The organism is Paenibacillus abyssi, from assembly GCF_014640295.1.
Taxonomy (GTDB): domain Bacteria; phylum Bacillota; class Bacilli; order Paenibacillales; family Paenibacillaceae; genus Paenibacillus_D; species Paenibacillus_D abyssi.
On record NZ_BMGR01000006.1, the window covers coordinates 1 to 115,343 of the forward strand.

98 protein-coding genes and 1 pseudogene (1 of these 99 running past the window's edge) are annotated in these 115,343 nt (G+C 49.8%); 18 read left to right on the forward strand and 81 right to left on the reverse strand.

Annotated features, from left to right (window positions below; genetic code table 11):
- Positions 1-471: 471 nt before the first annotated feature.
- On the forward strand, positions 472-1,272 hold the full coding sequence (locus IEW11_RS09925; protein WP_188530926.1) for a phosphatase PAP2 family protein: 801 nt from the start codon (positions 472-474) through the stop codon (positions 1,270-1,272).
- A 43-nt stretch (positions 1,273-1,315) separates the two neighbouring features.
- On the opposite strand, the gene IEW11_RS09930 is transcribed toward IEW11_RS09925, so the two are convergent.
- From IEW11_RS09930 to IEW11_RS09995, 14 genes are all read right to left on the reverse strand, one after another.
- Positions 1,316-1,681 carry a group I truncated hemoglobin gene (locus IEW11_RS09930; RefSeq protein WP_188530927.1) on the reverse strand — a complete coding sequence of 122 codons (366 nt, stop codon included), beginning with the start codon at positions 1,679-1,681 and terminating at the stop codon, positions 1,316-1,318.
- 116 nt (positions 1,682-1,797) lie between these two features.
- Positions 1,798-2,328, reverse strand: coding sequence for a GDYXXLXY domain-containing protein (locus tag IEW11_RS09935; RefSeq protein ID WP_188530928.1), 531 nt, complete (start codon positions 2,326-2,328; stop codon positions 1,798-1,800).
- The gene (locus tag IEW11_RS09940; protein ID WP_188530929.1) at positions 2,321-3,547 is read right to left on the reverse strand and encodes a DUF2157 domain-containing protein; all 1,227 of its coding nucleotides are present in this window, start codon (positions 3,545-3,547) and stop codon (positions 2,321-2,323) included. Before IEW11_RS09940 ends, IEW11_RS09935 begins: the two co-directional genes overlap by 8 nt.
- Positions 3,548-3,776: 229 nt before the next feature.
- Positions 3,777-4,913 (reverse strand): Gfo/Idh/MocA family protein, encoded by a 1,137-nt coding sequence (locus tag IEW11_RS09945; RefSeq protein ID WP_188530930.1) that lies wholly within the window; start codon positions 4,911-4,913, stop codon positions 3,777-3,779.
- 31 nt (positions 4,914-4,944) lie between these two features.
- A complete protein-coding gene (locus IEW11_RS09950) occupies positions 4,945-5,778 on the reverse strand; it encodes a sugar phosphate isomerase/epimerase family protein (RefSeq protein ID WP_188530931.1) in 834 nt (277 codons plus the stop codon).
- Positions 5,779-5,788: 10 nt separating this feature from the next.
- On the reverse strand, positions 5,789-6,619 hold the full coding sequence (locus IEW11_RS09955; RefSeq protein ID WP_188530932.1) for a carbohydrate ABC transporter permease: 831 nt from the start codon (positions 6,617-6,619) through the stop codon (positions 5,789-5,791).
- On the reverse strand, positions 6,616-7,500 hold the full coding sequence (locus IEW11_RS09960) for a carbohydrate ABC transporter permease (protein ID WP_188530933.1): 885 nt from the start codon (positions 7,498-7,500) through the stop codon (positions 6,616-6,618). Before IEW11_RS09960 ends, IEW11_RS09955 begins: the two co-directional genes overlap by 4 nt.
- Positions 7,501-7,587: 87 nt before the next feature.
- Positions 7,588-9,000, reverse strand: a complete 1,413-nt coding sequence (locus IEW11_RS09965; RefSeq protein ID WP_188530934.1) for an ABC transporter substrate-binding protein — start codon at positions 8,998-9,000, stop codon at positions 7,588-7,590.
- A 21-nt stretch (positions 9,001-9,021) separates the two neighbouring features.
- Positions 9,022-10,056: a zinc-dependent alcohol dehydrogenase family protein gene (locus IEW11_RS09970; RefSeq protein WP_188530935.1), complete on the reverse strand. Its 1,035-nt coding sequence runs from the start codon at positions 10,054-10,056 to the stop codon at positions 9,022-9,024.
- Positions 10,057-10,072: 16 nt separating this feature from the next.
- Positions 10,073-10,903: a sugar phosphate isomerase/epimerase family protein gene (locus tag IEW11_RS09975; RefSeq protein WP_188530936.1), complete on the reverse strand. Its 831-nt coding sequence runs from the start codon at positions 10,901-10,903 to the stop codon at positions 10,073-10,075.
- 177 nt (positions 10,904-11,080) lie between these two features.
- Complete coding sequence (locus tag IEW11_RS09980; RefSeq protein ID WP_188530937.1) at positions 11,081-12,796, reverse strand: sensor histidine kinase; 1,716 nt, start codon at positions 12,794-12,796, stop codon at positions 11,081-11,083.
- Entirely contained in the window at positions 12,793-14,352 is a 1,560-nt protein-coding gene (locus IEW11_RS09985) for a response regulator (RefSeq protein ID WP_188530938.1), read from the reverse strand. The genes IEW11_RS09980 and IEW11_RS09985 overlap by 4 nt, the downstream gene beginning before the upstream one ends.
- Positions 14,353-14,433: 81 nt before the next feature.
- Positions 14,434-14,637, reverse strand: a complete 204-nt coding sequence (locus tag IEW11_RS09990) for a hypothetical protein (RefSeq protein ID WP_188530939.1) — start codon at positions 14,635-14,637, stop codon at positions 14,434-14,436.
- A gap of 88 nt (positions 14,638-14,725) precedes the next feature.
- Positions 14,726-15,670 carry a carbon-nitrogen hydrolase family protein gene (locus IEW11_RS09995; protein ID WP_188530940.1) on the reverse strand — a complete coding sequence of 315 codons (945 nt, stop codon included), beginning with the start codon at positions 15,668-15,670 and terminating at the stop codon, positions 14,726-14,728.
- A gap of 199 nt (positions 15,671-15,869) precedes the next feature.
- On the opposite strand from IEW11_RS09995, the gene pdxR reads away from it, so the two are divergent.
- Positions 15,870-17,300: a MocR-like pyridoxine biosynthesis transcription factor PdxR gene (pdxR, locus tag IEW11_RS10000; RefSeq protein WP_188530941.1), complete on the forward strand. Its 1,431-nt coding sequence runs from the start codon at positions 15,870-15,872 to the stop codon at positions 17,298-17,300.
- Positions 17,301-17,478: 178 nt separating this feature from the next.
- Entirely contained in the window at positions 17,479-18,267 is a 789-nt protein-coding gene (locus IEW11_RS10005) for an SDR family NAD(P)-dependent oxidoreductase (protein WP_188530942.1), read from the forward strand.
- Positions 18,268-18,353: 86 nt separating this feature from the next.
- Here IEW11_RS10005 and IEW11_RS10010 read toward each other — a convergent pair whose 3' ends face one another.
- From IEW11_RS10010 to IEW11_RS10085, 16 genes and pseudogenes are all read right to left on the reverse strand, one after another.
- Positions 18,354-19,520 carry an ROK family protein gene (locus tag IEW11_RS10010; protein ID WP_188530943.1) on the reverse strand — a complete coding sequence of 389 codons (1,167 nt, stop codon included), beginning with the start codon at positions 19,518-19,520 and terminating at the stop codon, positions 18,354-18,356.
- A gap of 352 nt (positions 19,521-19,872) precedes the next feature.
- Positions 19,873-21,027, reverse strand: coding sequence for a Gfo/Idh/MocA family protein (locus tag IEW11_RS10015; protein ID WP_188530944.1), 1,155 nt, complete (start codon positions 21,025-21,027; stop codon positions 19,873-19,875).
- Positions 21,028-21,042: 15 nt separating this feature from the next.
- Positions 21,043-22,011, reverse strand: coding sequence for an ABC transporter permease (locus tag IEW11_RS10020; protein WP_188530945.1), 969 nt, complete (start codon positions 22,009-22,011; stop codon positions 21,043-21,045).
- Positions 21,992-23,485 (reverse strand): sugar ABC transporter ATP-binding protein, encoded by a 1,494-nt coding sequence (locus IEW11_RS10025; RefSeq protein WP_188530946.1) that lies wholly within the window; start codon positions 23,483-23,485, stop codon positions 21,992-21,994. Before IEW11_RS10025 ends, IEW11_RS10020 begins: the two co-directional genes overlap by 20 nt.
- A 73-nt stretch (positions 23,486-23,558) precedes the next feature.
- Positions 23,559-24,722, reverse strand: a complete 1,164-nt coding sequence (locus IEW11_RS10030; RefSeq protein WP_188530947.1) for a levoglucosan dehydrogenase — start codon at positions 24,720-24,722, stop codon at positions 23,559-23,561.
- A 114-nt stretch (positions 24,723-24,836) separates the two neighbouring features.
- Positions 24,837-26,024, reverse strand: a complete 1,188-nt coding sequence (locus IEW11_RS10035; protein ID WP_188530948.1) for a substrate-binding domain-containing protein — start codon at positions 26,022-26,024, stop codon at positions 24,837-24,839.
- A gap of 24 nt (positions 26,025-26,048) precedes the next feature.
- The gene (locus IEW11_RS10040) at positions 26,049-26,864 is read right to left on the reverse strand and encodes a sugar phosphate isomerase/epimerase family protein (RefSeq protein ID WP_188530949.1); all 816 of its coding nucleotides are present in this window, start codon (positions 26,862-26,864) and stop codon (positions 26,049-26,051) included.
- 377 nt (positions 26,865-27,241) lie between these two features.
- Entirely contained in the window at positions 27,242-28,291 is a 1,050-nt protein-coding gene (locus IEW11_RS10045) for a Gfo/Idh/MocA family protein (RefSeq protein ID WP_268237382.1), read from the reverse strand.
- 219 nt (positions 28,292-28,510) lie between these two features.
- Positions 28,511-28,724 (reverse strand): annotated as a pseudogene (locus IEW11_RS10050) (LLM class flavin-dependent oxidoreductase); the annotation flags it as partial.
- A gap of 38 nt (positions 28,725-28,762) precedes the next feature.
- Positions 28,763-29,566, reverse strand: a complete 804-nt coding sequence (gene iolB / locus IEW11_RS10055; RefSeq protein WP_188530951.1) for a 5-deoxy-glucuronate isomerase — start codon at positions 29,564-29,566, stop codon at positions 28,763-28,765.
- Positions 29,567-29,587: 21 nt separating this feature from the next.
- Positions 29,588-30,763 carry an iron-containing alcohol dehydrogenase gene (locus IEW11_RS10060; RefSeq protein ID WP_188530952.1) on the reverse strand — a complete coding sequence of 392 codons (1,176 nt, stop codon included), beginning with the start codon at positions 30,761-30,763 and terminating at the stop codon, positions 29,588-29,590.
- Positions 30,764-30,816: 53 nt separating this feature from the next.
- Positions 30,817-32,289: an aldehyde dehydrogenase family protein gene (locus IEW11_RS10065; protein WP_188530953.1), complete on the reverse strand. Its 1,473-nt coding sequence runs from the start codon at positions 32,287-32,289 to the stop codon at positions 30,817-30,819.
- Between the two features lie 24 nt (positions 32,290-32,313).
- The gene (locus tag IEW11_RS10070; protein WP_188530954.1) at positions 32,314-33,402 is read right to left on the reverse strand and encodes a substrate-binding domain-containing protein; all 1,089 of its coding nucleotides are present in this window, start codon (positions 33,400-33,402) and stop codon (positions 32,314-32,316) included.
- 140 nt (positions 33,403-33,542) lie between these two features.
- On the reverse strand, positions 33,543-34,535 hold the full coding sequence (locus IEW11_RS10075; protein WP_188530955.1) for an ABC transporter permease: 993 nt from the start codon (positions 34,533-34,535) through the stop codon (positions 33,543-33,545).
- Between the two features lie 14 nt (positions 34,536-34,549).
- Positions 34,550-36,034, reverse strand: coding sequence for a sugar ABC transporter ATP-binding protein (locus tag IEW11_RS10080; RefSeq protein ID WP_188530956.1), 1,485 nt, complete (start codon positions 36,032-36,034; stop codon positions 34,550-34,552).
- Positions 36,035-36,084: 50 nt separating this feature from the next.
- Complete coding sequence (locus IEW11_RS10085) at positions 36,085-37,086, reverse strand: LacI family DNA-binding transcriptional regulator (protein WP_188530957.1); 1,002 nt, start codon at positions 37,084-37,086, stop codon at positions 36,085-36,087.
- A gap of 228 nt (positions 37,087-37,314) precedes the next feature.
- Here IEW11_RS10085 and IEW11_RS10090 point away from each other — a divergent pair, with 228 nt between their 5' ends.
- Positions 37,315-38,478 carry a M24 family metallopeptidase gene (locus IEW11_RS10090; protein ID WP_188530958.1) on the forward strand — a complete coding sequence of 388 codons (1,164 nt, stop codon included), beginning with the start codon at positions 37,315-37,317 and terminating at the stop codon, positions 38,476-38,478.
- A 119-nt stretch (positions 38,479-38,597) separates the two neighbouring features.
- On the opposite strand, the gene IEW11_RS10095 is transcribed toward IEW11_RS10090, so the two are convergent.
- The 15 genes from IEW11_RS10095 to IEW11_RS10165 all read right to left on the reverse strand — a co-directional run bounded on the left by IEW11_RS10095 (position 38,598) and on the right by IEW11_RS10165 (position 52,943).
- Positions 38,598-39,269: an NAD(P)H-dependent oxidoreductase gene (locus tag IEW11_RS10095; protein ID WP_188531169.1), complete on the reverse strand. Its 672-nt coding sequence runs from the start codon at positions 39,267-39,269 to the stop codon at positions 38,598-38,600.
- Positions 39,270-39,329: 60 nt separating this feature from the next.
- Positions 39,330-39,674 carry a rhodanese-like domain-containing protein gene (locus IEW11_RS10100; protein WP_188530959.1) on the reverse strand — a complete coding sequence of 115 codons (345 nt, stop codon included), beginning with the start codon at positions 39,672-39,674 and terminating at the stop codon, positions 39,330-39,332.
- A gap of 240 nt (positions 39,675-39,914) precedes the next feature.
- Positions 39,915-40,916 carry a Ger(x)C family spore germination protein gene (locus tag IEW11_RS10105; protein WP_229725136.1) on the reverse strand — a complete coding sequence of 334 codons (1,002 nt, stop codon included), beginning with the start codon at positions 40,914-40,916 and terminating at the stop codon, positions 39,915-39,917.
- Positions 40,917-40,987: 71 nt separating this feature from the next.
- Positions 40,988-42,109: a GerAB/ArcD/ProY family transporter gene (locus IEW11_RS10110; protein ID WP_188530961.1), complete on the reverse strand. Its 1,122-nt coding sequence runs from the start codon at positions 42,107-42,109 to the stop codon at positions 40,988-40,990.
- A gap of 5 nt (positions 42,110-42,114) precedes the next feature.
- Positions 42,115-43,566: a spore germination protein gene (locus IEW11_RS10115; protein WP_188530962.1), complete on the reverse strand. Its 1,452-nt coding sequence runs from the start codon at positions 43,564-43,566 to the stop codon at positions 42,115-42,117.
- A gap of 355 nt (positions 43,567-43,921) precedes the next feature.
- Positions 43,922-44,533, reverse strand: coding sequence for a flavin reductase family protein (locus tag IEW11_RS10120; RefSeq protein WP_188531170.1), 612 nt, complete (start codon positions 44,531-44,533; stop codon positions 43,922-43,924).
- A 30-nt stretch (positions 44,534-44,563) separates the two neighbouring features.
- Positions 44,564-45,175: an alpha/beta hydrolase gene (locus IEW11_RS10125; RefSeq protein ID WP_188530963.1), complete on the reverse strand. Its 612-nt coding sequence runs from the start codon at positions 45,173-45,175 to the stop codon at positions 44,564-44,566.
- Complete coding sequence (locus IEW11_RS10130; RefSeq protein WP_188530964.1) at positions 45,175-46,122, reverse strand: ring-cleaving dioxygenase; 948 nt, start codon at positions 46,120-46,122, stop codon at positions 45,175-45,177. The genes IEW11_RS10125 and IEW11_RS10130 overlap by 1 nt, the downstream gene beginning before the upstream one ends.
- A gap of 26 nt (positions 46,123-46,148) precedes the next feature.
- On the reverse strand, positions 46,149-46,613 hold the full coding sequence (locus tag IEW11_RS10135) for a MarR family winged helix-turn-helix transcriptional regulator (protein WP_188530965.1): 465 nt from the start codon (positions 46,611-46,613) through the stop codon (positions 46,149-46,151).
- A gap of 340 nt (positions 46,614-46,953) precedes the next feature.
- Entirely contained in the window at positions 46,954-48,075 is a 1,122-nt protein-coding gene (locus IEW11_RS10140) for an NADH-dependent flavin oxidoreductase (protein WP_188530966.1), read from the reverse strand.
- Between the two features lie 56 nt (positions 48,076-48,131).
- The gene (locus IEW11_RS10145) at positions 48,132-48,506 is read right to left on the reverse strand and encodes a hypothetical protein (protein WP_188530967.1); all 375 of its coding nucleotides are present in this window, start codon (positions 48,504-48,506) and stop codon (positions 48,132-48,134) included.
- A 257-nt stretch (positions 48,507-48,763) separates the two neighbouring features.
- Positions 48,764-49,855, reverse strand: coding sequence for a GerAB/ArcD/ProY family transporter (locus IEW11_RS10150; RefSeq protein ID WP_188530968.1), 1,092 nt, complete (start codon positions 49,853-49,855; stop codon positions 48,764-48,766).
- Entirely contained in the window at positions 49,855-50,097 is a 243-nt protein-coding gene (locus IEW11_RS10155) for a hypothetical protein (protein ID WP_188530969.1), read from the reverse strand. Before IEW11_RS10155 ends, IEW11_RS10150 begins: the two co-directional genes overlap by 1 nt.
- A gap of 16 nt (positions 50,098-50,113) precedes the next feature.
- Positions 50,114-51,331 carry a Ger(x)C family spore germination protein gene (locus tag IEW11_RS10160; protein WP_188530970.1) on the reverse strand — a complete coding sequence of 406 codons (1,218 nt, stop codon included), beginning with the start codon at positions 51,329-51,331 and terminating at the stop codon, positions 50,114-50,116.
- Complete coding sequence (locus tag IEW11_RS10165; RefSeq protein ID WP_188530971.1) at positions 51,318-52,943, reverse strand: spore germination protein; 1,626 nt, start codon at positions 52,941-52,943, stop codon at positions 51,318-51,320. The genes IEW11_RS10160 and IEW11_RS10165 overlap by 14 nt, the downstream gene beginning before the upstream one ends.
- A 171-nt stretch (positions 52,944-53,114) precedes the next feature.
- Between IEW11_RS10165 and IEW11_RS10170 the strand changes: the two genes are divergently transcribed.
- Complete coding sequence (locus IEW11_RS10170; RefSeq protein ID WP_188530972.1) at positions 53,115-53,537, forward strand: hypothetical protein; 423 nt, start codon at positions 53,115-53,117, stop codon at positions 53,535-53,537.
- A gap of 29 nt (positions 53,538-53,566) precedes the next feature.
- Here the strand turns inward: IEW11_RS10170 and IEW11_RS10175 are convergent, their stop codons facing one another.
- The 3 genes from IEW11_RS10175 to IEW11_RS10185 are packed head-to-tail and all read right to left on the reverse strand — an operon-like array spanning position 53,567 to position 57,192.
- The gene (locus IEW11_RS10175) at positions 53,567-54,037 is read right to left on the reverse strand and encodes a (2Fe-2S)-binding protein (protein ID WP_188530973.1); all 471 of its coding nucleotides are present in this window, start codon (positions 54,035-54,037) and stop codon (positions 53,567-53,569) included.
- 1 nt (position 54,038) lies between these two features.
- Positions 54,039-54,872: an FAD binding domain-containing protein gene (locus tag IEW11_RS10180; protein WP_188530974.1), complete on the reverse strand. Its 834-nt coding sequence runs from the start codon at positions 54,870-54,872 to the stop codon at positions 54,039-54,041.
- Complete coding sequence (locus IEW11_RS10185) at positions 54,859-57,192, reverse strand: xanthine dehydrogenase family protein molybdopterin-binding subunit (protein WP_188530975.1); 2,334 nt, start codon at positions 57,190-57,192, stop codon at positions 54,859-54,861. The genes IEW11_RS10180 and IEW11_RS10185 overlap by 14 nt, the downstream gene beginning before the upstream one ends.
- Positions 57,193-57,291: 99 nt before the next feature.
- Between IEW11_RS10185 and IEW11_RS10190 the strand changes: the two genes are divergently transcribed.
- A complete protein-coding gene (locus IEW11_RS10190) occupies positions 57,292-57,507 on the forward strand; it encodes a hypothetical protein (protein WP_188530976.1) in 216 nt (71 codons plus the stop codon).
- A 94-nt stretch (positions 57,508-57,601) separates the two neighbouring features.
- Positions 57,602-58,006: a hypothetical protein gene (locus IEW11_RS10195; protein ID WP_188530977.1), complete on the forward strand. Its 405-nt coding sequence runs from the start codon at positions 57,602-57,604 to the stop codon at positions 58,004-58,006.
- Between the two features lie 64 nt (positions 58,007-58,070).
- Here IEW11_RS10195 and IEW11_RS10200 read toward each other — a convergent pair whose 3' ends face one another.
- From IEW11_RS10200 to IEW11_RS10245, 10 genes are all read right to left on the reverse strand, one after another.
- The gene (locus tag IEW11_RS10200; protein WP_188530978.1) at positions 58,071-59,651 is read right to left on the reverse strand and encodes a SagB family peptide dehydrogenase; all 1,581 of its coding nucleotides are present in this window, start codon (positions 59,649-59,651) and stop codon (positions 58,071-58,073) included.
- A gap of 22 nt (positions 59,652-59,673) precedes the next feature.
- The gene (locus IEW11_RS10205; RefSeq protein ID WP_188530979.1) at positions 59,674-61,617 is read right to left on the reverse strand and encodes a TOMM precursor leader peptide-binding protein; all 1,944 of its coding nucleotides are present in this window, start codon (positions 61,615-61,617) and stop codon (positions 59,674-59,676) included.
- Positions 61,614-63,560 (reverse strand): putative thiazole-containing bacteriocin maturation protein, encoded by a 1,947-nt coding sequence (locus IEW11_RS10210; RefSeq protein WP_188531171.1) that lies wholly within the window; start codon positions 63,558-63,560, stop codon positions 61,614-61,616. The genes IEW11_RS10205 and IEW11_RS10210 overlap by 4 nt, the downstream gene beginning before the upstream one ends.
- Positions 63,561-63,745: 185 nt before the next feature.
- Complete coding sequence (locus IEW11_RS10215) at positions 63,746-64,033, reverse strand: hypothetical protein (protein WP_188530980.1); 288 nt, start codon at positions 64,031-64,033, stop codon at positions 63,746-63,748.
- A 210-nt stretch (positions 64,034-64,243) separates the two neighbouring features.
- Complete coding sequence (locus IEW11_RS10220; protein ID WP_188530981.1) at positions 64,244-64,669, reverse strand: PaaI family thioesterase; 426 nt, start codon at positions 64,667-64,669, stop codon at positions 64,244-64,246.
- Between the two features lie 102 nt (positions 64,670-64,771).
- Complete coding sequence (locus IEW11_RS10225; protein ID WP_188530982.1) at positions 64,772-66,457, reverse strand: AMP-binding protein; 1,686 nt, start codon at positions 66,455-66,457, stop codon at positions 64,772-64,774.
- 30 nt (positions 66,458-66,487) lie between these two features.
- Positions 66,488-68,266 (reverse strand): acyl-CoA dehydrogenase FadE, encoded by a 1,779-nt coding sequence (locus IEW11_RS10230; RefSeq protein WP_188530983.1) that lies wholly within the window; start codon positions 68,264-68,266, stop codon positions 66,488-66,490.
- A 35-nt stretch (positions 68,267-68,301) separates the two neighbouring features.
- On the reverse strand, positions 68,302-69,486 hold the full coding sequence (locus IEW11_RS10235) for an acetyl-CoA C-acyltransferase (RefSeq protein WP_188530984.1): 1,185 nt from the start codon (positions 69,484-69,486) through the stop codon (positions 68,302-68,304).
- Between the two features lie 21 nt (positions 69,487-69,507).
- Positions 69,508-71,904 carry a 3-hydroxyacyl-CoA dehydrogenase/enoyl-CoA hydratase family protein gene (locus IEW11_RS10240; RefSeq protein WP_188530985.1) on the reverse strand — a complete coding sequence of 799 codons (2,397 nt, stop codon included), beginning with the start codon at positions 71,902-71,904 and terminating at the stop codon, positions 69,508-69,510.
- Positions 71,905-71,909: 5 nt separating this feature from the next.
- On the reverse strand, positions 71,910-74,081 hold the full coding sequence (locus tag IEW11_RS10245) for a heterodisulfide reductase-related iron-sulfur binding cluster (RefSeq protein ID WP_188530986.1): 2,172 nt from the start codon (positions 74,079-74,081) through the stop codon (positions 71,910-71,912).
- A 169-nt stretch (positions 74,082-74,250) separates the two neighbouring features.
- Here IEW11_RS10245 and fadR point away from each other — a divergent pair, with 169 nt between their 5' ends.
- The 4 genes from fadR (at position 74,251) to IEW11_RS10265 (ending at position 77,784) form a co-directional block, all read left to right on the forward strand.
- Positions 74,251-74,835 carry a fatty acid metabolism transcriptional regulator FadR gene (fadR, locus tag IEW11_RS10250; RefSeq protein ID WP_188530987.1) on the forward strand — a complete coding sequence of 195 codons (585 nt, stop codon included), beginning with the start codon at positions 74,251-74,253 and terminating at the stop codon, positions 74,833-74,835.
- A gap of 39 nt (positions 74,836-74,874) precedes the next feature.
- The gene (locus IEW11_RS10255; RefSeq protein WP_188530988.1) at positions 74,875-75,642 is read left to right on the forward strand and encodes an electron transfer flavoprotein subunit beta/FixA family protein; all 768 of its coding nucleotides are present in this window, start codon (positions 74,875-74,877) and stop codon (positions 75,640-75,642) included.
- A gap of 25 nt (positions 75,643-75,667) precedes the next feature.
- Positions 75,668-76,642 carry an electron transfer flavoprotein subunit alpha/FixB family protein gene (locus tag IEW11_RS10260; RefSeq protein ID WP_188530989.1) on the forward strand — a complete coding sequence of 325 codons (975 nt, stop codon included), beginning with the start codon at positions 75,668-75,670 and terminating at the stop codon, positions 76,640-76,642.
- A gap of 200 nt (positions 76,643-76,842) precedes the next feature.
- Positions 76,843-77,784, forward strand: coding sequence for a hypothetical protein (locus tag IEW11_RS10265; protein WP_188530990.1), 942 nt, complete (start codon positions 76,843-76,845; stop codon positions 77,782-77,784).
- A 160-nt stretch (positions 77,785-77,944) separates the two neighbouring features.
- Here the strand turns inward: IEW11_RS10265 and IEW11_RS10270 are convergent, their stop codons facing one another.
- The 4 genes from IEW11_RS10270 to IEW11_RS10285 all read right to left on the reverse strand — a co-directional run bounded on the left by IEW11_RS10270 (position 77,945) and on the right by IEW11_RS10285 (position 83,360).
- Positions 77,945-80,035 (reverse strand): beta-galactosidase, encoded by a 2,091-nt coding sequence (locus IEW11_RS10270; RefSeq protein ID WP_188530991.1) that lies wholly within the window; start codon positions 80,033-80,035, stop codon positions 77,945-77,947.
- A gap of 176 nt (positions 80,036-80,211) precedes the next feature.
- Positions 80,212-81,030, reverse strand: coding sequence for a carbohydrate ABC transporter permease (locus tag IEW11_RS10275; protein WP_188530992.1), 819 nt, complete (start codon positions 81,028-81,030; stop codon positions 80,212-80,214).
- A complete protein-coding gene (locus tag IEW11_RS10280; protein ID WP_188530993.1) occupies positions 81,027-81,935 on the reverse strand; it encodes a carbohydrate ABC transporter permease in 909 nt (302 codons plus the stop codon). The genes IEW11_RS10275 and IEW11_RS10280 overlap by 4 nt, the downstream gene beginning before the upstream one ends.
- Positions 81,936-82,013: 78 nt before the next feature.
- On the reverse strand, positions 82,014-83,360 hold the full coding sequence (locus IEW11_RS10285; protein WP_188530994.1) for an ABC transporter substrate-binding protein: 1,347 nt from the start codon (positions 83,358-83,360) through the stop codon (positions 82,014-82,016).
- 183 nt (positions 83,361-83,543) lie between these two features.
- On the opposite strand from IEW11_RS10285, the gene IEW11_RS10290 reads away from it, so the two are divergent.
- Positions 83,544-85,091: a helix-turn-helix domain-containing protein gene (locus tag IEW11_RS10290; protein ID WP_188530995.1), complete on the forward strand. Its 1,548-nt coding sequence runs from the start codon at positions 83,544-83,546 to the stop codon at positions 85,089-85,091.
- Positions 85,088-86,833, forward strand: coding sequence for a sensor histidine kinase (locus tag IEW11_RS10295; protein ID WP_188530996.1), 1,746 nt, complete (start codon positions 85,088-85,090; stop codon positions 86,831-86,833). Before IEW11_RS10290 ends, IEW11_RS10295 begins: the two co-directional genes overlap by 4 nt.
- 121 nt (positions 86,834-86,954) lie before the next feature.
- Here the strand turns inward: IEW11_RS10295 and IEW11_RS10300 are convergent, their stop codons facing one another.
- The 7 genes from IEW11_RS10300 to IEW11_RS10330 all read right to left on the reverse strand — a co-directional run bounded on the left by IEW11_RS10300 (position 86,955) and on the right by IEW11_RS10330 (position 96,121).
- The gene (locus IEW11_RS10300) at positions 86,955-89,069 is read right to left on the reverse strand and encodes a glycoside hydrolase family 65 (RefSeq protein WP_188530997.1); all 2,115 of its coding nucleotides are present in this window, start codon (positions 89,067-89,069) and stop codon (positions 86,955-86,957) included.
- A 113-nt stretch (positions 89,070-89,182) separates the two neighbouring features.
- Positions 89,183-90,859 (reverse strand): hypothetical protein, encoded by a 1,677-nt coding sequence (locus IEW11_RS10305; protein WP_188530998.1) that lies wholly within the window; start codon positions 90,857-90,859, stop codon positions 89,183-89,185.
- Positions 90,860-90,884: 25 nt separating this feature from the next.
- Positions 90,885-91,760 (reverse strand): carbohydrate ABC transporter permease, encoded by an 876-nt coding sequence (locus tag IEW11_RS10310; RefSeq protein WP_188530999.1) that lies wholly within the window; start codon positions 91,758-91,760, stop codon positions 90,885-90,887.
- 29 nt (positions 91,761-91,789) lie between these two features.
- Positions 91,790-92,650 carry a carbohydrate ABC transporter permease gene (locus IEW11_RS10315; RefSeq protein WP_188531000.1) on the reverse strand — a complete coding sequence of 287 codons (861 nt, stop codon included), beginning with the start codon at positions 92,648-92,650 and terminating at the stop codon, positions 91,790-91,792.
- A 116-nt stretch (positions 92,651-92,766) separates the two neighbouring features.
- Positions 92,767-94,074, reverse strand: a complete 1,308-nt coding sequence (locus IEW11_RS10320) for an ABC transporter substrate-binding protein (protein WP_188531001.1) — start codon at positions 94,072-94,074, stop codon at positions 92,767-92,769.
- Between the two features lie 165 nt (positions 94,075-94,239).
- A complete protein-coding gene (locus IEW11_RS10325) occupies positions 94,240-94,899 on the reverse strand; it encodes a response regulator (RefSeq protein ID WP_188531002.1) in 660 nt (219 codons plus the stop codon).
- Positions 94,868-96,121 (reverse strand): sensor histidine kinase, encoded by a 1,254-nt coding sequence (locus IEW11_RS10330; RefSeq protein ID WP_188531003.1) that lies wholly within the window; start codon positions 96,119-96,121, stop codon positions 94,868-94,870. Before IEW11_RS10330 ends, IEW11_RS10325 begins: the two co-directional genes overlap by 32 nt.
- 346 nt (positions 96,122-96,467) lie before the next feature.
- On the opposite strand from IEW11_RS10330, the gene IEW11_RS10335 reads away from it, so the two are divergent.
- The 4 genes from IEW11_RS10335 to IEW11_RS10350 are packed head-to-tail and all read left to right on the forward strand — an operon-like array spanning position 96,468 to position 99,919.
- Positions 96,468-96,788, forward strand: coding sequence for an ArsR/SmtB family transcription factor (locus IEW11_RS10335; RefSeq protein ID WP_188531172.1), 321 nt, complete (start codon positions 96,468-96,470; stop codon positions 96,786-96,788).
- Positions 96,789-96,812: 24 nt separating this feature from the next.
- A complete protein-coding gene (locus IEW11_RS10340; RefSeq protein WP_188531004.1) occupies positions 96,813-97,778 on the forward strand; it encodes a TIGR03571 family LLM class oxidoreductase in 966 nt (321 codons plus the stop codon).
- Positions 97,779-97,812: 34 nt separating this feature from the next.
- Positions 97,813-98,829 (forward strand): LLM class flavin-dependent oxidoreductase, encoded by a 1,017-nt coding sequence (locus tag IEW11_RS10345; RefSeq protein WP_188531005.1) that lies wholly within the window; start codon positions 97,813-97,815, stop codon positions 98,827-98,829.
- A 43-nt stretch (positions 98,830-98,872) separates the two neighbouring features.
- A complete protein-coding gene (locus tag IEW11_RS10350) occupies positions 98,873-99,919 on the forward strand; it encodes an LLM class flavin-dependent oxidoreductase (RefSeq protein WP_188531006.1) in 1,047 nt (348 codons plus the stop codon).
- Between the two features lie 260 nt (positions 99,920-100,179).
- Here the strand turns inward: IEW11_RS10350 and IEW11_RS10355 are convergent, their stop codons facing one another.
- From IEW11_RS10355 to IEW11_RS10395, 9 genes are all read right to left on the reverse strand, one after another.
- Entirely contained in the window at positions 100,180-100,635 is a 456-nt protein-coding gene (locus IEW11_RS10355) for a DUF4395 domain-containing protein (RefSeq protein ID WP_188531007.1), read from the reverse strand.
- Between the two features lie 209 nt (positions 100,636-100,844).
- On the reverse strand, positions 100,845-101,681 hold the full coding sequence (locus IEW11_RS10360) for a sugar phosphate isomerase/epimerase family protein (protein WP_229725138.1): 837 nt from the start codon (positions 101,679-101,681) through the stop codon (positions 100,845-100,847).
- Between the two features lie 23 nt (positions 101,682-101,704).
- Positions 101,705-102,748: a zinc-dependent alcohol dehydrogenase family protein gene (locus IEW11_RS10365; protein WP_229725140.1), complete on the reverse strand. Its 1,044-nt coding sequence runs from the start codon at positions 102,746-102,748 to the stop codon at positions 101,705-101,707.
- A 38-nt stretch (positions 102,749-102,786) separates the two neighbouring features.
- Entirely contained in the window at positions 102,787-103,626 is an 840-nt protein-coding gene (locus tag IEW11_RS10370; RefSeq protein ID WP_188531008.1) for a carbohydrate ABC transporter permease, read from the reverse strand.
- Positions 103,623-104,507, reverse strand: a complete 885-nt coding sequence (locus tag IEW11_RS10375) for a carbohydrate ABC transporter permease (RefSeq protein ID WP_188531009.1) — start codon at positions 104,505-104,507, stop codon at positions 103,623-103,625. Before IEW11_RS10375 ends, IEW11_RS10370 begins: the two co-directional genes overlap by 4 nt.
- A gap of 69 nt (positions 104,508-104,576) precedes the next feature.
- Positions 104,577-105,914, reverse strand: a complete 1,338-nt coding sequence (locus tag IEW11_RS10380) for an extracellular solute-binding protein (RefSeq protein WP_188531010.1) — start codon at positions 105,912-105,914, stop codon at positions 104,577-104,579.
- 178 nt (positions 105,915-106,092) lie between these two features.
- Complete coding sequence (locus IEW11_RS10385; RefSeq protein ID WP_229725142.1) at positions 106,093-107,388, reverse strand: response regulator; 1,296 nt, start codon at positions 107,386-107,388, stop codon at positions 106,093-106,095.
- Complete coding sequence (locus IEW11_RS10390) at positions 107,381-109,123, reverse strand: sensor histidine kinase (protein ID WP_188531011.1); 1,743 nt, start codon at positions 109,121-109,123, stop codon at positions 107,381-107,383. The genes IEW11_RS10385 and IEW11_RS10390 overlap by 8 nt, the downstream gene beginning before the upstream one ends.
- Positions 109,124-109,226: 103 nt before the next feature.
- Positions 109,227-111,710 carry a beta-mannosidase gene (locus tag IEW11_RS10395; RefSeq protein ID WP_188531012.1) on the reverse strand — a complete coding sequence of 828 codons (2,484 nt, stop codon included), beginning with the start codon at positions 111,708-111,710 and terminating at the stop codon, positions 109,227-109,229.
- Between the two features lie 107 nt (positions 111,711-111,817).
- Here IEW11_RS10395 and IEW11_RS10400 point away from each other — a divergent pair, with 107 nt between their 5' ends.
- Positions 111,818-112,690 (forward strand): AraC family transcriptional regulator, encoded by an 873-nt coding sequence (locus IEW11_RS10400; RefSeq protein ID WP_188531013.1) that lies wholly within the window; start codon positions 111,818-111,820, stop codon positions 112,688-112,690.
- Between the two features lie 139 nt (positions 112,691-112,829).
- Here the strand turns inward: IEW11_RS10400 and IEW11_RS10405 are convergent, their stop codons facing one another.
- The 3 genes in view from IEW11_RS10405 to IEW11_RS10415 are tightly spaced (at most 26 nt apart) and all read right to left on the reverse strand, a layout consistent with a single transcriptional unit that may run on beyond the window.
- Positions 112,830-113,843: an ABC transporter ATP-binding protein gene (locus IEW11_RS10405; protein WP_188531014.1), complete on the reverse strand. Its 1,014-nt coding sequence runs from the start codon at positions 113,841-113,843 to the stop codon at positions 112,830-112,832.
- Complete coding sequence (locus IEW11_RS10410) at positions 113,840-114,856, reverse strand: ABC transporter ATP-binding protein (RefSeq protein WP_188531015.1); 1,017 nt, start codon at positions 114,854-114,856, stop codon at positions 113,840-113,842. The genes IEW11_RS10405 and IEW11_RS10410 overlap by 4 nt, the downstream gene beginning before the upstream one ends.
- A gap of 26 nt (positions 114,857-114,882) precedes the next feature.
- A protein-coding gene (locus tag IEW11_RS10415) for an ABC transporter permease (protein ID WP_188531016.1) crosses the window boundary here: on the reverse strand, positions 114,883-115,343 show its 3' end. Its footprint extends 463 nt past the window's final position; 461 of the gene's 924 nt are visible here — the last part of the coding sequence; the start codon falls outside the window, past its right edge; the stop codon is at positions 114,883-114,885.

Consider the following 115,343-nt stretch of genomic DNA (forward strand, 5'->3'; position numbering starts at 1 on the left):
CTCTCTCAATGTATTTGAGGGACGGTACCTTCTTTGTTTAAAGGACTTTTTCAGTGGCCTCCCCCTAACTCATCATTTTTCGCGCCGCTTATTGTTGTTTGCAAAAATCCACTCCTCCTTTACTCCTTTGTTATTGACGGGGGAATGACGCAGGCTGAATTTGAAAGCGATTACAAAATCCGTGCAACGGGCTTACCCATCCGGTCCTTGAACAGCTGGGAAGCCGCTTTCTCAGACAAGCCTAAATGGTCAGCCGGCATCGTTAGGGACATTGCCGAATCCCCGTGGATTAAAGCTTCTTTGTTCCTTTTATCTGGCATAGGGCTTCAAAATCTAAGATCGTAATGATCATAACTGGACCAAGTTCACATAGTTGACATGTTAAGTAGCCCGATCGAGTCATTTCAATTCCTGCATCTCCCCTTATAATTCAATTCAAGCGATAACATTTCAAAGCTAAAGGAGAAAGCAATGAACAAGAAGCAGCTTACACGTTACAGCATATTATTAACCCTTATCATGATTCCTCTAGCCTTGTCGGCCTGCGGTATTAGCAAAGCCAGCAATGCGGGCCTGGGCATGGGTTGGGTGCACGAGACACCGGTGGAGCCCCATGCCGGTGAATGGAAAGCAATGGAGATGGAGGACGGAAAATCTTTTTCCGTTGATGCTCCGCCAGCCAATGATTCCGAAATTACAAAAGCAGAATTAGAAGAATTACACGAAATGGCAGCCAACCGGACGGCTGAAGATATCGAGCTCATCAACCATTGGGCCAGCGGAATTGTCAGCCCAAATTCCCACTGGTTTGCCATTACTGAAGAAATGATCAAGAAGTACAAACTGACGCCGCCGGCCGCGGCAAGAGTCCATGCTGCAGTCGCTAACGCAATCTATACGGCGTCGACAGCTGTGTACGAAGCAAAGTATCATTATCTTCGTCCAAGGCCAACCGATCTTGATCCGACATTGGAGCTGCCGGAGGGCTTTAAAGTGCCTCCGCATCCATCGTATCCTTCCGGACACTCCGCCACAGCGGAGGCTGCAAGCACAATGCTGTCTTATATTTTTCCGCACGAGTCGGCAGCCTTTGAGAAAATGTCCTCGGATGCCAGCATCTCCAGAATGAAAGCGGGCATCCATTTTAGAAGCGATATCGATGCCGGCAATAAATTAGGGCAAGAGGTGGCTAATGACATTATTGAAAAAATGAAAGACGATAACGCTCCTCTGCAATACATGGAAATGAGCCACGGACCCGCCGGCCATTAGAAATAAAGGTGGAGGTTGATCGCCCAACCCCCACCTTTATTGTTTATTTATAGAGGATATCATCTTTTAATGAAGCGACATGCATTAAAACCTGTTCAATATCAGCTTCATTCACGCCAAAATGCGCAAGCGCGTCATGAAGGTGCCCGGCAATCGCGTTAAAGTGAACGGGCTGCAGATTCATTCCTTCATGCGCCTTTGCCATCGACAGGCCGGAATACTGATTTGGCCCTCCTAATGCAAAGCTGATAAATTTAGCCTGATGCTTTCGCTGCTTTTCCATATCTGTATGTTTAAAGAAATGATTGACGGTTTCATCGGCCAGGATTAAGTCATAAAAATAATCAACCACTTTGCTTATGGCTTGCTCCCCGCCGATTTTTTCATACAACGTTTCCGCTTTTTCCATACAAATTCCCTCCCTCATCGTATCTAATTAATATTTCCCTAAATAACACCATCTAATCGCAAACTTAATAAGAAAAGGAAGCGCCCACGGCACTTCCCTTATCTTTTTCCATCTATTTACGGTTGTATAATCAGACGGCTTAATTTCGCCTGTCCCCAGGGCGCAACCTTGATCGCAACCTGCATATTCTCCCGCTGCTCCTCCAGCGCTTTCCCCGTGCCCTCGGGAACATAGTAACGTTCAAATCCATAGGTGAGTTCGATGTTTCCATCCCAGGCATATTCCACGCGGGCCTTCAGCACAACGTCCTCCGTTCCGGCATCCGGGCGTTCGTCGTAAATGCCTGCCGCTTCATATAACTCCGGATGCTCTGTTGATGGGCGAAGCAGCACATAGGCGCGCTGACCGCGCTCCGGCTGTGCGGCGCCGCCATGCCACATTTCATCCGGCAGCCGGCTGATTTCGTAGTTCAAGATGACATAATCGCCATAGAACAAATCGCGCGGATCCACCGGGGCCGTCTCCAATCGGATCTCTTTGCCATACCAATCTACGGCAATGTAGGAGAAGGCCAGACCGAGCAGCACGATGACTTGCAGGAGTACGAGACCGACTAGTAGCTTAAGGCGTTTACTTGAATTACGCATGAGTTTCTCCCCCGTTCTCTTTGAGGAATCTTCTGCGGCGGCGATTCAAGTACCAGCTCAGCAGGAGCAGGATCACTCCGCCGACCAGGAAGAATAGCGATTTATCCATAAATGCCCAAGCCAGCCGGGTGTAAGCCAGCAGAATCGCGAACAGAAAAAGCACGGTCCCAAGATTGATTTTGAAGCGCCACTGCTCCGCATAACCATTCCAAAGCACAAATAGCGAGAACGTGCACAGCGCCAGCAGGTAGAGCAATCCGGCTCCGCCCTCGATAAAAAACCAAGGCAGCAGCAGCACCCATTCCGTAGAAGTGTTTAAGCGACGATTGCGCCATTTGCCAAGCAGCGATATCACAAGCAAAACGGCAGTTATAATCAGAAATGCGGCAGACTGCGGAAGCTCTTCACGACTGAAGCCGATGGGATTGATCTCACTTGCGAACATGACCATAAAACTGCCGAACAGATACACCGCCGTAAGAGCGCTGCTTTGCAGCGGGTAAGAGGTATTCCGCTCATGCACCCAATCCCCCGCCGCATAGATGACAAGCGCCGGTATTAAGAACCATACGATATTCCAATTCTGCTCCGCGACAAGCATGATCGATTGCAGCAGTAAGCTGACGCCCAGCAGCCAGGCGAGCCATGCATGGCGGTTAACGATCCAGAAAGCGCCGAGCCCGATTATCAGAATAGACAGCGCCGCCACGCTGAACGTGCCTGCTGAGAACAAGCTGTAGATCTGCGCCACATTTAATATGCCAGCAGTAAGTATAAAGATAAATGTAGAACGGTATAGGAAGGTAAGCAAAACGCCTGCTATCCCCCATAGGATGAAAGCCGTCGTCTGCATATTCAGCAAATGAAACATTTGAACGATCAGAAACATCGCTGCGCCAAAGCTCATCAGGCCGATTCCGGCCAATGCAAGTCCCAGCTTCTTATCCCCGCGACGGTAAAACCGCTCACCGCCGGCATAAAAGACTGACATTACAATAATTAGAATGACGAGTCTCCACAGATCGTGGATCTCCTGCCAATTGGCAGCGACGAAGGTTAAGATGCCCAGCCCGACAAGCAGACTTCCAAGAATCGGAAGAATGCCTGCGGCATGCTTTTTCTCATCATACAGCGACAGCAGCCTTTCCGCTTGAACTGCGCTAATAATTTCTTTATCCACCCAGCCGGGAGCCTCTCGCTCCAACCATTTTCGAGACATCTCCATCACCTCTTACCCTTAGTATAGCGGGGATTATCCAAAATCATAGTACCAAGATTTTATGGTACCCTTGATGGATCAGGCTATCAAACCATGTGGTATGTCCATAATTGATATTAGAATTCGAAAACTTACACATTCCGGCTATTATGTTAAAAAGGCTGATGCCGCTACAGCAGCGGCATCAGCTTTTCTACAAAGGGCTATTTGTTATCTGCTCTTGCATGTCCTACAGCTGAACCCATCTTCTTTCCTGATGGCTTAGTAATATGGCCTCATTAAGCTGGACGATTTGATGTCCGTCAGAGAAATTCGCATACGTTCCGCTGCGTTTTTTGTGGTCGATATTTTCGTAAAAGTCCATGCACAGGTTTTTCAGGCCGTCCGGCCAGCCCTCCTGATGCCCGCCGGGATAGTGTGACATCGCCGCCGAACGAGGAGACAGGATCTCCGGGTCCTTCATCAGTACTTCGTTGGCTTGGCAGCGTTTGCCGATCCACAGCTGATTCGGCTGCTCCTGGTCCCAGGCGATTGCCGAACGCTCCGCCGCCACTTCAAAGTACAACCGGTTTTTCCTACCTGCCGCCACCTGCGATACGGTAAACACACCCTGCACTCCGTCTTCAAAATGGATTAATACGCTGCCATAGTCTTCGGTCGATATGCTGATCTCTTCCGTTTCCCCGCTTGCGGCTGAAGCAAATGTCGCTGTGGTGACCTTCGGCTTCTTACGCGTAGGATGAACCGTTTTCAGATCGGCACACACCTCGACTATTTTTTTATTCAGTACATGCTGAATCGTATCACACCAGTGTGAGCCGATATCGGCGATGGCGCGGGACAGGCCGTTCTGCGCCGGATCAAGCCGCCAGCTGTAATCCGTATCAAACAACAGCCAATCCTGCATATAGCAGCCCTGAACGTGCATTACCCTGCCATTGGTTTCGGCCTGGATCATTTCTTTGGCTTCAGCTACCATCGGATAATGCCGATAGTTAAAGCAGACGCCGTGGCTGACTCCTTGGCGCTTAGCTATCTTCGCAAGTTCACTGGATTCCGCGGCATTCGTTGCAAGCGGCTTCTCGGACAATACATGTTTTCCCGCAAGCAGCGCTTGCTTATTAATTTCATAATGCAGCGAATTCGGCGTACAGTTGTGCACCGCATCAATCGCCGGGTCTGCGATCAATGCTTCGGAAGAGTCATATACATGCGGAATGTTCATTTTCTCGGCATAATCGTTTCCTTTGCTTCTTGAGCTGGCAGCTACGCCCCATACAATGACACCGGGAATTCGCCGCAGCGCCTCAATGTGAGACGTTGCCGCGAATCCAGTTCCAATTATCCCTACTTTTATTGTGTTCATACGTCCCTCCATTGCTGCTCGTCATTAACGTTCAGACTAACTCAGCAACAATCTCTTTGATATGCCTGATCGACTGATCCGTAAAATGATCAAACAGATCGTCGGCTTCCTCCCGTTGACTGGCCGCATAAGGATAAGCTACCGGCGGCAGAAATTCCATCGTGATAGAACCTTTATACCCCATTTCCTGAAGGGTTTGAAACACTTCCCTGAAATTTGTCATCCCTAATCCGGCCGCTTCCCTCGTATTATCGGCAATATGGACATGCATAAGATAAGGCGCTATGTTAAGCAGCGTCTCCCGATGGTTTCGCTCCTCGATATTCATATGGAACAAGTCGGCCATCAGGCCTACACTTTCCCGATCCACCTGCTCTGCAAGCTTCCTGGCAACCTCCAGCTTGTTGACCAGATGCGTTTCAAATCGGTTCAATGCTTCAATCGCGAGCTTGATGTTTTTCCCGGAAGCATAATCCCCGGCTTCGCGAAGGCTTTGGACCGCATGGTCCCAAGCTTCCTCCGTTGTCGTATCCGGAGCGCCTTTTCCGACCGGGGAAGGGACGACGATGACAACCGATGCCCCCAACTGAACGGCCATATCCACGCAAGCCTTTACATAATGGATTGCACCCTGTCTGGTTTCACTGCTCGCGCTGGAGAGATCCCGCTCCGCTGTATAAATGCCGCAGATCGAGGTGCATTCCATGCCATAACGGCCCATCAATTCCTGAATCGCTGACAGATCCATAGTGTAAGGCTCACCGGCCAATTCAACTCCGTCATATCCGAAGCGCTTCAGCCGGTTCAAGCTGGTCTCCACATCCTCTTTTCCAAAGATCCACTGTGTTGCGCTGTATTTATACATCGTCATCCTCCTATCCTTTAACTGCGCCCATTGTAAGTCCACTGACCATTTTGCGCTGCAGTATAATGGTAATGATTGCGATTGGCAGAACAATCATCGTGCCGGCAGCAGCGATTTGTCCCCATAGTACGCTTACAGGGGTTGCATATTCATTCAAGCCGACCGGAGCGGTTCTAACCGTTGGGCCGGACAATATATTCGCAAATAAGAATTCATTCCAGGCAAAGATAAAGGACAGCAAACCTGCTGATACCAGACCTGGTCCGATAATCGGAAACACAACTCTGAAGAAAGCCGTAAACCGATTGCATCCGTCAACGAGCGCGGATTCTTCAATTTCACCGGGAATATCCTTGAAAAAGCCATACAACAGCCATGTTGCGAGCGGCAGGTTCATAAAGGTATACATCAGGATCAAAGAAGTGTAAGAATCCAGTAAGCCTACATTTGAAAACAAAAGGTAAATAGGCAGAATCGAAACAATCGGCGGAACAATCCGCAGCGTCAAAATCCAAGTCAAAACATGATTAGCGCCTTTCAGCTTATATCTCGCAAACGGATAAGCAATTCCGCTTCCAAGCATCACCGCCAGCACCGTCGACAGAGCGGATACATACAAGCTGTTCAAAAGGTACTTCAGAAAATCCCTCTCGATCAATACCGTTTGATAATTATCAAACGTAACCGCAAACGTCCACTTCGGCACGGTCGTAAACGCGTCGATCTGGTTTTTAAGTGAAGTAAGCAGCATCCATAATACGGGGAACATAAAAAAGATCAATGCGATAATGACGATCGTATGGTTCGTTATACGTAACGATACTGGTTTTCTTCCGATCATTTTTTGCCCCCCATTTCAAACACATCAACTTTTTTCAAGACAAACGTTAACAAGCTGACAATTATAATCAGCAGGACCACACAGACAGCGGCTCCATAGCCAAACTCCAAGAACTTGAAACCATTATCATAGACCATCCAGCTTAACGTAGATGTCGTGTTGATCGGTCCGCCTTTGGTCATCATGTAGATCGTGTCATAAATACGGAAGGCGTCGATCGTTCTGAGAAGCAAAGCGATCGTAATAATCCGTGAAAGCTGCGGAATCGTCACATAAATGAAAGTCTGCCATGCGGAGGCGCCGTCAATCATCGCCGCTTCATACGGCTCATCCGGAATTCCTTTTAGCCCTGCCAGCAGAATAATCATCATAAACGGCGTCCACTGCCACACATCGGTGAAGATCAGGGCCGGCAGCGCCAGAACTGGATCGGACAGCCATGCCGTGCGGGAAAAGCCCAGTGATTCAACAAAGTAATTCAGTACGCCATACTGCTCATTCATCATGAAGCGGAACATTAACCCGACTACAGTAGGTGCCATCGCAATTGGGAGCAGCATCGCAGATTGATAGAGGCGCTGGCCCCAGCCAAGCTGATTCAATACGACAGCCAAGCCTAAACCGAGCGCGAACTCGAGAATTACCGAGCTGCTTACAAATATTGCGGTTATTTTCAACGCATTCCAGAAGTGATGTTCAGAGAACAAGCGAACATAGTTATCGAAGCCGACAAATGGCTTATCCAAAGAAATTGGACTGTATTCTTGGAAGCTTATTTTCAAAAGGAATAGAAACGGGTAGATGGAAAATAACAAAAGCAGTATGATACCTGGAGCCATCACGAGATAGGGCCCGCTTCGTTGTAATCTAAAATTTTTCATGGTCAACCCTCCCGCTCAAGCCTAACGATTATAAAACATTTGAGGGGGAAGGGAGCATAAGCAGTTCCCCCTCAATCCTTAAACCTATTAGCGCTGCAGCATTTTATTAACGGCTTCGTCTGCTTGCTTCATCGCTTCTTCAACTGACATTTGCTTAAATTGAGCTGCGCTCAAATATTCGGATACGGTGCTTTCCCACTTCTCTTCCTGAGGGAAGAACGGTCTGGCTTTCGTAATTTTCATTGCTTCTTCGAGTGCTTCGTAACGGCGGAAGCGTTTCACGTCTGTACCTTCGATCAGCATATCGGTCAACGCCGGATCAGCATAGGATTCTTCACGAACCGGATCTCCGCCGCCCATTTGCGCTTGGCGCAGGTCATTTTCTTTGCTTTCAAGCCAAGTCATGAATTTGAACGCTTCTTCTTGCTGCTTGGAAGTTGTCGGAATAACGATCGACCAGCCCGCCAGATGCGGCACAGATTCTTTCATAGCCGGAGTTTGCGCAAAGTCCCATTTGCCTACTGTCTTCGATGTCGCAGGATCGTCTACCTCAAAAGCCGACCAGGACCAGTGCAGCGCCATGGCAAGCTTGCCTTGGGATGCGTCAGAAGCTACCTCTGCGAAGGTGTAGTCATTGATGCCTGGAGGCGAATATTGAAGCAGGTCAACCCATGTTTGCGTTGCTTCAATTGCTTCCGGTGTCGACAAGGAAGAAGTCATATTGTTCCAGTCGATAACATCGGCTCCGTTGGAGTACAGGAACGTAAGCCAGGTATGAACGTTACCGAAGCCTTTGGTTGCTTGCGCTGCCCATCCGTAGAGCTTCTCCCCGTTATATTCCTTGCCGTTGAAGAACTCTGCGGCATCACGGAACTGATCCATCGTTTGCGGTGGAACCAGATCATAGCCGTACTTCGCTTTGAATTCCGCTTTGATCGTTTCATCTGCGAACAGATCGGAACGGTACCACAGCAAATGCGGGTGAATCGTTTGCGGCAGGCCGTAAATCGGGCCGCCTTCGCCGAACGAACCGTTCTGTCCGTTCCACTGCGTTAACGCCAAGGCTCTTGGCAAATATTTCGATGTGTCGATGTTATGCTCTTTGATCAAGTCGTCCAGCTGCAGCAGGCTGCCTGTGGACGCAAATTCAGGAATCCAGTTGTAGTCGACGTTAAAGAGGTCATAATTCGCTTGACCGGCAATCGATAAGGCCAATTTTTGATAGATGACATCGCGTCCGACTAGCTCAATGTTCACTTTAACGCCTGTTTCTTGCTCGTATTCCTTCGCCAGCTCTTGCGTTGCCTGACCCCAAGTCGCACCAAGGAATACACCGTTAAGCGTCACTTGCTCCCCGGAACCTGTCGTTTCGGAGCCTGTGCCTGTGTTGGAATCGCCTTCATTTGCCGGCTGATTGCTTGAGTTGGAAGAACATGCGCTCAAGAACAGCAGGCCGCAAAGCAGTAGCAGAAATGACATTCTTGTTAATCTTTTTCTCATCGATAGTACCCCCCTGATTGATTAAAGATTGGTGTCCACCAAAATTTTGATGGTGTCTTTATTGTGAATGGCTTCTTGAATGCCATCTACAACCTGATGTAATGAGACCGTTTTACTAATGATGTCACCTGGTTTAAAGCGCTTGGAGGAAATGAGATTAATTGCTTTCAACCACGTGTCGTACGTACCGGCATAGGAGCCTACAATGGTCAGCTCTTTGCTGTAAATTTCGAATGGTTTGATCTCCAGTACAGCAGTAGCCGGGGCTGCCCCATACGTTACGAGCGTACCGCCTCTGCGTACCATTTGAAAAGCCTGCTGGTACGTTGGAACCGCGCCTACCGCTTCGATCACAAAGTCGGCGCCTCTTCCTTCCGTTAGCTCGCGCACGGCTTCAACGGGATCCTGCTTAGAGGCGTCAATGACATGGTCAACGCCAAGCTCACGCGCTTTGGCGATCCGTGCCTGATTCATCTCGCTGATAATCACTGAGCTCGCGCCGTTCATCTTGGCAAGCTGGGCATGTACTAGTCCCATTGGACCCGCCCCGATTACGGCAACGGTGCTACCCATTGTAATATTCGCCCGCTCCTGCCCCCGAATGACGCATGCCAGCGGTTCGATATAGGCGGCTTCCTCCCAAGTCATATCTTCAGGAAGCTTATATACATTTGTTTCCGGAGCTTTAGTATATTGCGCGAATGCACCGTTGATATGCACCCCGATCTGACGGATGTCCTCACAGAAGAGCTTTTGGCCCATCCGGCAGTAGAAACATTTGCCGCAGCTGATGTTAATATCCGCTGTTACTTTGTCGCCTACTTTTACGGCTGTGACCGCTGAGCCGACGGCTGCGACCTCACCGGAGAACTCATGTCCTTGAATGAGCGGGAAGGGCACCGGGAAGTGGCCGCGATAAATATGCGGGTCGGTCCCGCAGATGCCGCAGCGCTTCACGGCAATCAGCACCTCATGATCATCAATTGCCGGAACGGGAACTTCTTCGATGCGCATATCTTCAGGTTTGTGCAGTACAGCTGCTAACATCGTTTTCATTGTTGTGACTACCTCCTTATGATATTGAAGCGAACAGCTTCTTCAGATAATCGATCGATTCCTTCGAGTATTGGTCGTAAAACGCTTCGATGCGGGCACCGCCGAACGGATCGGCGAATGGCGGAAGCAGTTCCATCGCAATATAACCTTTATATCCGATATCAACAAGCGTACGGGCAATCGGTTCAAAGTCGATATGGCCTCTGCCCGGAGCCGCCCGGTTGCTATCAGCGAAATGGACGTGGAACAGTTTGTCTCCCGCCAAGCGGTAAGCAGTTGCAATATCCACTTCTTCAATGTTCATATGATAAGAATCCCCCATGCAGCCGACATTCGGCAGATCGATATCGGTCACCAGCGCCAGCGATTGTTCCATGCGGTTAATCAAATAATTCTCGTAGCGGTTCCATGGCTCAACCGTCAAGCGAACGCCATGCTCGCCGGCATATAACCCGGCTTCGCGAATGCTCTGTGCCGCCCATTTCAATTCGGTCGCCATGTCTGCTTCAGGGTAAATCTTCATGCATGCGGTCGGCGTCACTGAGATGCCTCCAGCCCCGATCGCCTCGGCAAAATCCACACATTGCTTCAAGTAATCTACCGCTTGCTTGCGGATTTCCGGGCGGCTTGATACGAGATCCCGCTCCGGTGTATAGATCGCGCAGATCGATGATGCTTCTATATTGTATCGGCTCAGCAGCTCTTTGATCCGAACCGCGTCGGTTTTCTCAGGCTCGCCTACAAATTCAACGCCGTCATAACCGAATCCGGCAAGTCTCTTGATGCCTTGCTCAATGTCTTCCCCCGCATAGACCAATGTATTATAAGAGAATTTAATGTCAGCCATCGGATGACCTCCTTCAATGTTAGGGCTTCTCTGAGAGATTCGCCTCTCGAGAGCGTTTTCATATCCTTATCTTAAAGGCAGGGGCTTTAAGAAGAAATAGGGGGAATTTAATGTTTACCCATGCAATTTTAGTGAAAACTAAAAATCCCCCCTAATTTTATCGGAGGGATCATCGTGTTACTGTACTATTTTCTCATCTTCAACAAGCGGATGGGTTACCATGACGCGAAATCCAGATGAACCGGACCTATCCACCCGAATGCCGTAATCGCCGCCAAAATGCAGTTGCAGACGTTTGTGCACATTTTTAAGCCCTATCCCCCGCGGCTGGTCCTGATCGGCTGAATGATCCATCACTTGGGAAGAAGGAGCGGGCATTCCAGGCCCATTATCCTCTATGATGAAAAGGATGCTGCCGCCCTTCAGCTTGGCGGTAAGACGAATCCTTCCCTTCCCTTCGGGAAGATGGTTCACGCCGTGCTTGACGGCATTTTCCATGAGCGGCTGCAGGATTAACTTGATTACCTTGCGTTTGGTAATTTCCGGATCGACCTGATAAAACACCTGGAATGCGCGATTGCTTCGCAGCAGCTCAATCTCCAAATAATTGCGCGCATGCTCAATCTCCCGTTCAACTGTCGTCCATTCATTTCCGTTATTCAAGCTGAAGCGGAGTAAATTTGCCAGCTTTGTCACCATCGCAGCAATATTGTTTTCCTTTGCCTTTTCCGCCCTCCACTTGATCGCATCCAATGTGTTGTAGAAGAAATGCGGATTAATCTGATGGTTTAACGTCTGAAGCTCAAGCCGCCGCTTATCAGCTTCCATCGTCCGGGTTGTATCCAGCAAATCGGACATGCCTGATATCATCTGATTGTACCCGCGCACGAGCTGTCCGATCTCATCTTTTCTGTCCGGAGAGAACTGAAACTTGGCAAGCGCTCCCGTCCGTACTTTGTTCATGTGCAGCACCAGCTTTTTGATCGGGCCGGTGAACGTGTGCACAATAAAATACAGCAAGCAAACCATAACAATCAAGCTGACCACTACAATCCAAAAGGTAAAATCCTTGATCTGGTTGATCTGTCCGGTCAGATCCTTGTTCGGAACAGCAGCAATCAATTTCCAGCCTTCCTCGGTGATCTGGGTCTCCGCCTTGGACCAGCCATCGTCAGGCACATACTCCCGGCTGTAACGGCTTGCTGTGGGATGGGAAATAATGCGGTTGTCTTTATCCACAATCATGAACATATAGTTCTCAAACGCTGATGGAGATGCCAGCTCCTCCCGCAGGAAGAAATCCGGTATCTGGATCGCCAGCACGCCAAGCGGCTCGTAATAATACGAAGAGCGGATCGCGCGCACGTAGATAAATATCGGCTTATGCAGATTGTTGTCCCAGGAATGAAACCATAAACCCTTGTTCTGCTGTTCGAACGCCAGGTCAAAATATTCTGGACGGGGTTCGATTTGGTTAAGGTTAATGAGCTTTTTATAGTTCGGATAATATTCCATGTCCTTCGGAAACACATACAGCTCATAGGAGCCTCTTAGCTGGGACACGATGTCGATCATGCGGTTGATAAAAACCGCTTCCTGCGCATACGTTTTTGGCGGCTCCTCGCCGAGCAGAATTTGCAGCGGCCTTGAGGCGATCATTTTGTCCGTCTCGTTCTCGATGCTTTTAAAAAACGTATTGAGCTGTTTGGCGTTAAGCAGCAGGTTATCCTGAAGAAAGCCCGCGGTGACGGATTCCATCTGGTCTCTTGATTTGTCATAGGACAGGTAGCCAAGCAGAACCACCGGAACAAAAACAGCCGGAAGGATCAGCATAAACATCTTCCTGAACAACGAGTTGCGGTTAGTAAAATCGAGGAATCTGGGCTCTCTCATTTTCCGTACCGATACTCCTTGGGGGTCTGACCTGTCCGTTTCTTGAACTGGCTGCCAAAATGCTGAAGGTCCTGATAACCGACCGATTCCGCAATTTCATACACCTTCATGCTTGTCTCCCGCAATAAAGCTTTGGCCTTCTCGATCCGGGTTTCCGTCAAAAAGTCCATATAGGTTTGCCCCGTTTCCTTTTTGAACGATTGGCTTAACCACACAGGGTGGATCGACAGCTCGGCAGCGATAATCTGCAGTGACAAATCCTCCATATATCGGGTCGCAATGATCTGGACTGCACGTTCGATTATCGCATTCGTTTTTTGGGGAGCCATATCCTTAGCCAGGTTTTTCAAATAATCCCCAAGCACAATTTCGTACTCCTCCAGTGTTTGGCAGGCGTCAAAGCTTTCCCACACCTTCATCGGAATTTCTACCAGCTCTTTCGACGTGACCTCGCTCAGATGCACATGGATTTCGGATAAATAATTAAGCATCTGGCGGACCACGTCCTCCCTGCTTTTCCCATCAAGCAGAACCGTTTTCCGGATAAAATCACGTACGCCTTGCTCGATCATGCGATCTTCCTGAACACAGATCCATGCCGACATCTTATCAGGAGAAACGGTATCCTCCGGGTTCAGATCAGCAGTCCGGTCATCCGTCCAATATTCAAGCGCGGTAGACAAGGATTGGATGCGAAACGCCGTCAGCGCTTCTTGATATGCGGAGTGGAGATGCTCAAATGCGGATTTTCTGGTACTCATTCCGATCGAAAAAGGGAACTTCTGATATTTCTCAATATGCTCGGCGATCATACCGGACAACTGCTCCGTTTCATCCGTTCCGGTAATGAGAACCCAACGGTTTTTCGGATCTTTAAACAAAATAGTGCGGGTGCGGGCGCGGATCAGCTCCTGCACAATATTCCCGATCGCAAAGGTTTGAAGGGCAAATTCCCGTGCGACTGGCTTGCCGTCCGGGTATCCCTTTGCATCCATAACAAACAGGGTATAGGATTGATTAGCCAGCCATTCAATATCCCATAGACAGAGGCGCTGATAGATATGCTCCTCCAATACAGCCTTCTTTAAGCAAAAATCGATCAGATACTCATCTCTCATCGAACGGTTGCCGATCTCAGCAAACGTCCGCTGCTGCTTCATCGAACGAAGCTGTTCATTTTCCTCGACAATCATGGACATCGATTTATGCACTTTAGTGATAAATTCTTCTGTGCTGTATGGCTTCAGCAAATAATCCGCAACGCCGATGCGTATGCTGCGCCTTGCGTATTCAAACTCATTGTATCCGCTTACGATGATGACCTTGGGTTGGTATTCGCCGTCCCTGACCCGCTCGGCTAAATCCAGTCCCGTCATGCCCGGAAGCATAATATCCGTGACAATCAGGTCGGGCCTCTCTTCGCGAATCAGAGCAAGAGCTTCTTCCCCATGATTTGAAGTCAACAATGTGAATTCCATGTCAATTGTCTCGACAGCGGTCTTCATGCCTAATAAAGAATCCGGTTCATCTTCGATCAAAATCAACTTCAACTTCAAGCGCCTCACCCTTTGCGGTTGGTAATTCATTATTACCATAACCCTCAAAAGCAGTCAATCGGAGAGGGAATCCCTCTCCGATTAACTGTTCAGCACTAGAAAAAATATGGCTAGGCATAATACGACGGTTACAATATATAGACTGGTTAGCCTGATCCATTTTTTCCCGAATTTTTGTACATCTGCAGAGCCTTCTTTTTTATTTTCTTTCGAAAAGCCCACGGTGAGCGTTGTCACTAAAGCAACGATCATGACGACAAACACAAGCGCGATCAAATAATTCATGCACTCAACCTCCTTCTATAGGATACATACAAACGGGCAGAGTCTCAACAGGACGAACTGCCGATAAATGATCATTATTCGACATTTTTCAGTTAAAGCTGACGATGCTTCGTTTGCTCTCATTGACAAGCAATTGGAAAACATCCGGCCTGTTATAATGTCCGGTAACGTCAAAGTCGTAACGGCTTTGCGTCACGAGCGACCGGTCTAACTCCGCGAGCAGCATGCCTTCCGTATCATATAGAGGTGGCGTTATAAATTCTCCAAGCGGTCCGACGATCGCGCTTCCGCCCCTGCATAATATATCGGGATCATTCGCGATCTCTGCATAACTGGCCATATCCGAAGGGTATGATTCCTTCTTGACGAATTGATTGCTCGATAAGACAAAGCAGCGTCCTTCCAGAGCAATATGCTGCAGAGTGGACTGCCATGTATCGCGTGCATCCGCCGTAGGTGTAATTAAAATATCAATTCCTTTTGCATACATAGCCATTCTGGCCAAAGGCATATAATTTTCCCAGCATATCAGACCGCCAATTCTGCCAAACGGCGTATCGATCACAGTCAGCGTGCTGCCATCCCCTTGTCCCCATAACAGGCGTTCGGCCCCGGTAGGGACAAGCTTCCTGTGCTTGCCGAGCACTTTTCCGTCCGGGCCCAGATAGAGAATAGAATTGTAAAGCGTGCTTTTACTAAACTCACCATCCCGCTCCACTACGCCGATGATAAGGTATACGCCGGCTTCTTTCGCCAGCTCGCCCAACATATCGGTATCCTCCCCGGGGATGTCAATCGCATTCTCCCAGTATCGCTCCCAGTCCTTCCGGCCTTCCGGCTGCCGGCTGCCGATACGCGTTCCCAGCGTCAATCCTCTTGGATAGCCGGGGATGAATACTTCAGGGAATACCACAAGCTGAGCGCCTTGCGCTGCCGCTTTCCTGGTCCAGCTTACGATCTTTTCCAGGGAAGACGCTTTATCAAACAGAACAGGGGCAGATTGAATGACCGCTGCTTTGACTTTTCGTTCCATTTATTTTAGACCTCCTCTACTGCCAATATTCATAACGCTCGCTTCAATGGTAATTATAGCTTTATCATAAGAGCATCCTATGAGATTGTAACCGTCCAATTCGGATGAAAATGCACCATCCAATTGGTTGGTTAGACAAGGAACCAATTTGCAGTTTACAATATCAGATATCAGGACATTAAAGGTGAGGATAGCAGCTATGTGGAAACCGGATCGTACGACCAAAAAACCGCTCTACCAACAGATCGTCGATTATCTGGAACGACGTATTTCATATGGGGAATTACCACCCGGGAGCTTGCTGCCGTCAGAACGGAAACTGGCCGAGCAGCTCGGCGTTAATCGGAGCACCATCATCCAAGCCTATGAAGAACTGCGTGCATCAGGTCTAGTGGAAAGCACGGTGGGCAGCGGAACACGAGTCAGCCTTACAAAATGGGGAATTGCCCCTAAGCATACGCCGAATTGGCGTTCCTATACGGACGGAGGCACTTTTTTGCCTAATCTGCCATTAATGCGGCGCATACGGGAGGTTCTGCGCAATGGCGAAAAATTAATCGATCTTGCTAGCGGGGAATTGTCTCCCGATTTGTTCCCTAACAGCATCATACATACGTTATTGCAGCAGGATCCATTTCAGGAATATCTCGGGTACGACGATCCGCAGGGATATTATCCTCTGCGGTCTGCATTAACGTCGTTTCTGCTGCAGCACCATAACATGAACACAACGGAGTCCTCCGTCCTTATCACTTCAGGATCGCAGCAGTCTTTATATTTGATTACCCAATGCTTGCTGTCGCCGGGAGATGCCGTGGCGATTGAGGATCCGTCTTACAGTTATTCGCTGCCGATGTTCCAATCCGCGGGGCTGCGAATTTTCCGGCTGCCGGTCTACAACAATGGCATTGAGCCAGATGATATAGTAAAGCTGTACCGCCAGCATCGGATCCGCATGATTTTTTTGAATCCTAACTATCATAATCCAACCGGCACAACGCTCGATCCTGCGAAAAGAGTCCAGCTGCTCGATATCGCTTCTAAACTGGGCATTCCAATCGTGGAAGACGATCCTTTCAGCTTAACCTCCTTTGAGGGTGTACCGCCTGTCACATTGAAATCCATGGATACGGACGGCCTTGTATTATACATCGGCTCACTTTCCAAGATTGCCGCCTCCGGCCTGCGCATCGGGTGGATGATCGCGCCTCAATCCGTCGTCAAACGTTTGTCCGATGCACGACAGCAGATGGATTTCGGGCTGAGCATTGTTTCCCAATGGCTTGCTGAGCGCTTATTAAGGTCCCCCCAGTTTGATCTGCACATTACCAAGCTCCGGCATGCTTTGGAGCAGAAGCAGCAGCTCATGGTGAATGCTTTAACTGATATTTTAAGAGATAAAGTAACGTTCACTCCTCCGCAGGGGGGACTGAATCTATGGTGCAAAATCAATCTGAAGATTGATGATAGCAAGCTGCTGGAAGAAGCGATCAAAAGAGGCGTTGTGTTCGTGCCCGGCAGCGTATACGGATCTGAACAAGGTTATGTGCGCTTAAGCTTTGCCAAGCCCCATGTGGATGAGATCGGTGCAGGCATTGCCGGATTAGCCCACGCTTTAAAAAGGTATTGACCGTTTAACATTTGATATATTAAACCGAACTTTTGTTATTTACAGTCGAAAGTAGTTTGTTATATACTAAACCAATAATCAATATGGATTGAAGTTGGTTTAGTCATTTGCAATATGAAAGCGCTATACCAAATCTTATCATGGCATGCATATATCATCTGATTAAGGAGAATGATCCATGGAATTAGGTCTTCGAGATAAAGTAGTTATTGTTACTGGAGCGAATGCGGGTATCGGATTGGCAACTGTCCGATTGTTTTTGGAGGAGGGTGCAAAGGTAGTCGGCGCCAGCCGCAGCCTCAATGCGCTGAACGAGATCGGCTCGGATCGATTGGTTACGGTTGCCGGAGATTTGAGCACGCCTGAGGGCAATGATCGAATGATTGAAAAGGCCATTGAGGCTTTTGGCAAAATAGATGTGCTGGTCAATAATATGGGGATCGTTCAGGTAAGAAACGGCTTTTTGAGCATAAGCGATGAGGATTGGAACGGCCTGCTGGAAGCCAATTTTATGAGTATGGTACGCGCTTCACGCGCAGCGATCCCATACATGCTCAAACAGAACAGCGGTGTAATTATTAACATCGCTTCAGAAGTCGGCCGCCAGCCGGACTCCATGATCCCTGATTACAGCGTATCCAAAACCGCCATGCTCAGCCTCTCCAAGGCATTATCCAATGAATTCGGCCCTAAAGGCATCCGGGTGAATGCCGTTTCCCCAGGCTCGATCAGAACACCGCTGTGGGATAATCCCGGAGGCTTTGCGGATTCCCTGGCAGCTAATCTCCAGATGAACAAGGATGACGCGATCGCCCATTATGCGAGAAACCTGCGCAAGCTGCCGCTTGAACGTCTTGGAACGGCAGAAGAGGTCGCTTCCGTCATCGCCTTTCTGGCCTCTGATCAGGCTTCATTTGTCACGGGATCTGAGTTTATGGTGAACGGCGGTTCGCTTAAGGAGATTTGAGACCCTTCATACGTCTTAGAAGTTCCGCCTGCAAATGAGAACGGTGCCGTCCCCATCCGAGGAACGGCACCGTTATTTGCTGCGTATCAGCTTCTTTGCTTCAAATCATGAAAGCTGTGGGAATTGTCATCAGTGCTGTTTATGATTAATTGGTCTATGGTCATGAATGCTCCGCCAATGAGACCGGCCGATTTCCCTAAGATCGATTTGTTAATTAACAAATTCCGAGTCGCAAGAGGCAAAGATCTCTGATAAACGCCCTGTCTGATTGCAGCGAGCAAAATATCGCCAAATTCGGATGCGCCTCCGCTTATGGAGATCAAAGACGGATTGGAGTAGTTAACCAGCGATGCAAGCACCCTTCCGATTAGCGCGCCGCTGTCACGAATCAATTCAACAGATAACGTATCCAGCCTTTGTATCCCGGCGCCGATGTCTTTAAGGCTTAACTCTCCCTTGTCATCCAAGGTTTCCAATAGGAAATTGCTCTTACCGGCTAATGCAAGCTCTTTAGCTTTCGTAGCAATCGCTTTGCCGCCCGCAACCGCCTCTAAGCAGCCGGTATTGCCGCACCAGCAGATCACGTCGCTGCCTACGTCAAAATGCCCGATATCCCCTGCACTGCCGCTTGAACCGCGATATAACTTGCCATCATAAATAATGCCCGCACCGATACCCGTGCCAATCTTAATATAAATCAAATTGTCGACCTCGAAGTTTAAACCCTTTGCATGCTCGCCTAAAGCCATAATATTAACATCATTGTCCACATAACAAGGGCATTCAAAATACTTGGACCAGAAATTACGGATCGGATAACGGTCCCACCCAGGCATAATGGTCGGAGAAATCGGCAGACCGGAAGTGAACTCGACAGGTCCCGGAATCCCGATCCCGATCCCTTTTATCGATACTTGATCAATATGATTTGTGGACATAATATGTTTGACTACATGATAAACATGCGTTAATACCTTTTCAGGACCTTCGTTAATATCGACCGGGGAATGGTCTGAATATAAAATATTGCAATCAAAATCAGAAATCGCAACGCGGACACTGGAGGTTCCCAGTTCGATCGAAATGATATAACCTGCATCCTTGTTTAAAGCATAGAGTCTTGGTTTTCTGCCGCCGCTTGAATTCCCTATATTTGAAACAACGATTAATTTCTCATTGATTAAACGTTCAACATGGTCCGATACCGCGGATAACGATAGTCCGGATTCAGCTACAATATCTGTTTTTGACAAGGGGACTTTCGATTTCCTTATAATTTGAAGCACATTGGCAGTCATTAAAAGCAACTTTCATTTCACCACTTTCCTATTCATCCATCTTGATAATTATACCCTTTATTAACACTGAATATATTTTACCAGATAATATGTTTTATTGTTGAAAAAAAGTTATTTTCAAAGGTTATTAACCTTCATTTCTTTGATGTAAAATTATGTATTGGTATATAAAGCGTTTACAATAAAATAACGCATTCTTTTCCGGTATTAAGGTTATAGGGTGTTACATGTTTCGTTTCTTGAAAATACAGAGTCGGCGGCGATGAACGCCGCCGACTGCTTCTGACTTATTGGCCTGGATCACAGGTCAATCCACAATATCCGCTACCTTCTCCCAGCATCCCGTTTCGGCGCTTTTAACGATCGCGTCAATGATCAGCATGATTTGATAGCCTTCTTTAAATGAAGCAACAGAATCGGAATGGCTTGTAATGCCATTAACCGCGTTATAGAAATTCTGCATCATGTTCTTGAGGCTCTCCGTCCATCCTTCTTCATGTCCGCCCGGATAGTGCAGAAAAGGCAATGCTTCCTTCTTAACTAAGCTCGGATCTCTCAGGACGGTTTCGCTTGGTTTGTCCCGATAGCCCATCAACAAGCGAAACGACTCCTCCTGCTTCCAGCAGCCGGAGGCAAGAGCTCCGTCCAGATTAAGCTCCAGGGCGTTTTTGTTGCCTGCCGAGACTTGGGACACCGTAAATACGCCTCTTGCGCCATTATCGAATTTGACCAATACGGAGCAATAATCCTCCGTATTGATCTCCACAAGCTCGGCATTTTCTTTCGTGCCGGTTTGGAACGTTTGCTTGCCCTTTTGCGGTTTGTATCGTTTCGGAACAACAACAGACGTATCTGCCAGCACCTCAGTAATTTTCATCCCAGTTACGTATTGCGCAAGATCGAACAAGTGGGAGCCGATATCACCGATTGCTCTTGTTGGTCCGCCGTACTCGGGCTCCAACCGCCAATTATAATCCGTATCGTATAACAGCCAATCCTGCAGATAATTGCCTCGGACAATCCGTACGTCCCCCAGATCGTTGGCGCGAACCATCCCCCGCAAATGTTGGACCATAGGGAATTGCCGATAATTGAAATTGATTCCGGTTACCAGATTTTTGTCCTTGGCCAGCAAATACAATTCCCGCGCTTCATCACTTGTCAGCGTGAGCGGCTTCTCCGAGAGCAGATGTTTGTTATGTTTAATGATTTGCTTATTAATCTCGAAATGCAGATGATTAGGCGTGCAGTTATGGATCACGTCGATTTCCTCATCCTGCAGCAAATCCATATAATTCCCGTATGCCTTTGGAATGTTTAACGATTTCGCACTTTCATCGGCTTTTTCTTGGCTGCTATGAGCAATCGCAACAACATCAACGAAACCGATACGCCGGATTGCTTCAATATGAGCCTGACCGATAAATCCCGCCCCTAATATTGCTGCTTTAAGTTTTCGCATAGCAAATCCTTCCCTTTACTTACTGATTGCTTTTCTGCCAAAAGCTACGGCGAGTATGATGATAAGTCCTTTTACGATCATTTGCTGACTGACATCCAGACCCATGATGATCAGACCGTTGTTAATGGTTCCGATCATAAGCGATCCGATAACTGTACCGATAACTGTACCTACGCCGCCAAACAAGCTGGTGCCTCCCAAGATAACGGCAGCAATGACGGATAGTTCGTCTCCCTCACCAAACGTATAACGTCCGGAGTGCATACGGCCTGCATACAGCATGCCGGCAAGGCCTGCCGCAAAACCTGATGCAAGAAACACATACAGTTTTGTTCTGGATACGTTAACACCGGAGAATCTTGCTGCGTTTTGATTACCGCCCGTTGCTAATGTACGGCGTCCAAACGCGGTTTTGCGCAGTACAATATGGCCGATCACTACTGCTGCCAATGTCCAGAACAACAAGACCGGAATATTGCCGATATCGCCTGAACCAAACAGAAATACGAAGGTTTCGTTAATGATTGGAACCGGAGCCGTATTCGTGACCCACATCGCCAGACCCTTGGTGACACCCATCATCCCCAGCGTAACGAGGAAAGAGGGAATAATAACTTTGGTAACCAGCAATCCGTTAACCAGACCGATCAGCAAGCCTGTTCCAAGCCCAGCTACGATAGCACCGAATATGCCAAAGCCGGATTCCAAGGCCATCGCTGAGGTTAGTGATGACAGCGCCGCAATCGAACCGACAGATAGATCGATTTCTGCTGCACTAATGACGAATGTCATCGCTACGCCCATAATGGAGATGATCGCCGTCTGGCGGATAATATTAAGAATGTTGTTTGTCGTTAAAAACCCTTCATCGAACAAAGTGACAGAGAAATAGATCAATACGCCGATAAAAGCGATGTAAACGATATATTGTCTCCAGTTGAAATCCTTAAGAAAGGATGTTGAATTAGAAGCCTTGGATTGCATGTTGCAAATCCTCCTCTGAACTGATTTCCTCACGCAAAAACTGTTTGACTACTTTCCCATCATGGAAGACAAGGATCCGATCACTAACTGCAAGCAGCTCCGGCATCTCCGAGGATACAAGCAAAATGCTCTTTCCATCATCCGCCAGATCACGGACCATATCGATAATTTCGGATTTCGCACGAATATCGATCCCGATCGTCGGTTCATCCAGCATAATGATGTCGGGGGAGTTGGCCAACCACTTCGCAAATACGATCTTTTGCTGATTACCGCCTGATAACAGCCTAGAAGTCTTATAGATGGAGTCGGTCTTGATGTTTAATTTTTTGACCCATTCCTCTGAGATTTGCTTTCCTTTCTTGTCATTGACAAGAACCTTCGTAATCTTGGAAAGGGATGGCAGCAGGATGTTGTCCATCACTTGATGTTCGAGCACCAAGCCCTGAACCCTTCGATCCTCAGGAATGAGAGCCAATCCATTATTAATGGCGTCTTTCGGAGACCGGATCGTTGCCTTTTTGCCTGATATATATATATCTCCACCGGTCAACGGGTCAATCCCGAACAACGCTCTCATCGTTTCGGTTCTTCCGCTTCCCATCAATCCTGCGATCCCCAAAACTTCTCCTTGGTGCAATTCAAAATCGACACCGTTCACCCGGTTGTTTGTTTTCAAATTTTTCACCTGGAGAACAACCGATCCGTTTGAAACCCTTTTACGGTCTTTCCATTCGAATTTCTCCATGTTTTTACCGGCAATATGTTGAATAACGCTGTCCATATCCAATTCGCTAGTCTTAGCCGTAATGATGTGCCGTCCGTCGCCCATGATCGTAATCCGATCACAGATTTGAAAAATTTCATCCATCCGGTGAGAAATATAAATAATAGAAATCCCTTTATTCTTCAGTCGATCGATAAAAGCAAACAAAACTTCCGTTTCCCGCTTCGTCAAGGACGATGTCGGTTCATCCATAATTAATATTTTCGTCTCTTTTGATAACGCCTTGGCAATCTCCGTCATCTGCCAATAACCGACGCCAAGATCGGCTACGATATCGTCCGGTTTAATGTCCACGTTCAATTCATCGAGCAGTTCTTTAGTTCTCGCTACGCTCTTTTTGTCGTCGATCAGTCCAAATGCCTTCTTTGGTTCTCTGCCGAGAAAGATATTTTCTGCAACCGTTAACGTTGGAATAAGGCTGAATTCCTGAAAAATCATCGATACGCCGTGGCTCTCTGCATCGGTTGTATTGTGAATCTGCACATCGGAGCCCGCTATTTTGATCTGTCCTTCATCTAACTCATAAACACCCGTCAAAATCTTCATTAAGGTCGACTTACCAGCCCCGTTACCGCCCATCAAGGCATGAACCTCTCCCTTTTCCAATTCAAAATGAACCTTATCGAGTACTTTGATGCCGTTAAATGATTTGGATATTTGACTCATTTCCAATATTGGTGTTCCCATACGAAGTACTCCTTTGCAATGATTCTGACGGGGCGTCGATGCGCCCCGTTAGAAATCGCTTTTTTTCCAATATTTAGATCGATTTTGTCCACTTTTCAGTTCTTGCAGATTCGAGGATAGCGTCGCTGATAACCGCAATCCGGTAGCCGTCGTAGAAGTTCGGTGATACTTCCGTATCATTTACAATGGATGAAATAAAGTCATGCGCTTCGACGATTTTCGTCTCGGTATAACCAATTCCCAGTGCCGGAATCGGCCACAATGCCTCACCATATGGATGCGCAGGCCCTGTGTATACTGTGCGGAAGCCTCTTCTGTCACCCGGGTCGCTTGAGAAGCAAACCTGAAGCTCGTCACGGTTCTCATAGTTGAAATAGATGGAGCCTGTTTCACCATGAATTTCAAACGTGATAAAGTTATTGCGGCCCCACGCATTGCGCGTCGCTTCGATGCTGCCCACAGCACCTGTCTCGAAACGAAGGAATGTGCTTACTTCATCATCCACGTCAACCGGTGCTTTCTGCACGTCGCCGCTTGCTTTCACTGTGCCCAGCTTGTCAACGCCGCCGGATTGTACCGGACGTTCTTTGATCCATGTTTGCGTAGTAGCCATAACCTCCGTGATGTCCCCAACCAGGTAACGGGCCATATCAATGACATGCGTTGCGATATCACCAAGCGCGCCGGAGCCGGCAATGTCCTTCTTGAATCTCCAGGAGAGCGGGGAGTTCGGGTCGGCAGACCAATCCTGCAGGTACGTTCCACGGAAGTTCAGGATTTTGCCGATTGCGCCTTCTTCAATGTATTTTTTCGCCAAAGCAATTGCAGGTGTGCGGCGGTAGTTAAATGCCACCATATGTTTTACGCCAGCTTCCTTAACGGCGTCCAGCATCAGCTTGGACTCTGCCGCGGTACGGGCAAGCGGTTTTTCACAGATGATATGTTTACCCGCCTTCGCAGCTGCGATTGCGATCTCGGCATGCGAATCATTCGGTGTAACGATATCGATAATGTCAATATTCGGATCTTCGACTACACGTCTCCAGTCGGAAGAATAATTTTCGAATCCGTAACGGTCGGCGGCTGTTTTTGCCATTTGTTCGTTAATATCTACAACAGTCATCCGATGAGGAATTGCCGGTGCCGGCCAGAAGAACATCGGCATCCCCGCATAAGCGATAGAGTGCGCCTTCCCCATGAATCCTCCGCCGATCATTGCTACATTTAATTTACGCATTTTATTCTCTCCTTTATATATGCAATTCTTATATGCTGCATCCAAATCAAGTTTGATAGGGATGCAGCGTGTAAGGCTTTATCAGGTACATCAAGCTAGTCAGACTCACGAACATTACTTGGCAGCGTTTTGCACCGTTTCTGGAGCATCGGTGTTATAAACGGTCTTCCAGGAATCCAGAATGTTTTCTTGGGTTACTTGAAGAGCCGGCACTGCAACATAAGAAGGTGTTTCTTTGCCAAGCAGGGAGTAAGCTGCCAGGATTGCTTCTGCAACGCCTTGGTCGTAAGGCAATTGCGCGCCGAGGCCTTTGATCATGCCGCCTTGTGCAATATCAAGCGCAACGTTGGTGCCCAAATCGATTGTGGTGATAACCAGATCGTTTCTGCCGACTGCACGGGCAGCCGCAAGCGCGCCTTCTGCCGGTACATCCCATACAACAAAGATTCCTTTCAGGTTAGGATTCTTAGTCAGCATAGCGGATGCGACTTTTTCTCCATCGTTAGGACCGGCGATTCCGCCGCGATCTACGATTTTGATGTTCGGATACTGTTCCGCAATTGTTTTCTCGAACGCATCGGTTCTTTGTTTCGTTACGAAGAAGTCAGCATCATGGAAAATAACGCCGATCTCGCCTTCCTCACCGATCGCTTTCGCCATGATATGCGCTGCTTCCACGCCATTTCCATAGTTATCTGCAGAGACGACACTCACATAGTCCTTGCCATGCTCCATACCGTTCGGCTTGTTGTCCATAAATACCAGCTTCACGCCTTGCTCTGCAGCTTTCTTGTAAGCCGAGGCAGTGGATACCGGATCAACCGGGATACTTACGATGATATCCGGTTGTTTTGTCAAGATCGTTTCGATATCGGAAACTTGTTTCTCGGATTTGAAGTTGGCATCAGTTGTCGCTACAATTTCAATGCCCATTCTTGTGAACGCATCGGTCAGACCTCTAATTTGCGCTGTTGACCAGTCATTGCCTGCATAGTGCATAGCCAATGCCGCTTTGTAGTTGCCTTCTTTGATTTTGTCCAATTCTTCTGGAGTCAGCTGCAGTGTTTTTGCAGATACCGCTGCTTCTCCATCCGGTCCTTTACTCAAAATTTCTTTATCCGGCAGACTTTGGTTAATCGTCAACGGGCCGCTGGTATCTGCAGCGGAGTTGTTTGCTCCGGCAGCAGGTGTTTCCGTATTTCCGCCATTGGCAGCATTGCCGTTATTGGCGCCTCCGCAGCCTGCAAGAACCAAGCTGAAAATTAAAACCAATGCAACTAATGTTCCAAATGATTTTTTCATGGTGATGACCCCCTTGATGTTTTTTTATTGAATATTTAATTTCTCTTGAATATAAGTTTTGCTGATTTCGGCGCCTTTCAAAGGATCCTCGTAGCTGTCCAGCTCTACCGTAATCCAGCCGTCATAATTGTTCTGCTGTAAAACAGCGACCATTTCCTTGAAATCCTGTTTGCCTTCACCAAGCGGCAAAAATGCGCCTGCGGCATAATCTTTGAAGTGTATATATTTAATGCGGTGAGCATATTTTTTGATGACTGCTACTGGGTCACCGCCGCCTGCCTCAATATGTGCCGTATCCGGACATAAATTAATCGATGTCAGCTCCATGATGCGATCAAGCTGATCCGGCTTTTCAACGATCGTTCCCAGATGCGGATGGTAGCTTGGCACTAATCCGTACTTCGTCGCGATAGCTGCAGCCCGTTCAAGCGATTGTGCAAGCTCGGTATAATCCGATTCCAAAATGCCTGAAGCGCGTACGGCCCCTCCACCTAATACAAGATGCTCCGCGCCTGCAGCTGCTGCCAGCTTTGCAGCGGTTTCAATCTTGTAGAACTCATCCTCTTGAATATCTTTATAAATGAAGTTGGCTCCTGTATAAACACCGATCAGGGCTAGATCATATTGCTTCAGCAGAGCGACAAATTCGTCCGGACGGTCCGCATACTGCATCAGATTTCCGTCAAAGAGCTCGATTCCTTTGTATCCTGCTGCCGCTATATCCTTGATCGCTTGTTCAGTAGATCCGTTCGCTAAGTAGTACAGATCCTTGACTGAAGTTACACCACCGGGATGTCCGACTACACCACCCCATGTATTCGTTTGGTAACCCAATTTCATTTGAAAACCCCCTAAGAAGCTAAAATATTGACTTGAAAATCTCGAGTTAATTATTTGCAACTTTTCTTGCTTTTAACCAGACAAAATCACCTCCCGCATAAAATCGGTTACATTATAATTCGTAAATTTCTGAAGCGCTTTCTTTTTCAGCGTGTTAAAAAATTCGTTTCCTGATCACATGCTGCAACATGATTTTCTGTGGTATTTATACTATAGATCATGAACTTTTATCTGTCAATGTTAAAAGTATGTCTTTTAAAGTTAAATTAAGATATTTTTATATTTAATGATTGCTTTGATGTCCGGCGCTTTCATATTCTAATTATGCGGGGCTCAAACCCTTACCTCCAGCGGCTATAAGGATTTGAGCCTGATTTTTATAACGATATGGTCTGTTTTTGATTTGCCGAGTTAATTCCCGCCAATACGATTTCCAGCGCTTTGTAACCGTCATCTCCTGTAACGGAATGGCCTGTGCCGTTTAATATTCCTTCAACAAAATGATCAATAATGCCTGAATTGGTTTGCCCACCCGTTTCATTCGACTGTATTTTATCCAATTCATAACATTCGCGGTGTTTATTCTGATGTTCAACGATTAACCCGAACTGCTCATCCGTGCCGATTTTCAGCGTTCCTTTTTCACAATAGATAATCGTTGAATTGTTTTCATTCGGATAGTAGGTCCAGCTTGCCGTCAATGTGCCGATTGCGCCTTTTTGTGTCTTAATGGCCAGTACGGCATGATCGTCAACATTGGTATTTTTGTGCAGTGTTCCATACATAGCGGTTATTTCGCTGACTTCATCGTTCAACAGCCACCGGATGAGATCTGCTTTATGAACGCCCAGGTCCCCTAATACACCGGCAAATGCCTCATCCTGGTTAAAAAACCAGCTCGACTTGCCATCCACGCTCCAGTTCTCCGGTCCAGAGTGGCCAAAGGTTGTTTGGAAGCTCAGCACGCGGCCCAATTTTCCTTCATCCAATATTTCTTTTGCTTTTATATGAACAGGCATAAAGCGCTGGCTGTGGCCAATCATGAGTTTTACGCCCTTTTCCGTTGCAGCGTCCACCATGCTTTTGGCCTCATCCAAATTTGTCGCCATTGGTTTCTCGCACAATACATGTTTGCCGGCTTGGATCGACTCAATTGTGATCGAAGCGTGAAGGAAGTTAGGAGCACATACCGAAACAGCTTCGATGTCCTCGCATGCCAATAACTCCTGATGCGTTTGAAACGCGTGTTTTGCGCCGAATTGCTTAGCAACCTCTTTTGCTCTCTCCAGATTAAAATCACATACTGCTACAATCTCGACATCATTTCTATTCAAGTACTCCGGTAAATGACGTCTTTGAGCGATTGCACCGCAACCGATAACACCGACTTTAAGCATTTTCATGTCCCCTTTTCTTTTTGTTTCGATCAATATACTTAATACTATATATATTATACTTTTAACTGTCAACGTTAAAAGTATAATTAATTTCTTTGTTATAAACAATCTCAACCGGAAAAAGGAGTCGAAATGTCTTTCCAACACAGCAAATCAACCTGGAAAAGAGCCATAGTGAAACGATAAATAGGACGAAGCAGGGTGCACCTGCTCCGTCCTATTTTATTTCCATCACGTTAAATACTGATCTTATCCGCTAGCCAGTGCAGGAAAATGGGGAACGACTTCCTCGCCCAGCTCCTGTATCACTTCTTGAACCGGGCGCCGTCCGTACTTCAGGTTGAATATAATATGATTAACGCCTGCGATCGGAAGGCTTTCGAGCAGTTGAATCAAACTGGGCAAAGGGCTTGAACTCCGGCGTAATCGAACGCCACTCTCTGACCATCTCGATCTGGTATTTTGCAAGTCACGGATTTGCTCTTATTCGGCCGATACTTGTTATTCTAAAGAATGAATCCATTTATGATCCGGATCGTCGTGAGGCCTCAGGGTCCTGCCGGACTCCCCAGCCATGAACCATAAATAGTACACCTGATAGCCTCCTGCGGCACTTACCGGATGATAACCCTTGTCAATGGCAAAACTATCGCCATGACGGATAATATAGGCGTCATCAATAGAGCCGTCTTTCGTGTAATGCAGCTGCACACCGAACCCTTGCTTCGGATTCACTTGATAGTAATAGATTTCTTCAAGATTCGGTTCCTCAGGATAATGTTCTCCATCATGTTTATGTGGCGGGTAACTGGACCAATGTCCGGGGTCGTTATACGTTTCCCCAAGAATCATCCGCTGCACCTTTCCGTCCGCTTTATCTGCAATAATATCATGAACTTCCCGCTTCCACTGGCGTTTACCGCGTTGGTGGACAACGATCTCCTCCGGTCTTACGACAAAAGGTGAACATTTCTGCTCGGCTCTCACTTTGCATACAGCAATCTCCACATCGGTCTCCGCCTGTACGGAATAACCGGAATGACAAGGAATATAAACGGCTGTGGCTTTACCGTCAAACACACTGCTTCTTCCACCCAATCCCGTCCAAGTCTGCCCTTCACAAGTTATTGCAGCCGTTCCTGTTAAGAGTACCAGCGCTGTCTCGAATCCATCGGTTTGACCAGTATACGATTCGCCTTTTACCAATGCGAGCTTGCCAAAAGCTAAATAATCCAATAACGGGCTATCCTTTTGAAATATCTCTTGATACCCATTTATGTTTTTCGCTTTATTGTAACGTTGCACGCTGCGGTTTCTCCTCCTCCGTTACTCTGCGTTATTGGCTTGATGGAAAAGATCAAGAAGATCCTGATAGCTTGTTCTCCTCGGGTTGGTCTGGCTGTTCATGTCCTTGGATGCATCCTCAGCCAGCCTGCTCCAATCGCTGTCCTTAATATTGAATGTTCGCAAAGAAGGAATATTAGTATCCTTCACCAACCGCTCTACAGCAGCGACCGCTTTCTCTGCCGCTTCCATCGGTGACAATCCCTCGATGTTTTCTCCCATCGCTACCGCGATATCCGCGAACCGTCCCGGACAAGCAATGAGATTGAATCTCATTACAAAGGGCAGCAAGATTGCATTCGCAACACCGTGCGGAATATCATAATGCCCGCCAAGCGGATGTGCGAGCGCATGTGCGTTCCCTAGCCCAACCTGTGGGAAACCGACGCCGGCTAACGTGCTTCCCAGCATCACATTTTTCCTTGCTTCGTAATTTCCGCCCCGGGCATAAGCTTCCCGAAGATTGTGCCCTATTAAGCGCACAGCTTCAAGATTTAAGATATCGGCCATCGGATTGGCTCCGTTCAGAGCATCTCTTGTCGTATAGGCTTCAATCGCATGGGTCAATGCATCGATTCCTGTCGCTGCCGTAATGGCAGGAGGGAGTCCGAGTGTCATCATCGGATCCACCAAAGCGACGGCCGGGGCCATCAAAGGGCTCCCGATACTTGATTTCCAATGCTTCTTCTCATCGGTGATAACAGCCCACTGCGTTACCTCACTGCCGGTACCCGAAGTTGTCGGAATCGTAATGACGGACGGACCTTTCTTGGTGAACGTTTTGCCGCCGATATCATATTCATTGATGTCGCCGTCGTTGACGGTCATCATACTAATAGTTTTGCAAGCATCCATCGCACTGCCCCCGCCGACCGCAACAAACGAATCGCAGCCGTTGGAACGGAAAATTTCCACCCCTTTTACAACGACGGCAGAAGGAGGATTCGGCGGCACCTCGTCATAAACAATGTATTCAATTCCGCTGGCGGTAAGGGATTCTTCGATATGCTTCAACAGTCCTGCGTTAATAATTCCTTTGTCGGTAACGATCATAGTCTTTTTGTATCCCAGTGCAGTCAACTCCTCACCAACCTGCCCGGATGCGTTTTTGCCGAATACGATTTTAGTGGCGCACAGAAATTTGAATATATCGCTCATGAGTTCATTCTCCTTTTAAAATAATAGTTAAAATAAATCCGATTGATCAATCATTACCACTTATAAAAGTTGTTTCTTTCCCCGACATGAATTTGAATCGCCTTTACTTCGGAGAAGGCATCCAAGCCAAGCGTTCCAAGCTCTTTGCCGTAACCGCTGTCTTTGAATCCGCCGAACGGCAATTCGGAATGCGCCTCCATGTAATGGTTAATCCAGAACGTGCCGGCTTTTACTTTCTGGGCAGCGCGCAGCGCTTTATCAATGTCCTTGGTCCAGACTGCCCCCGCCAGCCCAAAGCAGGTGTCGTTAGCGATCGAAATTGCTTCATCGAAATCTTTAAATCGGATAACCGACAGCACAGGGCCAAAGATTTCCTCCTTGGCAATTGTCATCTCCGGTGTCACATCGCCAAAAATTGTCGGCTCAACGAAAAATCCGCGATCATATTCCCCGCCCGTCAGACGCCTGCCTCCGGTTAACAGTTTTGCCCCTTCCGAGATCCCCTTCTCGATATAGCTCATCACTGTGTTCATGTGAGATTCAGCAATGAGGGCACCCATCTCCGTATCGCTGCTCAGCGGATTGCCGACCTTGATCCGTTTCGCCCGGGCTACCAGCCGTTCGAGGAACTCATCATAGATCTCATCCTGCACGATTAAGCGGGAACCTGACGTACATACTTCCCCCTGATTGAAAAAGCTGCCGAACAGCGCGCCATCAAGCGCATCATCCAGATTTGCATCGGCAAACACAATATTCGGCGATTTCCCCCCAAGCTCCATCCCCAGCTTCTTCAACGTATCCGCAGATAACCGAACTAGATCTTTCCCTGTCTCTGTCGAACCCGTGAAGGCGATCTTATCGACCTGCGGATTGGTTGCAAGTTCCTTCCCTAATAACTCGCCAGACCCGGTGATGACATTGACGACACCTTTCGGGAATCCCGCTTCAACGAATAGTTTGGCAAATTCCAAGGTCGAAGCAGGCGTATAGCTTGCAGGTTTAACAATGACCGTGCAGCCGGCTGCCAGCGCAGCGGGCAGCTTCTGCATCATCGTTCCGAGCGGGAAGTTCCACGGTGTGATAATGGCTACAACCCCAACTGGAAATCGTACGGTCATACCCAGCATATCCTTTTGGATTTGCGTGGTGGTCTGCCCGTAGATCGCTCTGCATAATCCCGCATAATAATGCGTAATATTTGCGGCAGCGCCCACCTCGCCCTTTGCTTCAGACAATGGTTTGCCCATCTCCCGGCTAAGCAGCTCCGCGATTTCATCTGTTCTCTCTACGATAAGCTGATAAACGCGGTACAGCAGATCGGAGCGTTCCTTACCGGATAATCTTGACCATTGGCCATGATCAAATGCTTCGCGCGCTGCCGCAATCGCCAACCGTGCATCCTCGATGCTTGCTTTTGCAAACTCCGCTACTGCTTCGCCATTGGCAGGGTTTCTTCTTTCAAAAGTCTTGCCATCGCTGGAAGGGCGCCATTCGTTATTAATAAGGAGCTGATAGTTTTTCATGATTCACCTCTGCATTAGCATTTTTTAATACGGAGAATTTGGATCGTACATTTCTTTGGCATTCTCTTTGTTGATAATCGGGTTAGCGATGTAATGGGTAGCCGGAACCTGCTGTCCTTTGGCAACCTGAATCGCTATTTTCACTGCATCCGCACCTTGTACCCTCGGGTCATTACTAACCGTAACAATAAGTCCAGATTCCGGTTCCTCAGCAATTCTGCGAATCGCTTCCTTCGTACCGTCGATCGATCCAATCAGAACCTCTCCATTCAAACCGGTATTATTCAATGCGGTAAAGATACCCGGCAGCATCACATCACTCATGCAGAATACAACCTGCAGATCTGGATGAGCAGTCCCAATATCCTGCATGACCGGCAGCGCTTTGTCCGGCACCCACTCTCCAAAGCGTTCAGCAACCAATTCCAGATTGGATTTGCCGTACTTCTCCAGCATAAAATCCGTCCATCCGGCAATCATTCCGTTGCGCCGGTATTGAGAAACCAATTCTTTCGGATATCCACTGATCATTGCGGCTTTAATAATCGTATCGCCGTACTTTTCGGAAGCGGCTTCAGCAAGCTCCCATCCTGTTTTATAACCTGTATCTCTCGGATCATCGGATACAAACGATACAGCTTCCGCTTTTGGATCGATGTTGCTGTTTACCACGACCAATGGAATATTGTTCTGCTTCAATTTATTTGTAGCCGGAATAACGCCGGAAGGGTCCTGCGGATTCATAATAACCGCATTTACACCCTGCGCGATCAAATCCTCCACACCGGATACTTGCTTCGCCACATCCCCTTGCGCATCCAGAACGACAAGCTTGACACCTTGTTTCTCCGCTTCTTCTTCGGCTCCCCGAATCAGGTTCGTGTACCAGTCGCTGCCTGCGACACGCCGCTGAGAAAAGCCGATCGTGATATCCTTGTTGTCCGCCGTTGCCGCGGGATCATTAGATACGGTATTGGTCTGCTGGTTTCCTGTATCCCCCTGATTGGCGTTTGGTCCCGGATCATTCGCCGTCGTACAACCGGCAAGTAATATAAAAGTGGCCAGCACGACTAACGAAAGCGCCTTCATTTTTCCTGTTCTGCCCTTTACCATTAGATCCACCTCTTTCATAATGTACACATTCATCTATATAAACTGCATCACGCTCTTTGCCGATGTGTTTTTTATGTTTGCAGCACTGAAAGGACGATAAGCGAGTTATTGTATAGGACGAAAAGGGGAGTCTTACCTTGTTAAGCTTTTTTTCTTGCTCCCATTGTCGTTAACAGAACAGCGATCAGAATGATCAAGCCTTGGATAACCATCTGCGGATAGGAGGCAACCCCCATCAGATTCAAAATATTGCGGATAATACCGATCAAAAAGGCGCCAAGCACCGCATTCAGAGCAAAACCTCTGCCGCCCATCAATGAAGCTCCCCCGACCACAACTGCCGCAATGGCATCGAGCTCGTAGCCTTGGCCGTACAAAGCGCTGCCCGTGCTGAGACGAGCCGTTGTCATCAGTCCTCCCAGACCGGCCATCGCTCCGCTGACCGCGTAAGCAATGATGATATCACGGTTGATCGGCGCACCGGCCAGCCGTGCAGCCTCCAGATTTCCGCCAACTGCATAAAGGCGTCTGCCGAATGTCGTTTGCCGCAGAATAAAAATAAAGATAAGAAGGGCGATAAACATAATGATGACGGGCGTATAGATGCCGCCAATGACGGTCTTCCCGGCTAAAATAGACAAGAAAGTTTTGTCTTCGATGGTAACAAGCGATCCCACCTGAAAAATATAAGCCAATCCCCGATAAATCGTTAGCGTCGCCAGTGTGACGACAAATGGGGTTATTTTCCCATAGGCCACCGCAGCCCCGTTGCCGGCCCCTGCAACCGCCATAAGCAGCATCACCAAAATAATCGTTAAGATCGGATCGAGTCCCATTCCAAGAAAAGAAGCGGACAGCACGCTTGCAACAGCAACGATCGAACCGACCGAAAGATCGATCCCGCCAGTGATAACGACCATTAATTGCCCTAATGCCAGAATGGAAATGACCGAATTTTGCAGCAGTACATTGGTTAGGTTGTTGAATGTGAGGAATTTATCCGATAGAAAGGAACAAACCACAATGAGCAAGCAAAGAAAAATGAACAGATAGTTTTTCAGCAGCAATTTTAGAATCTCGTAATTGGGGTTTGCGCCCTGAACAGCTGTTAAAGTCGTTTGTTTTTGTGCCAAAACGGTTCACTCCTTTATAACATGTGTTGAATGACATTTTCTTCGGAGGCCTCAGCATGCGGTATCTCTAAAACCATCTTTCCTCTGGCCATAATCAAGATCCGGTCGCACATCAGAACTTCCGGAAGCTCGGAAGAGATGACAATGACAGAACCGCCCTCTTTTACAAATTGATTAATCAACTGATAGATTTCGGATTTCGCTCCGACGTCGATCCCTCTTGTAGGCTCGTCAAATATTAATATTTTCGCTTTGTTATACAACCAGCGCGCAATGATCAGCTTCTGCTGATTGCCTCCGCTTAATGTTCGCGTCTCCTGCGATAGGCCGCTCACTTTAACTTGCAGCTTCTGCACCAGAAGATTTCCGTCTTCCCGTTCCTGCCTCTTCTTCATGACGCCCATCGTTGAAAACTTATCCAGACCTGCTATCGTCATATTTTCCAATGCAGACATTCCTAGCACTAATCCTTGCTGTTTCCTATCTTCCGGGAGCAGCGCAATCCCCCGTTGAATGGCATCCCGCGGGTTCTTAAGCTTTAACGGCTTGCCATGCAATTCAACCTTGCCTGTAAATGAATCCGCTCCGAATATCGCTCTGGCGAGTTCGGTCCGGCCGCTTCCAACTAGACCGGCGAGCCCTAATACCTCTCCTTCATATAGATCAAAATTAATATTGTCGAGCAGCTTGGAAGTGCATAATTCGCGAACCGACAGCACCTTTTTCTTGTAATCCGTGACGGTTCCCAGCCGCATTTTCAATACTTCACGGCCGACCATTAGCTTCACTAGATCATCTCTTGTCAGCCCTTTAATGTCTCTTGTCGTCACAAGCTGCCCGTCTTTGAGCACCGTCACCCGATCCGAAATTCGAGACACCTCAGGAAGACGATGTGAAATGTAAACGATTCCAAGATTCTCGCTCCTTAATTTGTTGACCAATTCAATTAATCGTTCCACGTCCTGATTGGCCAGCGGTGCCGTCGGTTCATCCAAGATCACCACCTTCGCCTTGCGGTGAAGCGCTTTCGCAATTTCGACGACCTGCTGCTTCGCTATGCCTAATGTACCTGCAGGCTGATCTACGTTAATATCAAAGCCCATTTCATTCAGTACATTCTGGGCCTCACGTTTCATCTTTTTCCAATGCACAATTCCCGGCAGCCGCTGAGGATAATCGCCCAGAAAGATGTTCTCCGCTACGGTTAACTCAGGCACCAAGCTTAATTCCTGGTGAATAATCGCAATGCCAAGCCGCTGAGCGATATCCGGGCGGTTGATCTGGACCGCTGTGCCCTCAAACAGAATCTCACCCTCATCCGGGGTGTAGATGCCGGAAAGTATTTTCATCATTGTTGACTTGCCGGCACCATTTTCTCCGCATAACGCATGAATTTCTCCTGCACGAATATTAAAATCGATCTGATGTAAGGCTCTGACACCTGGAAATGTTTTTCCAATTCCTCGCATTTCCAATAGCACTGATGAGTTGCTGCTCATATTCACCCTCCTCAAGACAGAACTTACTTGCAACCATTGCAGCAGAAAAGCTATTTTACCCGGGTTGAATTCCCTTTCTTTAGCAGCGGATAAATATTGGTCAGTCTTTCATAAGGCTCTGTACCTTTAATCATTTTGATCAGCGTATTGGCAATAGTTTCGCCCATTTCAAAAAGCGGAAGCGCCATCGTCGTTAGACTTGGGTTCATGACCTGGGATAGAATAACGCCATCAAAGCCGATGACGGAGATATCACCCGGAACATTCATATTCATTTCAGTGCAGGCTTGAATCACATAAGCTGCGGAAATATCATTGTAGGTCGTAATCCCGGTTACCTTATTTTTTATTAAATGCTGTGTAAGCCTGTGAATGCCCTCGTTAGGCGTCTCTACGGTGACGATTAATTCTGGATCAATGGAGAGACCGTGCTCTTCCAGCGCTTTTTTATATCCTTCCAATCTTTTTACGCTGCTTCTCGCCAGGGGAGGACCGACAATAATTCCGATTCGGGTGTGGCCTTGTTCAATGAGGTGTTTCGTCGCGGTATACCCTCCATGTTGAGCTCCTACCATGACAGATGCGGCTCCATCCGCTTCAAGATCACGGTTCAATAACACAACTGGAGAAATGTTTGGGATCAGTTTTCTTAAATTCGCATCATCAAGTCTTGGACTGCACAGGATCATGCCATCCACATTATAATTCTGGGCCAAATTAATAAAAGAGACTTCACGTTCCAAATCCTCATCGGTTGTAAATAGGAAGACGTTCATTTGCTTCTCGCGAAGCGTCCGTTCGATTCCGCATACGATTTCCGCAAAAAATGGGTTCTTAATATCCGGCAGCAGCAAAGCAACCGTATTGGTCTTTCTCGTCACCATACTTCTGGCCTGAAGGCTCGGTTGAAACCCGTGTTCTTCGATCACTCGGAGCACCTGCTTACGGGTGGCTTCGCTTACCTCCTCTTTTTCGTTGAGAACTCTGGAAATAGTTTGGCGTGAGACTCCGGCTAATCTTGCAATATCGTTGATCGTCAATTTTTTTCCCATTATTCCAACCATTCCCTTAATTTTTAATAATGTGAACGTTCCCGGTAATGTTCACATATAAAATAACACTGTAATATCAAGGATGTCAATAAGATATCTAAAGAAAATTTTTCGAGAAAAATCTGATAATATAGTTGACTATTCCTTATTTTATAACATAATATTAAATTGTGATCGTTCACATTACCGATTATACAAAATAAATTAGACTGATTGGAGGATTTACTTATGACTTTGGAAGTAGCTGCTACAGAATTCGACCGCCGCGTGTCCCGCACGAGGGAAAAAATGAAAGAAGCCGGACTAGACGCCCTCTTCGTTTATAGCGATGAGTATCACCCAGGCTACTCGATGTATTACACGAATTTCCGGACGATTAACTGCATTGAAGAATCCGCACATGCACTATTAATTCCATTAGAAGGCGAAATTCAAGCCTTTCTGGGAAACCTGAACCGCTTTGCAGCCAAACGTTTCTCTTGGGTGAAAAACGTCCATAACATCTATGAAATGAAAGCGCTTTTACCGAAACTTATAAGTAATATTCCTCATGAAGTAAAGACCGTTGGTGTAGTCGGTGAGGAATTATTCCCTATTTCGTTATACCGTGAGATGGAAAGAGCGTTAGCGGGTGAAGGCATCCATATTGTAGAAGCCGGAGATATTGTAAAACGAGAGAGACTATATAAAAGTAAAAATGAACTTGATCTTATTCGCGCAGCTGGAAGATTAGCAGACGACAGTATACTTGCCGCAATAAAGGAGCTGCAAATCGGTAAAACGGAAATCGAGCTTTCGGCGATCGGTGAATATGTGACACGCTCAAGGGGAGGCGACATCGGTTCGGCATATTTGGTCGTTTCAGGCCCTCACACAGATCTTCCAACCTGGCGCCCTATGGAAAGGAAGATCGAACGTGGAGATTATGTCTGGTTTGACTTTAATCCGTCGGTTCTGGGCTATTGTTCCGATACCGGAATTACATTCGCCATGGAGGGTGCCACTGAAGAGCAGATCAAAATTATGAATTTCGCCTATGATACGAATGAACGAATGGTAGATTTCATTAAACCGGGCATGACAGGGAAAGAATTATTCCATGAAACACATCGGATTTGTGAAGAAGCCGGACTATCGAAATACTTCCTCCCTTATACAAAAGGAATGAGAGCCATCGGCCACGGCGTTGGACTTGAAGTTGTGGAAACGCCAGACTTAGGACCGAACAGCGACTTTATATTTGAACCGAATATGGTGTTTGGCATCAAATTCGATCTGCACGGCTTTCCGTTCGGCGGCGTCCGGGTTGAACCGACTGTCATTATTACAGAGAATGGCGCTGAGCCGATCAATGACCTTAGAGGACTGCGCAACCAATATCAACCCGTGTAGCAGACCTTCAACAAGATGCATTTTCGCATCATAAACGATCCGCTTCTAGAGACCGGAATAACAATAAAAAAAAAGAAGCCGCTGACGCACGACGCACCGGCTTCTTTCTTGTTATCTTATCATTTTATCCACTGCACGACCTGATCCATTTCTTTTCTTGTTTTTGGGCGGGGTTCTTTGGCACGGTAACCGAAGGCCACCATAACGGATACCGCCAAATGGCCGTCCTCCAGCAATCCTTCCTCATCGAGTATCTTTTGAACAGAATCAAAGTCATACCCTTCGATCGGACAAGAATCGATGCCGATTTGAGCTGCGACCGTCATCATGTTAGCCAGTGCGATATAAGTCTGTTTGCCGGCCCAATCGAACATCGTACGATCGCTTTCCAATAATTTGAGATCATTTTCTTGAAAGGCTTTGTATCGGACAAAGGCGCGTTGGATCACGTCGTCCGGCAATTTCCTGACGTCTCTCATGTGAGAGGCCATATATTCCGAGCCATACTTCGTGTCGACCGCAGTTCTGGCAAGAATAATGACGAAATGGCTTGCCGTTGGAAGCTGCCCTTGACCGCCCCAGGTTACCTTCTTCAACTTCTCTCTCAGCTCGGTATTTTGAACAATCAAAAACTTCCACGGTTCGAGGCCGATAGAGCTTGGAGACAGCCTGCCCGCCTCCAAAATCAAATGAAAATCTTCATCCGGAATTTTTTTGTCCGGATCAAATTCCTTTGCTGCATGCCGAAATTGTAATGCATCCAAAATTTGCTGCCTGTCGGCTGTTGTCATTGTCATTGTTGAATGATCCTCTCTGAACAGTATGATGTTACGGTTCCCCTGCGGGTATCATCATCCGTAACGAATATAATACCCCATTATCGTGAAACCTTTCCTGCGCAAATACCGAACCGTTAAATTCAGTAACATGCGGTCTGACACAATAACAAGAACCTTGCGTTTCTGAATCTCACCAGCGTGCCGATTTAAATAAGCATAGGGCAATTGAACGACTCCCTCTACTGGATGCTTCGTTGCATCACTATAATCACGGACGTCCAATACGACCGCATCGTTGTTCATCCCGGCATTCTCAATATCGATGTACGGCACCCCATGTACCGGTATATGCCTTTGATACAGAGAATACAGCAGAACTGAAACCCCAGCAACAGCAGCTACTATTAGAAAAAACATCAAGCCCAGCCTCTCTTTTTGCAGAGATTTTTCGATTCATCATCCATTACTGAAAAACAATTAAACTGTAATAATTTTAGTTACACTTCTACCAAAAAAATGCGCCAACACGCATTTCTTTACCGGCTCGTAAAGATACTGTAATCATAAAAGATACAGTTCATATTGTCAAGCTGTGTAGTTTTAATGCAAATTGGATAAGAAATCTAAACCCTCTTTTCGCAGGATTTAATCAGTCGATTATTTTTTCTCGACGAAGGGTTGAATGTCAATATCATAGTTCACATCAAACTTCAATTGCTGCCATTTTTCCAGCCATGCTTCATCGCTCATCGGCTTTGTGAAGGGTGTCATTGTATGTCGGCCTATTTCAAGAGGATCCACTTTCCATCGCTGCATTTTTTGCAGGAGCTCTAATGTATGTTTTTCCAAATAAGTTTGAATCTGATCATTAAGCTCGGTAGCTTCTGCATGGTCCAGAATATCTTTATCTCCCCGGTACTCTTCAACTCTCCCATACAGCTCCACGTTCACAGCAGCTGATGAATCGGCCAGCTTGATCCGGACCTTCGAACGAATATGGCCGACCGTCACCGACAATGACGGGATCGGAAGAAGCCGGAGATAGTGATCATTGCTGAGAAGCTGCATAATTTGATCGTCTATGCCGCTGGCCGTGGCGATCATCGCGTCATGTCTGAAAAAAGCGGTCCCTTCATAAGTGAAGCTCTCTTTGCCAGCCTTAAAAACGGGTAAAAACGGAACAGATAAAGGTGTATGCAAATTTTTCATGAAGGTATGCAAATTGACGATTGACATCTCCCCTTGATGTTTTTCCTCATAATGTTTAAACATCCTGTAGAGAAAATAATCCAGATTCGGCTGTTTATCCAGCTGATTCTGAATATAGGCTTCAAAATCCCCTTTAATGATGACCAGATAAAGGCGCGGAGAAACCTCCGGATCGATGAACAGCGTGTTGATCAGCGAATTCAATCCTTGTTTTGCAACCTCCTCATTGACTAGAAGCATTCGCAGCTGGCCTAGCTTTAGTTCGCGGTAATAGATTAAATTAAACAGCTTCCCGCCTTCTTTCAGCAGATGAACATTCTGTGTGAGCAGACGTTTTTTTTCCTTAACCAGGGGCGGGACCAAGGTGCAGATCGATAAACGCCCTTCTTCCCCCTGGTCAATGGACCAGAAGATGACAGGCGCAATCTCTTCAATCCGATTGTTCTCCACAAACGGGGCACATCCCGTGATCAGTATAAAAACACCTGATAGGACTAATAAGCTCACACAGTAATTACGCTTCATAATTTCAGCCGCTCCTTTCGTTTAATCGCGAGCAGAAAGAATGAGGGAACGAGCAGATAGGTTAGCGCCCCCAGCCAAATCTGAAGCTCAAGCAGCATATTCGTCCCAGTGTATCCTTTCCATATCCATTCATTCAAGATGATCATAACCGCTGTCAAGGCAATCAAACTGATCACAAAACCGGTAAGCTTTCCAGGCTGCAGCGATCTCCCCATCACGATCCGTAAGCCCCCATAGAACATTAACATGAAAATGGAGAAGGCAAAGACAACAAGAAAAATATGTAACGATACCATCAAGATATCAATGCGCTCAAATATAGGGGACTGTAAATAACGGATCATCGATTTCACCGGAAATTTGCTTTTATCCAGATAATGGGATCCAAAGAACAGTATAGCCGCAATAAACAATAACAGATATTCCGCAACGGAAATTGCATTTCCAATTGATAAATACTTCAGCGATTTTTGCTGCTTGCCAAGCCAAGGGAGTAATACCAAAAGATATTCAGGCCCTGATAACGATGACCAGATTAATAACACCCCTTTCCAAGATTGGAACGTCCAGCTTGTTGGAACCAATGGAAAGAGATCATAAATCGACGCAATCGGAGGAAAGAAAAACGGGAACACGAGCCCGATCATCCAGAATGTACATAAAAAAACTATACTGACGTAACGAATCGTATTATCCATTCCTTTCGCAGCCACATAATAGCCCAGCAGTAATACGGATAAAATCAGCCAATTCGAATCCATGGAAGGAAACACAAAATAATGCACCATTTCCATATATCCAAGTACGGTTACAATGATTTTTACAATCAGGAACAATAAACCTATACCCGCCAAAATACGAACGCCTTGTTTTCCAAAAAGCTCCACATATCCTTGATACCCCTTTAACAGCAGCTCCGATGAAAAGCATTTGGATACAAGAATGAGATTGATTTGGGACAAAGCCCCCACCGCAACGATGGCCCAAATCATATGAGGGTACACCAGAAAAGTCGCCTGCAGCAATACGAAGTACAGCATTTGAAGACGGTTGACCAGAAACACGATATAAATACCGTTAAAGGCAGACGTTTTGTTATACAAGCTTATTGCTTTCACACCATTCATCTCCTTCGGCCGTATCGCCATCTTTGCAGGGGGTGCAGATATTCTGGACGGGACTTCATGTATTTCAACGGCCCCCGGATGAATACATCCATCCAGCCCCGCCAATAAAATGGAGCCAATGGCGCAAAATATGGCTGCTTCAGAGAGGTCAGCGAGTTCAGATGTGCTAGCACGCCAATAATTCCAAGCACGATGCCCAAAAGCCCAAGAAATGAAGAAAGCACAAGAAAGCCGAATTGAATGAGCGTATTGGATTTGGTGACCAGATAATTCGGAACCAGGAAGGAAGCGATCGCGGAAATCCCGACAAGCACAATCAATACTGTACTGGAAAATCCCGCCGATACAGTCGCTTCCCCGATCACAATACCGCCTATAACGCCTAACGTTTGACCTGATTTCGAAGGCATACGAAGACTGGCTTCCTTAATAATTTCCAACGTAATCAGCATCAATAAAGCTTCCCAAAATGGAGAAAAGGGCAGCTTGCTGCGGGATTCCAATAACACAAAAAGAATTTGCATCGGAATCATCTGATAATGATGGGTGGATAACGCAACATAGAGCGGGATCAAAATCAAGGAAAGAAAAAAACTTAAATAACGGATGATGCGCAAAAAGCTGGCGACTAACCAACGATTAATATAGTCCTCCGGCGATTGAAACAGATGAAAGAAAGTAATCGGGGCAATTAAGGCAAACGGCGTATTGCCGACCAATATCGTTAGCTTTCCGATATCCAAAGCGTAGGCACAGGTGTCCGGCCGGTCGGTTTGCTGATACTGCGGAAAGACGCTGTGCGTATGATCCTCCATAAAAGCCGCCAGATGAGAAGAATCCAGAAACAGGTCAAAATCAATTTCGATAATTTTACTTCTTGCAGTATCAACAAATTCGGGATTGGTCAAGCCTTCTATGTACATCATGACAACCGGAGTTTTACTGGTCGAGCCGACCGTAAAGCGTTCCGCTTTTAACGTGGTTAAAGGAAGCCTTCTGCGAATCATTGTAATGTTTTGTTCTAATTGTTCACTGAAGCTGTCCTTCGGTCCGTATAATATGGTTTCCGTCTCGGAAGATTCAATTGCGCGGCTCAATGAGCTTTCAATCAGCACGGACCACCACTGGCTCTGCGAGGGATCATGCAGAATGACGCATCCACGCATAAGCGCGACCTCTGCCTCTTCCATCGTGCTGATTTCCGATACTTTGGTAGAGGAAATGGCATCGTAAATCGAATCGTGCAAACCACGATTCAGCGGTTCGATCACCGATTCATTCAACCGTTCCGGATTGATTAACGTTTCAATATACAGCAAGGTAACCTTTTGATCCTTGTTATAATGGCGATCTATAATTTCTGCGTCCGTCATGTTGGACAGCATTCGTTCAAGCGCGTCGATGGATATCGGAGTCTGCCCTGTACTTAACATTTCATGATTATTCATTTCACTCTATCCATTCTTATCCTTGAGATTGTAGTTGGTGATTATTATGATCTGTTTCTCATGATTTCAATCACTTCGTATAAGATATTCTGACAGCATGGGGCTGTCCCATCGATGATGACGATGGGACAGCCCCCTTACCGCATTCACTGCGCAGTCGAATGTTCTTCCGACCGCTGACGCTTCTCCAGAATCATTCGATCTGCTTCGTTTAGGCGTAACCGTTTCTTTCCTAAAACAAACAAAAAAAAGCCTTTCCTTGTTAACATGTAAGTAGACCAAACATGAACAAAGGAAAGGCTTTTTTTGTACAATCTCAGGCCACAGCCTCTTTCCTAATCCTGGGACTCCGTTATCAATCAGGCCGTTCAAGCGAGAACATCTCGCCCAGCTTGCTGTAGTTGCTGCCGGCAAGCCGGCTTACCGGGCGGAGCGCTTGTGCATCAATATGTCCATCGTCGTAGAGCTCTTCTTGAATATGAAAATAGACGACTCGGGCAATTAACAGATCGCATGCCGGCGAATCCGCCGTTCCGCCGAGCGGTATGGAGCGATCAAGGATACACTCCATCCGGATTTTTGCTTCCGCAATACCGGGCACCGCTACCTTGTCGCTTGGAACGGCTGTAAGTCCGGCGAATTCAACTTCGCTCTCATCCGGCGGCAGGCTGGCTGCGGTTTGATTAATTGCCTCAATGTATGACTCATCGCTGATATGGACGACTAATTCGCCTGTATCCCGCGCATTTCTGGCTGTATCTTTTGGCAATCCGTTTTTTCGCTGAACAGAAATGGACACCATAGGAGGATTAGCCGATACAATCGAAAAATAACTGTAAGGCGCCGCATTAACGACCCCCGTCTTCGAGCGTGTCGTTACAAACGCAATCGGTCTTGGGATAATGCCGCCGATTAATAATTTGTAGTTTTCCCGTTCACTCTGGGCTGCAGGATCAATTGATATCAAGCTCATTCTCCTTTCGTCCTTATACAGCATTTATTTGGCTACATGCCGGTTGTACCAGTCGGCAGCAGCCATGACTTCCGTATTCGTGAGCTGATGGCCCCGTTGTTCCCATTGTACCGTTACGGAAGCGCCCGCGCCTTCGAGAAGCTGCAGCAGATCCTCGGTCTCCTGGGGAGGACAGATCGGATCATTTTTGCCCGCACCGATAAAGACCGGCGTCCCTGACAAATCTGGCAGCGCAATGCCGCGAATCGGTACCATCGGATGGTGCAGAACAGCCGCTTTCAAGCTGTTCTTGTAGTGGAACAGGAGGCTTCCTGCAATGTTGGCCCCGTTCGAATAGCCGACCGCAACTACGTTATGACGATCAAACCCGTACTCAGCTGCAGCATGATCCAGGAAATCATGCAGCTCCTTCGTGCGGAAGATCAGATCCTCGATATCAAATACGCCCTCCGCAAGCCGCCTGAAGAACCGCGGCATCCCGTTCTCAAGCACATTGCCGCGGACGCTAAGTACCGATGCGCCCGGCGCAATCGCCTCTGCCAGCGGCAGCAGATCATGCTCGTTCCCGCCTGTTCCATGTAAAAGCAAAAGTGTTGGCGCTGCAGGTTCCGAACCCTTTTGAAAAATATGCTTCATTATTTATCCTCCTCCAATACGCGAACTTGAATGGGTGCCAAGCCTTCTTCGATTTGCTGGCGGTGGGGTTCAAACCAATCCGGAAGCATCAGCTTTTCACCCAAAACATCAGCTTGTTCATCCGTTGCAAACCCCGGAGTATCCGTTGCAATCTCGAAGAGGATGCCTCCTGCTTCACGGAAGTAGATCGCATTAAAGTATTGACGGTCGATGATCGGCGTCGGTTGGAAGCCATGCTGCTGAATATGGTTTCTCCATGATTGATGATCCTGGTCATCCTTCGCCCGCCATGCGATATGGTGAACGGTGCCTGCACCGCCAATGCCCCATCCCATTGCCGTATGGTTGATGTCGATCACATTACCAAGGTCACCTGCAGCGCGAAAACGGACATAATCTCCTTCCTGCCCTACCCGTTCAAGACCCATTACCTGCTGCAGAAGCTCCATTGTTTTGTCAGGCGCAACACTGTAGAGCAGCGCACCGCCGAAGCCTTTGATCGCTTTATCTGCAGGAACGCCTCCAAATGACCATTTACTTAAAGGCCCTTCCTCTCGCTCTACAATCTCAAGCTGCAGACCATCATAATCTTTAAATTGAAGATATCGTTCCGAAAACCGCTCCGTTACGGTATGGGCTACCTTCAGCTTGCGCATCCGCTCTTCCCAAAAATCAAACGATCCAGTCGGAACGACATACGTCGTAATGCCGACCTGTCCTCCCCCGATGCGCCCTCTGCGATTATTGGCTGACGGGAAAAAGGTTATTGCCGTGCCGGGGCTTCCCGCCTCATTGCCGAAATACAAATGATAAACTTCCGGCGCATCGAAGTTAATCGTCTTTTTAACGAGCCGAAGCCCCAGCACCCCCGCATAGAAATCGACGTTTCCCTGTGGATCGCCTACAAAAGATGTAATGTGATGGATTCCTGCTGTTTGTTTATTCATGTTATTCACTCCTTCATGTTATATTATTAAATCATTTTCTGCGCTTCTAACCCCAGCTTTTTCAGCAAACCGATTGCTTCCGCTTTTTCCTCCGGGGCAAGGCCCTGCATGATCGTCTCGATCACATGCGCATGATCCGGGAAAATATTGTCGAATCGCTCCCGCCCCGCAGCTGTAATTTCCGCATACGTGACTCTCCGATCTTCCGTACTTGGAATCCGCTTGAGGTATCCTTTTTCCTCCAACTTATCGATATTGTAGGTAATGCTGCCGCTGGTGACCAAAATCTTGCCTCCAATCTGCTGTAACGGGAATCTGCCCTTGTGATACAGCAGCTCCAGTACGGTAAACTCGGACGGGGAAAGCCCGTACCGCTTCATATCCCTGACCGCTCGATCCATAATGACCTTGTATGCTTTGGAGAGTATGACAAACAGCTTCAGCGAAAGCTCCCGATCGTCCAGCAAGAGGGACTCCTCATTGCCCTTCATCGATAACATGCCCCCTCAGAGATCGATCTCATTAATATCTCAAAGTTAATTATCTTTAATTTAAGATAATTGTATATGAATCGCTGCTGGATGTCAACATCATTGAAGCTTGTCATTAAAGCTTGTCGCGCTAGGCGTTCCGAATCGGCACCTGCCCAGCGCTAATGCAAGTCCGCGAGCGGTCCGCTGCTCCAATCGCTGTTGTCTGCCAGATTTTCAAGGATTTCCGGACCAAAAATAAAAACAGCAAGTCTCCATTAACACACGGAGACTTGCTGTTTTCATTTGAAATGAGGATCTGTCTCATCAACAGAAAAAGTTTCTCATTGATTTCCTGGCATTAAACGACCGGAAACCATCCCGGAGTATTGATAATAGCCTGCCAAAGCGGATCCGGCACGACCAACCGCTCCTGGTCCTCTTTACTGAGCGTGGTCCTGATTTCCGATTCCCGTCCTTGAGCGACCTTTTCGACCCAATCCGGCTCGACAATGATCTCGCGGCCCAAGGCGATCAGCGGAATACCCGTTTGCAATGCTTTTATTGCATCATCCGCAGTATGAATCGAACCTACGCCGATGACCGGGACACGGTGTCCGACGCGCTCTTGAATCCATTCGATACGGGATTTGCTGTCGTCTGCTCCGCGTCTTGGAGCAGACCAAAAGTCCATTAAAGAGACATGAATGTAATCCAGCTGTTTATCTGCTAATGCATCCACTAATCTCAATGTATCTGACATCGTAATGCCTGGCGTTTCCGCTTCTTCCGGCGATAACCGGTAGCCCACAAGAAACGGTCCCTTCGCATGCTCAGCCACAACCCGTTTTACTTCGTCCACAACTGCCAGCGGGAAGGTCAGCCGTTTTTCCAGATCGCCTCCCCAACGGTCTTCACGCCGATTGGAATGCGGGGAGAAAAATTGCTGGATAAGGTATCCATTGGCTCCGTGAATTTCAACGCCATCATATCCGGCTTCAATCGCTCTGCGGGTCGCTTGGCCAAAATCACGGATAATCGCTTCGACTTCTGATTCCGTCAATGCTCTGGGCTCAACCCCCGCATTTTCTGATGAAGCCACTGCACTTGCGCTTACGACATCGCCATCAGGAACCAGATTCGGAGGAACCTGCCGGCCCCCGTGGAAGATCTGCAGAACTGCCTTTGCTCCCTTTTCCTTAATGTTTGCTGCCAGTCGCTGCAAGCTCGGAATCATGTCGTCACTGTCGCCGGCAAATTCACCTGGAAATCCTTTTCCGTTCGGGGTTACATAGGTACAAGCTGTAACCACCATGCCGACCCCGTTAGACCTGCGGGCATAGTATTCAACTTCAGCGTCTGAAACCGTACCGTCCTCATTGGATGAGAAATTAGTCATTGGTGCCATCACAATGCGGTTTTTAAGCTCCACACCGCTGTTAAAAACGAATGATTCGAATAAAGGACGATAGTTCGGATTCATGTTGTATGATCACTCCATTGTTTGTAGTTGTCTTATTTGTAAGTAAACTTGCGGGATTAGAACGGTCTGCTCAGGCCCAATCGGTTATTAAAAGACGGGTATGCGAGATCATCGCTGCCGACTTTAACCGGATGATGCTGAATAGCTTTTAATTTTGCGGAAAGCTCCATAAACCAAGCTTCATCCCAGGTTGATAAAGCAATATCAATTAGATTGTTAATATGCTCGGGTTCGTCGATCGGAAGTAATGGTAATTTTTTAAGCCAATATTCACGTACAGCGACATGTTTTCCTATTATATCCTCATTGTCTGATTCAACAATATTCACTTTTACGATTCCATCTACCCGGTCGATCGTTTCGATAAAACCATGAATTAATTCGCCATTCCTCGTCGTCCCCTGCACCCAATCGCTAATTTCAAATTTCATCTGCCTTCACCACCTATATAAAGTCAAAACAAAACTGTAATGATTTTAATTACATATAAGTTAAAAAAAATCGAACATTTCCCATGTCGTACTGTAATCATAATAAATACAGTTATAAATGTCAAGTCATCTGAACCTTATAACGGAAATCTATGGATTTCAATTATATTCCGACTAAAACAATCGGTATTATGTATTATAATATCAATTTCATTGTCGATTGTCAATACGAGAAGACCTCATAAGGACAACCGAAGTTATCCTTTTAATCTTCTGAGCTTTCCGATCATTAACAATAGAGCGGGTATCACTAGCCCATGAAATAAACTATAGATCGGGTATGCCGTTGTGATAAACCAAGCGGATTCAGCGGTATTTTTATAACCGAGTATAGACAAAGCCAGCACGAACATACCAAATGGAAGCAGGGTAACGCGATAGCTTCTCAGGTTGAACAGTTGGGCAGTCGCAAGATTAGCCGCATAAAAACAGATTGACAATTTCACAAAGATCGTCATCATCCAAATCCCGCCTACGAGTACCTCCACACGCTCAAAAAAGTTGCCGACATTGATTTCCTTAGCCATATCAAATACTGAAAAGGTGCTCCTTGCTGTAACGTCCACCCCTAGTACTGAAATCGATATAAATACAATGCAAGCACCGGTTGCCGCTGCAAGAAGAAAATATAGATTAAAGTATTTTTTAATTTTGTTTTGCCCTTTGACGAAGGGGATCACAAGCAGAAATACAACTAATTCACTGATTGGGAAGCCCAGTAAAGGATAAACGCCCTTGAGCGGCATTAATAAGCCATCAGGCAGAATCGGCAGCACCTGGCCGGGATCGATGTTCTTGAGCAATAAGAGGATTGTTACACTAAAAATGACTAAAATCCACGGAAATAATACTTCGCCCGTTCTTGCAATCACCTCCAGGCCCAAATAAGCCCCATAAAGGACAGGAATCATAAACATGATATGGACAAATTGAATCGGCGTTTGCGACAATACACTGGTCGTAATAAAATCCCCCAGGTTTCGAAGCACTAATGAACTGAGGTACAAGAAATACCAGATGTATATCAGGCCCACCAGCTTACCCGGCCATGTTCCAAGAATCCGTTCACCGTACTGTATCATGCTTTGGCCCGGATATCGCTTGGATAACCTGCTCCATAAGGAAACAAAAGCGACAATGACAAGCATGCAAAAAATAACTGAAATCCATCCGTCCTGCTTCGCGATCGAAACGATAATGGAGGGGGCTAACAGAGCTGTGCTCCCTAGCGCAAACATATATACAGCGATCCCGAATTGTAACAGCGAAATCTTGCCGTTCTCGATCATCAATACCCTCCTTCCGTCCATTTCACAATTGGTTTGATAAAGGGCTCTAACCAATTTCCAATCATCTCCGTGGGGGATGGGATTGAAAGATGCAGGCCCACACTAATATAAAGTGCCATCGCAATGAGCAATGACACCGTAAAGACAATCCATTCTTTTTTCCTTTTTTGTCTGATTAGCATTCTTCCCTGCCAGAGGAAAAAGGCGCTGCCAACGACAATAATCGCAACTACTGCTCGCATATTCTTTTTACCCCTCTTACTCCCTAAGAATTTTTTCGAAATAGGATTTGTTTCTTATGCCTTCTCTGCGTATTTGCGTAATTACCTCAACATGGATAGGGATCTTCGGATATATATAATCCCAATTGTGCCGGTTCTTCTTCCAGTAAGACGGGTTTGCTTTGTAAATTGCATCTGCGAAACCGAATATATCCGTATTCAATTTTTGCGCCCTTGTTACCGTATCCGTAATCTCTTTGGTCACCTCTTGTCCTGTCTCTTTTGCCAACTGATCAAAGACGGCTTTGGCGGCGCCCTTCATGCCGGGGCATAAAATCTCTGCTATATTGGCTTCTTGCATGATCTTGATATCGATATATGGTTTCCCTTGCTGAAACTTCGCCTTCATCTTGGTCGAGGAATGGATAATTTCAATCACAGTCCTCCCTTCGTTTTTGCAGGGCACAGAAACAACTGTGCTTTTTATTTTGTTGTCAACCCATGATATCCCCCTTGATCTTTTGGCGTTAAAGAATTGGATTAGCTTTTCCCCTTTAAACACGGCCATGCCGTCTAATTTAATAATCGTTTGGGGATCGATTTTTTGCACATTTTTCATATCCCCTCCTGTTTCTACATTTCCGATCACTTCAATGCTTCCCATTGTAATTTCTTTTTTGTCCGATCCGATGGTCTCGATAACATCCTCGACCCGCACAGCAAAAGAAGTGCCGGATTTATTTTCAACATTTTCAATATTATCGTGTACTTTGGTTCCGGGAATCTTTTCGATTGGCGTTGTTACTTTCAACACATCGGCAGCTTTTCCGCCTTTAGCGACAACAACATAAAAATCCGTGCGAACCTCAGGATCCCGTTCGATAAATTCAAATACGTCGCCAACTCCTTTTCTCGCTAATTCTTCACCAATGACCAGGACTTGATTATGCGAAAAAAAAAGTCTCCTTGACGTTTCATTTGATATTTGCCGGATTGCTTCAAACACCGTCTTTCCCGTTGCACTATAAGTGGTAACCGGCGAAGAACCGCCCCCGCCTTTAGAAGCTGTCGACACTTCGGTGGGATTCACAACCTGGACAGTCACTTGAAGCTCATCATTGCCGCTGAGATCGATTCCCAGTGCAACAGTGGTCGAGAGCTCATCCAAATATCGGATATCCCAGCAGCCGCCGAGCGAAACGGAGAGCAGCAGCATGATCAAAATAAAGCTTCTTCTCATCTTATTCACCGTCATGTCTGGATTGATCGCCTTGGGGTTTTTCCGGCTTCTGGTTATTGCCTTGCCGCACAAGATCCTCATCATCGCTTATGAAGGGCGGCCGTGTATCCATCGCCCATTGCGGAAAACGAAATAGGGCATCCCTTTGCTGGTTGCGCATAAACGGAGCGAATGGCGATAAATACGGGATGCCAAATGACCTTATACTCGCTAAATGTAAAACAAGCACCAGCAGTCCTACTGCCACTCCGAACATGCCCAGCGTGCCGCTAAGAATTAATAGCCCAAAGCGCAGCAGACGAACAGCGATCGCCAGGCTGATGGCCGGGATGACAAAGTTGGCAATAGCTGTGAACGAAACGACGATTACCATTGCAGGGGCAACGATGCCCGCTTCCACAGCGGCTTGTCCAATAACCAGTGCGCCTACAATAGAAATGGTATTTCCTACAGCACTCGGCATCCTAACACCCGCTTCACGCAAAACCTCGAATACAATCTCCATTAATAAAGCTTCGATAATGGGCGGGAATGGAACGCCTTCACGCTGGGCAGATAAATGCAGCATCAAGGAGGTCGGCAGCATTTCCTGATGGAACGTGGTGATCGCAACATATAACGATGGAAAGAGCAGTGCAACAAAAAGAGAGGCGAACCGCAATAACCGCAAAAAGGATCCCAGATCAAAGCGCTGATAGTAGTCTTCCGCTGATTGCAGGAAGCTGTTCAGCACCACCGGGACGAGCAGGACAAATGGCGTCCCGTCAACGATAATGGCCACCCTTCCTTCAAGCAAACCGCCGGCTGTTACATCAGGCCTTTCCGTGTTGTACACGGTCGGAAAGGGAGACCATATCTCATCCTGGATTAATTCTTCGATATATCCGGATTCCAGAATGGCGTCGATTTGAATACGATCCAGCCGGTCTCTTACCTCCTGCACAATCTCTTCATTTGCGATTCCTTTAAGATACATAATGCCTACTTGAGTCTGGGTCACTTCGCCAATGGTTCTTTCTTCGAGCCACAGCTTCGGGCTCTTTATAATTCTTCGAAGCAAAGAGGTGTTGATACGGATGGATTCCGTGAAAGCCTCCCTCGGTCCGCGGATGACAGTCTGCGTGGATGGCTCCGTGACACCACGCTGCTCTCCTCCCTTCGTTGCGGCGGATATTGCTTTATCGCAGCCGTCGAAGAGCAGAATCGAGCTTCCGGACAGCATTCTTTTAAAGAGCTGTTCCCAATCCGAAACCTCTTGCACATCGCCAAAGGTGATTAACTGCTCCTTAACAATTTGCATTATTTTTTCCGGGCCTATATTCTGCTCCAGACTCAACGCTTCATCTTGAAGATGCATCAAGCCTTTTATCACAAAATCAGATAACGTCACTTGATCACTCAAACCATCGGTAAATAAAGCCGCGGCTTGAATGTTTCCGCCCACCCGAAATTCCCGGATCACAATATCATTACTATGTCCCAGTTCAGTCTTGACGGTCTCGATATTCCTTTTCAAATCTTCAAATAGCTTCTTTTCCTTAAACGGCTGCAGATCCTGCTTTTCCTGGGATTCGCCGCGGGAGGCTTTCTTTTTTTTGATTTTGCCTTTTAAATACGTCGAGAACATGCTCTCCCTCCCTTCATTACTTAGATTATTTTGCCAACCCTTGTCCGTTTTATTCCATTTCCAATACAAAAAGCCGGCGGAGGTCCGCTGGCTGTATATTCGCACAAGCATTTTGCAGAAAACGGAATAGAGTGGAGAAACATCTACATTAATGATCGAGAGGTGAAAAGAATGGCCTCAAAACGAAAAATGGCCAAACGTCGTGTGCACTATAAAAGCGCAGCCCATTGGATCGGCCAGCCCGTCTGCGTGGTACTTCATGACGGCAGCTATTATATTGGCATCGTCGATCGCGTTGAAAACGGTGAATTGATCCTTTCCGGCACAAAAGGGGAAGGCACAATGGGGACCTCGCCTCATCATTTGGAAAAAGCCCGAATTTCAGGATTTTTAGGGTCTCTGTTTGGAGGGGGCGGGTTTCCTTTCGCTGGTAATCCAGCCGGAACGGGAACCGGAGCGGGGGCTGCAGCCGCTCCGGCGTCTGGCGGGATCGGTAACTTTATGGGCCTCTGGAAGACAATGTGGCCGGGGATTCGTTTAGGCTTCGGTATGATGAAAATGATCATTCCTTTATTCGGAATGTTTAAAAGATAATGATCCTGCCTTCTGCCGGTTCCTTCATCTTATTTCTCCTTTAGTACCGATGTAACCGCATCTTTGATTTCCCGATATCCTGTGCAGCGGCAAATATTAGAACTCAGCCAATCTTTAATCGTTTCGTCATTTGCATTAGGATGATGTTGGATTAAGCCATGGCTATTCATAATAAATCCCGGTGTGCAGTAACCGCACTGAAAGGCCCACTGTTCGATAAAAGCCCTTTGTATCGGTGTATCCTTTAAACCTTCAATCGTTGTAATCCACTGCCCCACAGCTTCAACAGCAAGCACGAGGCACGACTTCTGGGGCCAGCCGTCAACCAGAACCGTGCACGCGCCGCAGTCTCCGTTTTTACAGCCCGGTTTAGCGCCGGTTAGTCCGAGCTTCTCCCTGAGAACATCCAAAAGTGTGTCCGCAGGACGGGCAACGGCGCTCCTTATTTCATCATTTACACGGAGATTAACGATGACCTGACAGCCTTCCCGATCCTCCATGTCAAGCTCCTCCCAGCTCACGTATTGATTCGGACAAGACATTCTTAAGCACATATTCCCGGTATTCGGCTGAGCCTCTTATATCGCTCAGGATCGGCGCCGGTAATTGCCCTACAGCCTCTTCAATTCGGGATTTCAACGGCTGCCGCCCCCGATTTAAGATTTCCTCCATCAGCCGGGAGCGAAAAGGAAATGCGCATACGCCGCTGAATGCCAACCGAATCATTCCATCTACCCGAATCGCGGCGAGAGACACCAGCGGATAATCAATCTCTGCGATTTTTCGCTTTTTCACAGCTGCGTAGCGCATAGAAAGATAGTTGAGATCGGTCATCGCGGCTGCCACAAAATCTCCCTTTTCCACCTGCATTGTCCGATCAAAGATCCGATCAATCTGAATTTGCTTTACCCCGCTGCGCCCGGCAATCAGCAGTACACTATCGGTCAACAATAGCGGCAGCACAGCTTCACGGTAAATAAGCCGGCTGAACAAATTTCCGCCAAGCGTAATTTTATTTCGTGAAGTCCGGTCGGCAATACCGGCCGCTACTTCGCCTAATAAGGGAAAAACGTTCGAGTCATAAATCCGGGACAAGGTCAGTGCCGAACCGAGGACCAGCTTCTGATCCTGAAAGGCTAACGCGCTGCATTCCGGTATCCCCTTGATATCGATGACCGCCCGTGTCTGAAACAGGTTGATTCTAGCCAGCGTAATAATTTCCGTCCCGCCGGAATAATAGACCGGCTCTTTGCCTTGAGAGGATAACTGCTGAAAAAGACGTACTGCTTCATCCGCCGCAGCCGGTCTATAGTATTCGAAATCAATCGGAATCATGGGGCATCCCCGCCTTCAGCCGCCAGATCAGCTCCGGGATCAGGGGAAGCTCGTTAAGACGCACTCCTGCGGCTCTGGACAGTGCGCTTGCCAATGCAGCCGGCATGCCGATCAGCCCATGCTCTCCCAAAGCCCGCGCGCCAAACGGCGCTTCCACGCAAGGCGTCTCCACAAACTCCACAACATAATCCGGATGTTCGCCATAACGGATTAGCGTGTAATCGCGAAGCGAAGCATTTAATACGACACCCTGCCCGTCAAATAAGAAGGATTCCCGGCCGGCAAAGCCGAGCCCCATGCTCATCGCCCCCATCACCTGGCCTTCCGCACCCTTGGGATTCAGCACTTTACCGGCATCAATGACAGATATCGCCTTCAAAATTTTGTACCTGTATTCCCTTGTGTCGAGTTCAACCTCTACGGCTTGTGCGGCTACATTCCACTCCGGTCCCGGTCTGCCCTCCCCCGTATGCGGATCCAAGTATGTCATCCGGCTTTGCATATAGCTGCCCCGGCCGATGATCTGTCCGCCGATTGAATTTCCACTCGGATACGTATAACCGTAACAAATGTCCTTGACCTTGATATGGATGCTTGGATCCGCCTTTACATATATTTTGCCATAACCAAGCTCCAGCTCTTCCGGATCTGTTCTTAATACACAAGCGGCAATCCGTAACAGTTGGGCAATCGCGTCATCCGCCGCTTCCAATACCGCCCGTCCCGCCATAAAAGTTCCACGGCTTGCAACGGTTTTCCAATGCTCGGGCGTGATCATCGTATTCACACGAATACGGACATGAACATGTTCGGGAGCCATCTTCATTCTTTCCGCAACCATTTGAGCGAGCACCGTCTTCGTCCCTGTACCGATTTCCACCACGCCGCTTTCCACATTTACACTCGCGTCGGCATTGAAGGAAATCACCGCTCCTGAGCTGGCATTCGGATCCATCGAGGAATTTTTCCAGCAGCAGCTAATGCCCTTTGCACGAATTTTATGGCTGTCAATCGTTTTAATCTTCCAATCATCCCATTCCGCTAATATCCGCAGTCTTCCGATGCATGCTTGCAAATTCCCCAAATTACTTGCTGTGAGCACATTTCGCGTCGGGCTGGTATTGCCTGGTACAACGGCATTCCTGAGCCGGAGCTCCAGAGGGTCCAAACCTGCCTTTTCCGCCAATACATCGAGCGCTCTTTCCATGGCAAATGTAAGCTCCGCATGGCCATAACCACGGTACGCCGTAGCATAAGGATGATTCGTATAGACGGTGTAACAATCGCAGTGCAAATGTTCGATTGCGTAGGGTCCGGTACAATCCGCCGCTGCCGCTCTTGCAACGTCACTGGATTTATCGCAGTAAGCTCCGCCGTCGAACAAGTATACAATTTCTGCAGCCCTGATTTTCCCCTCATCGGTACAACCGAGCTTAACCCGCGCTTCCAGCCCGATATGTGCCGGTGAAGTCACCATGTCCTCCTCTCTTGTGTTCACGATTTTGACCTTTCGGCCGCCGACCGCTTTGGACGCCAGATAAGCAATCAACTCAAGCTGGATCGCCGCTTTCCCCCCGTAGCCTCCGCCTACCAAAGGCGTTTTTACCCTGATTCGTCCCTGCTCGATATTAAAATATAATCCCATATATTTTTTGACCGCGAAGGGAGCTTGGGAAGACGTCTCGATGTGGATCCTTCCATCCGGGCTGATTTCTGCAAGCGCGCTTCGCGTTTCCATGGCCGAGTGGTCGGAAGGCGCGAACGAAACGGTATTCTCAATGATAGTGCCGCATTCTCTCCAGCCCTGTTCCATATCTCCCTTGCGGATTTTGATAAGGCTGGGGATATTGGTGCCCGGAATGGAAGCAACGCCGATGGCTTTTTCGTACGACATCATATTTTCATGGACCAACGGGGCATTCTTTTCGATGGCAGCCGCCGGGGAGTTCACCACTGGCAGAGGATCGTATTGAATGTGTATTGCATCGGCGGCCCGTTTGGCTGAGACTTCACTATCCGCCACCACAACCGCGACGGTTTCGCCGAAATACCGCACTTTATCTTTGGCGAGGATCGGTCTGTCCCGAATTTCTTCACCCGTCAGAACATCACAGAAATCCCCGGTTATGATGGCGCGGACCCCCTGTATGCCCCAAGCATGAGACGTATCCACCTTAACGATTCTGGCATGGGCATAAGGGCTGGCGGCCATTCTGGCATGAAGCAATCCGGTTTCCATGCTGTCGCCAGTATATTTGGCCCTACCTGTCACTTTGTCCGGCGACTCTTTTCTCGGAACGCTCTTACCGATCACATCCATGCCACCCCTCCAATTGTTTATTCATCAAGGCATATGTGCAAGCATTGGGAATGTCCCTCTCATATATTACTTTAGATTCCCGTTAAGGAGGTGCAACAGATGTCTTGTTATCATTGTCCACCTGCCGGACCCATTTACGATCCGCCCAGAGTCGTTTACAACGATTACTTTTATCCTCAGATCGTGCCGGTCATTCATACCGTTGAAATCGTTAACCGCCATCACTGCGTGCCGATTCCCAAACATATCACCCAGTTTAAAGTAAGGGATGAATTCTGCACGATCAGCAGCCGTAAACCGCTAAATAGACGCTGATCCGTTTCTTTTCGGGCAAGCCCAATTTATAGGGATAAGTGCCCTTTTTCTCATCTCTGCATAATGTGGAGTATGATAAAAAGGAGGAGAAACAATGATCCAGCAGAACCCGGGTTTACAACAAACGTCCGACATTTCTGAAGAACAGGCGGAAAACAATTGGTTTCAGCCTTTCTTCTATCCATGGCCGCGTGATTATATTGAGTTTTTTTGGCATCACCCTACCGATCCTTACTACATGCATGACCATCATTATGACTGGTGCCATCCTTGGGATTACCATCACTATCATTGGGTAGACCACTATCCTTGGCCGGCACAATATAACTATCCAGCCACTATGCAGCCGATGCAGTATACTGCCCCAGCCACCATGCAGCCGATGCAGTATACTGCCCCAGCCACCATGCAGCCGATGCAGTATAACGCACCAGTCGCCGTGCAGCCAATGCAGTATAATGCCCCTTCCCAACTGCCGAGTCAATTCAGCAAATCGTAAATGACCATCGAAAGGGCAGACCACATGCTCCCGCATTGGTCTGCCTTTCCCTTGCGAGTGGCCATCAACTGTGAAGGCCCCCCTCCAAACGGGAAGAACAGCGATAGGGACCGACAGGAATTTGGATCAGACAAGTCTTCCCTAACCGATCCATTTTATAAATCTCATCACACCATTTCACATCATATCCGAGCAGCGGCCTCCCTCCCAGCCCAAGTGCGGAGGCGGCAAGCAGCAACCGCTGTACGAGCATGCCAGCCTCCATTTGCTGAATTCGATATCCTCTATAGCCAAGCGTTTGTTTGAGGTGATCTATGTCCCCAGCTACATGAATGCAGAACGGTACTTGGTGGAGATTGACATTGTCCAGCGACATTCCCATCTGAAGCCGGCGCCGTTGATCTCCAGCAAGCATGAGCTGCAGCTCATGTGCGGCTGCGTCATAACGGTAAGCGCCATCGGGGATATCCTGGACGCCATGCAAACAGACATACAGAGAGACACGGGGCGCCGTTTTATGATTCGCGCCATCCAGATCATTCCTGTAGGTGAACGATGCCATTGTCTCATGTAACAAATCAGCCAGCTGCGATAGGCTTACCTGGCGCAGCACGAAATCATGCTCGGGAGAATACCGCTCTTTGCAAGCCGCTGCCAGATCGTACGACAACCGCTGCACACAGGGCAGCGCCACCGCCGTGCACAGAGCTTTGTCGTCATTCTCCCCCGCCCTCGCCCTTAAAGAGGGCACGGATTCCAGCATAGCTGCTTCGTTCATTTTGATCAGCATAGGAAATGCCGCAACCCTCTGGGATCGGATGTAATATGCATGGTTTACAGCCGGCAGTTCCCTGCACAATTCGACCGCAGATACCACTTCCGCCTCGCTCTTCCCTGTTTCAAACCAATGAGCCGCAGGCTCCGTCGATAGTGGGATAACCGCATATACACTTTCCTCCCGTTCAGATAAACCGAGCAGATGGTTAACGGCCCGATCGAGAAATTGAAAATGAACCCCCGATTTATAACCGCAGCGTTTTGTCACCTCCAGCAGCTGCCCGATCAGCACGCCAGCGTCCAGCCCCTGCAGCCGATATGCAAAATTATTGTATTTAAAGAAATTTTTCCAAAACATCGCCGATACAAAAACAAACCCGAAACAAGCCTGCACGCCGCAGCGCCCGCCAAGCGCCTGGCTCAGATAGGAATCATAATTGCCTTCGCGCAGCAGCACCAGGCGGTGATGCGCCGCGTCATAATGGTACACGCCTGCAGGCAGTTCCTTCATCTTTACATAAACGTATATTTCACTGGGATACAGTGCCCCGCCCGAGGGAACAAACCGCCGGTTGGACTGCAGCAAGCCAGCCGGTTGTTCCTTATCCCCGAAGGCAGCTGCAGATTGGCAGATTTGTGTAAGCCCATAGGTATACCAGAGGAGCTGGCTGATTCCGAGAAGGTCCGGCTGCAATGCCGCCTCTTGTGTATGAAGCGTCAGCGATACTTCCGAGGGCAGCGGAACGACAGGCAAATGGCGATACAGCTTATAAGCAAGAGGAGCATCCTCCCAATCCGTTTCCCATTCTACAGGCCTTGCTTTATCGGTATCAAAATGCAGATTATGAAGAAATTCATCCAGACTCATCCTGCTCCCTCCCCTTTCCTCCTTATGGAAATGGATGCGGATGCGGATTGAGCTGTTCGTAAGTGAGCGGATGCCTCGCATAGCCAAGCTCAACCGGTACCTTGAGCACTCTATCCAGCCCTGCAAGTCGAATCAGATGATGGCCGAATGTCATCGGCAGCATGCCGGGAATCAGCACCTTCACGCAATAAAGCCCATTGCGAAGCGTCTCCGGTGTCGTCTGATCCACTACGATCACATCCATGTTCAAGCGGCGGAATCGCTGCAGAAAGTCCCTCAGATCATTCGTCAAATCCCCATGCCTGGCCTGCGGCTTAAACTCCTCGTCAAACGACCGGATCGGACGGCTGTCATCCAGCAAAAAATGCAGCCGATCTTCCGTTTCCGGCAAGCTGTACAGCATCGAATGATCCTCCATATGCCGCACGAGGAACGGATCGTGGATCATCCGCTCAAAGTCCTCACGATTGTTCTCGAATTTCTCATCCAGCGTCAGCAGCATGCCTGCCACCTCATGAACCGCGCTTTTCACCGCCCTCACCGGATCCGGATGCGCTCCAGCCGCACAGATGAGATTCACTCCCCGCTGCTTCGTATTCTTTGCCATCGCCCATACGCTTGGGATGCCGTGTTCCATCGTTGCATTGAACACATACATCTCGTATCCCGCCACCGCCCGCAAACGTTCAATCATCAGCTTTAATTCCAAATCACCGGCAGAATATGGGTCAAGGCGCGGCAGAGGCAGCTGTGCATACCAGGTCATCAGGAATGAATCCCGCTCTGCCACCTCCAATATGCCATAGAAGATAGCTTCCTCCAGACTCCCTCCCAGCGCGCAGCCATTGGATGTTTCATAGACAAATCCCAGTCCGCAGGGCGTGCTGTAGTAGGCAAGCAGCTCAGGCACCAGGATCGGCCGCTCCTGTAAAAATGAATAACCCCATACCCAATCGATCGAACGGTCGGGATCAAACGGTTGGAACGGAAAGTCGGGCCGGTCATACTGTACCTTCTCATGCACGCCTACCTGGATAGGATTCAGCGCCTTGTCCTCCAGATTGCGATAGCTGTCGTGAACAACCGTCCGCTTGCCACGTGCGGCATAACCGCAATATCGTTCCAAGCCTTCCAGGATCGCGGTCGCTTCACTATCGGCGTAACAATTCGTACGGCCAGCCGATGCCTCGTCTCCTGAGAACAACGGCAGATTTACGCTTGTATCAGCAAAAGGCGATATAAGATCGCGCCCTTTCCCATTCAGAAAGCCGGTCCGGTAATCCAAATAGTCTTTATCTAAAACCTTTTTCAGCTCATCCATCGAACGGCAGCGGTAGCTGTCCGCGCTGATTTTCGGGCTTGGCTGAAGTGTTATTCGCGCAGCCGAGGGCGAATCATCCGGTAAGCTCCCGCATACCGGACATAACGGATCAGGCAAAAAGAAGTGTACCGAGCTGTCCAATGTTTTCAGATTTAGCAAAAGCATGCGCCCTTCCAAGCTGGCCTGCCCGTTTCCAAGCACCCTCTGCACTTCGGCTTTCAACAGATGAGCCATCTGCAGCAGCCCTGTCCGCGATGCCCAGTCATCGGATGTGATTCCGCCGTATGCTGCCAGCCTTTGCAGCAGCTCCCAATTTTCTTTACGGTCAACTCCTGCCATAAGACGGCGTTTTTCCGCGCATTGGGAGCATCCGGGTGTGCCCGGTCGAACCAGCGGGCCGATCACGCCCTCGCCATATGAGATAAAGCCGCGCAGCCAAGGCACTCCCGCCTGCCGGAATACCTCCTCAGCCATGTAATGAACGGAAGGCCGCCAAGCGTCATGTAACAGCAATGCAAGCTCCGCAGTCTCCGGCACGCCTGCCGTTAGATCGTTCTGGCGGATGAGCCGGTATCGTTCAGACAACTGTTCGCATACAAATTCAAAGAGCAGCCCTTCTCCGATTACTGCCACAGCTAAGCTCACTTGAGCTCCCCCTTTCCAAGCGACACGCCAAGCAGCTCAATCCGCCCCTTCATAAATGGCTCCATCGCAAGATCGATGACTGACAGCTGAATGCGCTCCTGCTTTAAAATCCGCAAGGCGGATGCCATAAGCTTCGGATATGCCGCTGTATCACAGGAGGGAATAGCAAGAGTCGGGAGCTGATTTTCTTGCAATTGTACAGATGAAGCCTCCAGCGCTTGAACGGGAAGGAATGCCTGCTTATTCTGCGCCTTGCGCAGCGAGTGCTGAAGTGCCGTTCGCAGCGCCAAAGTAGGGCTCAAGCCAACGCTTCCATACCAGCCGCTGCCGCTTGTACCGACCCATAGGACCGGGAAACCGCAGACTTCCTCCCCCATACCGATCATCGGCGCTCCCTGCATCGTAGTCAAAGCCCGCAAGTAAAACCGGCATCGTTCATCTTCGACCTCACTAAGCTGTACCCGGAAGACAGAGGGTCTGCGATCGCCTTGTTTTTTTGTGAACTCTTCTAACAAGCACTTATACAATGCGCGGGCCGCAGCTTCCGCTGCCGTCTCCCCGGCCCCGACGCCGGTGAAGGGCTGCAGCCGGGCTGAATGGCTCACTCCTTTCTCATTGAACGATAGCTTTTCCATAAACATGCCGGCCATTGCCGTCCCATACGCTTCAAGCCCCGACAGCCCCGCGTCCCGCCGTGCCTCCTCATGCGTCAGACCGGTGCAGACCATCTCCGGAAACAGCTTTGCCGGGCCAACAGAGAGTGGATCAACAGCCTGAACCCGGCATTGCGCCAGCGGAAGCTGCTTCAAATCTCCCTCCTCCCAAATATGAAAAATGCCGCACTCAGACGATGTCAATCCGCTGAAGTAAGCAATCATGTCATTCGACCGGCTTTCATCCTTGAACTGTCCAAGCCGCAATTCCATATCACTGACTGGCTCGGCGATCTGAGCTCCGCTAACGATGGGATGCGGCAAGAACGTATGCCAACTCCCTTCCAAGGTCTCCAGATCAAGCAAATAGAAATGATGCTCCCGATCCGGTATGCCAACACCGGCCAACGTTTTTAAGCATTCAAAGACAATCACATTCGCAAGCATTGCACCCGCGGTGGAAGAGAAGGCGTGCAGCTGTGGATCCTTGCATATGGCGGTCTCGTGCAGCCTGTGCCAAGCCGATTCCCAGCAGTTTTCCGAATCCGGATGCACCAGCGGACCGGCCATTCCCGACTGCTGTACGATCATAGCGGGAAGCAGAACCTTTTTCTCCTCTCTGCAGGCGGCATGAAGAGCCCTCCACTGTTCGTTATCACCTTCCTGTGATACATATAGAATCGCATCGAACGGCTGTACGACCTCCCGCCAGGGAATGTCCGCCTGATTGGGCTGCAGGTTAACCTCCTTTACTTCAACCGTAGGATCAGTTTTTCGCACATGCTGTGCTAGCTCTGCAATCCGCCCCAGGTTCACCGCCTGCGGGTCCCCGATCAGCATATGGATGTGCGGCAATCCGGATTCCAGCAGCGCCCCCACTAGCGAAACCAGGAACGGGCCGGAACCGACAGCTAACACTTTTGCCTCCCGATAGGACTGGAAACGATACGCACCAGAATCACCCAAGCTGTCCAAAAATGCAATTTGAGCCGCATATTTTGCCACAATCTCACCCGGTAACTCGTGAGTGCGGTCTTGGCTTACATCCTTTACAAAGCCGTTTCGGTGCAAGCTTTCCGCGATTTCGATTACCCGGTTCCGGTATTCATCCGGCAATCCGTCCGTCAAATCCGCCATCGTATAATTTCCGTCGAATACCGGCATCAGCTTTTCAATCCATTGATCAATTGCACTGCCTTCCATACGAAAAGAACCTGTATTATTCCGAAAATATACACTGCCGTTAGGCTCAGGAAGAAAAAACGTATCTCCTTTAACTTTCAGACGCATAGAAGGGTTCAACTAACATTCCTCCTTGTCATTTGGTCTTTTCAAGCCTTCCATCTCTTCACTTTAATGGTATGTATAGCTATTTGTCCGTCATTCCTGAACTTGCATAGCAATGCCCCGCAAACCCGACTTCTTTTGCAGGGCAGCCTTTCTCATTTTAAACAGCTTTGATATTCATCAGAGCATTAGAAGCAGCGGGCGCAGCCGCCGCAGCGAAAACCTCCACAGCCTCCGCAGCCTCCGCAGCGAAAACCTCCGCAGCCTCCACAGCCTCCACAGCGGCCAAATCCTCCGCACACGCCAAATCCTCCGCACACGCCAAACCCCCCGCAGACACCAAATCCGACACACAAACCGACGCATAACCTTGCATTTGCATTATTGTAATAGCTCTGATTGACCGACGGTGTCAGCTCACCCGCCTTGAATTCAGCAACTTGCAGCTTTTGCAGATCATTTTTGAAATCAGTCATTTTTCATAACCTCCGTTGATTCATTTGACTTGATATTCATATGTAAAATGCTCCGCTGTTGTTACTGATGAATGCGCCTAAATATTGCTGTTATTACAATAAAACAAGCTGGCAGCGGAAATTTCCGATACCAGCTTGTTTTTATAGCTTTTGCACATTGCAACACTTCCTGGTACATTAACACGGCTCTTTCGATCGGCATTCAACGCCTCACTTGTGTTTGGTCTCGATCACCCGGAATGATGCGGTTGCCATTGAACAGAGCGTTCCTTGTTCATTGATCAGCGTCCCCTGAGTGGTGATCATTTTGCCGGACATATGCACAATCTCCGCGATCGCGGTCACTTTGCCTTTGACGGCAGGTGCGGTAAAATGAATGTTCAGATTCGAGGTGACCATATCCTCGTTAGGCCGTGCGGCCATCGCCACCAATCCCATTGCGGAATCAAGCAGACTCGTATGCACACCGCCGTGCATGATCCCGATGAGATTGAGATGATGCTCCTCCACTTCCAGCGAAACGACGACTTTGTGCGCATCCATACTAACCAGCTCGCATCCCAGATAACCCCAGAAGGTTTGCTTCGCCTTTTCAGCCAAACTCAGCAATCTGTCGTCCAGCTTGTTCAAATCCATTGTCGTCCTCCTTCCGGGATCAGCTCAGGATGAGATTATCCTCTCCAAATCAAGCATCTTGCCGGGGTTCTCGTCAGCTCAGCATCCGGCGGAACCACATGCCTACTTCACTACCCTGCCCTGCTGAGCGGGATCGTCCTCAATAAGCTTTCTGCGCAGTACTTTGCCGGCCAACGTCTTGGGCAGGCTGTCCCGGAACTCATACAGGTGCGGAACCTTGTATGCCGCGAGCCGCTCTCTGCACCACTTCTCAAGTTCTGTTTCCGTGACCGATGCGCCTCCCTTCAGTACAACAAACGCCTTGACCGTTTCCCCGCGGTATTTATCCGGCACCCCCATAACCGCGGCTTCCTCGATCCCCGGATGCTCGAACAGCACCTCTTCAATCTCGCGCGGGTAGATATTGTAGCCGCCGGCAATGATGATATCCTTCATTCGGTCCATAATATAGAAATATCCGTCCTCATCCATACGCGCCATATCCCCGGTATGGAGCCAGCCGCCGCGCAGCGTCCGATTCGTCTCCGCCAGATTGTTCCAATACCCCTTCATAATCTGAGGTCCGTGCACAGCCAACTCTCCGATCTCGCCAACCGGCAGCTCTTCTCCTGTCTCCGGATGAACGATTTTGGCCTCTGTATCCGGAAACGGGATGCCGATCGAACCAAGCTTGCGGTTCTCCCAGATGTTATTGGCATGAGTTACTGGCGACGATTCGGTCAGGCCATAACCCTCGATTAAGCGCCCGCCTGTAATTTCTTCAAATCGGGTCTGCACCTCCTGGGGCAGTGGCGCAGCTCCACTGACGCAAATATTGATCGATGACAGGTCATATTTATGGATGTCCGGATGATTGATCAGCGCGATATACATCGTCGGAGCGCCGGGGAATACCGTCGGTTTCATCTTGTCGATGACCTGAAGAATTTGGTCCACTTCAAATTTCGGAATAAGCAGCAGCGTTCCGGCGAGCATAACCGCTTGGTTCATCAGTACGGTTAAACCGAATACATGGAAGAATGGTAGCGCTGCCAAATAACGTTCTTCGCCATGCTTTGTTTTATACGACCATAGGCTGTTTTGTACGGTGTTGACGATTACGTTGTAATGCGTCAGCATCACGCCTTTGGATACCCCTGTCGTCCCGCCGGTATACTGAAGCAAAGCCAGATCATTCTCCGCATCGACCTCCGTATGGACGGGGGAACCGGAGGCAGCGCGCATCAGCTTCAAAAAGGAATGAACCGTTTCTCCGTAATTCACCTCGCGGCTCATACCGTCCTTTTTGACCTTCAGCGGATACAGCAAATTTTTCGGAAAAGGCAGATAATCCTTGATGGATGTGATAATGACATGGCGCACAGACGTAGCGGGCACGACGCTCTGCACTCTTTTGAACAATAAATCCAGTGTAAGGATAACCGCCGCTCCGGAATCCTTGAGCTGATGCTCGAGCTCCCGCGGCACATAGAGCGGGTTGGTCATGACGACCACGCCGCCAGCTAGCAATGTTCCATAATAGGCCATAACCAGCTGGGGGCAGTTGGGCAGCATAATAGCCACCCTGTCCCCCCTGCTAACGCCCAGCTTGCGAATGACCCGTGCAAACCGGTATGCCCCTTCAAGCAGCTCGGCATACGTCAATTCCTTGCCTAAAAAATGAAGCGCCTTATGACCCGGGTATTTCTCAGCTGATTGAATCAAAAAATCCGCCAGGTTCTGTTTAGGATACGAGTAAGTCGGCGGTACTTCCTTTGGATAATGAAGTAACCACGGTTTTTGTGACATGACCCTCACCTCTCTGGTATGGACTTTGGGCTAGCACACGAATTTTTCCGACTGAATCACCCGGGCGGCAATCTGACGCTTCAGCTGTACCGTGTTGACCGAGCTGCGACGGGTCAGCTTCTTCAATACGGAGAGCTGGGTACGCAGCATATCTCCGGTTTCAATTGCCGACAAGGCTTCTTTGGCAAGCGACTCGATGGTCTCAAATGCTTCATAAACGAAGACACGCGTCATTTCGATCATGTTAGCTGATTTGTCTTCTCCCTGCTTGGCGATCTGTTTTTTTGCTCTTAACAGTGCACTTTCCATCGCATAGATTTGAATCATCATGTCGGCAAGCTGGCTCAGCACCTCCTGTTCCTGTTCAAGCTTCATTTGATACTTCTGAACGGCAGAGCCGCCGGCCATCAGGAAAATTTTCTTCGCCATCGATACCAGATGCGTCTCTTCCTCCAGCACCCCTTCAAACTGCTGGCCCGGTACCAACTGCAGCAGCTCCGATTGCAGCGCCTGCGCTTTTTGCAGCAGCGGCAGCTCGCCCTTCACCGCCCGTTTGATCAGTGTGCCGGGAATCAAGAGGCGGTTGATCTCATTGGTTCCCTCGAAGATCCGGTTGATCCGCGAGTCGCGGTAAATGCGCTCAATTTTGTATTCCTGAATAAATCCGTACCCGCCATGGATCTGCACGCCTTCATCGGCTACGAAATCCAGCACCTCCGATCCGAATACCTTATTGATTGAGCATTCCAACGCATATTCGGCGATCGCCTTGGCCGACTGGACACCCGCTTCCGGACTGCTGTGGTCGATATCGCTGAGCCCCTCATCCATTAAGCCCGCCGTCCGGTAGACCATGCTCTCGAGCACATAGGTGCGGATATTCATCTCGGCCAGCTTCTTCCCCACCAGCGGAAAGGAGGAGATCGGCTTGCCGAACTGGGTGCGTTCATTGGCATATTGAGCCGACAGCCCAATCGCTTCCTTGGAAGCGCCCAGACAGCCCGATGCCAGCTTGAAGCGGCCGATGTTCAGAATATTGAAGGCGATCAAATGGCCTTTGCCGACCTCCCACAACAGATTTTCCGCAGGCACCTTGACATCCTCCAGAATAAGCGGACAGGTCGAGGAGCCCTTGATGCCCATCTTTTTCTCTTCCGGGCCGATACTGACGCCGTCCATCGTCCTCTCTACAATGAAAGTACTGAAGTCTTTTCCGTCCACCTTCGCATAGACGATGAAGATATCCGCAAACCCTGCATTGGTAATAAACTGCTTCGATCCATTCAGGATATAGTGGCTTCCATCCTCCGACAGCTTCGCCGTTGTCTTTGCACCAAGCGCGTCCGAGCCGGAAGAGGGCTCCGTGAGGCAGTAGGCGGCGATTTGGGTGCCGCTCGACAGATCCGGCAAATATTTCTTCTTCTGTTCCGATGTCCCGAAATAAACGATCGGGAGCGTGCCGATACCGACGTGGGCACCGACAGACAGGGCGAAGGACCCCGCCTTGGACAGCCGCTCGCTGATTAACGTAGAGCTGACCTTATCAAGTCCGAGACCGCCAAGCGCTTCCGGCACATCCGCGCCTAGCAGTCCGACATCGCCGGCCTTTTTCAACAGCTTCAAGGTTAGATCATAGTTCAGCTTTTCGACTTCCTCATCGACCGGCAGCACATCTTCTTCCACGAAATCTGCAGTCGTATCCGCAATCATGCGCTGTTCCTCGGTCAAATCGTCCGGTGTGACAACCGATTGAAAATCCAGGTCGTCAATGACAAAGCTGCCGCCAATCACTTTCACTTTTTCCGCCATTTCCATCTCTCCTTCGTTCTCGTTATTCGGTCCTGCTATTCCGGATACACTTCGAACACGCCGGCTGCGCCCATCCCTCCTCCGATGCACATGGAGACAACGCCATACCCGCCACCTCTGCGGCGAAGCTCGTAGATCAGGCTGGCTGCCAGCTTGGTGCCTGTGCAGCCGAGCGGATGACCCAGCGCAATCGCGCCGCCATTGACATTGACGAGGCTTTCATCTAATTTTAGCTCCCGGATTATATGCAAGCATTGGGAAGCGAAGGCTTCGTTAATTTCGAAGAGGCTGATATCATTCATGCGAAGTCCAGCCCGCTCCACCGCTTTTGGAATCGCCTCGACCGGTCCTACGCCCATAATTTCGGGATCAACGCCAGCCAGCGCGAATGACCGGAAGCATGCCAGCGGCTTTAATCCAAGCTCCTCTGCCTTCTCTCTGCTCATGACCATCATAGCTGCGGCGCCGTCGCTCATCTGCGAGGTGTTGCCGGCTGTAACGCTGCCTCCCTCCTTGAATGCCGGCTTCAGCTTGGCGAGCCCTTCCATGGAAGTGTCCGCTCTTACGCCTTCATCGGCTTCCAGCACGACCGGCTTCTCCCATAGCTTTCCGTTATCGTCCAGTCCTTTGAGCGACGTGTTGACCGACACAATCTCGTCGGCAAATATCCCCGATTGCACAGCCTTTGCCGCTTTCTGATGACTCGATACGGCGAACCGGTCCTGATCCTCACGTGAAATACCGAACCGGTCGGCCACATTTTCCGCCGTATGCCCCATGCCAATGTAAATCTGCGGCATCTCCTCCACAATCGCTGGATGCGGGGAAGGCTTGAAGCCGGTCATCGGGACATGGCTCATGCTCTCCACGCCTCCGGCGATGATCGTGTCCGCTCCGCCTGTCATAATGCGTTCCGCCGCGAAGGCGATCGATTGCAGTCCCGATGAACAGAACCGGTTGATCGTAAGCGCCGGCACGGTCGAAGGGAACCCTGAGTAAAGCGACATGATGCGGGCAAAGTTCAAGCCCTGTTCCCCTTCCGGCATCGCACAGCCGATAATGATGTCTTCCACATCCTCTTTTCGGACGCCGGGCGCACGGTCAATCACAGCCTGAAGCACCGTTTTCCCCAGGTCCTCCGCCCTGGTATGGGCGAAGCTGCCCTTTTTGGCCCGGGCGACCGGCGTGCGCACAGCAGATACGATTACTGCTTCTCTCATGCATGTTCACCTCTCTTTGGCTTAGTTGCGCAGCGGCTTGCCTTTGGAAAGCATGTGCTGCATCCGCTGCTGGGTCTTCGGTTCGCCGCACAGGCTCAGGAACGCCTCGCGCTCCAGATCCAGCATGTACTGCTCGGTCACCATCGTGCCCGCCGGTATATCGCCTCCGGCCATTACGTGGGCCAGCTTACCTGCAATATGCAAATCGTGGTCGCTGATATAGCCGCTTTGCTTCATCGAATAAGCGCCCAGCTTCAGCACGGCTTTGCCATCGGCTCCAACGACCCGGATCTTTTCTTGCGGCTGGGGCTCATAGCCGGCCTGGACGAGCCGCAGCGCGGACTGTTTCGCTTCATGGATCAGATGGTCCTGATTCATGATCACGCGGTCGGTGGAACGGAAATACCCGAGCTTCTTCGCATCGTGGGCACTGGTCGACACTTTTGCCATTCCAATATTCATGAAGGCTTGATTAATATGCGGCTGCAGATCGACCTCCGGATTCGGGTTCGCCCGGCTAATGCGCAGCGCCATCTCCTTACAGCCTCCGCCTGCCGGGATCAATCCGACGCCAACCTCGACCAGTCCGTAATAGGTTTCGGCGTAAGCGTTAATCTCGTCGGCCGGCAGGCACACCTCCACGCCTCCGCCAAGCGTCATGCGGTGCGGGGCGGCAATGACCGGCTTCTCGAAATGCTTGAGCGTCATCATCGTGTTCTGGAACAGGCGGATGATATTGTCGACCTCATCCCATTCCTCGTCCTGCGCCTCCATCAGCAGCAGCATAATATTGGCGCCTACACAGAAGTTTCGGCCCTCGTTAGCGATAATCAGTCCTTCATAATTTTTACGGACCTCCTCTACGCTCTGCTGAATCATCATGAGAATATCCGCGCCGATGGCATTATTCGGCGAATGGAATTCCAGGCAGGCGATTCCGTCCCCTACATCAATGAGGCTGGCGCCGCTGTTCGAGCGAATCACTTTGTTCTGCTCCTTCAAGCTGCGCAGCGAGATCATTTCCACAGGCTGCTCTATGGCCCTGTATTCTCCTTGATAGGCATACGAAGCCTTGCCCTCTGCCTTCTGATAGAACGACTGGTTGCCTGCGGAAATCCATTCCTTGACCCAGGGCGGAACGGCCATCCCTTCCGCTTCCATCCGTTCGACCGACCTCACGAGCCCGATCGCATCCCAGGTTTCAAAAGGACCGAGCTCCCAATTAAAGCCCCATTTCATCGCTTGATCGATATCCGCGATCGAATCGGCAATTTCACCGACCTTCTCGGCGGAATAGACAAGCACTTTTTTCAGAATATCCCATGCAAATGCGGAATAACGATCCTGGGCGCCCAGCAGCGCCTTTGTCTTCGCCTTCGCGCCTTTGGCCGTTTTTGCGGCTTCTAATGAAGCGGATACAGGTTTCTTATTTTTGCTGTATTCCAACGTACTCAGATCCAGCGACAAAATTTCGCTGCCCTGCTCGCCTTTGATTTTTTTATAAAAGCCCTGTCCGGACTTCTCGCCGATCCAGCCGCGTGATACCATATCCTTCAGCACCTGCGGAACCTCGAAAGCATCCTTCTCTCCCCCGCTGTCCACTTTCTCGTACACATTATTGGCCACATGCACGAAGGTGTCCAATCCGACCAGATCGAGCGTGCGGAAGGTGGCGCTTTTCGGGCGGCCCATCGCCGGCCCGGTAACGGCATCCGCCTCGTCCACGGTCAGACCGTTATCCATCATCGCCTGCAGCGTAACAAGCAGGCCGTACGTGCCAATGCGGTTCGCTATGAAATTCGGCGTATCCTTCGCGATGACAACGCCCTTGCCAAGCGTGCGCCGGCAAAACGCCGCCATCTGAGTGACGATTGCCGGGTCGGTGGCATCGCCTGGAATAATCTCCAGCAGCTTCATATAACGCGGCGGATTAAAAAAGTGCGTCCCGAGAAAATGACGTTTGAACGGTTCACTGCACCCATCCGCCATCGCCTGGATGGAAATCCCCGATGTATTGGAGCTGACGATCGTGCCCGGTTTCCAATGGCCCTCTATTTTGCGCAGCAGCTCCCGCTTGACCTCCAGATTCTCTACTACAACCTCAATAACCCAGTCAACATCCTTGAGCTTGCCCAGATCATCCTCCAGGTTCCCCGGTGTAATCCGGCTGACGAACGTTTCATCGTAAAGAGGTGACGGCTTGATCCTGGACAATCTGGCAAGCGCGCCCGCCGCCAGCCGATTGCGGACCGACGGATGATCCCGTGTCCAACCTTTCGCTTCCTCTTCCGGAGTAAGGGCTGCCGGAATAATATCCAGCAGCAGGCTGGAAATGCCTGCATTAGCGAGGTGGGCGGCAATACTGGCGCCCATTACACCTGAGCCGATAACGGCGGCTTTCCTTATTGTCGTTGCCATTTGCCTTATACCTCCTGCATCGTTTTTTGGTCTTCAGCTTTCACATGGCCGAATACAGCCTGCTCCAAAATTTCCGCGATATCCCGCGCTTTGACGCGATCCTCGACCTCCTTGAGCTTGGTGCCGTCTTCCATCATCGTCAGGCAGTAGGGACAAGCGCTGCTGATGACGGTCGGTTTTGTCTGCAGCGCCTGCTCCGTGCGCGCCAGATTGACGCGCTTGCCCGACGTTTCTTCCATCCACATCATGCCGCCTCCGGCGCCGCAGCACATGCCGTTTTCCCGCGTGCGCTCCATCTCCACCAGCTCAACCCCGTCGATGGCCCGCAGAATATTGCGCGGCTGGTCGTATACATCGTTATAGCGCCCAAGATAACAGGAATCGTGATAGGTGATGCGTTCGTTGACAGCATGCTTGGGCTTCAGCCGTCCTTCGCGGACAAGCTGCTCCAGCAGCTGCGTATGGTGAAGCACTTCCACCCCCTCCAGCCCGAATTCAGGATATTCGTTTTTCAACGTATTGAATGTATGCGGACAAGCGGTTACAATCTTACTCACACCATATTTTTGAAAGATTTCGATATTCTCCTGGCACAGCTGCTGAAACAGCAGCTCATTGCCCATACGGCGCGGCGTATCGCCCGAGTTTTTCTCCTCGTTACCCAGGATCGCAAAGCTGACGCCCGCTTCGTTCAACAGTCGGACAAGCGCCCGCGAGACTTTACGTGTACGGTTGTCATAAGAACCCATCGAGCCAATAAAGAACAACACGTCGAAATTCGGGTTTTCTTTGACCGTAGGGACAGGAATGCCGCCGATGTCCTCCATCCATTTGCTGCGGTCATTGCGGTTGATCCCCCATGGATTGCTCTGCCGCTCGATGTTCTGCATCGCCCGCTGTCCCTCCTGCGGAACGCTGCCCTCCATCAGCACGAGATGTCTGCGAAGGTCGATGATTTTATCGACATGCTCGTTAGCCACCGGACATTGGTCTTCACAATTGCGGCAGGTCGTACATGCCCAAATCTCCTCCTCGCTCATCACATCGCCGATCAGCTGCATGTCCTCCGGCCTTTTCTCCGCCGGCTGCCAGGTCGATTTCTGCCATTCGAGCGTCGGCCCGATATCTGTAATCCCCTGCGCCTTCCAATCCGGCCTCTCCTCCGCTGTATTCACAAGGCTGTGCGCATGGCCGTCTGCAAAAGCGAATGCCGGTACCCATGGCGATTTGGAAGTGATGGCTGCCCCCTTCTCCGTCAGATGATCGCGCAGCTTCACGATCAGATGCATCGGGGAGAGCGCTTTGCCCGTGCCCGATGCCGGACATACATTGGTGCAGCGCCCGCATTCTACACAAGCGTAGAAATCGAGCATTTGCTTTTGCGTAAAATCTTCAACTCTGCCGACGCCGAACGATTCGGCCTCCTCATTCTCCAGATCAAGCTTGCGCAGACGGCCGGCCGGCTCCTTGCGGCTTAAGAAGATATTGATCGGAGCTGTGATGATATGGAAATGCTTAGACTGCGGAATATACACCAGAAAAGAGAGCAAAATCACGAGATGCGCCCACCAGGAGACAAAGAATAATACTTTAGCTGCCGTGACGGAAATGCCCGCGAACAATAGAACAATAAGGGAGGAGAATGGCGCGTAGGCGGATACCTCATGCCCCATCCAAATCCGGTGAAAGGCTAGCGAGAATAGTACGGAGAGCATAAGAAAGGTAATGAAGAAGACTACGATGCTGGGTTTCCAGCCTTTTTTCAGCCGCTTCAGCTTTTCTCCGTAGCGCCGGTATGCGGCATAACCGATGGCGAGAAGCACAAGGACGACCGTAATTTCCTGCGAGAGCCCAAATACTTGATAGCCGGGAATCGGCAGCGGAGCGCCTCCTGATAATCCCATATAGATCAGATCAAGCGCCCCAAACTGCAAAATGATAAAGCCGTAAAAGATCACAATATGCATGATGCCGCTTTTCCTATCCTTCAGCAGCTTTCGGTGGCCCAGCATTTGGGAGACCAGTTCCCCCGCTCTCATATTCCAATCAACAGGCGTACCGCTTGTCTGTCCCAGCTTTATATATAGATAGCGGTGGTAAACGGCCCGGTAAAACAAGAAAAGGGCATACCCCAAAACGAGCAGGAACAAGAGATAATGAATCCACGGCCAGAGCATGAACACCCATCCTTTCGCAAGTCTTAATGTAAACCCTTACATATTTAATTCTTAAAAAATCTTATGAACGGAAACGTTGACAACGCTTAACAAATTTCATAAGATGGAGTTATAAAAATGAATGAGTATTCATTCATCTTTAATTGGATTTTATCATCGGGGTGAAAAAATGACAAGTAAAAAAATAAACAAATTCGAATTAATTCTTGATGCAGCCGTCAAAGTATTCGCCGAGACAGGCTATCATGGATCCCAAGTGTCGAAAATCGCGCGCGAGGCCGGCGTCGCAGACGGAACGATTTATTTATATTTCAAAAATAAAGAGGATATTCTCGTTTCCCTGTTCCGGGAGCGCCTTGGCGAACTGGTGGGCAAGTTCACAGCCAGTGTCGAAGCTTCAGCAACCGCCGAGGAGGCGCTGCGCAAAATTTGCGAAATTCATTACACCGAGCTGGAGAACAACAGCAATCTCGCTTACGTGACCCAGATTGAGCTTCGTCAAAGCTCTTTGGAGCTAAGAAAAGCAATCGGCCAAGCGGTTAAACCATATATTCAATTAATAGAAGCCGTTTTGGTTAAAGGCATGGAGGAAGGAACGTTCCGCAAAGACCTGGATGTGAAGTTAACCCGGCTGCTCATTTTTGGGGCAATGGACGAAGTGGTTACTTCATGGCTCATTTCAGGACAGAAATATTCATTAAGCGCGCAGATTGACCGTACCGCCGAGTTTTTCCTTAAGGCTCTCAAGCCTTGATCACCATACCATCTCTAATATGGGAAAGGAGAAATAACAATGAATGTGTATGTGATTCTGAAGCAAACGTTCGACACCGAGGAGAAAATCGTCATTCAGAATGGTAAAGTTGCCGAGGACGGCGTCAAATTCGTCATTAATCCCTACGACGAATATGCCGTGGAGGAGGCGATCCGCTTGAAGGAGCAGTCCGGCGGCATTGTGACCGTCGTCTCTGTCGGGCCTGAGCGAAGCGCCGAGGCGCTGCGAACTGCGCTTGCTATGGGAGCCGATGAAGCTGTGCTCATCTCTGACGACCGCATCCCGGCGGATGAATTTGTCGTATCGGGCGTGCTTGCCGCTTATTTCACGGACAAATCCTATGACTTGATCCTTGGCGGCAATTTCTCCGTAGACAACGGCGCAGGCCAGGTCGCCGTTCGCTTGGCGGAGCTGCTTGGCATTCCCCACATCTCCTCTATTATCAAGCTGGAGCCGTCCGGCGGCAGCGCTGCCGTGCGCCGCGATGCCGAAGGCGACCTGGAGGTGCTCGAGGTTTCCCTTCCCGCCTTGTTCACCGCCCAGCAGGGGCTTAATGAACCGCGGTATCCTTCCCTCCCCGGCATTATGAAAGCGAAGAAAAAGCCGTTTCAGCAGCTGTCGCTTGACGATCTGGACGTTCATACAGGTGCTTTAGAGCCAAAAACCTCGCAGGTTGAGCTGTTCCTGCCGCCGGCAAGACAGGCGGGCCAAATTTTGCAGGGCGATATTCCCGCGCAAGCGGCCAAGCTCGTAGAGCTGCTTCGCACCCAATCGAAAGCGATATAATAGACGACGAAGGAGGTAACGATTGATGAGCAGAACGTATCTGATCATTGCAGAACATCGTGACGGCAAGCTGCGTCAGGTTGCTTTGGAAGCGCTTCAAGCAGCCGTTATCGCTTCTGGGGACGGCGACAGCCTATCGGCGGTCGTGTTAGGCAGCCAGCTCGATTCGTTGGCTGGCGAGCTTTCGTCCTATCCCCTATCGGACATTCATGTCATTGAACATGACAGCTTAATCCATTACAATGCTGAAGCTTATCTCGCTGCGCTGTCGCCAGTGCTCGATTCCGTGCAGCCTGACGCCGTGTTCACGGGACATACAGCGATCGGACGTGATCTGGCACCTGCGATTGCAGCCAAGCTGCAGGCCGGCCAGCTATCCGATGTCATTGCAATCGAGCCATCCGACGGGCAAATTGTGTATACAAGACCGCTGTATGCAGGCAAAGCGTTTGAGAAAAAAATAGTTCAGGATTCGCGGTCAGTCGTTACGGTGAGGCCGAACAATATTCCTGCGGCCCAGCCTACCGAAGGGCATCAGGCCCGGATCATAAAGGTCGATACCCCCGCCAATTCTCTTCGAACGGTCGTGAAGGAGGTCGTTCGGAAAACATCCGGCAAGGTCGATCTGACCGAAGCGAAGATTATCGTATCGGGCGGCCGAGGCGTGAAGAGCGCCGACGGCTTCAAGCCGCTCGAGGAACTCGCCGGACTGCTTGGCGGGGCGGTCGGCGCATCGCGCGGCGCTTGTGATGCCGGTTACTGCGACTATGGCTTGCAGATCGGCCAGACCGGCAAAGTGGTGACACCGGAGATCTATATCGCCTGCGGGATCAGCGGCGCCATTCAGCATCTGGCCGGGATGAGTCAATCACGCATTATTATCGCCATCAACAAAGATCCCGAGGCTCCGATCTTTAAAATCGCAGATTACGGTATTGTTGGAGATCTGTTCGAGGTCGTCCCCCTGCTCACCCGGGAGTTTCGGAAAGTACTGGGATAACAAGCGCTGCTGCAACCTCGGTCCCGTTGTTCATCAGCCATCATTTTTAGCATATCGACAAGTTCAGCCCGCTAGGCCGTTATGGCCGGTGGGCTTTCCTTTATTTTGACAGGGGGCTTCGACAGTATCTTTAGCGGTTTTAAATTACTATGAATATAGCTTATGAAACTATCATATGAATGATTAAAGGAGGCTTTATCGTGTACCAAAAGGAAACCGGTGAAACAGAGCCCAAGCTGCCGCTGTCGTCCGATTGCCACGAGAAAGAGAAGGAGCACCCGACGAGGAAATCCAGATTAACGATAAGATATGTACATGGACTGGTTAAAGAGCTTCAGCATGAGAATCTATTGCTCGCCCGGCGGGTGGAGGAACTGGAGCAGCAGTTGAACGAGCTGCTTCATCATTGTGGAGAAGAGATTGCCGCCGCCACAGAGCTGCACCCGGCGAGTGATGCGGATACACCGGTAGAGATTCCGAATTCAAGTGAGCAGACCGCCGCTCATGACGCATCCGGCACGAAATCGTCCGAGAATGGCGAGCAGCTCGACGCGCCGCAATTGATCCTGCCAAACGAGAATCCATCTACCGAATCGCAAGTCGTTTTATTTCGCCCGCAGGTCTCCGAAAAGCAGCGTATGGCGCTAAATTCACTGGTCAAGGAAGTGCTGTTCGCATCGGAAGGCACACAGGCTCCGCAAGAACAAACGATGGCGTTAGATTCAACAATCACAGAGGAAAAATTAGCGGCGGAAGGACTCCAGGCTTCAGAGGAACGGCCCGTCTTGATGAGTCCGCAGGCTGGGGAGGAGCTGCCGGTTTCGATGAGTCCGCAAGCTGCGGAAGAGCGGCCCGTATCGCCGGACAAGCACACTTCCGAAGTTTCCCCGGAACTCCCGGCAGCGCAAGAACAGTCAACGATGACAAACGGACAGGCTGCCGAAGTTACGACGGTTTCCCTGTACACATCCGTTTCTTCTGCGTCCGAAGTGAATGCCGCAGCGGCACAGTGGGTATCCGCCGCACCGTACAGCATCTTCATCTCGCGTTCCGAGCGCCATCCATCGCAGAAGAAGAGAGGGTTTTGGGATCTTTGCCTGTTCTTTCTCCCATCCTACAGGCAAACAAAAAAGGCAAATTGAAGGATCGCGGAAAAACAAACACCGTCGAATCCTTTAAGCTTTTCAGCTTTAGCGTTGTTTTTCAGCGTTAATCTGTTTAGTTGGAACGGTTGATGTCAGAAACCGGTCACCGATCGCCTCAATAGCAGCAAGGCGGCAATAGCCTGCAACAATCGACCGGCTACTTTTTCCGCTGCAGTATCAAAACACCGTAGGGCGGCATCTCGACATGACCGTTTAACGTTTCACCGCCAAGCAGCTCGTTTGTTTCCTGCGCCAGCTTAATCTCAGCGGGATTGGCGCCGTAATTAAGCAGGAATATATAGTCCGTCTCTCCGGAGGAACGGATGCCTGTCTCTACCTGTGGGGGAAGCAGCACCCAGCCCGCCAAAGGAGATTGCAAGCCCAGCAATCCGATCAGCGCATCGACGACCGGTTCACTGAAGGCTGCTCCGTAATACCAAGCCTCACCTTGGCCCTGTTTGCGTCTGGTCAGTGCAGGCGCGCCGGCATAATAATCAGAGGCATATGCTGCAACAATTTCAACCGATGGATCCTCCACCTGCAGAATATCGTTGAACCCTTCAGCCTTCATCTCTGACATTTCCACATTCCAGGAAACCTCAGGCGCAGCACTCCATTTCAGCAGCGCAGGCTGAACGGTTCCTTTAATCAACGTGAAATCCGTTACCGTGATGCCGCATAAGTCCGCGACCGGCCCCGGGAACGGAGCCATATTGCAGTGCCCATCCGTATTTTTGTATCCGGTGCGCGCTCCGAAGATAATTTTGCCGCCGCGACGGGCAAACTCCGTGAGCAGCTGCGCTGTTTGATCGGTCATGATCGCCGCGTGCGGGTATATTAGCGTCTTGTAAGCCAGTAAATCTTCAACTGCAGTATGCTTGCGCAGGTAGAGTACATCGACCGGAATATGCCGGTACTGCAGCTGCTTGAACCAGGAACGCACGCTTTGCTTGTCGAGCGGACCATGCCAGTTGTCCAGCTCGCCGTCCCACAAATTGTCGTAATCACGCAAAATCGCGATTTCCGCCCGATACTTGGTTCCGGCGATCGAGCTGCCCAGGGAAGCCAGCTCTTGGCTGATCTGGCGCAGCTCGCGGACCCTGCGGTTCGGCCGGTTATGGTAATCATTAATGCCGTGCCAATAAATTTCCGTTCCGACCGTCGCCGTCCGCCACCGGAAATAAAGCAGCATGTCGGTTCCATGCATGATCGATTGATACGTCCACAGCCTCATTTGTCCGGGGCGGGGGGACGCCATTTCGATCCGGTTCACCCAGCCGCCGGGTCCGGACTGCTGCTCCATAACACAGAAATTCGGCGATACCGAGCGCGTATGCGTCAAATTCAGGCTCCATGCCCGGTCCAGCAGCGGATTCTCGTCATTCCCCGGAAAGATTGTGGAAAATTGCGGGTACGAATCATAAGAGAAGAAATCCAGCGTCCGATCCGTAAGCTCATGGCTGTCCAGATGTCCGAACATGCCGTTCGTCGTCACCCAATGATTCGGCGCCTTCTCGCGCAAAATATCCGCTTGGAGCTTGGCGAAGGAGATCGCATTATCCGAGATAAAGCGTTTCTCATCCAAAGCCTGATGCGGATTCGGACTATTCGACACGGTCGGGCGGGTTAAGTGAACCTGCTGCCAGTCCGTGTAGGTCTGGTTCCAGAATACCGCTCCCCAGGCCTCGTTAAGTTTCGCCAGGCTGCCGTATTTCACCTTCAGCCATTCACGGAAGGCGGCATGATCCGCATCGGAGTAGAATATGTTAATCTCACAGTTCAGTTCATTATCAATCTGCCAGCCGACGACGGCGGGATGATCCCTGTAGTGCTCCGCCATCCGCTCCGTGATGCGGGCGCACAGCTCGCGGTATTTAGGGCTGCTGTAATTGTAATGCCGCCGTGCGCCGTGCTGGTACGTCACACCCTCCAAAGACATGTTCAGCACCTCGGGGTACCGCTGCGTCAGCCAAGCGGGCGGTGTTGCCGTCGGCGTTCCCATGATCACCTTCAGCCCGTATTTGCCCGCCAAATCCAGCACCCGGTCAAACAGCTCGAAGCGAAATTCCCCTTCCTCCGGTTCAAATATCGACCAGGCAAATTCCGCAACGCGGATGATGGAAAGATTCAGCTCGCGCATTCTGCGGAAATCATCCTCCCACATCGATTCCGGCCAATGCTCCGGGTAATAACAGACCCCTAACTGCAGTTGATTCAACCCGATTGATTTCGCCGCTGATTTTGTCATCTGCAACCACATCCTTTTTTTAAGTGTGATACATGTAACGGCATCCGCATCCGATAAAAACAACTGCGGCCGCGGGCCCCAATCTTGATCGGTTGGGCGGATGATATCAAAGCGGGCAGCTTCCGGTCCGCTTCGGTAAAACTGCGGTCAGGATAACGAAGTTTCCCGCTACCCGCTTATCCCTTCACCGAGCCGGCCGTCAATCCCCGGATAAAGCTTTTGGAGCCGATCGCGAACAGGAGCAGCACCGGAAACGTTCCGATCGTAAGGCCGAGGATTTGCGCGGCCAGGTCGGTCCGGTATGCGCCGCCGAGCGAGGTAATGCCAAGCGGAATGGTGTACAGTTCAGGCTTATTGATAATAATGAGCGGAAGCAGGTAATTGTTCCACGACCAGAGAAAAACGAGCAGGGACAGCGTCGTAATCGCCGGGTAAATAAACGGAATGACGATCCGGAAAAATACGCCGATATCGGAAGAGCCGTCAATCCGCGCGCTTTCGAGCACTTCTGTCGGCACCGCGCTTTTAATAAACTGCGTCATCCAGAAGACGCCGAAAGCGTTGGCGACCCATGGCAGGATGAGGGGAAGCAGCGTCCCGGACATGCCGAGGTAGCGCATCTCGATGACATAAGCGACCAGGCCGAGCTGGCCTGGGATCATCATCGTCAGCAGGACGGCGGCAAAGATTTTATTTTTGTGCTTAAACTCGTGCTTGGCAAAAGCAAAGCCGGCAAATGCGCTGACAAGCACGGACAGCACCGTGCTGGAGAGCGATACGATCAAGCTGTTGAGGTAAACGAGATCGAAGCGGCTAGCAGCTACGGTTTTGAAATTTTCAAGCAGGTAGTTGCCGGGAACGAGCACGATTTTGCTGAACAGCTCTTCATTCTGGTAGGTGCCCATGATCGTCATAATATAGAACGGCAGCAGCGCGAACAAAGAAAGCAGGGCAATGGCCACCGTTCCAAGCGTCGTACGCAGCGAATTTGTCATTGTTGCTCCCCCCTATAGAATCTTGCGCCGATAAACGAGAACACCGCGATGATGACGCAGAGGCCGTATGCGATAGCAGCCCCAAGGCCATAACGGGTGGTACTGCCGTATGCGGTATCATACATATTCCAAACGGTGGTCAGACAGCATCTGTCAGGCCCCCCGATTACTGCCGCGCTTGAGCCCATGCCGGAGCCGCCGAGCAGCATCATCGGTTCTTCCAGCAGCTGAAAGCCGCCAATGATTCCCGTAATTACAATAAACACGGTAACCGGCTTGAGCAGCGGAAGCGTGATGGACATAAAGATCCTAAGGAACGATGCCCCGTCCACTTGGGCCGCTTCATTCAAATCCTTCGGAATGTTGGCAAGGCCGGCCAGATAGAAAATCATCGTATAGCCGAAACCTTTCCAAAACAGCATCAGCACGATGACCATCCGCGCATATAACGGGTCGCCCAGCCAGTAGACCGCCTCATCGACGAGGCCCAGATGAAGAAGCAGCTTGTTGACAAAGCCGGCCTGCCAGTCAAACAGCAGATTGAACATCAGCCCTACGGCTACCGGCGTAACAATATAAGGAAGGAAGTTGACGAGCTGAAAGAAGCCTTTCCACTTGACCCAGCGGCTGTACAGCAGCGAAGCGATAATCAGGCCGAAAATAATTTGCAGCGGAAGGGTCAGCACGACAAAGAGCAGCGTATTGCCAACGGATAATAAAAAATAGGAGTCCTGATTAAATAGAAACTTATAATTGTCCAGCCCGACGAACGTCCGGCTGCTGATGCCGTCCCAGCTCGTCAAGCTGACATAGAAGGAGAAGAGAATCGGAATGAGGCCGAAAGCGAGATAAAACAAAATATACGGTGACAGAAAGAAATAGGGCACCCAGCTTTTTTTGACCATCTTTAGCGCTCACACTCCCGCAATGCTTGTTATAAAACCGGAGAGCCGCCGGATACCGGCCGCTCTCCAAGCCTTTGGCTACTCCATGACAACGCTTGGCGCCTTGGCCTTCATTTCTTTTTTGATGCGCTCCATGGCTTGCTCTACGCCAAAAGAAGGGTCTTTGGCAAGCGTTTGAAGCACGATATTCATCACCTCGTTAAGCACCAGGTCGTTCACATTTTCAGGCACGTCTCTTGTGGTCTCCGAGATGTCGACAAAGTATTTCTCGCCGATGTCCTGATCGCCGAAGCTCGGCCACGTCCAATTGGTGAACGCCGGGTCTTCATAAGCCTGCTTGTAATGCGTGAATACGCCGTCCGCCTTCTGCGCTTCGGCGCCTTCCTGCGTCATCGAGGTGAACTCGATCCATTTCCAGGCGAGCTCCGCATTTTTGGCGCCCTTCGGAATACCGTGCGAGGAACCGCCGGCAATAAATCCGCCGCCCGGAGCGACCATGAGGCCCCAGCGCCCTTCGGCTTTGTCATTGGCGCCAATGACATACTGCGGCATCCATACCGGTGACATCGCAAACATATATTTGGATTGTCCGAATGTTGCATTCCACGCCGGCGTCCATTGATCCAGCTTATCCACAATGCCGGTATCCCGGAAGCTGACCAGATCGGCGACCACCTCTTGCAGCACGTCCATGTTGACATTGTCGCCGTCAAAGAACGGGCCGGGGCGCTGGCCGCGGATGAAGGTGTAGGCGTCGCCCAGGCTTGGGAACATCTTCACTTGCCCACCGCTTTTTTGAACCACTTCTTTGCCCTTCTCAATGAACGTTTCCCAGTCCGGCAGCATCGCTTCCAGCTCCTCGGGATTATCCGTACCGAGATATTCCAATGTCAGAGGCTTCAAGTACGCCATCCCGGCAACGCTCATATCATCGGGAATCGCAACGAGTGAGCCGTTAACCGCAAAGGATTCGTGGTCGTAATCGAACAGCAGTGAACGGTCTGCGTCATAAGGAGGCGCCTCTAAGTTTTCCAGTATATCCATGTCAAAAATCTTCGCACGCTGTCCGCGCTCAATCCGGATGACATCCGGCAGCTCGCCTCCCGAGGCAATCGTGGTTTGCAGCTTCATCGTCACATCCTCCGCCGCAACATTCACGCGTTTCATTTTGATGTCGGGATATTTTTCGTTAAACGCCGCCAATGCGGTCGGATGCTCCGGCTCCCAGGTCCACAGCACGAATTCGCCCTTATCGCCGCTGCCGCTTGTCCCGCCTGTGCCGGCGCTTTCACCGCCTGAATTGCCGCCCGAGCCCGCTGAATTGCCGTTTGAACCGCCTCCGCCTGAGCAGGCCGCCAATAAGCCGGCCAGCATGATGATCGCCGTAAAGCTGCCGATTCGCTTCATCCATTTTTGTCTAAGCATCGAAGATCCTCCCTTTTCATCATAGTTTATTGTATCCGCTTACAATGATATCCCGCCAAAAATGTAAGCGTAAACATCACAATCCTACATTTTTGGTCGCGATTCTATACTGCCTCTTGCCCGAGCACCTGAACTGTGCGTTAATCATAATACATCTGTAGATTCGGTAGAGGAGGATGGGGCATGAAGGTCGTATTGGTCGATGACGAGCGTCTTGCCATCGAACATATTAAACATCTTATTCCATGGGACAAGCACGGATTTGAGATCGCGGCCACTGCGACAAACGGCAGAAGCGCCCTGCGGTTATGCGAAGAGCACCGCCCTCAGATCATGATTGTGGATATCCGCATGCCCGTCATGGACGGCCTTGAGCTGATCCGCTGCGTCTCTGATAAGCAGTATGGCGTCAAATTTATCGTTATGAGCGCCTATGAAGATTTTGATTACGCCAGGCAGGCGATTTCACTGGGCAGCGTATCCAGCTATTTGATCAAGCACGAGGTGGACAGCCATAAATTGCTGCATGAGCTTAACAAAGCCAGGCAAGCGTGGGAAACCGAAGAAATACAGCGCCGGCAGCAGCGCAGCGAGCTGATCAAGGATGCGGTTATCGGCCGGGCTGCTTTATGCCAGGCAAGCGGCATGAAGCCTCCCTATGCCATGATGTTCATTCATGCAGACAGCCCTTTCTCAGCGGTGCCCGCGGGCTCAATACAGCCTGCGGCTGCGCTTTCGGCCAGATGGACGGCGGAAGAAACGAAACGCTTCTCCGCACACGAAGCCTGGCAGCTGATCGGTGAATTCCCCGTCACCGGGAGCCAATTTGCCTTATTGTTCTCCCAGAAGAATAAGGCTGCAGCGCTGATGCGTGAAGCGCTGCATGAGCTGGCGGCGGCGGTGCAGTCGCATTTAAACCGCAAGTATGAGCGGTCGTTTTCCGTCTTCTATGCCTGCCAGACAGCCGATTCCACCTGTCTGACCTCCACCTTTCACCAGCTAAGCGCAGCTGCGCTTCATGCCGTTTTCTGCGGCCGCGGCGCCTTGCTCGATGCGGACAGTCTCCCGCTTCCGGGAGACAACGCTGTGCACCAAAGCCGCAGCATCCAGCCCGACAGGCTCCATGAAGGCTTGGCGCAGAACAGCTGCGAACGTACTCAGCATGCCGTAAACGATCTTTTCGCCCAGGTCTGCCGGCCCGTTTGGGATCTTCGGGGGCTATATGATTTGGTCAGCCTGTTAGCCTCGACAGTGAACGATATCCGCGTGAAGAAGGGCATGCCCGACATCGATCCTTTTGATCCCGCGGAATACTCGCCCGTCTACCGTATCGACGAGATTGCCCGGCGGTTTGCCGCTATGCTTGGCGATCTCTGCGGGGACGCCGGCCAACACCATATTTCCAGTAAACTGTCCGCTGCTTTGCGCTACATTCACGAGCAATTCCACAACGATATCAATATTGAAGACGTTTCCTATGCAACCGGAATCAGCCCTTCCTATCTTCATCAATTGTTCAAACGGGAGCTGAGACGCACATTTCTTGATTATTTAACAGCACATCGGATTAATCAAGCCAAACGCATTCTCCGCCAGGAAAATATTAAAATGACCGAGGTTGCGGCCAGGGTCGGCTACCGGTCGCCTCAGCATTTCAGCCAGGTATTCAAACGTATGACCGGGGAGCTCCCCCATCAATACCGGGACGGCGGAGGCGGATACCGGCCATGAAAAGCCTTCGCACGACCATTTTGCAGCGCATTATCATTGTCGCGGCCGTGAGCTTCCTGCTGTCTGCGGGCTTCACGTATTACTATTACGAGAAAATTCTCGTCGATCAAATGCTCCATAATGATGAAACCAAGCTAAGGCAGACTTCAAGGCAGCTGCAGTACATGTCCGACGATATCGCCAAATTTTCGTTTTCCCTCATTATTTCCGACCAGCTGCAATCCTTTTTCAAAGATTACGACCAAGCGGATATCTTCGGGAAATTCGCCATGCAGGAGGATACCTTCCGTTATTTAAACAACAACAAGGGGCTTCGTAAGGAAGTGACCAGCTTCGCGCTCGTGATGCCGGATGGAGAAACGTTCTGGAGCGTAGCCAAAAACGATTCCTACTTTCAGGAACGCATGAAAGAAGAGTGGTATCAGAATTATGCAAAGTCAGGCCAGCCGTATGCTTTTACAGAACCATATACAATCTTCTTCAATGCGTTGACGGAGAACAAAACGATCAGCTTCATCGTTAAGGTAAAAGATATCGAGCAGTCCGGACAAGAAATCGGGGAGCTGATTCTCAACCTCGACTACAGCAGCTTCGAATCGCTGCTGGAATTCGGGAGCAGTGACTTCGACGATTTTCTATGGATCAACAGCGGCAATTATTTGTTATATGAGAAAATTCAGGGCCATCCCGGCAAACTGGAAGCCGCTTCGCTGGCGGAAAAAGCTGCCCGGCATGGGGACGGGGTTCATAAAATTAAAGGGGGGTATATGATAATCGACCGGTTTGCAGGGAACAACTGGACGCTCGTATCTTATATCTCCCAACAGACCTTGCTGGAGCGCGGCCGAATCGTCATTTATTTGCTCGGCGTCTTTTCACTCACCAGTACGATTCTGATCCTGCTGCTGATGATGCCGGCGATTTTCCGGATTACAAGACCGATTATGCGCCTATACTATGCCATGAACGCCGCTTCGAGCGGAAACCTGAATACTTCCGTTTCCATCCGGACCGGAGACGAGCTTGAGAAGCTCGGGCAAGGCTTTAACCGGATGATCGAGCAGCTGCGCGTTCACTTGGATGAATCCATTCGTTACGAGAAGGAAAAGCGGGAGATGGAACTGGAGCTTTTGCTTTCGCAGTTCAACCCCCATTTTGTATACAACACGTTAAATGCCGTCATCTATATGGCTCAGAAGCAAGGCAATGAAGACATCGTCCGCATGGTGGGCTCTTTCATCCGCATTTTGCAGGATGCCGCGAAGATGGGCGACCGGCAGTCGCTGATCCCGCTTCGCGGCGACCTCGGGATTCTGCGGGATTACATTGCCGTGCAGTCCTACCGGTATGTGAACATGTTTGATGTCGAGTGGGATGTGGCGGATGAAGCTTTAGACTGCCTGGTACCGCGGTATGTGATCCAGCCCTTTGTCGAGAATGCGATCTTTCACGGGATTTGTCCGAAGGACGAGCATGGGATCATCCGCTTAACGGCGGCAGTGCGGGAGGGAACGCTCATCATTTCGGTCGCGGACGACGGCATCGGCATGGAAGCCGGCCAGCTTGCAACGATCTGGGACAAAGTGGAGAACAAAAAAAGCCCGGGTTTGCGGCATATCGGACTGTTCAATACAAGAAAAAGGCTGGAGCATTTGTTCGGCGGCCAATCCTCGATCCGGATCGACAGCGCAGCGGGGCAAGGAACTACCGTAACGATCGAGCTTCCCGCGCAATATAGGTGAAGGAACGAGAGCCTCGCCGCCCGGAATTTCACCCATACAAACAACCACCCGCTCGCTTAGATGACAAGAAGGTGGTTGCTTCTAAAGGCAGTTTAATTGTTAGGCGTTTAAGAGGCAGCTTTCACAACCAGGCGTTCAAGCCTTCCCATTTCACCGACCATGAGCCGTCGCGGGGAAACCCGGGGGCATCAGCTTGATCGGCTTCAGCTTGTTCGGCTCGCCCCTGCCATCCGCAGGCCATAAGAGCAACTGCCGTAAGCAATCCCCCGTTGCCCGGCAGATAAGCAGTCAAGCCTTCACGCTGATAATTGTGCCCGCTGGGCAAATACGTATTCTTCTGTGCGTCCATTAACAAAGCGTCAACCGCGGCCGCTCCGTCTCCGAGCCGGGCGGCTGTCATGGCCGTCATCGGGAAATCCCAGCCCCATGACGTATCCCACTGCCACTCATTCATGACTTTGTGCAGCGTGTTATTCATCGTTACCCGGTCGACGAGTCCTCCCGGAAGCATTCCTAACGCCCCGAGCATGGAGGGATGATCCGTATTGGTCTTCCTGAATGTATCCGGTGCATTCTCATGAGCTATATACACGCCGTCTGCTGTCGGCAGCTCTGATAGATGATCGCAGATATGCTGCCATTTCGGCTCAGGAAACAGCCCCAGCCGCATTCTCCATTGCTGTGCCAGAATCAGACCGTGCCGCCAATATTCAAGCTCAAAGGCGGGATTCAGCGTTTCCCCAGCCGGGTGCTCCTCCTGTGCAGGAATCACAGGAGGCCCGAGCACATAGCGCTTCTCCTCCGGCTGCCAGACGGCAAAGGAAGCCATGAAGGCTGCCGTCTCCATAACCACGTCGTGAAAATAGTCCAGGGTTGCCTTAGCAGGTTCAGCCAAATAGCATAATTCCGCATATACAATCGGGTGCGGCTGCTGCCAGATCAGCAGCGGGCCAATCGGCGATGGGCTGTCACGCCCCTCGGGACCAACCATCTTTGGCCATCTTGCCCCGTCGTAGCCTTGCGATCCCGCTAATTTCCTCGCTTCAGGTAAAATATGAATATACCAATCCAGACTTTTTCTCAGCAGATGGGTTCTCCCCCACAAGGCAAAATGCACCGCATGCCACCAATGCATCTCCAGATGGAATTTACCGAACCAGCTGCTGTAGAGAAGTCCGGTTTCCTGCGGCGGAAGCGTTCCCGCACAGTGAATTGCCGTCAGAAACTGGGACAGGACAATTCTGCGTTCCAGCTCCCATGCGCGAGTATCCCGGCTTCCCGCCAATTCGACCGCGCCGCCTTGCAGCCAGAAACGTTCCCAATGCGCTGCGCTGGCGCGCTCGATATCCACATAATGGGGTAAAGGTGCCGGATGATTGGATACAGCCATTTCAGCAGGTATACTCCCTGGTGCGAACTGCAGCGTAAAATCAAAAGAGGTTTCTGCTCCGCCGGGAATCAGCCGAAACCGGTGGGCTTCTTCTTTGGCCATCTGGCCATGGCTCCACACCACATTCACGCTGTACCCGTCCTGATCCATCGAACGTTCAAAAACCCCTTGGCCCGGCGCTCCCTGAATAAATCGAGTCTCATGCGCACTGGAATCTCCCCAATTCAACCCTACCGAATTTGCCCATTCTCTGGAGGTTGGAAGAGGGGAAGGAAAACCGATCGTCACTTCAAGCCTGCCGCTAGTAAGCAGCTCCGATTCGATCCGAACACCGAGCTTGTCCATTTCAGGATGACAAACCGTACGCACGCAGACCTGAATGCCATCGACCTTGAAGCGGCTGACCAGCACGCCATTCCACATGTCAAGCCGCTGCTCGATTTCGTGAAGCTCCCTAAGCTCTACCGAATGCCCATTTGCGGCAAAGAGCCTTAGACCAATTTGCCCTAACTGCAGGCGATGCGGATTCTGACGCAGCCAATGAAACGGCTCCTCCTGCCCTTTGTCATCTATTGCATATCCGACCTGACGTCCGTGTGATTCATACGGCTGCAGCCGCAAGTTCCGAAGACTGTACTTCCCCGGCCCTCCGGAGCTGTGCCAGCCCCATTCAGACTGAGTGCCAAGCGGAACCTCGTAGTGCTGCGGAAAGCTTTGCAGACCTGTCAAATCCGCAGTAAATGCAAATTGCCCGTTACCCACTGACAACGGTGACAACGGATCAAGCCGGTTCAGGACGGGATTATGCCTTTTGACGAGCGCGCGGCGATCAATTTTATTTTCCATCTTGGCCTCCGGTCAAGCGCACGCGGCTGCCCCAAGCTGTCGGTAAAAACCAAATGATGGGAATGAAAATCCCCGACTAACCCAGGCAGCTCCGCTGCGCAATATTATCAGAATCAAAGAAGTTTAGCCCTAATCTTGTCAAGCTGTTTCTTGATGTCGTTCTCCAACGACTGCAGCAATTCTCCGTCCAGCATCCAATACATATAGAAAGGATAGTAAGTATCCGCCATCCTCTCCGTAAGCTCTATGCGGAATGCGGAAAGTTCATCCACTGCAACGCGGGCCAGCCTGATATCGGCAGCCTCTCCGGTCTCCAGCGCTTTCTTCGCCCAGAAGCTGGCGGAGACGGCGAAATAGAAATTTTTCACGTAATACAGGTAAAGGTCGAGCGTGATATCTAATTCCCTTATAAACAGCTGCGGGACGCCGAGCGTTTCCGGTTCAAGAATCGAACGAAGCTTGCTCACTTCCTCTACTGCCGCTTGCTTCTCGGCAATGATCCCCCAAATATTCTCATCTGTGCGGGCAATCCGCTCCGATGCTCCCGGCTCCCATTGATCCCGGCTGTGATAGGAGGTAACGACATAAAAGAAGTCTTCCAGTGTCGGCGAGATTTTACTGCTGTATTGAAATACATGTCCTCTCGTGTACAGCGTTTTTTCGATGACGGACCATGAAGCCTTCATAAAGGCCTTCCACCGCTCCACAGCGTTGGAAGCCTCAGAAATGACCGGCACTCTCGCAGTCGATTCAGGATACATGGAAGTATATAGTCCGTTTTCTACCCATGCTTGATAAACGGCATCCAGATCGATATCCGGATTGCCGGCAAGCAGAGCCCCGCCGTATAAATTCAACATATTCAGGCTATTGAACACACTCGTCTCGTTCATCAATTCCCAATCCGTACGGAACCAGACGCCGGATACGCCCTTCTCCCTGCAATAACGGATCCGATCCTGCAGATCCTCTACAAGACTGACCGGAAACACGCCGAACCCGCAATACTGTCCCCACACATCGAACTCTACCCACTGACGGAGGCCGTTCGTATCACCGATCTTCACATTGTGAGGGAAGGTTGGCCAGAAATCATGCGGGACATTCTTAAGCGCCACGATAATATCTGTCGATACCGCAGCGGCGGCATCGACAACCGCGCTCTGCTCGCCGATCGTATAGGTGAAATCCCGGACCACCAAATTCTTCCCCTTCTCGGAAAGGGGGGTAAACATGGCTTGAAGCAGCTGCTCATACCATTGTCCGTTTTCCGTCTGTTTACAGCGCTCGCACTGGCATGGATTCGTCGAGATGGATACTTTGCTTTCCCGCGTTGCCGGACTCATGATGATTCCCGCGATTTCCGGCATCACCTCAAGCAGCTCCCGGATTTTTGTACCCAGGAACTCGAACCAGAACGGATTGGTCGGACATATGACGCCCTCAGCCGTCCTAAGCTGAGGGAACAGCTCAAGGAGCTGTTCCGGATACCAGATCTCTTTCACTTCGAGGTAAAAACCGATCCCCATGCTGCGCGCTTTGCGTATAACTTGGCGGATATACAGCTGATTAGAGACAATCGTGGATCTGCGGATCGGCCAACGTTTATACATCATGTCCTGCGTAAAATAGGCTTTAGGAAATACGAGATTGTCGATTAGATCATTTTGGTGAAAAATGAGTGCGTTTAATCCGTTCGTCGACATAAAATCCAGTGCGCGTTCAACTGCAGACCAGCGCCACATCCGGTTGTTGTGTATTTCAAGCCCCCGCAAATCAAAGGTTTCCATAGTTTATCCACTCCTCTCTCCTGTTTTAGCCTTTCACTCCATGTACCGCAATACCTTCGACAAAATAACGCTGCAGCAGGAAAAAGATAATAAGAATCGGGATGATCGATGCAAGCGACATCGCCATTATCGGCCCTGCTGTAACTGTATCGCTATCCCTGAAGAAGGCCAATGCCAGCTGCAGCGTATACTTCTCTTGGCTCTGCAAGAACAGAAGCGGGTACAGCAGATCATTCCACCCCCACATGAATTGGAAGATCAGATTCGTCACCAGAGCAGGTTTGACAAGCGGCATAATAATCTGGCTGAATATCCGGTATTCGGAGCAGCCGTCGATTCGCGCGGCTTCCATCAATTCGTCCGGCACCGTCTTGACGTACTGGGTCATGAGGAAGGTTCCGAATGTCGCCCCAAGCCCCGGGAAAATGACACTCGCAAAGGTATCCATAAAGCCGAGCGAATTGATCATCGAGTAAAGCGGTATCATGCGGACCTGATCGGGTATCATCATCGCGGAGAGGACAAGCAGGAACAAGAAGCCTTTCCCTCTGAAACGGTATTTCCCAAAGGCGTAGCCGGCCATTGCATTAATGGCAACGGTAAGCAGCACTCTGATCGTGGTCACGATTGTGGAATTCACGTAATAATCGTAGAATCCCCCTTTGACCCAGCCTTCCGAAAAGTTTTGCAGCGTTATTTTATCGGGAATCAGCTTCGGGAACTGCGTATAGATTTCGTTCTGCTCCTTCAAGGACATGGAAACCATCCAAGCAATTGGGAACAGCATTACCAGGGCGCCCAAGAGAAGCATAACAAAGACGCCGTAACGAAAAATGGTTGAAAGTACAACGGTTCTTTTCATGCCTTTGCGGCCAACAGGCATCATTCTTACTTCTGCCACCTTGCATCCATCCTTTCCGTGAACACACACTATTCATCGCGATTGAGTAATTTTTGCTGCAGTATGGTTATAACGAGCAGGATTAGAAACAGGATGACCGAAAGCGCTGCTGCGTAACCGATGGAGAATTCATTGAAGCCCTTAATGAAAATGTATAAAACCAATACAAACGATGCTCTTCCCGGCCCTCCCCCGGTCATTACATAAATTTGCTCGAATACCCGGAAGGAGGAGGTGACCGCCAGGATGACGATCAGCGTCGTAATCGGCCGCAAGGAAGGGACCGTGATATAAATAAATTGCTGCCATTTGTTGGCGCCATCAATTTTGGCAGCTTCATAATACGTTCCCGATATGCCCTGCAGACCGGCCAAATAAATCATCATGTAATAACCGACGCCCGCCCATATCCCAACAAACGCTAACGAAGGAATGGTTAAATTCGGATCGAGAATCCAGCGCAGCGGAGGCAATCCCACACTGGCCAGCAGATTGTTCAGAATGCCGTAGTTCGAGCTATAGATCCAGCGCCAAATCAAACCGATAACGGACCAGGAAAGCAAGTAAGGAAGCAAGTAGACGGCCCGGATCGTGTTTTTGAGCGGCATCGCCCTGTTCAATCCGACGGCAATGACCAAGCTGAGCACGATTGTCGGCGGCACAAGCAGGAGCGTGTAATACAACGTATTTCGCAGTGAAATCCAGAACGATTCATCTTTGAACGCCAGGATATAATTATCGAATCCAACGAACGTCGTTTCTTCAAACGACCCTTCTGTAAAGCTCAGCACAAAATTCGCGATTAACGGATAAATCGCAAATAATACGACGACTAGTATATTCGGCAATACAAATACATAGGGTGCGATTCGATTGAATCTCGAATTCATTCTCGTTCCTCTCCTTAAAGCCCCATCCATGGGGAAGGGATAGCGGAGAGGAGGCCTGGAAACTGCTGACCCTGCCTCCCCGTCTTCCAGCTGCCCGTGTTATAAAGACGTGGTTTCTATTTCAGTTCCTGTGCGATAATAGCCGCCATTTTGTCTGCTGTTTCCTGTGGTGACTGCTGACCGATTACAGCCGATTGAAGCTCCCGGAGCATTTGGTCCTTTGTCTTTCCATAGAAATCTTTGAAATATTGATCATTCAACGTACCGTCCAGAAATTGACCTTGCTGCGAGAAGATCGGAACCAGATCTTCTCGGGCATTCACAATATTATTTGCATCGGTTCTAGGAGGAAAGCTGGCCGTCGAGTTCGTGAAGATCGAGATGATATCCGGGCTGACCGCAAATTCAATGAAGTGCGCGGCTGTTTCGACATTCTGTGTTTTGAAGGCAACAAGATCATTCCCGCCGATAATCGTTGTGTTCTTCGCCTGCTGCGGCATATACGTGACCGAATACTCAAAATCCTGAACCTGTTCTTCCAATGTAGGAATATTCCATGTTCCTGAACTCAGCCACATTCCCACCTGGCCGGAAACGAACAGACGAAGCGGATCATCCGTGCCTTCGATAATGCCTGGTGCGGCTATGCCTTCTTTGTGAAGATTAACTGTCCATTCGATCGCTTCAACGCCTGCCGCATTGTTGATTGCCGGCTGTCCTTGTTCATCTACTAAAGCACCGCCGTTCTGAAAGAGGAATGGCAGCCACCCGTCAAAGCTGGGCTTCTCAAACATAAGGCCATATCGAACAGCTTCAGCCTCCTGCAGCTTTTTGGCCGCTTCCGTCAGCTGATCCCAAGTCCATGGCTCGTCCTCAAGTCCCGGGGCTTCAATGCCGGCTTTGTCAAACGCCGTTTTGTTGTAGATCACACCGCGAATCGAGTCGGCAATCGGCACGCCCACGATCATCCCGTTCTGGTGGTTGATTGAGGTACGCACTTCCGAGAAGGTGCTGAAAAAGTCTTCCGGAAGGTATGGCGTCAGATCTCCAAGTACGCCAAGTGCCGCATAGCTTGGAATAATCGCAGTTGGAGCAAATACGACGTCTGGCAAATCATTTGCCGATACACGGGTCTGCAGCACTTGATAGAACTGGCTGAGCGGTACCCCCTGCGTATTGACAGTAATCGTAGGATTTTGTTCTTTGTACTGATTGATGATCTCATCAATACCCGCTTTGTTCTCATCGTTCGCATATTGATACAGAATGGATAATGATTGCTTCTGTGTGCTGCTATCGCCTTTAGAAGCGCTTCCATTATTTCCGCTTGTTTCGGCATTATTGCCTGATCCGCAAGCTGCAACAAGCCCGGCGAACAGAGCAATGATACCTATCAAGCACAAAGCACGACCCAATTTTAACATGTCGACCCACATCCTTTTTTTATCTTGGATTTTCTTACAGTACCCATCTTATCTCATCCCCGGCCAAGGTAATACTGAACCCCCACCTATTTATTGTCATGAAAATAGGATGTCCGGCCATGACAATTGTCATGGTCAGGCATCCTTGTTGTCATGGCCGGCAGCCTATCCTATCACACCGGATAGAATCGCATAACGAATGGCGTGAGCCCGATCCTTTAATTCCAGCTTCTCATAAATGCTGCTGACATGATTCCGTACAGTGCCTTCTGCCAGATGAAGGCTGCGGGCGATCTCCCGGTTATCTTCCCCAAGTCCCAGATGCTTCAGCACCTCGAGCTCCCGCTGGGTCAGGCGGGACAAGTCGTTCTTGGATACCGCCCTATCCGCTCTTCTGCGCCGGGTTACCTCATCCACGATTTTCGTGGTCATCTGAGGAGAGATTAACGTCCCTCCCTCCTGTACCTGCAGAATTGCGTTCGTTAATTCCTCCGGTTCAATATCCTTCAATAAATAACCGGCCACCCCGTATTGCAGCGCTTCAAATAAATACTGATCGTCATCGAACGTCGTCAGTACGATAACTTTCGTTTCGTTGCCATCCGCTCTCAGATGTTTGATGCATTCCACACCATCCATCATCGGCATGCGCATATCCATGAGAATAAGATTGGGCTGTGTTTCCTTGATCACTCTCAGCGCTTCAATGCCATTTCCCGCTATGCCGACCACTTTCGCCGCTTTAATGCGGATTTCGATCACCGTTTTCAAATTTTCCCGAAACAGCCTTTGATCATCCACTATGACTAACCGCAGCGGTTCCATTCTCCTTCTCCTCCTCTCCCATCGGCAGCCAAACCCGCAATGTAAATCCAAGCCCCGGCTTTGAAAAAGGATCCACCGTGCCATTCATCGCCTTTACGCGTTCGCCGATACCGATTAAACCGTAACCTTCGTTTATCGTTTCCGCACCATGTCCATTATCCCTGACCGTTAGCCTGATGCCCGTTCGATCGCTTTGAAAACTGACAAACACCTCTGTCGCCCGTCCATGCCGGAAGGCGTTCGTAAGCCCCTCCTGCACAACCCGATAGAATACGTCTTCAATCGATTTGCCGGGAAACTGCAGCACATCCCCGTAGCTCAAATAAACTTTTATACCGGAGGCTTTCGTAAAAACTTCGACAAGATGCTTGATGCCTCCCAAGCCGTTGTAGCCTTCTCTTACCCCCGGACGTAAGCCGCGCAATACCTGACGGATATCACCCAAGCCTTCGCGGACCAAGCTGCGGGCCTGCATGATGTTCTCGGGCACCTCCCGGGAATCCGCTTGTAATCTTTCTTTATAAGCCTCTAATAGCGATAGCAGATTCGTCAGCGTATAAGCGACCGTGTCATGAATTTCCCGGGCAATTCTGTTTCGCTCCATCGTCAGCGTTTTTACTTTCTCTTCAGCCGCCACGTTCTGGAGCGAAATATTGATTTGCGCAAGGGATTCATTGGAATCCCGCAACTCCTTAAGCGTTTTCAACTCCTTCGCACGCAGTCTTGCCTCCCTGGCCAAATAATAGCCGGACACTCCACATAACACATATAGTGTAAGGGTTGCCGTCAGACTTTTCACATCGACCGGCTCCACCGGCATGAACCACAGCGATACATTTAGATTTACCAGCAAGATAGTATAGCCGGTACATAGACCGCTTATGATCAAAGCAAGCATACTCGGTAAATAAAGAAAGCCCTCAAAGATCATAATGGCAAAGATAAAGGCAAAGCTCAGCATGTCGCTGGAGGAAGGCACGCACAGCACAGCAGCCATCAGCATTCGGAATGAAAACAGCCATAGTCTCGCATGGTGCCGCCGGTTAAACAGCATATAAGCGGATAAACACATCATGAGAAGGACGATGATGGTGTATGGATAGGACCAAGATAGCGGATAATCCGTCCATTTCCCTTCCATCCGGTAGACGGCTAATATGCCCAAATGAACGAAGATCAGGATCATACATAATATCACTTTATCCTTAATACCAAGCATCATAATAATGTCTCCCTAAAAATAAAGTGGGTTATTGTCGTCAATCCATTCTGTTTAACTTCTATTTTTAGTTCTGTTTCCCTGCTGCCTTGCACCATATCCGGATAATTTTTCAAATAAAGACATTTGATCATGAGTTGACATGATGGTCATAAATGAATAATATTTAGATATCGATATTTCTCGATATATGAATAAAATATATCTGAGCAACTAAATGATGCGCCATGATTGATAGATGACTTGTTGCTCGCTAAGTGAATCGTATAAATCTGTGACTAACACTAACGGGATACGAGAATAATGACAAAGAGAGGAGAAGATACGATTGGGCAAAGAAATCGTTGGGATGGATGACGGGCAAGCGGTAGAGATCTTTAAGGCGCTATCTAACCAGACAAGAGTGCGTATTCTCCAAATGCTGAGAGAGCCCGCAGTATATTTTTCACCACAAATCCATATTACCAAAGAGGATGGGTTTGATGGCGGTGTGTGTGTAAGTGATATCCGCAGCAAGACAGGCATATCCCAATCCACAACCTCCCAATACTTGTCCATTTTGCAGCAGAGCGGCTTGGTGGAGATGAAACGCATCGGGCAATGGACCTATTACCGGCGCAATGAAGAGACGATCAAACAATTTGAACGATATATCGGTTCACATTTATAAATGTTTAGATAAGGTGGGGTGAGCATGTACCAACAAAAGCATGGTGCATTTCAAAGGCTGTATCAACAAGACAAACTGACACTTGGCTTTGTGCTTCCAACCGAACGAATGGCGAAATACCCAATCATGGAAAATCAGCTGCAGCTCGCGCAAATGATCGAACATTACGGATTCGCCGCCATGTGGCTGCGGGATGTGACGATACAGAATCTTGATATTGATGACAATGGACAAATGTATGATCTATGGATTTATTTAACGTACCTTGCCGCGAAGACAAAGCAGATCGCATTAGGCACGGCTGGTGTTGTCCTGCCGCTGCGGCATCCGGTCCGAATCGCCAAGGAAGCAGCATCCATTGACCGGTTGTTTCCGGGTCGCTTGATCATGGGCGTCGCTTCAGGCGACCGGGAGCTGGATTTTACAGCGCTGGGGGTGGACAGGCCGCAAAGGGGCGAAATCTTCCGGGAGACCTACGAGTTTCTTGATCGGTTATTGAAGGAGGACAACCCGACCATTCAATCCAACCTGGGCGATATAGACGGCAGCACGATGGGCTTAATTCCAAAACCTGAGACCGCGATTCCCACGATGGTGACGGGCTTCAGCCAACAATCGCTTGAATGGATCGCCCGCCATGGAGACGGTTGGTTCCAATATCCGCGAAGCATTGAACAGCAGGAGCTGCTCGTCAAGGATTACCGCGAGCTGACTGAACGGTATGAACCAGGCATATTCAAGCCTTTTTCGAACAGTTTATTCATCGACTTATCGGAAAATCCCGATGAAAGGCCGCAGAGTATACCGTTAGGCTATCGCCTCGGGCGATATCATTTATTGGAGCTGCTTCAGCGGTTCCAAGCCATAGGCGTCAATCATATCGCATTTGTATTGTACTTTTCCCATCGCCCTCCTGAAGATGTCATTCAGGAGCTTGGCGAAGAAATTTTACCACACTTCCCTTCACATCAAATTCCGGTGGAAGCGTAAAAATAACACAACAGCACGAAAGGACATCATAAACATGGAAAACTTAAGGAGTACGCCGATTTCGGTGTTAGATCCTTCTCCGATTATCGCAGGAGGTTCACCGGAGCTGTCTCTTCGCAACACGCTGGATTTGGCTAAAAAAGCGGAACAGTGGGGATACAAACGGTTTTGGCTGGCTGAGCATCACAATTGGGCAGGCATGGCCAGCTCCGCCTCCCCTGTAGTCATAGGAAGAGTCGCAGCTGTTACGGAAAAGATTCGCGTTGGTTCCGGCGCTATGCTGCTCTCCCATTATTCTCCTCTATCTGTAGCAGAGCAGTTCGGCACGTTAGAGGTTTTCTTTCCAGGGCGGATTGATCTTGGACTGGGGCGCGCGCCGGGAACAGACCGCTTCACCGCTCAGGTATTGCGCCAGCGGGTCGCCGGGGAGCCTGAATTTGCGGAGCGGCTGCAGGAGCTAATCGCTTATCTGCATGGGAACGGCACGCAAGCATCCAACGGGGTGCACAGCTTTCACGCGATTCCCGGTGAAAATACCAAGGTACCGATCTGGCTGCTGGGTTCGGCATTTTACAGCGCGGAGCTGGCTGGACAGCTTGGCCTGCCCTTCTCGTTTGCCGGCCATTTTGCGCCGGGCAATATGATGGAGGCACTGGCGATCTACAGGGAAAGCTTCCGTTCGTCAGAGGTGCTTGATAAGCCATATGTTCTATTATCCGTACAGGTGTCAGCGGCAGATACGGAGAAGGAAGCACAGCGTCTGGCTACCTCCATGTATCAGAAGTTTTTATTGCTCACCCGCGGCCATGCCGCACCCTTGCAGCCTCCTGTTGACAGCATGGATACGGTATGGAGTGAGGATGAACGCAAAGCAGTGGAAGATCAGCTCTTTACCTCCATCATCGGCGACCCGTCCGCAGTGAAACAGCAGCTGAAGGAGCTCATCCATAAAACAGAGGCAGATGAGATCATGGCTCACACCGAAATTTTCGACCATGAAGCCCGCTTGCGTTCATACGAAATTTTAGCTGAAGCTGCGAAGAACAATTAATAATCATTATTATATACATTATTATCAGAAAGAGGATGATACTATGTCAGACCATAACAACGGCAAACAACTAAATGAAATTAAATATTCGGTGCTTGATCTTTCTCCGATTGTGCTCGGCGGAAGTGCCGCTGAATCGTTCCGCAATACGCTGGATCTTGCTCAGCATGCCGAGAAATGGAATTATAACCGCTACTGGCTGGCGGAACACCATAATATGCCTTTTATCGCCAGCTCGGCTACTTCGGTCGTGATTGCCCATGTAGCAAATGGAACTTCAAAAATCCGGGTCGGATCAGGCGGAATCATGCTGCCTAACCACTCTTCCCTCGTTATTGCAGAGCAGTTCGGGACGCTTGAATCCCTGTTCCCTGGACGAATCGATCTTGGCCTGGGCCGCGCGCCCGGCTCTGATCAACGGACAGCGCGTGCTTTAAGACGCGATACCGGCAGAAATGGCGATGATTTTCCCGAACAATTGGACGAGCTTCGCGCTTACTTTGATCCGTCTTTGGCAGAAGGCAAAGCACAGGTGAGAGCCATTCCAGGCGAGGGACTGAATGTGCCAATCTGGCTGCTTGGCTCCAGCGGCTTCAGCGCCCAGCTTGCCGGCCAGCTCGGTCTGCCGTTTGCCTTTGCCAGCCATTTCTCACCTAACAACACCTTGCCGGCAATGGATTTGTACCGCCGCTCCTTCCAGCCTTCCAAGGTGCTGGATAAGCCATATGCAATGGTTGGCGTTAACATTATCGCGGCGGATACAGATGAAGAAGCGACCCGCTTGGCTACGACGCTGCAGCAGCAATTCCTGAACCTGATCCGGGGTAACGAAGTGCAGCTGCAGCCGCCGGTGGATGACATTAAAGAGCTGGCAAGCGCGTACGAGCTGGCGGCGCTGCAGCAGCAATTGGGCTCGTCAATCATCGGCAGCAAAGAGACGGTTAAAGATAAATTGCAAAAATTCGTGAATGACACCGGCGCAGATGAAATTATGGCCATTGCCCAAGTATTCGACCATAAGGCCCGTGTACAGTCCTTTGAAATTCTGGCTGAGATTACGGGGCAAAAAGACCGCAGCGAGCAAAAATGACACCGGCCGGGAAGGCGTGGTGTTACATCTTCACCTGCATGGCAATTAGAAATTATTCCTGTCATGGCTTCGCAAGCTGACTATCTACTTGCGAAGCCATTTTTTGAATGATAAGGAATCGCCGATTTTCACTTCACTTTTACTTAAATAGTGTTTATACAAGCATCGCATGCGTATTCATGAACATTAATTAATATCTAAATTTTATACAAAAAACCGCAGCCAGCGGCATACGGTTTAATTCGAATAAGATAATTGGATTAAGCTTTTTGATTCATCCGGCGGCGCGCCAAAAACTGTCTCCACTGAAAATACATGAAGCAGCCCAGGCAAAAACCGGAAAGGGCCATGACCACGGCAATGGTTAGCATCCCTAGGAAAATGTAGCCGATAACCGCAGCACCCAGAGCAAAAGTAATTAATGAACCGCTCATGAACAAGATTGCCAGCAGGTTGTTAAAGCGCAGTAATACACGTTCTTCTGTATGCTCGCTAGCCGGAAGCCACGGCGCGAATAAGCGGACAAATGCATTATACTTAATACCGAACTGGCGGCTAATGAGCTGAACGGCCAACGGGATCGCCAGCACCCAATACTGTTGTGTGACAACGGTCACAATAATGCTTAGCAATATCCCAAGCTGATTCGCCCTGACCCAGTGCATGGGTACTGATATTGCGCAGCTATAGATCGTCGTCGATGGTTGACGTTTCATTTATAACAACCTCCTTCGTTACTTATTATTTTACACAATAACATATTAAATTGGTAGGGATAATATGAAATTAATTTAAAAACTCCTTAGTCGATTGGACTGCCAAGCGCACAAGAGGCTGCCCGATTGGACAGCCTCTATTTTACTCGCCTATTAATCTCTCTCCTGTTATTTCTCACAGATATCCCTTGAGTATCGAACGTCCTCATTCAGTCCAGCTTCTTGAGTGTATCCTTCAAATATAGAATCGATGTTTCCGCATACCAATCCGGATCCGCCTTGCGTGTGTGGAAACCAACCTCCATTGTCAGATATCCGCTGTAATCGATATCCTTCAACGCCTTCAGGACAGCCTCAAAGTTGCCTGTGCCTTGCCCCGGAGGCAGACGGTCGCTGTCTGCAATATGGACGTGGTGAAGCTTATCCTTCATCCGGTAGACGTAATCGCTCGGCACCTCGTTCCGATACAAAGCATGGAATGTATCGAACATCACCTTAACGTTGGATTCGCCGGACTGCTCGGCCATGAGGAGCGCATCGTCCGCCGTCTCGACCAGGTTGCTGTCGGTTGGGGTCGGCTCAACAGCGATCGTTACGCCGAGCTCCTGCGCATAACGAGCGATTTCTGTCAGCCCTTCAAGCGAATAATTCCAGGCATCAATTTGAGACGTGCCGAATATGGCCCAACCGGCAATATACAGCACGGTCGGACATTCCCATTCATGGGCGAGGCGCGCGATATCCTTGTAATGCTGGATCGTAAACCTCCGCTCCTCCTTAGTCGGCGCGCTTGGATTATTGCCGGGACCGCCGCCCGGCGCGGGCAGCATGCTGGATACCGCAAGCTTGTGATTCCGCAGGCATTGCAGCACGGCCTTACGGCGCTCCGGCGTCAGGTGATCCGGCCAGGCATGCGGACTGGCGCAGCCGATCTCGATGCCATCATATCCCATGCGGGACAACCGCTTGATCACTTCCTCAAGCGGATAAGAAGGCAGCCATGACGGAAAGCTGCTGTAAACCCAAGTGTTAAATGAAATTTTCAAGAAAATCCTCTCCTCACGCTATTCTATTCCCACACGAATACAGCCTTTTCGGTTTTCCGCTCATCAAACATCCTAAAGGCAGTCTCCGCTTCCGAGAGCGGGAATTTATGGGTAACCAGCTTCTCCACCGGAATCGATTTACGGACGATAAAATCGGTGATCTCGGCAAATTCCTGAATCGGGAAATACCAGGATCCGATCAGCGTCACCTGTTTGCGAATCAACTGCTCACTCGGCTTGATCGTCGATTCGCGGCATTCGCCGACGAAAGCTGCGCGGCCGTGCGGCCTGATGCAATCGAGCGCTTGATTCTCCGCATGGGTATTGCCCGAGCAGTCCACGGCGGCATCCGCCCCTTTGCCGCCGGTCAACTGGCGGATTCTTTCCACCACATTGCCCTCGCGGCCGTCCAATACGTGATCCGCGCCAAGCTCCATCGCGAGTTCCAACCGCTCCTCAATCATGTCCACGGCAATAACAGTCGCACCGAGCGCCTTTGCGACGAGAATGCCGGCGCCTCCCATCGGCCCAAGCCCGAAAATGACCAGAGTATCGCAGCCGGAGATCCCCAGTCGTTTCTGCGCATGGTAGAGTGTGCCTACGGCATCGGTGGAAACCGCCGCAGTGACGAAATCGATGCCGTCCGGCAGCTTCATGCAGTTCACTTCCGGCACCACGATATAGTCCGCATCTCCGCCGTGCTGGTCGAAGCCCACGCACTGCCAGGTCGGACAGAACATGATATAGCCGCTCTTGCAGCTAGGGCATTCGCCGCAGCCCAGAGCCAGATACACCGCAACGCGGTCGCCTTGCCGGATATTCTTGACACCGTCCCCGACGGACTCCACAACGCCTGCCGGCTCATGTCCCGGAATGACCGCACCTGCCTTATCCGCGCTTCCGACGACACCGGCGTTTCCGTAATATAAGCTCATATCGCTGCGGCAGATTGCCGAAGCTTTCATTTTGATCAGCACTTCTCCCTGGCCCGGTACAGGTACCGGAAAGTCGCGCACCTCCACCTTCTTGTCGCCTGGAAAAACGACGCCCTTCATCGTTGCTGTCATAATCAATTCCTCCCAATTAATAGATTGGATTGCCGCGATCAACCTTTGACCGCTCCAGCCACCATTCCTTGAATGATCCGTTTGTGCATGGCGAGATACACTGCGATAACCGGCAGTACGGCCACGTTGATGCCTGACATTAGCTGCGGGTAATTCACCGAATATTGTCCGACGAAATTGGTCAAGCCGACAGGCAGCGTCTTCAGCTCCTGGGAACTGATCAAAATAAGCGAGAATGGAAATTCATTCCACACGTTAAGGAAGCTCAGAATGATACAGGTCGAGATGATCGGACGGCACATCGGGTATACGATCTTGATCAGCGAAGTAAAGATATTCGTTCCGTCCACATAAGAAGCTTCCTCAATCTCAAGCGGAATGCTCTTGACAAAGCTTTCGATAAGAAAAATGACAATAGGCAGCGCAAACGTAACCGCAGGCAGAACGAGCGAGAAACGATTATCCAGGAATCCTACGTATTTGTATTCAATAAAGACCGGCACAAGCAGGCCGTATACCGGTATCAGCATGCCGAACAAGAACATCGCGTACAGCGCATTTCGGCCCCGGAATTGAAATCGTGCGAGAAAATAACCGCTGACAAATCCGATCATGATCGTTAAAATCGTTGCGACGACACCGAGAAATACACTGTTTAAAAAGTATTGATACAGCTTCGCTTCCCAGAATACCGTCACATAGTTCTCAAAATGAAACGATGTCGGCAGGGATAAAATGCTTAAGCTGAATTCCTGATGGGTTTTTAAAGAAGAATACAATATCCATAGGATAGGGAATACGCAAGCGACGGAAACCAGCAGCAGCACGATATTAAACAGCCCTTTGAACACATTCGGGATGACGGTGTTTTGCTTCATCGGTTCGTCCCCCCCATCAATCTGCGGATGACCAGAACAAGCAAGAGGCTCAGGATGATCATGCCGATCGATACCGCGCTTCCGTAGCCCAGACGGAATTGACCGAACGATACGTTGTATGCATACTGCGCCATAACGGTCGAGCTGTCTCCCGGTCCGCCGCCAGTCATAACGAAAATGTTATCGAATATTTTCATATTGCCTGCAATACAAAGCATAAGCGCAACCTTGATTGTATCGGCAAGCATCGGAAGCGTAATGTAAATCGCCTTGCGCAGTCCTGTCGCTCCGTCGATTTCCGCTACCTCATAAATTTCAGAGGAAATGTTCTGAATGGCGGACATGAAAATAATGAGGTAGAGACCGATAAACTGCCAGATGATCGGAGCCGTGACGGAATAAAGCACGATGCCGGGATCATCGAGCCATGGCTGGATCCAGGAGCTAAGCCCTATACTGGACAACAGCTTGTTCAATATGCCGTAATCTTTGTTATACATCAGCGTCCACACAAAGCCGACCACAACGGCCGGCAGCACAACCGGCAGGAAGATGACGGTGCGGTGGAACTCCCTGAATTTCACCCATTTGGACTGCAGTACAATCGCCAGAACAAAAGCAAAACCTAGCTGGCCCACAATGCTGAGTCCGGTAATCACAAGGTTGTTTTTGAATGAGTTCCAAAACTTCCCGTCCTTTACAAGTTGGGCATAATTGCTCAATCCGACGAAATCTCCCATAATGCCGCCTGTAAATTTATATAGGCTGAAGTAAATCGCTAGAATAAGCGGAATGACAATGATGAAAAGGTTGATCAATATTCCCGGCAGCAAGAATCCGAATATAACGATCCCTTTCGGTTTCGGTAATGTTCTCTCCACAGATCCATCCCCTTAACAGTATTTTCTCCGAAACCTTGCGGTTTCGGAGAAGAAAACGACAATTATAGCTTAAGAATTCTCGTAGGCTTCCTGGATTTCTTCCGCCAGCTTCTCAGGCGTCTTGCCGGAGCTCGGGATCAGAAGCTCCTGAAGTCCTTTGTTCATGACCTGGATAATAGATGGCGCCAGATGGATGTCATATACCGGTGTCATCTTGGACTTCTCCAACAGATCCAGATACTCCAGGAAGAGAGGCGTTGATTTGCTCTTGTCATAGTCCGTTGCAATGGAACCGGATGAATCGCCCAGCTCGGCGGACATGTTGGCTGCTTTCTCGCCGGACAGCAGCTTGACCAGCTTAACCGCCGCTTCGAGCTCTTCCCCTTCCAGATTCGAGTTGAGCGCGATTGCCCAGCCGGAACCGCCGGCCGTTGCCCAAGCTTCGCCGGCGCCGCCGTTCACGCTTGGCAGCAGCGCAAGATGCGTGTTGTCGAGAACTTCCTTCGGCGCGTCGTTGACGACAGAGGATACCGCCCAGCCTCCCTCCAGGAACATTGCCGCTTGACCGTTGTAGAAAGCAGTTCTCTGCTGTGTATGATCAATGCTGTTGATGTCGGAATTGAACGCGCCCATGTCGGACAATTGCTTGATGGCCGTCAGCGCGTCGATAAACGGCTGATCCGTGAAGCTCGCCCCCTGCCTGTCGCGGATGCTGTTGAACCAGTCGGTTCCCGTGAAACGGTCGCCAAGGGCGCTAAGCAGGGAGGAACCAGCCACCCATTGATCCTTATTGCCCATAGAGATCGGCGTAATGCCCATTTCCTTGAATTTCGCAAGTGCGTCGATCAATTCATCCCATGTAGCAGGGAATGTTTCGTAGCCGACATTTTTGAAAATCTCGGCATTATAATACACGAAGGAGGTCGACGTCATTTGTATCGGAGCGCCCGCGATTTGACCATCGACGTCGAAGTCGTTGAAAGCGGCGGGAATAAAGCCGTCCTTCCATTCTTTATCCTCATCCAGGATGTCGTTGAGCGGCATAATCAAGCCGTTATCGAGGAACATCCTGGCGTCCGAGCCCAGCAGCATGAATACGTCAGGCAGATTATTGCCCGCTGCGAGCGTTTTGATTTTTGTTTTAAGTGAAGCGTTATCAAGGGTCTCCTCGGAAATTTTCACGTTCGGATTTTCGGCCTTGTACTCATCGATCAATTTCCGGCGCACCACATCCACCGCCTGCGTAGATGTCGACGACCAGGAATTCGTCAGTGTCAGCTCAATCGTTTTTTCGCCTGAACCGGCTGCAGCATTGCCGCTTGGAGCCGCGTTATTTCCGCCACAGGCGGATAACAGCATGGATGCGCCAATAAGTACAGCAGATAACATTTTGTACGTTCTTTTCATCTTTTTTTCTCCCCTTTGGTATAAGATTGCGTCCTGCTTGTATTTATTTTGACGGTTCTCGACATCGAAAAACAGGTGGCATTTTCGTTAAAACATCGAATGTTTTGTGTTATTCAATGAAAACTTCAGGGATAAAACACAAAACCGGCCCAGCGGCCGGTTCCGTTGTCCTGCGGTTTTACTCATGATTGCGGTAATCACGGGGAGAATAATCCGTATATTTCTTGAAGATCATCGAGAAATACTTATAATCTTGAAAGCCGACCTTCTCTGCAATTTCATAGGTTTTGAGCCAGGTCGTTTTCAACAGCTTTTTTGCCTCCGCCACCCGATATTGATTAAGCCATTTCACGAATGTGATCCCCATCTCTTCCTTAAACACCTTGCTGAAATGGGCCGGTGTGACGTATACATGCCGGGCAAGATCGTTAAGGCCGATCTGCTTGTCGTAATGTTCTGCGATATACTGGATCGCCTCTTTGACCAATTTTTTGGCGTTTCGTGCCGGATCCTCCTCGGACATGCCCTGCTGCGAGCCGTCCGGCAAGCTGTATGCATCGCTGAACATGAGGATGGCGCCTTTCCCATTGATTCCTTTACGCCGGAGTGCAGTCACTGCTTCCTTATACGACGCATGCAGATCCATCATGTCCGCTCTTTGGGTGCCGATGCCGATACTAATGGATAGCTTTAGGTATTTCCTGATATTTTCCTGAATTTCCTTACAATTGTCCCGAATATCAAGACCTTCTCTCGTATTGACAAGTCCGATCATTTTGTCGGACTCTCCATAACATACGAAGCCCGGAATGCGGGAGACCAGCGTCTCCTCAGCAATATTCATAACGGCAAACGAATAAGCCTCCTGCTCTTTGCGTGACAACCCTTCTGTGAACATGGCATAATCGTCGATTTCGATGACAAAAACCTGATAGGCCGGCCCGACCAGCTCGATGTTAAGCGTTCTGGCTTGATCAATGACCTCGCCACTGTCCGGCTTGAGATGGATCAGGCTGTTCATGAGCGCCAATTTAATTGCCGGCAGATTCTCATTAAATATTTTATTTTTGATAATCTCTCCCTGCCGATCCGAGCGTATCCTGCGCTGCTCGTCCCGCAGCTGCGTCAACAGCTCCACCAGCTTCTCGGCCATAATCGGTTTCAGCAGGTAATGGCGAATGCCGATCGACATCGCTTCCTTCGCATATTGAAAATCCTCGTAACCGCTGAGCATCACGATTTCTATATCCGGATACTGCGCCTTCACCGCGTGCGCCAGCTCGATACCGGTCATCACCGGCATACGGATATCGGTCAGGATAAGATCTACAGCATGCTCCTGCAGCAGATCAAGCGCTTCCCTCCCGTTCCTCGCCTGGGCAACGAACGCGATGCCATGCTCACCCCATTCGATCGAGGTTGTAATCCCGCGCCGAACAACCAGTTCATCATCTACGAGCATCACGTTAAACATGGGCGTTCGTTCCTTTGAGCCACGGTTGTCTGACAGTCACCGTCGTTCCTTCCATGGGTACGCTGTGGAAGTCAATGCCGTAGGAGCCGCCGAAATTCAACTGGATGCGGTCGTTGATATTTTTAAGCGCAAGGCCCCGGTTGTCCTCCCCTGTCTGATGCAATAACGCGTTGACCGCCGCTTCGTCTGCGCCTGCGCCGTTGTCGGTAACCGTGTAAACCAGGTCGCCGCCTTCCCGGAAAATCCGGATGCGGATCGAACCTGAGCCTCCCTTTTGCTCGATACCGTGGCTGATTGCATTCTCCACCAGAGGCTGCAGTATGATTTTTGTCACTTTGCAATCCATGGCTTCCTCCTCCATATCGATCGTGAATAGGATCTCCTCTTCATATCGTTTCTGCTGAATAAGCATATAATAGTGCAGATGGTCGACTTCCCGGCTTACGGTGGTAAAGCCGCTGCCGCTGTTGAGTCCGATCCGGAACAGCTGCGACAGCGCATTGATCATAACAGATGTCTCGAACGCTTTTTCCATACGGCTCATCCAATAGATCAAATCCAGCGTATTATAGAGGAAATGCGGGTTTATCTGTTCCTCAAGCGCCTTGAGCTCGGCTTCCTTCTGCTTGATCTTCGATACATGCACTTCGTTGACCAATTCGTCCAGTTTATTGGACATCCGGTTAAAGCTCCGGGCAAGCAGCGTCATTTCATCGTTGCCCCGCTCTTCCATCCGCATATTGAAGTTCTCATTCTCCACCTGTTTCATCAAGATACGGATCTGCTTGAGCGGCTTCAGCACCCTTGCCGCGAACAACAGGATAAACCCAATACAAATGACAAGACTGGCCGCAATCGTGATCGCAGTCACTCTACCAATGACATCGCCGGATTGAGAAATATAGTCATACGGGATCAACTGAACAATTTGCCATCCGATCGGCTGCATCCGGTCGAATATGGCCAAATATCTCTCTCCTTCGATTGTCGTGTTGAAGTGCCCGGCCGCCGCGCCTGCCATATTCGGATAGTGAGAGGCTGTGTCCAGCCGTGTGCCCGCTTCTTTGCCTGAGATCGTGGACAGAATCGTACCGTCACGGTCCAGCAAATAAAACTGTCCCTTATCCTGCACTTGTGTCCGGTACAGATCCCGGATGTCGCTCTCCAGAATATTGATTTTCATGAAGCCGAGCGGCCGGCTCAGGTTGTTGACATCCCGAATTTCCCTAACCATGGAGATGGCGTTAACCTGCCTGGCGCCGATTGCTATGCTGTTAAAATACCACATTTCTTTCCCTCTAAGCTGCTGCAGCTGAAGGGTCCGCTCGCCGTCTACGGTGTTGCCGGCCCCTCTGACATCCAATCCGTTGCCGTAAGCGTCCTCAATATAAATGGAATATATGTATCTTTTGTTAAAAAGCTGGTCATTGAGAAGGCTCAGAATTTCCGGCTCCCGCTGGTGCCTGTTCTCTGTATTCGACAACAGCAAATAGTCGTTTAACACATTGTTCTGAATCAGATTCAGCGATATCGTCTCCACATCATTCATTATAAACGTCAGGTTGTTCGCGATTTGCTCGGCATTGACGAGATTCAAATCGATAACTTGGCTCCGCACCATCTGAATCGATTCTCTATAAGAGAAGGTACTGACCAGAAGCAGCGGAAGCAGCGTAATGATCAGGGAAAACATCAAAATTTTGGACCTTAAGCCGAAAAATCTCTTTCTGTGCATACATACACCACCGAATTACAGGATGCATCCGATCATACCATAAAAGAAGGAGCTGTCCCATAAGTCATACAATGACTCGGGCAGCCCCGTCAACGAATATAGATCAAGCAAGGTCGTACAAGGAGGTCACACGCAGCTGCTGCTTCAGCTGCTCCAGCGTCAGTGCCTCGGACAAGCTGGATTTATCAAGCACAACCTCCCTGGAGGCGCTGCCCGACAGATCAAAGAAGTTATCGTCGAACCGGCCGTCCGCTTCCGCCAGCTGCAGTCCGACGTACTTGGCGAACGCTTCCGCACGCAGGCCAATGACGAACCCATCTTTCGTCTCGCTGACCTCAACTGCGATCTGCGGGTCAAGGAAATCAAAATGTTTGGCCTTCGTGAACAGTACGGTGCCGCCGCTCACTTCTCTGCCGTCTGCGACGAACATAAATTCCAGGTACGATTGTCTCATGGCAAGGCCGGTGCTCAGCTCTTCCCTGAAATCCAATGCAATTCCCTGCTTTGCCTGAAGCGCATCGACGGTAATTTCCGCGCTGCCTTCTTTCACGATGCCGCTTCTGTGGTCTCTCAGCTTCCAGTGAATCGTCCCGCTGACCAAAGACATCGTTTCATTCGTTACATGAAGCGTTACGCCTGTGCCCTCCTCGCATGCGGATAAAAGAACCGGCGCGTAGAACCGCTTCGCAAAATAATGCAGCGCCTTCCAGCGTCCGTAGTAATCAATGCTGGACCACGAAGCGACCGGCCAGCAATCGTTGAGCTGCCAATAAATCGAACCCATACAGCGGCCTCGGTTGCGGCGCCAGTGCTCGACACCGTATTTAATCGCTTCCGCCTGCAGCAGTTGGGATGCATACACCATCGATTCAAAATCCTTAGGATACTTAAAGTTCTCCGACAGATAATACAGAATTTTGCCGTTTGCCGCACCGTTCTTCTGATGCTTCTCCATCACATAAGAAAAGATATTCCGGTCTTGCGGCAGCGTGAACGATTCGATCGTCTTCATATCGGGGAACGACTGGAAGCCGAACTCCGAACAGAAGCGGAAATAGAAATTGCGGTAATCGGTGAACGGCTTCAGACCATGCCAGACATCCCAGTAATGAACGTCGCCGTAGTTCTCGCTGTTTGGCTTGTCGAAGCTTCCGCCGGAGGAAGGAGACGACGGCCAATAGAAGCGCTGCGGATCGTATTTCTTTACTACGTCGGAGAGGACAACCTCGAACTGCTTGATATAATCCGCGCGTAGTCTCGGGATTTTCTCGAAGAAATCCCACTCCTCCCATCCCCATTCCATCTCGTTGTTTCCGCACCACAGCGCCAGACTTGCATGATGGCGGAGACGCTTGACGTTGTCGATTGCCTCTTGGCGGATGTTCTCGGTAAAGGCGTCAGTCATCTCATAGACAGCACACGCGAACAGGAAATCCTGCCACACGATCAGACCGTATTTGTCGCACAGCGCATAGAATTCATTACTTGGATAAAATCCGCCGCCCCATATGCGGATACAATTGAAATTCGCTTCGATGCAGTCCAGCAGAAGCCTTTCCGTCTGCTCGATCGATACCCGGGTCAACACATTATCTTCCGGAATATAATTGGCGCCTTGAGCGAAAATTTCCACACCGTTTACCTCGAACGCAAAGCTCTCGCCCCATTGGTCCGGCTCCCGGTTCACACGGAGCGTGCGAAGGCCGATAGTGTATTGCTTCCCCTCCAGCAAGCTGCCTTCCTGCACAATACGCACTTCCACCGTATACAGCGGCTGCTCTCCGTATCCGTTCGGCCACCAAAGCTCGGGATCGGCGATTTCGACCTGGAATTGAACCGCCGCCCTATCCAGTCTGTCCTTGTTCAGCACAGCTTTACCCGTGTACACGACCCTGCTTCCGTCCGTCCCCTTGACGATCAATTCCGCTTCTGCCTGCTCCTCAGTCCACACAAGAGCGGAGACATCGACGCTCAGCTTTACTGAACCGTTACGGTGCTCCTGGGCGATATACACATCATGAAGCCGTGCCGCAGTATGCGATACAATCGAAATGTTGCGCCAGATTCCGGCATCCGGAAGCTTCGGGCCCCAGTCCCAGCCGAACATGGAGTGTACCTTACGGAGGTGGGGGAAACCCGGCAGCGCATCGGATACGCCATACAGTGGGTTGGCGGCATGACGCTCGGCTACGAACCGGTTCGGTGAGGAAAATACGATTCGCAGCTCGTTCTCTCCTTCGACAACCCGCCCTTTGATATCAAATTCATAGGTACGGTGCATATTATCCGTAGAAGCAAGCGTTTGCCCATTGAGAATAATCCGGGCCAATGTATCGAGACCTTCGCAGCGGAGCAGCAATTGGTCTCCGGCAAGCGCCTCGGAGGTAAGCTCAAATGTCCTCGTATACTCGTAATCGTCATCCATCAATGCGAGAGCCGCATCTTCGTTATCACGGTAAAACGGATCCTCCATTCTGCCGCTGCGCAGCAAGTCCGCATAGACCGAGCCGGGAACAACGGCCTCCATCCATTCTGTATCCTGAGTCCGCTTCATCTGCCAGCGGCCGTTCAAATCAATGGTAATCATGCTGTCATCTCCTTGTATCTTTAGGGATACACCTATGGTAAGATGAATTCACGCGAAAATCATAACCGTTTTTCGGGTTCTTATCTCCATTCTTCGGGAGGCTAGAGATGACCTCGATTTATCCCTATTACTTTACCGACTATCACAGGGTTCATCCGGATATGCCCTTTACGATCGATATCCATCTGATTGACAGATTCCCGGCGCACCGCCACGATTTCCTGGAAATTTCGCTTGTCATCGAAGGAAGCGGCAAAGAAATCGTGAACGGCGTTGAGCATCCTATGGAGCCGGGCACCCTTACACTGGTGCTCCCTTTTCAATTCCACGAGCTTCGCGCCGATCCGGGTTCGACGCTGAAGCTCTATAATTGCATGTTCAGCGTGGAGCTGCTTACAGACACCCGTGAATCCGCAGCGGGCTTCGCCGAGCTGCTGCTTGGCGGAGAGGACGACCGTCCGACCTTCTTTCAGCTCACTGATAAACATGCAACGGATATGGCTCGCATCTTCCAGGAAATGCTCGAAGAATTTGAAGGCAGGCGGACCTGGCGAATCGCTATTCTAAAGGCAAAACTTATGGAAACCATGATCCGGGTAGACCGTCTTCGCAGCGACTTCCATCAGCAGGCATCCATCCCCGTGCCAAAACGCGGGGAGCTGCCAGATTCAATCTGGAAGGTGATCCGTTACATGCATGTCCATTACAGGGACGCCCTCACCCTGTCCGGGCTCGCCGAGACCTTCCACTTCAACGAGACTTACCTGAGCGAACAAATCAAACGCCACGCCGGCGTAAACTTCATCGACCTGCTTCATGAGATCCGTCTCCGCCATGCTTGCTCTCTGCTCGTCTCCACGGAAATGACAGTGTCGGACATCGCCTACGAGATCGGCTACGGTTCCTCCAATACGCTGTACAAAGCTTTTCAGAAATATAAAGGCGTAACGCCGGGGAGCTACCGGAGCGGCATAAATTGACATCACAGCGGATCTTCCATATTCGGCAGTATAATTAACCCGATTAGGTCCGGTGGCGCGCAAAAAAAAGATACCCAAAGTTGACGGGTACCATAAAGCTACTGTAAACAGCTTAGTCTCGACAGTTTCCTACTTCACTTCACGAATACGCCCGCTCCATCGAGCCGTTTTGAATCTCTTCCATGTAGTGGCAAGCCGCTTGATGGCCCCCGGCTGCACCTTCCGCTGTGCGAAGCTGGGGGATCTCCTCCTTGCAGCGGTCCGTCGCATAGGGACAGCGGGTATGAAATACGCAGCCTGGCGGAGGATCAATGGGCGACGGTACATCGCCCTTCAGGATGATTCTCTCCTTTTTTCGATCCGGGTCAAGGACGGGGATCGCAGATAACAGCGCACGGGTATAAGGATGCTGCGGATGTTCGAATAAAGAGGTCTTATCCGCAACTTCCACGATGCGTCCCACATACATGACGATGATCCGGTCGGAAATATGGCGCACGACGCCAAGGTCATGGGAAATGAACAAGTAGGTCAGCTTGAATTCCCTCTGCAGCCTTTTTAACAGATTAAGCACCTGTGCCTGGATAGAAACATCCAGCGCCGACACGGCTTCATCGCAAATGATGAGCTTCGGGTTGACCGACAGAGCCCGGGCGATGCCGATCCGCTGCCGTTGACCACCGCTGAATTCGTGAGGATAACGATCCGCTTGATAAGCGGCTAAACCTACGGTCTCCAGAAGCTCGATCACCCGGTGCCGGCGCTTGCTCTTCGGTACGACGTTTTGAATCTCCATCGCCTCTTCGAGAATCTCGCCAGCGGTCTGCCTGGGATTCAAGGAGGCATAGGGATCCTGAAAAATGATCTGCAAATCTTTGCGTTTCTTATTCATTTGCCGCTTGTTCAAAGCCAGCAGGTTGCTGCCCTCAAAGATAATCTCCCCCGATGTTGGTTCATCCAGCCGCATAATCGCTCTTCCCGTAGTCGATTTGCCGCAGCCCGATTCTCCCACGATGCTGACCGTTTCACCCTCGTAGATCGTGAAGGAAATATCATCCACTGCTTTAACATGATTGACGATGCGTCCGAGAAAACCGCCCTTGATCGGAAAATGCTGTTTTAAATGTTTGACATTCAGCAGTTCTGTCTTCACGGTGTTCGATTCACCTCCGGCTGCTGTCCCCACTTATCGGTATAAATCCAGCATCGAACTTGACTACGGTCCTCCAGTTTATTCAACTCCGGCAGCTGTTCAAAGCAGATTTTCGCCGCGTGCGGACAACGCGGCGCAAACCGGCAGCCTTCCGGCAGCTCGAAGGGGCTGGGCACGGAACCTTTGATCGCTTCCAGCTCCTCTTTATCGACGTCGTGGCGCGGCAGTGAATTCAACAGGCCTACTGTATACGGGTGTTTTGGCGCTGTGAACAAGGTTCTCACATCGGCATATTCAACGACCTTCCCACAGTACATAACCGCGACATCATCGCATGTTTCGGCAACAACGCCAAGATCGTGCGTGATAATAATAACGGACATGTGCAATTTTTGCTGCAAATCTTTGATCAGCTCCAAGATCTGCGCTTGAATCGTAACGTCCAGCGCAGTCGTCGGTTCATCTGCGATCAGTACATCGGGATTGCAGGCTAGAGCAATGGCGATCATAATCCGCTGTCTCATGCCCCCTGACAGCTCGAATGGATACTGATGAACCCTTTTTTCCGGGGATGGGATGCCGACCAGCCTGAGCATGTCCACCGCTTTTGACATCGCCTGTTTTTTGTTCATGTTTTCGTGAATTTGATAAACCTCGGCAATTTGTTCGCCAACGGTGTAGACCGGATTGAGGGATGTCATCGGTTCCTGGAAAATCATCGATATATTGTTGCCCCGTATGCTGCGCATTTGCTTCTCGGATTTTTTGAGCAGGTCTGCTCCGTTGTACAGCAGTTCGCCGGCCACGATCCTTCCCGGATTGAAAATCAACCGGAGAATCGACAGTGCCATGATGCTCTTCCCCGAACCTGATTCGCCTACGATACCCAGTGTTTTCCCTTTAGGAACGTTCAAGCTGATTCCGTCTACAGCCTTCACTTCTCCGCCTTCCGTAAAATAAGAGGTCCGCAAATCCCGGATTTCCAGTACCGCTGTTTTATTAACCAATGTCATATCTCTCCTCTCTTCTGGCATGGTGATTAGTTGAGATCGATACGTTTATTGAAATATCTATAGGAGATGTCTACCAACAAATTGACGAATACAAACATCAAGGAGAGAACCAGCACGGTTCCCTGCACGACCGGAAAGTCTCTGGCGCGGATAGAGTCAATGACGTATCTTCCCATCCCATTGACGGCGAAGACCGTTTCCGTTAAGACGGCCCCGCCGAGAAATCCGCCAAATTCCAGGCCAATGACGGTAATGACCGGGATCATCGCATTCTTCAGTGCATGCCTGTAGATGACGACGCGCTCACGTACGCCTTTAGCCCTTGCAGTGCGGATGTAATCCTGGCCAATCACCTCCAGCATGCTCGAACGGGTCATGCGGGCTATAATTGCCGCTCCGCCTGTTCCCAGTGTGATCACCGGAAGAACGTTCTGCGACCACGTCCCCCATCCAGAAGGACGAAACCAGCCGAGATCGACCGCAAAAT

Excerpts from the sequence above, each read along its gene's own strand:
- IEW11_RS09925 (WP_188530926.1), top strand. The coding sequence starts at position 472 with ATGAACAAGAAGCAGCTTACACGTTACAGCATATTATTAACCCTTATC.
- IEW11_RS09930 (WP_188530927.1), bottom strand. The coding sequence starts at position 1,681 with ATGGAAAAAGCGGAAACGTTGTATGAAAAAATCGGCGGGGAGCAAGCC.
- IEW11_RS09935 (WP_188530928.1), bottom strand. The coding sequence starts at position 2,328 with ATGCGTAATTCAAGTAAACGCCTTAAGCTACTAGTCGGTCTCGTACTC.
- IEW11_RS09940 (WP_188530929.1), bottom strand. The coding sequence starts at position 3,547 with ATGTCTCGAAAATGGTTGGAGCGAGAGGCTCCCGGCTGGGTGGATAAA.
- IEW11_RS09945 (WP_188530930.1), bottom strand. The coding sequence starts at position 4,913 with ATGAACACAATAAAAGTAGGGATAATTGGAACTGGATTCGCGGCAACG.
- IEW11_RS09950 (WP_188530931.1), bottom strand. The coding sequence starts at position 5,778 with ATGTATAAATACAGCGCAACACAGTGGATCTTTGGAAAAGAGGATGTG.
- IEW11_RS09955 (WP_188530932.1), bottom strand. The coding sequence starts at position 6,619 with ATGATCGGAAGAAAACCAGTATCGTTACGTATAACGAACCATACGATC.
- IEW11_RS09960 (WP_188530933.1), bottom strand. The coding sequence starts at position 7,500 with ATGAAAAATTTTAGATTACAACGAAGCGGGCCCTATCTCGTGATGGCT.
- IEW11_RS09965 (WP_188530934.1), bottom strand. The coding sequence starts at position 9,000 with ATGAGAAAAAGATTAACAAGAATGTCATTTCTGCTACTGCTTTGCGGC.
- IEW11_RS09970 (WP_188530935.1), bottom strand. The coding sequence starts at position 10,056 with ATGAAAACGATGTTAGCAGCTGTACTGCACAAACCTGAAGATATGCGC.
- IEW11_RS09975 (WP_188530936.1), bottom strand. The coding sequence starts at position 10,903 with ATGGCTGACATTAAATTCTCTTATAATACATTGGTCTATGCGGGGGAA.
- IEW11_RS09980 (WP_188530937.1), bottom strand. The coding sequence starts at position 12,796 with ATGAGAGAGCCCAGATTCCTCGATTTTACTAACCGCAACTCGTTGTTC.
- IEW11_RS09990 (WP_188530939.1), bottom strand. The coding sequence starts at position 14,637 with ATGAATTATTTGATCGCGCTTGTGTTTGTCGTCATGATCGTTGCTTTA.
- IEW11_RS09995 (WP_188530940.1), bottom strand. The coding sequence starts at position 15,670 with ATGGAACGAAAAGTCAAAGCAGCGGTCATTCAATCTGCCCCTGTTCTG.
- pdxR (WP_188530941.1), top strand. The coding sequence starts at position 15,870 with ATGTGGAAACCGGATCGTACGACCAAAAAACCGCTCTACCAACAGATC.
- IEW11_RS10005 (WP_188530942.1), top strand. The coding sequence starts at position 17,479 with ATGGAATTAGGTCTTCGAGATAAAGTAGTTATTGTTACTGGAGCGAAT.
- IEW11_RS10015 (WP_188530944.1), bottom strand. The coding sequence starts at position 21,027 with ATGCGAAAACTTAAAGCAGCAATATTAGGGGCGGGATTTATCGGTCAG.
- IEW11_RS10020 (WP_188530945.1), bottom strand. The coding sequence starts at position 22,011 with ATGCAATCCAAGGCTTCTAATTCAACATCCTTTCTTAAGGATTTCAAC.
- IEW11_RS10025 (WP_188530946.1), bottom strand. The coding sequence starts at position 23,485 with ATGGGAACACCAATATTGGAAATGAGTCAAATATCCAAATCATTTAAC.
- IEW11_RS10030 (WP_188530947.1), bottom strand. The coding sequence starts at position 24,722 with ATGCGTAAATTAAATGTAGCAATGATCGGCGGAGGATTCATGGGGAAG.
- IEW11_RS10035 (WP_188530948.1), bottom strand. The coding sequence starts at position 26,024 with ATGAAAAAATCATTTGGAACATTAGTTGCATTGGTTTTAATTTTCAGC.
- IEW11_RS10040 (WP_188530949.1), bottom strand. The coding sequence starts at position 26,864 with ATGAAATTGGGTTACCAAACGAATACATGGGGTGGTGTAGTCGGACAT.
- IEW11_RS10060 (WP_188530952.1), bottom strand. The coding sequence starts at position 30,763 with ATGAGCGATATATTCAAATTTCTGTGCGCCACTAAAATCGTATTCGGC.
- IEW11_RS10065 (WP_188530953.1), bottom strand. The coding sequence starts at position 32,289 with ATGAAAAACTATCAGCTCCTTATTAATAACGAATGGCGCCCTTCCAGC.
- IEW11_RS10070 (WP_188530954.1), bottom strand. The coding sequence starts at position 33,402 with ATGGTAAAGGGCAGAACAGGAAAAATGAAGGCGCTTTCGTTAGTCGTG.
- IEW11_RS10080 (WP_188530956.1), bottom strand. The coding sequence starts at position 36,034 with ATGAGCAGCAACTCATCAGTGCTATTGGAAATGCGAGGAATTGGAAAA.
- IEW11_RS10085 (WP_188530957.1), bottom strand. The coding sequence starts at position 37,086 with ATGGGAAAAAAATTGACGATCAACGATATTGCAAGATTAGCCGGAGTC.
- IEW11_RS10090 (WP_188530958.1), top strand. The coding sequence starts at position 37,315 with ATGACTTTGGAAGTAGCTGCTACAGAATTCGACCGCCGCGTGTCCCGC.
- IEW11_RS10095 (WP_188531169.1), bottom strand. The coding sequence starts at position 39,269 with ATGACAACAGCCGACAGGCAGCAAATTTTGGATGCATTACAATTTCGG.
- IEW11_RS10100 (WP_188530959.1), bottom strand. The coding sequence starts at position 39,674 with ATGTTTTTTCTAATAGTAGCTGCTGTTGCTGGGGTTTCAGTTCTGCTG.
- IEW11_RS10115 (WP_188530962.1), bottom strand. The coding sequence starts at position 43,566 with ATGAATAATCATGAAATGTTAAGTACAGGGCAGACTCCGATATCCATC.
- IEW11_RS10125 (WP_188530963.1), bottom strand. The coding sequence starts at position 45,175 with ATGAAGCATATTTTTCAAAAGGGTTCGGAACCTGCAGCGCCAACACTT.
- IEW11_RS10130 (WP_188530964.1), bottom strand. The coding sequence starts at position 46,122 with ATGAATAAACAAACAGCAGGAATCCATCACATTACATCTTTTGTAGGC.
- IEW11_RS10135 (WP_188530965.1), bottom strand. The coding sequence starts at position 46,613 with ATGAAGGGCAATGAGGAGTCCCTCTTGCTGGACGATCGGGAGCTTTCG.
- IEW11_RS10140 (WP_188530966.1), bottom strand. The coding sequence starts at position 48,075 with ATGAATCCGAACTATCGTCCTTTATTCGAATCATTCGTTTTTAACAGC.
- IEW11_RS10145 (WP_188530967.1), bottom strand. The coding sequence starts at position 48,506 with ATGAAATTTGAAATTAGCGATTGGGTGCAGGGGACGACGAGGAATGGC.
- IEW11_RS10150 (WP_188530968.1), bottom strand. The coding sequence starts at position 49,855 with ATGATCGAGAACGGCAAGATTTCGCTGTTACAATTCGGGATCGCTGTA.
- IEW11_RS10155 (WP_188530969.1), bottom strand. The coding sequence starts at position 50,097 with ATGCGAGCAGTAGTTGCGATTATTGTCGTTGGCAGCGCCTTTTTCCTC.
- IEW11_RS10160 (WP_188530970.1), bottom strand. The coding sequence starts at position 51,331 with ATGACGGTGAATAAGATGAGAAGAAGCTTTATTTTGATCATGCTGCTG.
- IEW11_RS10165 (WP_188530971.1), bottom strand. The coding sequence starts at position 52,943 with ATGTTCTCGACGTATTTAAAAGGCAAAATCAAAAAAAAGAAAGCCTCC.
- IEW11_RS10170 (WP_188530972.1), top strand. The coding sequence starts at position 53,115 with ATGGCCTCAAAACGAAAAATGGCCAAACGTCGTGTGCACTATAAAAGC.
- IEW11_RS10175 (WP_188530973.1), bottom strand. The coding sequence starts at position 54,037 with ATGGAGGATCGGGAAGGCTGTCAGGTCATCGTTAATCTCCGTGTAAAT.
- IEW11_RS10180 (WP_188530974.1), bottom strand. The coding sequence starts at position 54,872 with ATGATTCCGATTGATTTCGAATACTATAGACCGGCTGCGGCGGATGAA.
- IEW11_RS10185 (WP_188530975.1), bottom strand. The coding sequence starts at position 57,192 with ATGGATGTGATCGGTAAGAGCGTTCCGAGAAAAGAGTCGCCGGACAAA.
- IEW11_RS10190 (WP_188530976.1), top strand. The coding sequence starts at position 57,292 with ATGTCTTGTTATCATTGTCCACCTGCCGGACCCATTTACGATCCGCCC.
- IEW11_RS10195 (WP_188530977.1), top strand. The coding sequence starts at position 57,602 with ATGATCCAGCAGAACCCGGGTTTACAACAAACGTCCGACATTTCTGAA.
- IEW11_RS10200 (WP_188530978.1), bottom strand. The coding sequence starts at position 59,651 with ATGAGTCTGGATGAATTTCTTCATAATCTGCATTTTGATACCGATAAA.
- IEW11_RS10210 (WP_188531171.1), bottom strand. The coding sequence starts at position 63,560 with ATGCGTCTGAAAGTTAAAGGAGATACGTTTTTTCTTCCTGAGCCTAAC.
- IEW11_RS10215 (WP_188530980.1), bottom strand. The coding sequence starts at position 64,033 with ATGACTGATTTCAAAAATGATCTGCAAAAGCTGCAAGTTGCTGAATTC.
- IEW11_RS10220 (WP_188530981.1), bottom strand. The coding sequence starts at position 64,669 with ATGGATTTGAACAAGCTGGACGACAGATTGCTGAGTTTGGCTGAAAAG.
- IEW11_RS10225 (WP_188530982.1), bottom strand. The coding sequence starts at position 66,457 with ATGTCACAAAAACCGTGGTTACTTCATTATCCAAAGGAAGTACCGCCG.
- IEW11_RS10230 (WP_188530983.1), bottom strand. The coding sequence starts at position 68,266 with ATGGCGGAAAAAGTGAAAGTGATTGGCGGCAGCTTTGTCATTGACGAC.
- IEW11_RS10235 (WP_188530984.1), bottom strand. The coding sequence starts at position 69,486 with ATGAGAGAAGCAGTAATCGTATCTGCTGTGCGCACGCCGGTCGCCCGG.
- IEW11_RS10240 (WP_188530985.1), bottom strand. The coding sequence starts at position 71,904 with ATGGCAACGACAATAAGGAAAGCCGCCGTTATCGGCTCAGGTGTAATG.
- IEW11_RS10245 (WP_188530986.1), bottom strand. The coding sequence starts at position 74,081 with ATGCTCTGGCCGTGGATTCATTATCTCTTGTTCCTGCTCGTTTTGGGG.
- fadR (WP_188530987.1), top strand. The coding sequence starts at position 74,251 with ATGACAAGTAAAAAAATAAACAAATTCGAATTAATTCTTGATGCAGCC.
- IEW11_RS10255 (WP_188530988.1), top strand. The coding sequence starts at position 74,875 with ATGAATGTGTATGTGATTCTGAAGCAAACGTTCGACACCGAGGAGAAA.
- IEW11_RS10260 (WP_188530989.1), top strand. The coding sequence starts at position 75,668 with ATGAGCAGAACGTATCTGATCATTGCAGAACATCGTGACGGCAAGCTG.
- IEW11_RS10270 (WP_188530991.1), bottom strand. The coding sequence starts at position 80,035 with ATGACAAAATCAGCGGCGAAATCAATCGGGTTGAATCAACTGCAGTTA.
- IEW11_RS10275 (WP_188530992.1), bottom strand. The coding sequence starts at position 81,030 with ATGACAAATTCGCTGCGTACGACGCTTGGAACGGTGGCCATTGCCCTG.
- IEW11_RS10280 (WP_188530993.1), bottom strand. The coding sequence starts at position 81,935 with ATGGTCAAAAAAAGCTGGGTGCCCTATTTCTTTCTGTCACCGTATATT.
- IEW11_RS10285 (WP_188530994.1), bottom strand. The coding sequence starts at position 83,360 with ATGCTTAGACAAAAATGGATGAAGCGAATCGGCAGCTTTACGGCGATC.
- IEW11_RS10290 (WP_188530995.1), top strand. The coding sequence starts at position 83,544 with ATGAAGGTCGTATTGGTCGATGACGAGCGTCTTGCCATCGAACATATT.
- IEW11_RS10295 (WP_188530996.1), top strand. The coding sequence starts at position 85,088 with ATGAAAAGCCTTCGCACGACCATTTTGCAGCGCATTATCATTGTCGCG.
- IEW11_RS10300 (WP_188530997.1), bottom strand. The coding sequence starts at position 89,069 with ATGGAAAATAAAATTGATCGCCGCGCGCTCGTCAAAAGGCATAATCCC.
- IEW11_RS10305 (WP_188530998.1), bottom strand. The coding sequence starts at position 90,859 with ATGGAAACCTTTGATTTGCGGGGGCTTGAAATACACAACAACCGGATG.
- IEW11_RS10315 (WP_188531000.1), bottom strand. The coding sequence starts at position 92,650 with ATGAATTCGAGATTCAATCGAATCGCACCCTATGTATTTGTATTGCCG.
- IEW11_RS10320 (WP_188531001.1), bottom strand. The coding sequence starts at position 94,074 with ATGTTAAAATTGGGTCGTGCTTTGTGCTTGATAGGTATCATTGCTCTG.
- IEW11_RS10325 (WP_188531002.1), bottom strand. The coding sequence starts at position 94,899 with ATGGAACCGCTGCGGTTAGTCATAGTGGATGATCAAAGGCTGTTTCGG.
- IEW11_RS10330 (WP_188531003.1), bottom strand. The coding sequence starts at position 96,121 with ATGATGCTTGGTATTAAGGATAAAGTGATATTATGTATGATCCTGATC.
- IEW11_RS10335 (WP_188531172.1), top strand. The coding sequence starts at position 96,468 with ATGGATGACGGGCAAGCGGTAGAGATCTTTAAGGCGCTATCTAACCAG.
- IEW11_RS10340 (WP_188531004.1), top strand. The coding sequence starts at position 96,813 with ATGTACCAACAAAAGCATGGTGCATTTCAAAGGCTGTATCAACAAGAC.
- IEW11_RS10345 (WP_188531005.1), top strand. The coding sequence starts at position 97,813 with ATGGAAAACTTAAGGAGTACGCCGATTTCGGTGTTAGATCCTTCTCCG.
- IEW11_RS10350 (WP_188531006.1), top strand. The coding sequence starts at position 98,873 with ATGTCAGACCATAACAACGGCAAACAACTAAATGAAATTAAATATTCG.
- IEW11_RS10355 (WP_188531007.1), bottom strand. The coding sequence starts at position 100,635 with ATGAAACGTCAACCATCGACGACGATCTATAGCTGCGCAATATCAGTA.
- IEW11_RS10365 (WP_229725140.1), bottom strand. The coding sequence starts at position 102,748 with ATGACAGCAACGATGAAGGGCGTCGTTTTTCCAGGCGACAAGAAGGTG.
- IEW11_RS10370 (WP_188531008.1), bottom strand. The coding sequence starts at position 103,626 with ATGAAGCAAAACACCGTCATCCCGAATGTGTTCAAAGGGCTGTTTAAT.
- IEW11_RS10380 (WP_188531010.1), bottom strand. The coding sequence starts at position 105,914 with ATGAAAAGAACGTACAAAATGTTATCTGCTGTACTTATTGGCGCATCC.
- IEW11_RS10385 (WP_229725142.1), bottom strand. The coding sequence starts at position 107,388 with ATGTTTAACGTGATGCTCGTAGATGATGAACTGGTTGTTCGGCGCGGG.
- IEW11_RS10390 (WP_188531011.1), bottom strand. The coding sequence starts at position 109,123 with ATGCACAGAAAGAGATTTTTCGGCTTAAGGTCCAAAATTTTGATGTTT.
- IEW11_RS10395 (WP_188531012.1), bottom strand. The coding sequence starts at position 111,710 with ATGATTACCATTGATTTGAACGGCCGCTGGCAGATGAAGCGGACTCAG.
- IEW11_RS10400 (WP_188531013.1), top strand. The coding sequence starts at position 111,818 with ATGACCTCGATTTATCCCTATTACTTTACCGACTATCACAGGGTTCAT.
- IEW11_RS10410 (WP_188531015.1), bottom strand. The coding sequence starts at position 114,856 with ATGACATTGGTTAATAAAACAGCGGTACTGGAAATCCGGGATTTGCGG.